Source organism: Saccharothrix ecbatanensis (assembly GCF_014205015.1).
Taxonomy (GTDB): Bacteria; Actinomycetota; Actinomycetes; order Mycobacteriales; family Pseudonocardiaceae; genus Actinosynnema; species Actinosynnema ecbatanense.
Map to the genome: position 1 here is coordinate 286,955 of NZ_JACHMO010000001.1, position 115,343 is coordinate 402,297.

105 protein-coding genes and 1 pseudogene (2 of these 106 running past the window's edge) are annotated in these 115,343 nt (G+C 70.6%); 69 read left to right on the top strand and 37 right to left on the bottom strand.

Annotated features, from left to right (window positions below; translation table 11 throughout):
- Positions 1-417, bottom strand: the 5' portion of a protein-coding gene (locus F4560_RS01285) for a hypothetical protein (protein WP_184915026.1). It extends 159 nt beyond the left edge of the window; 417 of the gene's 576 nt are visible here — the first part of the coding sequence; it begins with the start codon at positions 415-417; its stop codon lies beyond the left edge, outside the window.
- A 137-nt stretch (positions 418-554) separates the two neighbouring features.
- Between F4560_RS01285 and F4560_RS01290 the strand changes: the two genes are divergently transcribed.
- Genes F4560_RS01290 through F4560_RS01305 form a run of 4 tightly spaced genes read left to right on the top strand, consistent with a single transcriptional unit; the run spans position 555 to position 4,766 of the window.
- Positions 555-1,232 carry a TetR/AcrR family transcriptional regulator gene (locus F4560_RS01290; protein ID WP_184915029.1) on the top strand — a complete coding sequence of 226 codons (678 nt, stop codon included), beginning with the start codon at positions 555-557 and terminating at the stop codon, positions 1,230-1,232.
- A 56-nt stretch (positions 1,233-1,288) separates the two neighbouring features.
- Positions 1,289-2,587, top strand: a complete 1,299-nt coding sequence (locus tag F4560_RS01295; protein WP_184915033.1) for an FAD-dependent oxidoreductase — start codon at positions 1,289-1,291, stop codon at positions 2,585-2,587.
- A 29-nt stretch (positions 2,588-2,616) separates the two neighbouring features.
- The gene (locus F4560_RS01300) at positions 2,617-4,134 is read left to right on the top strand and encodes a sensor histidine kinase (RefSeq protein ID WP_184915036.1); all 1,518 of its coding nucleotides are present in this window, start codon (positions 2,617-2,619) and stop codon (positions 4,132-4,134) included.
- Complete coding sequence (locus F4560_RS01305) at positions 4,125-4,766, top strand: response regulator (RefSeq protein WP_184915040.1); 642 nt, start codon at positions 4,125-4,127, stop codon at positions 4,764-4,766. The genes F4560_RS01300 and F4560_RS01305 overlap by 10 nt, the downstream gene beginning before the upstream one ends.
- A 12-nt stretch (positions 4,767-4,778) precedes the next feature.
- Here F4560_RS01305 and F4560_RS01310 read toward each other — a convergent pair whose 3' ends face one another.
- Entirely contained in the window at positions 4,779-5,507 is a 729-nt protein-coding gene (locus F4560_RS01310; protein ID WP_221483292.1) for a class I SAM-dependent methyltransferase, read from the bottom strand.
- Positions 5,508-5,561: 54 nt separating this feature from the next.
- Entirely contained in the window at positions 5,562-6,140 is a 579-nt protein-coding gene (locus F4560_RS01315) for a class I SAM-dependent methyltransferase (RefSeq protein WP_184915043.1), read from the bottom strand.
- Between the two features lie 53 nt (positions 6,141-6,193).
- Between F4560_RS01315 and F4560_RS01320 the strand changes: the two genes are divergently transcribed.
- From F4560_RS01320 to F4560_RS01350, 7 genes are all read left to right on the top strand, one after another.
- Positions 6,194-6,607: a MerR family transcriptional regulator gene (locus F4560_RS01320; protein WP_184915046.1), complete on the top strand. Its 414-nt coding sequence runs from the start codon at positions 6,194-6,196 to the stop codon at positions 6,605-6,607.
- A 95-nt stretch (positions 6,608-6,702) separates the two neighbouring features.
- Positions 6,703-7,752, top strand: coding sequence for a hypothetical protein (locus F4560_RS01325; protein ID WP_184915049.1), 1,050 nt, complete (start codon positions 6,703-6,705; stop codon positions 7,750-7,752).
- Positions 7,749-8,528 carry a hypothetical protein gene (locus F4560_RS01330; protein ID WP_184915052.1) on the top strand — a complete coding sequence of 260 codons (780 nt, stop codon included), beginning with the start codon at positions 7,749-7,751 and terminating at the stop codon, positions 8,526-8,528. The genes F4560_RS01325 and F4560_RS01330 overlap by 4 nt, the downstream gene beginning before the upstream one ends.
- A gap of 11 nt (positions 8,529-8,539) precedes the next feature.
- Positions 8,540-8,863, top strand: coding sequence for a cupredoxin domain-containing protein (locus F4560_RS01335; protein WP_184915055.1), 324 nt, complete (start codon positions 8,540-8,542; stop codon positions 8,861-8,863).
- Complete coding sequence (locus F4560_RS01340) at positions 8,860-9,951, top strand: hypothetical protein (protein WP_184915058.1); 1,092 nt, start codon at positions 8,860-8,862, stop codon at positions 9,949-9,951. Before F4560_RS01335 ends, F4560_RS01340 begins: the two co-directional genes overlap by 4 nt.
- Positions 9,952-10,197: 246 nt before the next feature.
- Positions 10,198-10,956, top strand: coding sequence for a bestrophin-like domain (locus F4560_RS01345; protein WP_184915061.1), 759 nt, complete (start codon positions 10,198-10,200; stop codon positions 10,954-10,956).
- Positions 10,953-12,266, top strand: a complete 1,314-nt coding sequence (locus F4560_RS01350) for a DUF6923 family protein (protein ID WP_184915063.1) — start codon at positions 10,953-10,955, stop codon at positions 12,264-12,266. The genes F4560_RS01345 and F4560_RS01350 overlap by 4 nt, the downstream gene beginning before the upstream one ends.
- On the opposite strand, the gene urtE is transcribed toward F4560_RS01350, so the two are convergent.
- From urtE to urtA, 5 genes are read right to left on the bottom strand one after another with little or no spacing between them, the layout of a single operon-like run.
- Complete coding sequence (gene urtE, locus F4560_RS01355; RefSeq protein ID WP_184915066.1) at positions 12,267-12,962, bottom strand: urea ABC transporter ATP-binding subunit UrtE; 696 nt, start codon at positions 12,960-12,962, stop codon at positions 12,267-12,269.
- Positions 12,962-13,711 (bottom strand): urea ABC transporter ATP-binding protein UrtD, encoded by a 750-nt coding sequence (urtD, locus tag F4560_RS01360; RefSeq protein ID WP_184915071.1) that lies wholly within the window; start codon positions 13,709-13,711, stop codon positions 12,962-12,964. The genes urtE and urtD overlap by 1 nt, the downstream gene beginning before the upstream one ends.
- Positions 13,708-14,757 carry an urea ABC transporter permease subunit UrtC gene (gene urtC, locus F4560_RS01365; protein WP_184915074.1) on the bottom strand — a complete coding sequence of 350 codons (1,050 nt, stop codon included), beginning with the start codon at positions 14,755-14,757 and terminating at the stop codon, positions 13,708-13,710. Before urtC ends, urtD begins: the two co-directional genes overlap by 4 nt.
- The gene (gene urtB, locus F4560_RS01370) at positions 14,754-15,629 is read right to left on the bottom strand and encodes an urea ABC transporter permease subunit UrtB (RefSeq protein WP_184915078.1); all 876 of its coding nucleotides are present in this window, start codon (positions 15,627-15,629) and stop codon (positions 14,754-14,756) included. Before urtB ends, urtC begins: the two co-directional genes overlap by 4 nt.
- 14 nt (positions 15,630-15,643) lie before the next feature.
- Positions 15,644-16,891, bottom strand: a complete 1,248-nt coding sequence (gene urtA, locus F4560_RS01375) for an urea ABC transporter substrate-binding protein (RefSeq protein ID WP_312868072.1) — start codon at positions 16,889-16,891, stop codon at positions 15,644-15,646.
- Between the two features lie 258 nt (positions 16,892-17,149).
- Here urtA and F4560_RS01380 point away from each other — a divergent pair, with 258 nt between their 5' ends.
- Positions 17,150-18,268 carry a DUF418 domain-containing protein gene (locus F4560_RS01380; RefSeq protein ID WP_184915084.1) on the top strand — a complete coding sequence of 373 codons (1,119 nt, stop codon included), beginning with the start codon at positions 17,150-17,152 and terminating at the stop codon, positions 18,266-18,268.
- Between the two features lie 142 nt (positions 18,269-18,410).
- On the opposite strand, the gene F4560_RS01385 is transcribed toward F4560_RS01380, so the two are convergent.
- Positions 18,411-19,139 (bottom strand): helix-turn-helix domain-containing protein, encoded by a 729-nt coding sequence (locus F4560_RS01385; RefSeq protein WP_184915086.1) that lies wholly within the window; start codon positions 19,137-19,139, stop codon positions 18,411-18,413.
- A 167-nt stretch (positions 19,140-19,306) separates the two neighbouring features.
- Here F4560_RS01385 and F4560_RS01390 point away from each other — a divergent pair, with 167 nt between their 5' ends.
- Positions 19,307-19,663 (top strand): VOC family protein, encoded by a 357-nt coding sequence (locus F4560_RS01390; protein WP_184915089.1) that lies wholly within the window; start codon positions 19,307-19,309, stop codon positions 19,661-19,663.
- Positions 19,664-19,726: 63 nt separating this feature from the next.
- Here F4560_RS01390 and F4560_RS01395 read toward each other — a convergent pair whose 3' ends face one another.
- The 4 genes from F4560_RS01395 to F4560_RS01410 form a co-directional block, all read right to left on the bottom strand.
- Complete coding sequence (locus F4560_RS01395) at positions 19,727-21,922, bottom strand: discoidin domain-containing protein (protein WP_184915090.1); 2,196 nt, start codon at positions 21,920-21,922, stop codon at positions 19,727-19,729.
- A 161-nt stretch (positions 21,923-22,083) separates the two neighbouring features.
- Positions 22,084-23,127 (bottom strand): LacI family DNA-binding transcriptional regulator, encoded by a 1,044-nt coding sequence (locus F4560_RS01400; RefSeq protein ID WP_184915093.1) that lies wholly within the window; start codon positions 23,125-23,127, stop codon positions 22,084-22,086.
- Between the two features lie 5 nt (positions 23,128-23,132).
- A complete protein-coding gene (locus F4560_RS01405) occupies positions 23,133-25,514 on the bottom strand; it encodes a glycoside hydrolase family 3 C-terminal domain-containing protein (protein WP_184915096.1) in 2,382 nt (793 codons plus the stop codon).
- A 263-nt stretch (positions 25,515-25,777) separates the two neighbouring features.
- Positions 25,778-27,004 (bottom strand): ROK family transcriptional regulator, encoded by a 1,227-nt coding sequence (locus F4560_RS01410; protein WP_184915099.1) that lies wholly within the window; start codon positions 27,002-27,004, stop codon positions 25,778-25,780.
- A 222-nt stretch (positions 27,005-27,226) separates the two neighbouring features.
- Between F4560_RS01410 and F4560_RS01415 the strand changes: the two genes are divergently transcribed.
- The 6 genes from F4560_RS01415 to F4560_RS01440 are packed head-to-tail and all read left to right on the top strand — an operon-like array spanning position 27,227 to position 34,422.
- Positions 27,227-28,885: an ABC transporter substrate-binding protein gene (locus tag F4560_RS01415; protein WP_184915102.1), complete on the top strand. Its 1,659-nt coding sequence runs from the start codon at positions 27,227-27,229 to the stop codon at positions 28,883-28,885.
- Complete coding sequence (locus tag F4560_RS46455) at positions 28,882-29,985, top strand: ABC transporter ATP-binding protein (protein ID WP_184915105.1); 1,104 nt, start codon at positions 28,882-28,884, stop codon at positions 29,983-29,985. The genes F4560_RS01415 and F4560_RS46455 overlap by 4 nt, the downstream gene beginning before the upstream one ends.
- On the top strand, positions 29,982-30,962 hold the full coding sequence (locus F4560_RS01425; RefSeq protein WP_184915108.1) for an ABC transporter permease: 981 nt from the start codon (positions 29,982-29,984) through the stop codon (positions 30,960-30,962). The genes F4560_RS46455 and F4560_RS01425 overlap by 4 nt, the downstream gene beginning before the upstream one ends.
- A 3-nt stretch (positions 30,963-30,965) precedes the next feature.
- On the top strand, positions 30,966-31,949 hold the full coding sequence (locus tag F4560_RS01430) for an ABC transporter permease (RefSeq protein WP_184915110.1): 984 nt from the start codon (positions 30,966-30,968) through the stop codon (positions 31,947-31,949).
- Entirely contained in the window at positions 31,946-32,980 is a 1,035-nt protein-coding gene (locus tag F4560_RS01435) for an ABC transporter ATP-binding protein (protein WP_184915112.1), read from the top strand. Before F4560_RS01430 ends, F4560_RS01435 begins: the two co-directional genes overlap by 4 nt.
- A 41-nt stretch (positions 32,981-33,021) precedes the next feature.
- Positions 33,022-34,422, top strand: coding sequence for a GH1 family beta-glucosidase (locus tag F4560_RS01440; RefSeq protein WP_184915114.1), 1,401 nt, complete (start codon positions 33,022-33,024; stop codon positions 34,420-34,422).
- A 56-nt stretch (positions 34,423-34,478) separates the two neighbouring features.
- Here the strand turns inward: F4560_RS01440 and F4560_RS01445 are convergent, their stop codons facing one another.
- Positions 34,479-36,611, bottom strand: coding sequence for a discoidin domain-containing protein (locus tag F4560_RS01445; RefSeq protein WP_184915116.1), 2,133 nt, complete (start codon positions 36,609-36,611; stop codon positions 34,479-34,481).
- Between the two features lie 185 nt (positions 36,612-36,796).
- Between F4560_RS01445 and F4560_RS01450 the strand changes: the two genes are divergently transcribed.
- On the top strand, positions 36,797-37,711 hold the full coding sequence (locus F4560_RS01450; protein ID WP_184915118.1) for a DUF1996 domain-containing protein: 915 nt from the start codon (positions 36,797-36,799) through the stop codon (positions 37,709-37,711).
- Between the two features lie 10 nt (positions 37,712-37,721).
- Positions 37,722-38,252 carry a DUF305 domain-containing protein gene (locus F4560_RS01455; protein ID WP_184915121.1) on the top strand — a complete coding sequence of 177 codons (531 nt, stop codon included), beginning with the start codon at positions 37,722-37,724 and terminating at the stop codon, positions 38,250-38,252.
- On the opposite strand, the gene F4560_RS01460 is transcribed toward F4560_RS01455, so the two are convergent.
- Complete coding sequence (locus F4560_RS01460; RefSeq protein WP_184915124.1) at positions 38,244-38,834, bottom strand: DUF3558 domain-containing protein; 591 nt, start codon at positions 38,832-38,834, stop codon at positions 38,244-38,246. The genes F4560_RS01455 and F4560_RS01460 overlap by 9 nt on opposite strands.
- A 91-nt stretch (positions 38,835-38,925) precedes the next feature.
- Between F4560_RS01460 and F4560_RS01465 the strand changes: the two genes are divergently transcribed.
- The 3 genes from F4560_RS01465 (at position 38,926) to F4560_RS01475 (ending at position 40,680) form a co-directional block, all read left to right on the top strand.
- Positions 38,926-39,678, top strand: a complete 753-nt coding sequence (locus tag F4560_RS01465; protein ID WP_184915127.1) for a DUF427 domain-containing protein — start codon at positions 38,926-38,928, stop codon at positions 39,676-39,678.
- A gap of 148 nt (positions 39,679-39,826) precedes the next feature.
- Positions 39,827-40,345, top strand: coding sequence for a uracil-DNA glycosylase (locus F4560_RS01470; protein ID WP_184915130.1), 519 nt, complete (start codon positions 39,827-39,829; stop codon positions 40,343-40,345).
- Positions 40,346-40,455: 110 nt separating this feature from the next.
- Complete coding sequence (locus F4560_RS01475; RefSeq protein WP_184915133.1) at positions 40,456-40,680, top strand: hypothetical protein; 225 nt, start codon at positions 40,456-40,458, stop codon at positions 40,678-40,680.
- A 3-nt stretch (positions 40,681-40,683) separates the two neighbouring features.
- On the opposite strand, the gene F4560_RS01480 is transcribed toward F4560_RS01475, so the two are convergent.
- A complete protein-coding gene (locus F4560_RS01480) occupies positions 40,684-41,739 on the bottom strand; it encodes an ATP-dependent DNA ligase (protein WP_184915136.1) in 1,056 nt (351 codons plus the stop codon).
- 118 nt (positions 41,740-41,857) lie between these two features.
- On the opposite strand from F4560_RS01480, the gene F4560_RS01485 reads away from it, so the two are divergent.
- Positions 41,858-42,364, top strand: coding sequence for a DinB family protein (locus F4560_RS01485; RefSeq protein WP_184915139.1), 507 nt, complete (start codon positions 41,858-41,860; stop codon positions 42,362-42,364).
- Between the two features lie 32 nt (positions 42,365-42,396).
- On the opposite strand, the gene F4560_RS01490 is transcribed toward F4560_RS01485, so the two are convergent.
- Complete coding sequence (locus F4560_RS01490) at positions 42,397-42,846, bottom strand: cupin domain-containing protein (RefSeq protein WP_376775267.1); 450 nt, start codon at positions 42,844-42,846, stop codon at positions 42,397-42,399.
- 10 nt (positions 42,847-42,856) lie between these two features.
- Complete coding sequence (locus F4560_RS01495) at positions 42,857-44,380, bottom strand: GGDEF domain-containing protein (protein ID WP_184915144.1); 1,524 nt, start codon at positions 44,378-44,380, stop codon at positions 42,857-42,859.
- Between the two features lie 182 nt (positions 44,381-44,562).
- Here F4560_RS01495 and ruvC point away from each other — a divergent pair, with 182 nt between their 5' ends.
- From ruvC to F4560_RS01530, 7 genes are all read left to right on the top strand, one after another.
- On the top strand, positions 44,563-45,180 hold the full coding sequence (gene ruvC / locus F4560_RS01500) for a crossover junction endodeoxyribonuclease RuvC (RefSeq protein WP_184915149.1): 618 nt from the start codon (positions 44,563-44,565) through the stop codon (positions 45,178-45,180).
- Positions 45,177-45,773 carry a Holliday junction branch migration protein RuvA gene (gene ruvA / locus F4560_RS01505; RefSeq protein ID WP_184915152.1) on the top strand — a complete coding sequence of 199 codons (597 nt, stop codon included), beginning with the start codon at positions 45,177-45,179 and terminating at the stop codon, positions 45,771-45,773. Before ruvC ends, ruvA begins: the two co-directional genes overlap by 4 nt.
- A 34-nt stretch (positions 45,774-45,807) precedes the next feature.
- Positions 45,808-46,875 carry a Holliday junction branch migration DNA helicase RuvB gene (gene ruvB / locus F4560_RS01510; protein WP_184915155.1) on the top strand — a complete coding sequence of 356 codons (1,068 nt, stop codon included), beginning with the start codon at positions 45,808-45,810 and terminating at the stop codon, positions 46,873-46,875.
- Between the two features lie 97 nt (positions 46,876-46,972).
- Positions 46,973-47,329 (top strand): preprotein translocase subunit YajC, encoded by a 357-nt coding sequence (gene yajC, locus F4560_RS01515; protein WP_246478023.1) that lies wholly within the window; start codon positions 46,973-46,975, stop codon positions 47,327-47,329.
- A 139-nt stretch (positions 47,330-47,468) separates the two neighbouring features.
- Positions 47,469-49,319, top strand: coding sequence for a protein translocase subunit SecD (gene secD, locus F4560_RS01520; protein ID WP_184915158.1), 1,851 nt, complete (start codon positions 47,469-47,471; stop codon positions 49,317-49,319).
- 1 nt (position 49,320) lies between these two features.
- Positions 49,321-50,487, top strand: coding sequence for a protein translocase subunit SecF (gene secF / locus F4560_RS01525; protein WP_184915160.1), 1,167 nt, complete (start codon positions 49,321-49,323; stop codon positions 50,485-50,487).
- Positions 50,484-51,002 carry an adenine phosphoribosyltransferase gene (locus F4560_RS01530; RefSeq protein ID WP_184915163.1) on the top strand — a complete coding sequence of 173 codons (519 nt, stop codon included), beginning with the start codon at positions 50,484-50,486 and terminating at the stop codon, positions 51,000-51,002. The genes secF and F4560_RS01530 overlap by 4 nt, the downstream gene beginning before the upstream one ends.
- 28 nt (positions 51,003-51,030) lie before the next feature.
- Here F4560_RS01530 and F4560_RS01535 read toward each other — a convergent pair whose 3' ends face one another.
- Entirely contained in the window at positions 51,031-51,789 is a 759-nt protein-coding gene (locus F4560_RS01535) for a hypothetical protein (RefSeq protein WP_184915166.1), read from the bottom strand.
- Positions 51,790-51,887: 98 nt separating this feature from the next.
- Between F4560_RS01535 and F4560_RS01540 the strand changes: the two genes are divergently transcribed.
- The 3 genes from F4560_RS01540 to F4560_RS01550 all read left to right on the top strand — a co-directional run bounded on the left by F4560_RS01540 (position 51,888) and on the right by F4560_RS01550 (position 55,378).
- Complete coding sequence (locus F4560_RS01540; protein WP_246478024.1) at positions 51,888-52,748, top strand: helix-turn-helix domain-containing protein; 861 nt, start codon at positions 51,888-51,890, stop codon at positions 52,746-52,748.
- On the top strand, positions 52,741-52,923 hold the full coding sequence (locus F4560_RS01545) for a DUF397 domain-containing protein (protein WP_184915170.1): 183 nt from the start codon (positions 52,741-52,743) through the stop codon (positions 52,921-52,923). The genes F4560_RS01540 and F4560_RS01545 overlap by 8 nt, the downstream gene beginning before the upstream one ends.
- Positions 52,924-53,077: 154 nt before the next feature.
- Positions 53,078-55,378: a RelA/SpoT family protein gene (locus F4560_RS01550; protein ID WP_184915172.1), complete on the top strand. Its 2,301-nt coding sequence runs from the start codon at positions 53,078-53,080 to the stop codon at positions 55,376-55,378.
- 260 nt (positions 55,379-55,638) lie between these two features.
- Here F4560_RS01550 and F4560_RS01555 read toward each other — a convergent pair whose 3' ends face one another.
- Positions 55,639-56,493: a peptidylprolyl isomerase gene (locus F4560_RS01555; RefSeq protein ID WP_184915175.1), complete on the bottom strand. Its 855-nt coding sequence runs from the start codon at positions 56,491-56,493 to the stop codon at positions 55,639-55,641.
- A gap of 144 nt (positions 56,494-56,637) precedes the next feature.
- On the opposite strand from F4560_RS01555, the gene F4560_RS01560 reads away from it, so the two are divergent.
- The 4 genes from F4560_RS01560 to F4560_RS01575 all read left to right on the top strand — a co-directional run bounded on the left by F4560_RS01560 (position 56,638) and on the right by F4560_RS01575 (position 60,594).
- Positions 56,638-57,339, top strand: a complete 702-nt coding sequence (locus F4560_RS01560) for an MBL fold metallo-hydrolase (protein WP_184915177.1) — start codon at positions 56,638-56,640, stop codon at positions 57,337-57,339.
- Positions 57,340-57,433: 94 nt separating this feature from the next.
- Positions 57,434-58,669, top strand: a complete 1,236-nt coding sequence (gene hisS, locus F4560_RS01565; RefSeq protein WP_312868092.1) for a histidine--tRNA ligase — start codon at positions 57,434-57,436, stop codon at positions 58,667-58,669.
- On the top strand, positions 58,666-59,295 hold the full coding sequence (locus F4560_RS01570; protein WP_184915181.1) for a hypothetical protein: 630 nt from the start codon (positions 58,666-58,668) through the stop codon (positions 59,293-59,295). The genes hisS and F4560_RS01570 overlap by 4 nt, the downstream gene beginning before the upstream one ends.
- A gap of 492 nt (positions 59,296-59,787) precedes the next feature.
- A complete protein-coding gene (locus tag F4560_RS01575; RefSeq protein ID WP_184915184.1) occupies positions 59,788-60,594 on the top strand; it encodes a matrixin family metalloprotease in 807 nt (268 codons plus the stop codon).
- On the opposite strand, the gene F4560_RS01580 is transcribed toward F4560_RS01575, so the two are convergent.
- The 3 genes from F4560_RS01580 to F4560_RS01590 all read right to left on the bottom strand — a co-directional run bounded on the left by F4560_RS01580 (position 60,588) and on the right by F4560_RS01590 (position 64,800).
- Entirely contained in the window at positions 60,588-63,437 is a 2,850-nt protein-coding gene (locus tag F4560_RS01580; protein WP_184915187.1) for an AfsR/SARP family transcriptional regulator, read from the bottom strand. The genes F4560_RS01575 and F4560_RS01580 overlap by 7 nt on opposite strands.
- A gap of 84 nt (positions 63,438-63,521) precedes the next feature.
- Positions 63,522-64,385, bottom strand: coding sequence for a spermidine synthase (locus F4560_RS01585; RefSeq protein WP_184915190.1), 864 nt, complete (start codon positions 64,383-64,385; stop codon positions 63,522-63,524).
- Between the two features lie 7 nt (positions 64,386-64,392).
- Complete coding sequence (locus F4560_RS01590; protein ID WP_184915193.1) at positions 64,393-64,800, bottom strand: hypothetical protein; 408 nt, start codon at positions 64,798-64,800, stop codon at positions 64,393-64,395.
- On the opposite strand from F4560_RS01590, the gene F4560_RS01595 reads away from it, so the two are divergent.
- A complete protein-coding gene (locus F4560_RS01595; protein WP_221483295.1) occupies positions 64,799-65,182 on the top strand; it encodes a DUF1304 domain-containing protein in 384 nt (127 codons plus the stop codon). The genes F4560_RS01590 and F4560_RS01595 overlap by 2 nt on opposite strands.
- Here the strand turns inward: F4560_RS01595 and F4560_RS01600 are convergent.
- Together F4560_RS01600 and F4560_RS01605 are read right to left on the bottom strand one after the other, a co-directional pair.
- Positions 65,109-66,539, bottom strand: coding sequence for a YibE/F family protein (locus F4560_RS01600; RefSeq protein WP_184915196.1), 1,431 nt, complete (start codon positions 66,537-66,539; stop codon positions 65,109-65,111). The two genes, F4560_RS01595 and F4560_RS01600, sit on opposite strands and share 74 nt — an antisense overlap.
- 15 nt (positions 66,540-66,554) lie before the next feature.
- The gene (locus F4560_RS01605) at positions 66,555-67,409 is read right to left on the bottom strand and encodes an ATP/GTP-binding protein (RefSeq protein ID WP_221483296.1); all 855 of its coding nucleotides are present in this window, start codon (positions 67,407-67,409) and stop codon (positions 66,555-66,557) included.
- Between F4560_RS01605 and F4560_RS43350 the strand changes: the two genes are divergently transcribed.
- A complete protein-coding gene (locus F4560_RS43350; RefSeq protein ID WP_221483297.1) occupies positions 67,410-67,631 on the top strand; it encodes a hypothetical protein in 222 nt (73 codons plus the stop codon).
- A 34-nt stretch (positions 67,632-67,665) separates the two neighbouring features.
- Here F4560_RS43350 and pnuC read toward each other — a convergent pair whose 3' ends face one another.
- Positions 67,666-68,316 (bottom strand): nicotinamide riboside transporter PnuC, encoded by a 651-nt coding sequence (pnuC, locus tag F4560_RS01610; protein WP_312868097.1) that lies wholly within the window; start codon positions 68,314-68,316, stop codon positions 67,666-67,668.
- A 46-nt stretch (positions 68,317-68,362) separates the two neighbouring features.
- Between pnuC and F4560_RS01615 the strand changes: the two genes are divergently transcribed.
- The 10 genes and pseudogenes from F4560_RS01615 to F4560_RS01660 all read left to right on the top strand — a co-directional run bounded on the left by F4560_RS01615 (position 68,363) and on the right by F4560_RS01660 (position 80,233).
- Positions 68,363-70,267 carry an intein-containing Rv2578c family radical SAM protein gene (locus F4560_RS01615; protein ID WP_184915199.1) on the top strand — a complete coding sequence of 635 codons (1,905 nt, stop codon included), beginning with the start codon at positions 68,363-68,365 and terminating at the stop codon, positions 70,265-70,267.
- A 42-nt stretch (positions 70,268-70,309) separates the two neighbouring features.
- Positions 70,310-70,897, top strand: coding sequence for a GrpB family protein (locus tag F4560_RS01620; RefSeq protein ID WP_184915202.1), 588 nt, complete (start codon positions 70,310-70,312; stop codon positions 70,895-70,897).
- Between the two features lie 35 nt (positions 70,898-70,932).
- A complete protein-coding gene (locus F4560_RS01625) occupies positions 70,933-71,328 on the top strand; it encodes a nuclear transport factor 2 family protein (RefSeq protein ID WP_184915205.1) in 396 nt (131 codons plus the stop codon).
- Between the two features lie 70 nt (positions 71,329-71,398).
- The gene (locus F4560_RS01630) at positions 71,399-71,998 is read left to right on the top strand and encodes a TetR/AcrR family transcriptional regulator (RefSeq protein ID WP_184915208.1); all 600 of its coding nucleotides are present in this window, start codon (positions 71,399-71,401) and stop codon (positions 71,996-71,998) included.
- On the top strand, positions 71,995-72,744 hold the full coding sequence (locus F4560_RS01635) for a TIGR03084 family metal-binding protein (RefSeq protein WP_184915211.1): 750 nt from the start codon (positions 71,995-71,997) through the stop codon (positions 72,742-72,744). Before F4560_RS01630 ends, F4560_RS01635 begins: the two co-directional genes overlap by 4 nt.
- Positions 72,745-72,800: 56 nt before the next feature.
- Positions 72,801-74,299 (top strand): annotated as a pseudogene (locus tag F4560_RS01640) (acyclic terpene utilization AtuA family protein).
- Positions 74,300-74,331: 32 nt separating this feature from the next.
- The gene (locus F4560_RS01645; RefSeq protein ID WP_184915214.1) at positions 74,332-75,486 is read left to right on the top strand and encodes an acyl-CoA dehydrogenase family protein; all 1,155 of its coding nucleotides are present in this window, start codon (positions 74,332-74,334) and stop codon (positions 75,484-75,486) included.
- Positions 75,483-77,078, top strand: coding sequence for an acyl-CoA carboxylase subunit beta (locus F4560_RS01650; protein ID WP_184915217.1), 1,596 nt, complete (start codon positions 75,483-75,485; stop codon positions 77,076-77,078). Before F4560_RS01645 ends, F4560_RS01650 begins: the two co-directional genes overlap by 4 nt.
- Positions 77,079-77,168: 90 nt before the next feature.
- On the top strand, positions 77,169-79,073 hold the full coding sequence (locus F4560_RS01655) for an ATP-binding protein (protein WP_184915219.1): 1,905 nt from the start codon (positions 77,169-77,171) through the stop codon (positions 79,071-79,073).
- A gap of 2 nt (positions 79,074-79,075) precedes the next feature.
- Positions 79,076-80,233 (top strand): acyl-CoA dehydrogenase family protein, encoded by a 1,158-nt coding sequence (locus F4560_RS01660; RefSeq protein WP_312869832.1) that lies wholly within the window; start codon positions 79,076-79,078, stop codon positions 80,231-80,233.
- A 1-nt stretch (position 80,234) separates the two neighbouring features.
- Here the strand turns inward: F4560_RS01660 and F4560_RS01665 are convergent, their stop codons facing one another.
- Positions 80,235-81,197 carry a hypothetical protein gene (locus F4560_RS01665; protein ID WP_184915226.1) on the bottom strand — a complete coding sequence of 321 codons (963 nt, stop codon included), beginning with the start codon at positions 81,195-81,197 and terminating at the stop codon, positions 80,235-80,237.
- A gap of 821 nt (positions 81,198-82,018) precedes the next feature.
- Here F4560_RS01665 and F4560_RS01670 point away from each other — a divergent pair.
- Complete coding sequence (locus tag F4560_RS01670; RefSeq protein WP_184915229.1) at positions 82,019-83,164, top strand: S8 family peptidase; 1,146 nt, start codon at positions 82,019-82,021, stop codon at positions 83,162-83,164.
- A 64-nt stretch (positions 83,165-83,228) separates the two neighbouring features.
- Positions 83,229-84,344, top strand: a complete 1,116-nt coding sequence (locus tag F4560_RS01675) for a S8 family peptidase (protein WP_184915232.1) — start codon at positions 83,229-83,231, stop codon at positions 84,342-84,344.
- A 49-nt stretch (positions 84,345-84,393) separates the two neighbouring features.
- Here the strand turns inward: F4560_RS01675 and F4560_RS01680 are convergent, their stop codons facing one another.
- Positions 84,394-84,849, bottom strand: a complete 456-nt coding sequence (locus F4560_RS01680) for a GNAT family N-acetyltransferase (RefSeq protein ID WP_184915235.1) — start codon at positions 84,847-84,849, stop codon at positions 84,394-84,396.
- A 231-nt stretch (positions 84,850-85,080) separates the two neighbouring features.
- Here F4560_RS01680 and F4560_RS01685 point away from each other — a divergent pair, with 231 nt between their 5' ends.
- The gene (locus tag F4560_RS01685; protein WP_184915238.1) at positions 85,081-86,268 is read left to right on the top strand and encodes a S8 family peptidase; all 1,188 of its coding nucleotides are present in this window, start codon (positions 85,081-85,083) and stop codon (positions 86,266-86,268) included.
- A 52-nt stretch (positions 86,269-86,320) separates the two neighbouring features.
- Here the strand turns inward: F4560_RS01685 and F4560_RS01690 are convergent, their stop codons facing one another.
- On the bottom strand, positions 86,321-87,001 hold the full coding sequence (locus tag F4560_RS01690) for a peptidylprolyl isomerase (protein ID WP_184915241.1): 681 nt from the start codon (positions 86,999-87,001) through the stop codon (positions 86,321-86,323).
- A 151-nt stretch (positions 87,002-87,152) separates the two neighbouring features.
- On the opposite strand from F4560_RS01690, the gene aspS reads away from it, so the two are divergent.
- The 4 genes from aspS to F4560_RS01710 all read left to right on the top strand — a co-directional run bounded on the left by aspS (position 87,153) and on the right by F4560_RS01710 (position 92,084).
- A complete protein-coding gene (gene aspS / locus F4560_RS01695; protein ID WP_184915245.1) occupies positions 87,153-88,964 on the top strand; it encodes an aspartate--tRNA ligase in 1,812 nt (603 codons plus the stop codon).
- A 3-nt stretch (positions 88,965-88,967) separates the two neighbouring features.
- On the top strand, positions 88,968-89,909 hold the full coding sequence (locus F4560_RS01700; RefSeq protein ID WP_184915248.1) for a DUF389 domain-containing protein: 942 nt from the start codon (positions 88,968-88,970) through the stop codon (positions 89,907-89,909).
- A 110-nt stretch (positions 89,910-90,019) separates the two neighbouring features.
- Positions 90,020-91,219, top strand: a complete 1,200-nt coding sequence (locus F4560_RS01705; RefSeq protein ID WP_184915251.1) for a hypothetical protein — start codon at positions 90,020-90,022, stop codon at positions 91,217-91,219.
- A 52-nt stretch (positions 91,220-91,271) separates the two neighbouring features.
- Entirely contained in the window at positions 91,272-92,084 is an 813-nt protein-coding gene (locus tag F4560_RS01710) for an SGNH/GDSL hydrolase family protein (RefSeq protein ID WP_312868105.1), read from the top strand.
- 183 nt (positions 92,085-92,267) lie between these two features.
- Here the strand turns inward: F4560_RS01710 and F4560_RS01720 are convergent, their stop codons facing one another.
- The 6 genes from F4560_RS01720 to F4560_RS01745 form a co-directional block, all read right to left on the bottom strand.
- Entirely contained in the window at positions 92,268-94,076 is a 1,809-nt protein-coding gene (locus tag F4560_RS01720) for an ArnT family glycosyltransferase (protein WP_184915257.1), read from the bottom strand.
- 68 nt (positions 94,077-94,144) lie between these two features.
- Positions 94,145-95,359, bottom strand: a complete 1,215-nt coding sequence (locus F4560_RS01725) for a bifunctional glycosyltransferase family 2/GtrA family protein (protein WP_246477701.1) — start codon at positions 95,357-95,359, stop codon at positions 94,145-94,147.
- Positions 95,360-95,397: 38 nt separating this feature from the next.
- Positions 95,398-97,188: an ArnT family glycosyltransferase gene (locus F4560_RS01730; RefSeq protein WP_184915264.1), complete on the bottom strand. Its 1,791-nt coding sequence runs from the start codon at positions 97,186-97,188 to the stop codon at positions 95,398-95,400.
- Positions 97,189-97,278: 90 nt separating this feature from the next.
- Complete coding sequence (locus F4560_RS01735) at positions 97,279-97,674, bottom strand: hypothetical protein (RefSeq protein ID WP_184915267.1); 396 nt, start codon at positions 97,672-97,674, stop codon at positions 97,279-97,281.
- A gap of 18 nt (positions 97,675-97,692) precedes the next feature.
- Positions 97,693-99,162, bottom strand: a complete 1,470-nt coding sequence (locus tag F4560_RS01740; protein ID WP_221483299.1) for a sensor histidine kinase — start codon at positions 99,160-99,162, stop codon at positions 97,693-97,695.
- On the bottom strand, positions 99,140-99,880 hold the full coding sequence (locus tag F4560_RS01745) for a response regulator transcription factor (protein ID WP_184915270.1): 741 nt from the start codon (positions 99,878-99,880) through the stop codon (positions 99,140-99,142). The genes F4560_RS01740 and F4560_RS01745 overlap by 23 nt, the downstream gene beginning before the upstream one ends.
- A 157-nt stretch (positions 99,881-100,037) precedes the next feature.
- Between F4560_RS01745 and F4560_RS01750 the strand changes: the two genes are divergently transcribed.
- From F4560_RS01750 to mug, 3 genes are all read left to right on the top strand, one after another.
- Complete coding sequence (locus tag F4560_RS01750) at positions 100,038-100,610, top strand: hypothetical protein (protein ID WP_184915273.1); 573 nt, start codon at positions 100,038-100,040, stop codon at positions 100,608-100,610.
- 10 nt (positions 100,611-100,620) lie between these two features.
- Positions 100,621-101,280, top strand: coding sequence for a copper resistance CopC family protein (locus F4560_RS01755; RefSeq protein ID WP_184915275.1), 660 nt, complete (start codon positions 100,621-100,623; stop codon positions 101,278-101,280).
- Between the two features lie 87 nt (positions 101,281-101,367).
- Positions 101,368-101,877, top strand: coding sequence for a G/U mismatch-specific DNA glycosylase (mug, locus tag F4560_RS01760; RefSeq protein ID WP_312868110.1), 510 nt, complete (start codon positions 101,368-101,370; stop codon positions 101,875-101,877).
- Here mug and F4560_RS01765 read toward each other — a convergent pair.
- On the bottom strand, positions 101,854-102,624 hold the full coding sequence (locus F4560_RS01765; protein ID WP_184915276.1) for a DUF742 domain-containing protein: 771 nt from the start codon (positions 102,622-102,624) through the stop codon (positions 101,854-101,856). The genes mug and F4560_RS01765 overlap by 24 nt on opposite strands.
- A gap of 120 nt (positions 102,625-102,744) precedes the next feature.
- On the opposite strand from F4560_RS01765, the gene F4560_RS01770 reads away from it, so the two are divergent.
- Positions 102,745-102,966, top strand: coding sequence for an RNA-binding S4 domain-containing protein (locus tag F4560_RS01770; protein WP_184915278.1), 222 nt, complete (start codon positions 102,745-102,747; stop codon positions 102,964-102,966).
- Here F4560_RS01770 and F4560_RS01775 read toward each other — a convergent pair.
- Positions 102,963-103,475 carry a glycine zipper family protein gene (locus F4560_RS01775; protein ID WP_184915280.1) on the bottom strand — a complete coding sequence of 171 codons (513 nt, stop codon included), beginning with the start codon at positions 103,473-103,475 and terminating at the stop codon, positions 102,963-102,965. The two genes, F4560_RS01770 and F4560_RS01775, sit on opposite strands and share 4 nt — an antisense overlap.
- Positions 103,476-104,037: 562 nt before the next feature.
- On the opposite strand from F4560_RS01775, the gene F4560_RS01780 reads away from it, so the two are divergent.
- The 7 genes from F4560_RS01780 to F4560_RS01810 all read left to right on the top strand — a co-directional run.
- On the top strand, positions 104,038-105,519 hold the full coding sequence (locus F4560_RS01780) for a sugar transferase (protein ID WP_184915282.1): 1,482 nt from the start codon (positions 104,038-104,040) through the stop codon (positions 105,517-105,519).
- A gap of 11 nt (positions 105,520-105,530) precedes the next feature.
- Positions 105,531-106,583 carry a Gfo/Idh/MocA family protein gene (locus F4560_RS01785; RefSeq protein WP_246477702.1) on the top strand — a complete coding sequence of 351 codons (1,053 nt, stop codon included), beginning with the start codon at positions 105,531-105,533 and terminating at the stop codon, positions 106,581-106,583.
- Between the two features lie 63 nt (positions 106,584-106,646).
- Positions 106,647-107,636 (top strand): SDR family NAD(P)-dependent oxidoreductase, encoded by a 990-nt coding sequence (locus F4560_RS01790; RefSeq protein WP_184915287.1) that lies wholly within the window; start codon positions 106,647-106,649, stop codon positions 107,634-107,636.
- Positions 107,636-108,793 carry a DegT/DnrJ/EryC1/StrS family aminotransferase gene (locus F4560_RS01795; protein ID WP_221483300.1) on the top strand — a complete coding sequence of 386 codons (1,158 nt, stop codon included), beginning with the start codon at positions 107,636-107,638 and terminating at the stop codon, positions 108,791-108,793. The genes F4560_RS01790 and F4560_RS01795 overlap by 1 nt, the downstream gene beginning before the upstream one ends.
- A gap of 154 nt (positions 108,794-108,947) precedes the next feature.
- Complete coding sequence (locus F4560_RS01800) at positions 108,948-113,789, top strand: DUF4082 domain-containing protein (protein WP_184915293.1); 4,842 nt, start codon at positions 108,948-108,950, stop codon at positions 113,787-113,789.
- Positions 113,786-114,436, top strand: coding sequence for a NeuD/PglB/VioB family sugar acetyltransferase (locus tag F4560_RS01805; RefSeq protein ID WP_184915296.1), 651 nt, complete (start codon positions 113,786-113,788; stop codon positions 114,434-114,436). Before F4560_RS01800 ends, F4560_RS01805 begins: the two co-directional genes overlap by 4 nt.
- Positions 114,433-115,343 carry the 5' portion of a DegT/DnrJ/EryC1/StrS family aminotransferase gene (locus tag F4560_RS01810; protein WP_184915299.1) on the top strand. Its footprint extends 199 nt past the window's final position, so 911 of the gene's 1,110 nt are visible here — the first part of the coding sequence; it begins with the start codon at positions 114,433-114,435; its stop codon lies beyond the right edge, outside the window. The genes F4560_RS01805 and F4560_RS01810 overlap by 4 nt, the downstream gene beginning before the upstream one ends.

Sequence of the window (115,343 nt, forward strand, 5' to 3'; positions counted from 1 at the left end):
GGCCGCCATCACCGCGCCCACGGCGAGCACGGCCAGGCCGACGCCGAAGATCGTGATCCCGGCCGGGTGGTAGCGGACCGCGTCGACCAGCTCCAGCAGGGCCGGGTCCGGCTGTTCGGTCGCACGCAACCCGATGGCGTACAGCCCGAACGTCTCCAGGCCGTAGTAGACGGACGTCAGCACCGCGCCGGCCATGGTGACGGCGGCGGCACGGGAGCGTGAGAGGGCCAGCAGGCCGAGGCTGGCCAACAGGAACCCGCCCACGGCGAGCAAGTGCGCGGCGACCCACGCGGACGTGCCCATGATGCGCAGCCCGTCCACCGTCGTCTCGTCCGAGTAGGGCCGCAGCACCGGGTAGAGCAGGAAAAACGCACCTGCGGCGCCGAACGCGGCGGCACCGGCCCTGAGCTTGTCCATGACGTCTCCGTGAGCGCTAGTCGTTTTAGAGAGCACCGCTCTCTGTCGAGGGGAATGCTGCGCCCTGGCGCGGCTCCTGTCAAGAGCAGTGCTCTCTTTTGTTGCACCCGCTCTCGGAGTGCGCGATCATCGTCGTCATGACCGGCACACCGAGGCAGCGGGCGCGGGCCCAGGCGATCGAGGACATCAAGCGCATCGCCAAGGAGCAGTTGGCGCGGGAGGGCAGCGCGGCCTTGTCGCTGCGGGCCATCGCACGGGAGTTGGGCATCGTGTCGTCCGCCGTCTACCGGTACGTGCCCAGCCGCGACGACCTGCTGACCATGCTCATCGTGGACGCGTACGACTCGCTCGGTGACGCGGTCGAGGCCGCCGAGGGCGCGTGCGCGCGGGACGACCTGCGCGGCCGGTGGACGGCACTCGGGTCGGCGGCGCGGACGTGGGCGGTGGAGCGGCCTTCGGAGTACGCGTTGATCTACGGCAGCCCGGTGCCCGGCTACCAGGCGCCCGTGGACCAGACCGGTGATCCGGGCACCAGGGTGTCGTTCCTGTTGCTGGCGCTGCTCGCGGAGGTCGAGCGCGAACGGCCGCCGGCGCGACCGCTGCCCGGACCGCTGGGCCAGGACTTCGCCGCGCTGCGGGACGGCCTCGGGCTGAAGATCGGCGACGACCTGCTGGCCCGCGGGTTCCTGGCGTTCTCGGCGCTGTTCGGGCTGATCAGCTTCGAGTTGTTCGGCCAGTACCGGGGCAGCCTGACCGACTGCGCGGCCCACTTCGACCACCAACTCGGCCGGTTGGCTGACGTCCTCGGCATCTGACGGCGTGTGCGCGACAGGTGGTGCCGTCGGCTGACGATCACTGCCACAGTGGTCGGATGACGCATGCGGTGGTGCTGGGCGCGAGCATGGGCGGGTTGCTGGCGGCACGGGCGTTGGCGGGGGTTTACGACCGGGTCACCGTGGTCGAAAGAGACGCGTTGCCGGCGGACGTGGGCAACCGCCGCGGTGTGCCGCAGGACAAGCACTTCCACACCATCCTGCTGCGCGGCGCGCAGGTGCTCGAGGAGATGTTCCCCGGCCTGACGAGCGATCTGGTGGCGGCGGGCGCGCGGCGGGTGAGCTTCAACGACGAGGCCCGGTTCGTGTTGTCCGGGCACGAGTTGGCGCGAACGGTGACCGGCGCGTCGGACATCCAGGCGACCCGGCCGATGCTGGAGCGGGCGGTCCGGGCGCGGGTCGGGGACCACGCCGGTGTGCGGATCGTGCCGGGGTGCGACGTGGCCGGGCCGATGGTCGACCGCGGCCGGGTGACCGGCGTGCGGGTCGTCGTGGACGGCGCGGACGGCGTGCTGGAGGCCGACCTCGTGGTGGACGCGATGGGGCGGTACGGGCGGTCACGGGCGTGGTTGACGGCCATGGGCTTCCCGACGCCCGAAGAGGACCGGATCGACGTGGACATGATGTACGTGAGCCGGTTGGTGCGGCCGGTGGAACCGTTCCGGGACAAGCTGGTGCTGATCGGACCGGTGCCCGGCCGGACGACCGGGTTGGTGTTCGCCGCGCAGGAGGACGGCCGGTGGATGGTTACCGTGGCCGGCATGGCGGGCGACCACCCGCCGACCGACGAGGCCGCCTACGCCGCCTTCGTCGAACGGGCCGCGCCGCCGGACGTGCACCAGGCCATCGTCACCGCGGAACCGCTCGGCCCGTTCCGCTCGCACCGGTTCCCGGCCAGCCTGCGCCGTCGTTACGAGCGTTTGCGGCGGTTCCCTCCCGGCCTCCTCGTCTTCGGTGACGCGCTGTGCGGCTTCAACCCGATCTACGGCCAGGGCATGACCGTCGCGGCGCTGGAGGCGGTCGCGCTGCGGCGGTGCCTGCGGGACGGCGAGAACGGCCTGGCCCTGCGGTTCTTCCGCGCCGCGGCCGGGATCATCGACCCGGTGTGGCAGCTGAACGCGGTCGCCGACCTGGCGTTGCCGGAGATCGACGGACGCCGCACCCCGGCCACCAGGCTCCTCAACCGGTACATCGCCCGGCTGCACCGCGTCGGCGCGCACGACCCCGTGGTCGCCGGCGCGTTCATGCGCACCATCGGACTCCTCGAACCGCAGTCCTCGATCACGCGCCCAGGGGTGCTGGCCCGCGTGGTCATCGGGGGCATGCGCCGGCGCTGAGCCGTCAGCTGAACGGCTACCTTGGGCACATGCTGCTGACGGCGGTGAGCGTGGTCTACGTGATCACGGGAGTGATCAGCCGCCGGGCGCAGCCGCGCAACCGGACCGGGCTGCTGTTCGTGCTCGTCGGGATCGGCTGGGAGGTCGACTACCTGTTCGACGACGACTCGGCGTTCCTGCTGGTGCTGGCGGCGCACCTCTGGCCCGCGGCGCTCGGCCACGCGCTGGTGGCGTACCCGACGGGCAGGCTGCGCACCCTGCCGCGGCGGCTGGTCGTGGCCGCCGGGTACGCCGAGAGCGTCCTGCTGAACGTGGCGTTCGAGTACGAGCATGAGCCTTGGGGCACTGCGGTCATCGCCGCCGAGACGCCCATGACGGCCGTGATCGGCGGCCTGATGCTGGCGCTCCAGTCGTATAGCTGGCGGTGCAGCAGCATGGCGCAACGCCGGACCCTCACCTCGATGCTGGGCGCGGCGGCGGTGGCCATCATCGTGTTCGTCGTGTGGGAACCGGTCGAGCGCGCGGGCCTCAACCCGCCCGCCGTGGTGCTGATCCTGGCGTTGAGCGGCATCCCGTTCGCCTATCTCGGTGGGCTGATGCGTCGCCGGATGGACCGCGGCGCGTTGGCCGAACTGGTGGTGCGGCTCAGCGGTGACAGCCGGCCGGCGGGGGTGCGGGAGGCGTTGGCCGCGACGCTGCACGACCCGAGCCTGCGCGTCGCGTACTGGGTGGCCGAGCAGGAGAAGTACGTGGACGCGGACGGCGCGCCGGTGACGCTGGACTCCGCGCACACCAGGGTGGACCGGGGCGGTGTGCCGGTCGCGGTGCTGCTGCACGACCCGGTGCTGGACCTGGAACTCGTGGACGCCGCTTGCGCCGCTGTGGGTTTGGCGTTGGAGAACGAACGGCTCACCGCCGAGCTGCGCGCGAAGGTCCGGCAACTGGGCGAGTCGCGGGCGAAGGTGTTGCGCGCGGCCGAGGACGAGCGTCGTCGGCTGGAGCGGAACCTGCACGACGGCGTCCAGCAGCGGCTGCTGTCGGTGGTGATGACGTTGGGGCTGGCGGAGACCGTGCCGCCGGAACGCGGGCGGGCGCTCGCGGCGGAGGCGAAGCAGGCGGTGCTGGCGACCATCGACGACGTGCGCGCGGTGTGCCACGGCATCCACCCGCCCGTGCTCACCGAACGGGGACTGCACGGCGCGGTGCGCGAGCTGACGGCGTTGGCCGAACCGCGGGTGGACCTGACCCTGGACCTGCCCCACCCCGTGCCGCCGTTGGTGGAGACGACGGCGTACTACGTGGTGGCCGAGGCTTTGGCGAACGTCACGAAGCACGCCGACGCGTCCCGCACGAAGGTCGTGATCACCGGTGGCGACGGCCGGTTGGTGGTGCGGGTGGACGACGACGGGCGCGGGGGAGCGGACCCGGAGCAGGGCTCGGGGCTGCGCGGCCTGAGTGAACGGGTGGAAGCGAACGGGGGAACGATGCGGGTGGTCAGTGCGGAGTCCGAGGGCACGAGCGTGCGGGTGGTGCTCCCGTGCGGGTAGTGATCGCGGAGGACTCGACGTTGCTGCGCGAGGGGTTGACCAGGTTACTCGCCGAGGCCGGGTTCGACGTCGTGGCTGCCGTAGAGGACGCGCCGACGTTGATGGCGGCGGTCGACGAGCACCGGCCCGACGCGGCCATCGTGGACATCCGGATGCCGCCGACGCACACCGACGAAGGGCTGCGTGCGGCGGTGTCGTTGCGCAAGCTGTACCCGGAGACCGGGGTGTTGGTGCTGTCGCAGTACGTCCGGGTGAGCTACGCGGCAGAGTTGTTGGACGCGGGCGCGGACGGGGTCGGCTACCTCTTGAAGGACCGGGTGTCCGACCTGGTCGAGTTCGCCGCGGCGATCCGCCGGGTCGGTTCGGGCGGATCGGCGTTCGACCCGGAGGTGGTGAGCCGGTTGCTGGTGCGGCGGCGGGACGACAGCGACGGTCGGTTGACCGAGCGGGAACGCGCGGTGCTCTCGCTGATGGCCGAGGGGCGCACGAATCAGGCGATCGCGCAGCGGCTGTTCATCGCGGAGCGGACCGTGGAGAAGCACTGCACCAGCATCTTCACCAAGCTGAACCTGTCCGCCAGCCCGCACGACCACCGCCGTGTGCTGGCGGTGCTGCGGTACTTGAACGCCTGAGGCGCGTCGGGCTCACCCCCGACGGCCCCACGCCGACATCGTGAACTGCGGCACGTCGAGGAACGCCGGGTCCGCGAGGAGCGCGTCGAACCCGGCGAGGTCGGCCTCGGTGACCGAGCCGTTCGCGAGCAGCGCCGGCGCGGCCCGCCGGAGCAGCGGCGCCCACCGGTCCTCCGCCCCGCCCATCCGGCCGAGCAGGCCCGAGTAGTCGACGTCGACCAGCCCCGCCCGCAGCATCGACGTGGGAAGGCCGCGTGCCCACGTCATGTCCGAGCCGCGCGCGGCGCAGTCCTCCAGGTAGGCGTGCATGATCCGCCGGACCACCGGAAACGACGACGTCTCGGCGGGCAGCAGGTAGGGGTCCTCGACCACCAGCCACCCACCGGGGCGCAGCCAGTCGACCGCCCGCGCGAGGACGTCGTCCCGGCCCGACAGGTGGCAGAGCAGGAACCGCGCGTGCACCAGGTCGAACCGGCCGGGCGTGAAGTCGGGCGCGGTGACGTCGGCCCGCACCACCTCCAGGTTCGCGGCCCGTCCCGGGTCGAGGAAACCGGTGTCCAGGTCGACCGCGACCGTGCGGCCGTCCGGGCAGCGGCCGGCGAGCCAGTAGGCGATCGACCCGGCGCCCGCGCCCAGTTCCAGGCAGTCCCACGACCGTCGCGGCGACAGTCCCTCGACCACTTCGACCGTGCGACCGTCGACCGCGCGTTGGATCGCCTCCAGCCGCTCCCGCTCCTCCAAGCCGTCCCCCTCGCCCCCTCGCCCACCGAGGACGCCATCGTGCCGGAACGCGGGTCAGCGTGCCGAAGCGACCACCCGGGAGAACAGCGCGACCGGCCACCACCCAGGCCGCACGGGCACGCGCCGGACGTCCGCGAAGCCCGTGAACGCCTCGGGCTCGAAGCGGGCGAAGCGGAAGTCGTACACCAGCAGGACGCCGCCCGGCCGCAGCACCCGCCCCAGTTCGGCGACCGCCCGCCGCCGGTCCGGCCACTCGTGCATGGACAGCGTCGAGACGACCAGGTCGACGCTGTCGTCGGGCTGCGGCAGGGCGGCCACGTCGGCGACCTGGAACGTGATCCGGGACGCCAGGTCGCCGACCGCGGCGGTCGCGATGTCGACCATGTCGGCGGACAGGTCGACGCCGCCGAGCACCACGTCCGCGCGACGGGCCGCGATCTCTCGCGGCAGTTGCCCCGGGCCGGTGCCGACGTCGAGCACCACGGCGTCCGGTGGGGCGAGCGCGGCGACGTCCGCGGCGACCCGCCGGTACAGGCCGCCGAGCGAGCGCCGGGCCCGCCGGTCGTAGGCCGTGCTGCGCCTCCGGTCGAAGTAGTGGGTCCGCGGGTGATCAGTTCGGGAGCGGTCGGACACGGGTTCTCCTCGCGTGGTTGACAACACCACCGACTGTGCAAGTTCATGTCGACATGAAGTCAAGCGAGGAGATGTCGATCGGCGAGCTGGCTGACCGGTTCGGGTTGGCCGCGCACGTGCTGCGGCACTGGGAGGACGTGGGGCTCCTGGCCCCGCGACGGCACGCGAACGGCCGGCGGCGGTACGGGCCGGCGGACGAGGCGCGGATCGCGATGATCCTGCTCGCCAAGGACGCCGGGCTGGGCCTCGACCTGATCCGGCTGCTGTTCGCCGCCACCGCCGACCGGCCGGCGCGACGCGCGCTCTACCGCGAGCACCACGACCGGCTCGCCGAGCGGATCGCCTCGCTCCAGGCGTCCCTGTCGGTGCTGGAGCACGCGATGGGCTGCGAGGCCGAGGACATCACCGCGTGCCCCGACTTCCGGGCTGCGGTGGCCTCCCGCATCGCCGGCCAAAGGTGCGGTTAACCGCACCATGCGGTGGGGTTGGCACGATTCCGGCGGGTGTGGCCGGGCGACAGGCTTGCGCCATGACAACGGGGCGGAATCTTGAAGTTGACGAAGTGGCGGGGGAGCCGGCGCCGGCGCGCGAGCGACCCCGCGCCGACTACCGCACGGACCTGATCACGGTCCTGCTGGGAACGTGGTTCTCGGCCGGGCTGTTCCTGGACGCGTGGGCGCACTCGAACGTGCCCGAACTGGAGTCCTTCTTCACGCCGTGGCACGCGGTGTTCTACTCCGGGTTCGCCGCGACCGGAGCCTGGATCCTGTGGATCCTGTGGCGCAACTACCGGCCGGGCATGCGCCTGATGGACCTGAGGGACGTGATCCCGGTCGGCTACGGCCCGGCGGTGTTCGCGCTGCCCGTGTTCGCCACGGCCGGCGCGGGCGACTACCTCTGGCACACGCTGATCGGCATCGAGCAGGGCATCGACATCCTGTTCAGCCCGACCCACCTCGCCCTGATCACGTCGATGATCCTGATCCTCACCACGCCGCTGCGCACCGCGTGGAGCAACCGGTCGATGGTGGCCCCGACGTTCCGGCAGTTCCTGCCCGCCGCGCTGTCGCTGGCGTTCACCGCCTCGCTCGTGCTGCTGTTCGCCGGTTACGCCGACGCGACGGTGTTCGACAGCGCCCAGATCACCAAGGCGTTCAGCTTCAAGAAGAGCGACGGCGGCTCGGGGCTCGCCGAGAACCTCGCCGCGTCCATCATGGTCACGAACCTGATCATGGTGGTGCCGCTGCTCCTGATCAGCCGCCGGTTCCGGGTGCCGTTCGGCGTCGCGACCCTGCTGTCCGTCGTGGTGATGGCGCTCGGCACCGCGGTCGCCAACTACACCAACATCAGCACCGCCATCGGCTTCATCGTCGCCGGCGTCGTCATCGACGTGCTGATGCTGAAGCTCCGCCCCTCCGAGGAGCGGCTCAAGGAGTACCGGATCTTCGGCGCGGCGGCGGCGTTCGTCATCTGGGTGGCGTTCTTCGCGTCGGCGGGCATCGATCAGGGTGTGATGCCGACCATCACCGAGATGTGGACCGGCGCGCCGATCGTGGCCGCGCTGCACGGCCTGCTCATGGCGGTGGTGCTCGTCCCGACCGCCCGCCGGTGAAGACGGTCCTCCTCGTCCTCGCCCTGCTGATCACCACGGCCACCCCGGCTCAAGCGCACGCCGGCGGCCTCACGCCGCAGGACCACCTGAGCCGGGTCACCGCGATCGACCCACCGCTGCCCGGCGTCACGGCGAGGATGGTGAACCACGGCACGCAGGTGGAGATCCGCAACGGCGGCAGCACCGCGATCACGGTCGCCGACCACGTGGTCGCACCTGGTGAGACCTACCGCTTCCGCGACGAACGCACCACCGCGCCGCAGTGGGAACTGCCGCTGGGCACGTCGGTGATCAAGGGCCGGGTCGACACCACACCGGACCCGAATCCCTTGTCGTGGCTGCTGTTCACGGCCGCGCTCGCCGTCGGCGGGTACTTCCTCGGTCGTGGACGGGCGTTGCTCGCGGTGGGGGTGATCGTGGTGACGGCGGCACACGCCTGGCACGCGGTGGGCTCCGCGCTCGCCGTGACCGGCCAGTCCTTCGTGCCGCTGCTGATCGGCGCGAGCGGGGTGGGTCTGGTGGCGTGGCCGCTGGCGGTCGTGACCGTGGTGGCGGCGGTGCGGCGCAAGCCTGCGACCGCGTTCGTGGCGGCCGTGGTCGGCGCGATGCTCGTGGTGGCGGGGATACCGGACTTCGACAGCTTCCGGTTCTCCCAGCTGCCGTTCGCCGGTCCGGGCGACCTGGACCGGCTGCTCGTGGCACTGACCCTCGGCGGTGGCCTCGGCCTCGCCGCGGGCGGATTCGACAACATGAGAAGGGCTGGTTCGACCACATGACAAGGGGTCCGGTGATCCGCGTTCTGCTTCTCGCCCTGCTGGTCGTGGCGGGGTGCTCGTCCGGAACGTCCGCCGCGCCGGCCGATCCGCTGGTGCTCCGACTGTCTGCGGACGAGGGGTCGTCGCCGCAGCGGGTGGAAGCCGTGCAGGGGCAGGCGATCGAGATGACCATCACCAGCGACAAACCGGTGGAGATCCACGTGCACGGGTTCGACGTGCTCGCCGAGGCCGACGCCGACAAGCCCGCGGTGCTCAAGTTCACCGCGGACCGGACCGGGACGTTCGACGTGGAGGCGCACCCGGACACGCTGCTGGCACGCCTGATCGTGCGGTGACCGTCCTCGCGCACGGCGTCGGCGCGCGGCACGACCTGCCGCTACCGCTGGACTTGGTGATGCAGGGCGCGGCGGTCGCGTTGCTGGCGTCGTTCCTGGCGTTGGGTCTGCTGTGGACGAAGCCCCGGTTCGATGCCGCCGCGCCGACGTCCGAACGCGACTGGTGGCCGGTGCGGGTGTTGGTGGCCGTCGGTCTGGTGTTCGTGCCCGCGCAGGCGTGGCCGCACCTGGTGTTCGTGTTGTTGTGGGTCGGCGTGGCGGTGCTGTCGATGCTGTTCGGTCCGGTGTGGAGGGTGCTCAACCCGCTGCGCCTGGCCGCCCGCGTCACGCTCGGCCGCACGTATCCCGAGCGGCTGGGGCACTGGCCGGCGGCGCTGGGTCTGCTGGCGTTCACGTGGGTGGAGCTGGTCGAGCCGGACGCCCTGCCGTGGTTCCTGGTGGCGTACGCGGTGGTGAACGTCGCCGGCGGCGTGGTGTTCGGCCGCACGTGGTTCGAGCGGGCCGACGGGTTCGAGGTGTTCTCGACGCTCCTGGGCCGGCTTTCGCCCCTGCACGGCAACCCGTTCCGCGCGCTCGTCGCCACGCCCGTCCGGCCCGGTCTGGTCGCGGTGGTGGCGGTGCTGCTGGGGTCGACGGCGTTCGACAGCATCGGCTCCAGCCTCGCCTGGGACAGCCTGTCGGTACCGGACTCCTTGGGGCTGGTGGTGACGGTGGGGCTGGTGGCGGGCAGCTACGTGCTGGCGTGCCGGTCGTTCGGCGGGGAGCTGGCGCACTCGCTGGTCCCCATCATCGCCGGTTACGTGGTGGCGCACTACTTCTCGCTGCTCGCGGTGGAGGGCCAACGGGCCTTCGCACTGTTGTTCGGAGTCTCCGGCTTCACCCCGAGTGACGCCCTCGCGGCTCCCGTGCTGGTCGCGTCCGTGCAGATCGGCGCGGTACTCGCCGGTCACCTGGTGGCCGTGGTGTCCGCGCACGACCGCACGTTGCGCCTGCTGCCGCCGCAGAAGCAGCTGACCGGCCAGGTGCCGCTGCTCGTGCTCATGGTGGGCTACACGTCGGGCGGCCTGGCCTTGCTGTTCGCGGCCTGACTGCGCCGTCGTGACCGGGGGTGACTCGACCGGCCCAATCCCTTAGGCCGTTGTGCGGCGTTGGACCGCAGTCGGGCGGTCCCGTCCCGTTTGTCACGTCGGTGTGTGCCCTCCCGTCACTCGACCGATTGGACTTCGAGTGCGGTCGGATGAACCTCCTTCTCTTGTGGATACCCAGTCACTAACTTCCGGGGACGTGGAACTCGCGGATCTGTGGATTCCGAACCGGGAATTGAAAGGGCGTTCATGAGTGTGTACCTCACAGGTCTGCTCTGGGTCGGCGGAGCGGCGATCATCGCCGCGATCCTCGCCTACCTGATCCGCAAGTACGGACCGGACGAGGGCAGATCAGCCAACAACGAGGCCGCGGGGCAGGTGTTCACGATCGTGGGCGGCCTGCACGCGGTGCTGGTGGCGTTCGTGCTGATCGCGTTGTTCGACGCCGTCACCCAGGCGAGTGATGCGTCCTACCGGGAGGCCGACGGCCTGGTCGCCGCGACGTGGGCGAGCGACGCGCTGTCCGAGGAGTCGGGCCGGGAGGTGCGCGAACTCTCCCGTGACTACGCGACGACCGTCATCCGGGACGAGTGGCCGGCGATGCGGCTGGGGAAGGACTTCGAGTCCACCGGCTGGTCCCAGCTCGACCGGCTGCGCCAGGTGGTGGCCCAGGCGCCGGCGACCGACGAGTGGCAGGTCGACCGCAAGGCCGAGGCCGCGAACCAGCTCTGGCAGGTGTACGAGGCGCGCCAGGCCAGGTTGGACGCGGCCGGCGGCGAGGTCAGCGCGGTGGTGTGGTTCGTGCTGGTGGCGGGCAGCGTGCTGGCCATCTGCCTGCCGTTGCTGTTCGGTGGGCCGCTGATGCGCACGCACGTCCTCATCGTGGCCACGCTCGCCGCGACCATCACGCTGTTGATGTACGCGACGTACCAGTTGCAGAACCCGTTCGGCGGCGGCGCAGACCTGACTCCCGATGCCTTCAAAGCGGCTATCGAGCGGTTCGGATGATCGAAGCGCTCGCTCAGGTCGTGTGCACCACCCTCCAAGTGGAGGCAGCCGCCCACGGCCCGTCGACCGCGTTCCAGGTGCGGTTCCCGTCGGGCGCGATGACGCCTCTCAACGTGCTGGACGTGCGGCTGAACGCCATCGGCTACTCCGCTCGGCAGGGCCTCGTCTACGGCATCGACCACCACGGCAGGCTCGTCGCACTCGACCGTTCCGGCCGGCTGGTCGGCACCCCGACCCGCCTGTTCCCCGCGTTGCGGCACGCGGTGGCGGGAGCGGTGGTGGGGGAGCGGCTGGTGGTGCGGGCGGGACCGGTGCTGTACACGGTGGACATCGACCCGACGAGCGGCAGCTTCGGGCATGTCGTGCACAAGGTGTGGATGCGGCCGCCGCGGGCGCTGACCGTGGACGACTTCGACGTGAACCCGGCCGACGGCCTGCTCTACGGCGTGGCGACGCGTTCGCACGAGCGTGGGGTGGTCGTCACCATCGACCCGCGTAGCGGTGAGGTGGAGGAGCTTCCCGAGACCAGGCGGCTGCCTGGTGGGAGCGGGTACGGCGCGGTGACGGTCAGCCCGGAGGGGGCGCTCTACGCGACGCAGAACCGGCACGGCGGTCGCAGCACGCTGTGGCGGGTGGCGTTGGACGGGTCGGGCGTGGTCACCGAGATCTCGTCCCGGCACGCGCTGCACACCATCGACTCGTCCGGCTGCCTGTCCACGCTCCCCACCCCCACGCCAACTCCCACGCCAACTCCCACGCCCACGCCGACTCCTACGCCAACTCCTACCCCGACCCCCACTCCAACTCCCACACCGACGCCAACCCCCACACCGACGCCAACCCCTAGCCCGACGCCGACGCCAACCCCCACGCCAACCCCAACGCCAACTCCGACCCCCACGCCCAGCCCCACTCAGACAACGAGCCCTACCCAGACGACGACCCCGCCTCCCAGCCCGCCCCTGACCACGACACCGCCGCCCCCTCCACCTCCTCCGCCACCGCCCCCGCCACCCCCACCGCCACCTCAGGCCATCCCCGCCCCGCCACCACCGAGGCCCACCACAACCACCACACGCACCACCACGACAAGGCCCACCACGACTACGCCCGCACCCACGCAGCCGGCCACGTCACCGCCGACCGCGCCACCCCCGAACGCCCTGGACATGCCGCCGGAACCGCGGGTGAACTCCGTGGAGCGGGTCGACAACCTCGTGCGCGACCAGCGCCGTTGGGGCATGACCGCGCTGCTCCTGATCATCGCCGGGGGCGCCCTCGCCCGACAGGCCGCGAACCGCCGACGGTAGCTACACGGCGAGCATCCGCCGCACCTCCTCGTCGTGCAGCTCCTCGACCGCCCCCGCGTGCACGACCTCACCCGCGTCCATCACCACGAAGCTGTCCGCCAACCGCAACGCGAAGTCCAGGTACTGCTCGACCAGCAGCACGGTCAACCCCGCCTCCCGGTGCAGCCGCTCGATCGCACCCTCGATCTCATCGATCACCGACGGTTGGATGCCCTCGGTCGGCTCGTCCAGCAACAGCAGCCGTGGCCGGGTGATCAGCGCCCGCGCGATGGCCAACTGCTGCCGTTGACCACCGGACAGGAACCCGGCCGGCCGCTTGAAGAACTGCCGCAAGGCCGGGAACACGTCCAACGCCTCGTCCACCGCCGCCGGGTCACGGTGCCCGGTGGCCTCCAACGTCACCTGGAGGTTCTCCCACACCGTCAGCTGCGGGAACGACACGTGACCCTGCGGCACGTACGCCATGCCCGCCCGAACCCGTTGGTGCGTGGGCATCCGGGTGATGTCCCGCCCGTCCAACGTGATCCGCCCGGCCGTTGGCGTGAGCGTGCCCATCACGGTCTTCAGCAACGTCGTCTTGCCGACTCCGTTGCGGCCCATCACGCACACCAGCGACCCGGCGGGCACCTCCAGACCCACACCGAACAGCACCCGCGCCCGCCCGTAGGCGGCGTCCACTCCGGACACCGACAGCATCAGCCCACCGCCTTCCCCTTGGCCCGACCCAGGTACACCGCGCGCACCTCGGGGTCCTCCTGAACGTCGGCGACCGAGCCCTCGCGCAGCACGTGACCCTGGTGCAGCACGGTGACCTTGCGCGCGTACTTGCGCAGGAACTCCATGTCGTGCTCCACCACGACCACGGTGTGCGTCGACGCGATCCGGTGCAGCAACTCGCCGGTGCGTTCCCGTTCCGATCGGCTCATGCCCGCCACCGGCTCGTCCAGCAGCAGCAGTTTCGGCTGCTGCACCAGCAACATCCCGATCTCCAGCCACTGCCGCTGCCCGTGCGACAGCACACCGGCGGGCTTGTCCGCCAACGCCGTCAAGTCCGCCGCCTCCAACGCCGACGCCACCGCGTCCGACACCCCGCGCCGCCGCCGGAACAACGACCGCAGCGGCAGCCGGAAGCTGTCCGCGAGGTCCAGGTTCTCCACCACGGTCAAGTCCTCGAACACGGTGGCGGTCTGGAACGTGCGGCCGACGCCCAGCCGCACGATGTGGTGCTCGCGCTTGCCGACCAGCTCCTCACCGCCGAACCGGACGCTGCCCGAAGCGGGCTTGGTCAACCCGGTCACCACGTCGATCAACGTCGTCTTGCCCGCGCCGTTCGGCCCGATCAGGAACCGCAACTCGCCTTCCTCGACGGTGAAGTCCAGCCCGTCGATCGCGGCGAACCCGTCGAACACCACCCGCAGCCCGCGCACCTCCAGCAGAGCCGTCACGCCGCCACCTCCACCGGAGCCGGTTTGCGGGACGACAACCGGTAGCGCAGCGACTCCACGACACCGGCGAGACCCTTGGGCGCGAACACCAGCACCAGCACGAACAACCCGCCCTGGAGGTACAGCCAACCTTCGGCGAAGTCCTCGCTGAACAACGTCTTGGCGTAGTTGACCGCGATGGCACCCGCGATCGCCCCGGCCAGCACGAACCGACCACCGACCGCGACACCGACCAGGAGTTCCAGCGACGGCACGATGCCGAGCAGCGCGGGCGAGATGATACCGACGATCGGCACGAACAACGCGCCCGCCAACCCGGCCATCACCGCCGAGATGGTGAACGTGATCGTCTTGACCACCGCCGGGTCGTAGCCGAGGAACCGCACCCGGTCCTCGCCGTCCCGCACCGCCACCAGCAACCGGCCGAACCGGCTGCGCACCAGCAGCTTCGCCACCAGGAACGTCACGCCGAGCACCACGGCCGCGACCGCGTACACCGCGCGTTGTCCGTTCGGGTCGGTCAGGTCCAGCCCGAAGAACTGGGTGAAGTTCGTCATCCCGTTCGTGCCGCCGGTCAACCCCTGCTGGCCCACCAGCAGGATCACGAAGGCCGCCGCCAACGCCTGGGACAGGATCGCGAAGTACGCGCCGCGCACCCGCTGCCGGAAGACCAGCAGTCCCAACAGGAACGCCACCAGACCGGGCACCAACATCACCGCCGCCAGCGCGAACACCGGGTTGCCGAACGGTTTCCACAGCGCGGGCAGCTCCTCGACGCCGCTCCACACCATGAAGTCCGGCAACCCGGCCGATCCGGCCTCCTTCAGCTTTAGGTACATGGCCATCGCGTAGCCGCCAAGGCCGAAGAACACACCCTGGCCGAGGGTCAGCATCCCGCCCTGACCCCAGGCCAACGCGATCCCGACCGCGACGATGGCGAAGCACAGGTACTTCGCCAGCAACCCCAACCGGAACGGCGAGAGCACGACCGGAGCCAGGGCGAGCAACACGATGCACACCACCAGGGAGATGCGACCCCACCTCATACCAGCGACCTCCCCTTCAGCACGAACATGCCCTGCGGTCGGACCTGGAGGAACGCGATGATCGCCACGAACACCAGCACCTTGGCCAGGCTCGCGTCGGTCCAGAACTCCAGGTAGCTGTTGAGGAACCCGAGCGCGACCGCCGCCAGCACCGCGCCGCGCAGCTGGCCCAGCCCGCCCGCGACCACGACCAGGAACGCGTCCACGATGTAGAAGGTGCCCAGGCTCGGACCGACCGGGCCGACGAGCGTCAACGCGACGCCCGCCACCCCGGCCAGCCCCGAGCCGAGCAGGAACGTGAACCGGTCCACCCGTCCGGTGGCGATGCCGCTGTACCCGGCCAGCTCCCGGTTCTGCACCACCGCCCGCATCCGACGGCCGGCGGGCATCCTGGTCAGGTACAGCCACACCCCGACCACGCACACCACGGCCAGCACGACGATGAACATCCGGTTGTAGGGCAGGCGGATGCCGAGCAGATCGACTCCGCCCACCAGCCAACCTGGTGCGGTCACCTGGACGTTCGGCGCGCCGAAGATGTCACGCGCCAGCTGTTGCAGCACCAGGCTCACGCCCCAGGTCAACAACAGCGTGTCCAACGGCCGTCCGTAGAACCGCCTGATCAGCGACCACTCCAGCAGCAGCCCCATCACCCCGGCCACGACGAACGCCACCGGCAACGCGATCAGGAACGACTGGCTGGTCAAACCCTGCAACAGGTATGCGGTGTAGGCGCCCGCCATGATGAACTCACCGTGCGCCATGTTGATCACGCCCATTTGGCCGAACGTGAACGTCAGCCCGAGCGCGATGAGCAGGAGCACCGCGGCGATGCTCAGTCCGATGGGCAGCTGGTTGGCCAATGCCCCCATGTCCCAGCCCCCTTCTAGCTCAGGCCGTCGGCCCAGTCGTAGCTCTTGAGGTACGGGTCGGGCTTGATCGGACCGGGGGAGGACCACACTTCCTTGATCTGCCCATCGGCCTGCACGAGCCCGATGCGCGCGGTCTTGGCGACGTGCTGGTTCTCGCCGTCGATGGTGGTCTTGCCCTCGGGCGCGTCGATCGTGATGCCGCCCGCGGCCTTCTTCACCGCCTCGACCTCGACCGTGCCCGCCTTCTTCACGGCCTCCGCCCACAGGTACACCGCGTTGTAGCCGGCCTCCATCGGGTCGGACGTCACCTTGTCCGCGCCGTACTTCGCCTTGAACGCCTTGACGAACGCGTCGTTCGCGGGCGTAGTCGTGGTCTGGTAGTAGTTCCACGCCACCAGGTGCCCGGCCACGTTCTCCGGCCCGATGCCCTTGACCTCTTCCTCCGCGACGCTCACCGACACGACCGGCGTGGTCTGCGGCGTGATGCCGGAACCGCGCAGCTGCTTGAAGAACGCCACGTTGCTGTCGCCGTTGAGGGTGTTGAACACCGCGTCCGGCTTCGCGTCGGCGATCTTGTTGACCAGAGTGCTGTACTCCGTGTGGCCGAGGGGCGTGTACTCCTCGCCCAGGACCTCGATGCCCTTGGCCGCCGCGTACGCCTTGATGATCTTGTTGGCGGTGCGCGGGAACACGTAGTCGCTGCCGACCAGGAACATCCGCTTTTTCCCTTGCGCGGCAAGGTAGTCCAGCGCGGGCACGATCTGCTGGTTGGTCGTCGCGCCGGTGTAGAAGATGTACGGCGAGCTCTCCAGGCCCTCGTACTGCACCGGGTACCACAGCAGCGCCTTGTTGCGCTCGAACACCGGGAGCATCGCCTTGCGGCTGGCCGACGTCCAGCCGCCGAACACCGTCGCCACCTTGTCCTGCGAGATCAGCTTCTGCGCCTTCTCGGCGAACGTCGGCCAGTCCGACGCGCCGTCCTCGGTGACCGGGACGAGCTTCTTCCCCAGCACACCGCCCTTCGCGTTGATCTCCTCGATGGCCAGCAGTTCCGCGTCGCGCACGGTCACCTCGCTGATGGCCATGGTGCCGCTCAACGAGTGCAGGATGCCGACCTTGATGTCGTCACCGGACGCCCCCGCACCGGCGCCGGGTTCGTCGACGCAGGCCGTCGCGAGCAGGGCGGGCAGCAGGAGGGCGATCAGACCGAGCCTGAGGTTTCGGGGCGACGCGCTTCGGGGCGACAGAGTTCTGGAACGCACCGGCGGCTCCTTTCGGCAGGTGGAACCGAGAAGGTATGAACCGCAGATTGCAGGCCTGGCGCGTGGGGTTACGTTCATGTGGCCAGATGCGCACCGTATCCAGTCGTGACCTTCCACGCTCACCGTGCGCGTTCGTCGTGTCATCCGAACGGCCGCCGGTGTCCTCCAAAGGTGCGACGCGGGCGCAGACCATCGGCCGACGATGAAACGCCCTTCCGCGCCCTAACTTCGCTCGCAGAAGGAAATCCGGAGGGGGACATGGGCGGACGCATCGTGGCGTTGGACGTGCTGCGCGGGGCGGCGATCCTGGGCACGTTCGGGATGAACGCCTGGCTCTTCACGCACCCGCAAGGGCCGGCGGGCTTCATCGCCGACGGCGGTGACCAGACCGACGCACTGCTCCAGATGATCGGCAACGGCAAGTTCCTGGCGCTGCTGTCGATCCTGTTCGGCATCGGCCTGGCGATCCAGCACGGTTCGGCGGTGCGGCGGGGGTCGCGCTGGCCCGGCTGGTACCTGTGGCGGTCGGCGCTGCTGCTGTTCGAGGGCCTGATCCACTACGTGCTGATCTTCGAGTTCGACGTGCTGATGTTCTACGCGGTGGTGTCCGTGCTGGTCGCCTACCTCGTCGGCCGCAGCTCGCGGGTGGTCAAGGCGTGGCTGGTGGCGGCGGGCGCGGTGCATCTGTCGTTCGTCGGGCTGCTCACGTTCTTGCTGGTCGCCGGCGGGGCGCAGGTCGACGACGCGGCCATCCCGGTCCGGCCGGCCACCTGGTGGGGTCAGGTGCAGGAGCGGATCGAGTTGTTCGCGGTGTACCGGCTCGAAGGGTTCTTCGTGCTGCCGTTGAGCACCGTGCTGTTCCTGGCCGGCGCGATGCTGTTCAAGGCCGGTGCGTTGGAGAACTCCGATCGGGGCGGCCTGATCCGGCGTCGGCTGATGGTGTGGGGCCTCGGTGTCGGCGTGCCGCTCAACCTCGTGACCACGCTCGCCGGGCGCGACTGGTTCGCCGTGGACCGGTACGTGTGCGCGCCGCTGGTCGCGTTCGGCCTGCTCGGAGGCATTACCGCGCTGGTGTGCCGGCTGCGTGGCGAGCCCGGGTGGCTTCGGCGGGGTGTCGGCGCGGTCGGGCGGTCGGCGTTGAGCTGCTACATCGGGCAGAACTTGATCGCGTCCGTGCTCTGCTACGAGTGGGGGCTCGACCTGGCCGGGCGTTTCGGCCACCTCGGCCCCTGGTTCACCGCGGGCACGTGGCTGATGGTCTCGGCACTGCTGATGCTGGGCGCGTCGTGGTGGATGCGCCGATTCACCCGCGGCCCGGTAGAGATCCTCTGGGACCGCGCGTACCGCGCACCACAACGCCAACCCGCCTCGGTCTGACGTCACCGGGCCGGGCTGGGGTGAGACCGGGCCGGGGAGAGGCGCCCGCCGACCGCATGGCCGGCGGGCGCAGCGCTTGGTCAACCCGGCCGGTGGGCAGCCGGTGCAGCGTTGTCGTGGTGTGGCGGGTGGCTCGGCTTGATCAGCCCGGTCTGGTGAGCAGTCGACGCAGTGCGGTCGGGGTCTGGCCGAGGTGGTCGCGGACCGTGCGGGTCATGTGGGCTTGGTCGGCGAAACCCAGGTCCGCCGCCATTCCTGCCAGGTCTTCCTCGCCCGCCTCCAGCCGTTCGACGGCCCGTCCGACCCGCACCCCGTTGCGGAAGCGGGTCAGTGGGACGCCGACCTCCCGGCTGAACGCCCGGCTCAACCGGTACGGCGACACGCCCAGCGACTCCGCCAACGGCACCAGACCGGCCGATTCGGGCGCCTCCTCCAGCACCGCCGCCCGCGCCGCGGCCACCACCCGGCGGTCCGCCGCACCCGGCAGCGGTCTGTTCACGACCCGGCCCACCACAGCGCCCACCAGCCGCACTAAACCCTCGGCCACGCCGAACGCCACGTCACCACCGGCCACCACCCGCCGATGCGCCAACTCCACCGCCGCGTCCACGTAGAACGCCGACCGCACGGGCCGCTCCTCACCGACCACGGACCGCCACAACCCCGGCCGCAGCCACACCGCCGTGCACACGTCCCCACCGGCCGGGTGTGCGAACTCCGAGGGCTCACCCGGCACGTTCAGGTACCCCGTGCCCGGCTCGGCCTCGAGCACCCCGTCCCGCGCCCGCCGCCGGAACCGCCCACGCCGCACGAGCACCACCACGTGCCCGCCGGCCACCTCCGCCTCCGACCACTGGGGGTGTGAATCCATGCAGGTCACGGCCTCGACCCTGAAATCGGGCGACGCCGCGAGCGATACTGGGGTGAGCACCCCACGCAAGCTACGCCGGGGGTCCGACAAAAAAGTTCAAGACCTGCCCTGCCTCGACCGGAGAGGCTGCACACCGTCACCCCGCAGGGACCGAGAAGGGATCCACCATGCGCCTCGCCACGATCATCCTCGACAGCGCCGACCCGGCGAAGCTCGCCGAGTTCTACACCGCCGCCACCGGCATGGAGCCGAGCTACACCGACGACACGTTCGTGTTCCTCGGCGACGGCGACAGCGGCTCGGTGCGGCTCGGGTTCCAGCGCGTCGCGGACTACCAGGGCCCCGCCTGGCCGGACGACCGCAAGCACGCCCACCTGGACTTCACCGTGCCCGACGTCGACCAGGCCGTCACGACCCTCCTCGGACTCGGCGCGCGGAAGCCGGACTTCCAGCCAGGCAAGGAGGACTGGACCGTCCTCACCGACCCCGAGGGCCACCTGTTCTGCATCTCCAAGGGCGAGTGAACGAGGAACCGCCCCGCCGGGAGGCTCGGCGGGGCGGTTCGTCAGTGCACGGCTGTCAGCACATCACGGGTAGTTGACCACGTAACGTTGCTGGGTGGCCATGTTCGCCGCTCCACCGATGCCGTTCACGACGTTGTCGATCGTGCCGACGCCGCCGAGCGACACCGTCACCAGGTCGTGCAGCCTCACACCCGACCGGTTGGGCACCTCGAAGCCGTTGGCCGTGTGGATGCTCGGATCGGCCTGGTTGAACGAGTACACGCCCATGCCCCAGCCCTCGTGCGACGTGACGTGGTCCGCCACCTTGTAACCGGCCCAACCCGGCTGGGAGCCGTTCATCCACGACGCCTGGTTCGGCGGGTCGTACGGCAGCTCGTTCTGGTAGAAGTACGTGCGACCGCCGTTGCCGTTCCACACCGTGTTGTACTGCTGGTAGTGCTCGACGAACAACCCGTACGCGGTCACGTTGTCGCCGTTGACGACGACGCCGTTGCGACCGGTGTTGACGGTCCAGCCCGTCGGGCTACCGCCGTGGTCCGCCCGCCACACCCACGTGTGGTCCACGATCACGTTGTCGCTGTTGATCTCCAGCGACACCGTCGCCTTACCGGCCTGCGACCCGCCCACGCGCAGGTACACGTCGTGCAGCGAGGTCGGGTTCGAGGTGTGCGAGGCGCTCGACCCGGTCGGGCCGACCTGGAGCAGCACGGGGGAGTTCTGCACACCGGCGTCCACCAGGAAACCGGCCAGCTTCACACCGTCCACATCGGACACGGCCATCGCCGCCTTGCCGGTGTCCGGTGACAACGTCGCCAGACCCAGGCCCAGCACCACGGTGTCGGGTCGCGTCACGTTGATCGTGTCGTTCAGGCGGTGCACACCCGGCGTCAACAGCAGGTGCTTGCCCTGCGCCAACGCCGCGTTGGTCGTGGCCACCGGCGTGCCCGGCTTGACGATGAAGAAGTCGGCCAGCGAGATGGACTGACCGGCGGGCGTGCCCGTCTCCCAGCTCGTGCCGCGCGCGTTCTGCCGCAGCGCCGGGACGAACACCTTGTACTCGCCGTTCTCGAAGTACAGGAACGGCTTCTCACGCACGACCGGCGTGGTGTCGACGGTGGTGTGCGACGGGTTCGGGAAGTGCTGCGGCGGCGCGCCGGGTGAGCCGACGAACATCATGTTCCACACCGAGCCGCTCCAGCCGCCCGCGAGGTTGCTGTTGCGCGTCAGGAACTGCTGCTGCGAACCGGACACCGCGACGCCGTCGATCTTGCTGTCCACGATCAGGCCGCCGGACGCCCAGCCGTCGCCGCCGTTCCACAGGTGGATCTGGCCGCGCAGGTGCATGCGCCGGTACGCCGCCGCCTGCGACACCGCCCACCGCTCGATCTGGTTCGTCGGCAGCGTGACGGACATGTTCTCCGCGCCACGCCAGAAGTTCTGCGTCGCGTTGCCCAGGTTGTTCGGGTTGTCGCCCTGCTGCAACCAGTCTGCCTCGACCCGCACGTGGCCGTTGATGTTCACGTCGTCCGGGCGCAGGCCCAGCCCCGCGACCTGGGTGTAGAACCGCAGGTTCACGTCGGCGTTGTACGAGCCCGGCTTGAACAGCACCGCGTACCGCTCGGGGCCGAACTGGTTGGTCTTCATCTGGTCGGCGATGGCGTTCAGCCGGTTCTGCATGTCGGCCTGGGACGAACCCGGCCCGTAGACCAGCACGTTCGGCCCGAAGTCGGGGTTGCGCGGGTCGGTCGGGGGAATGGTCACCCCACCAGTCTCGGTGTTGACCGCCAACTCCCACAACGAGTAGCCGTAGCCGGTGGAGCGCGTCGTGCCGTACACCCGGAGGTAACGGCCGGCGCCCGCGACGGTCAGGTTCTGGACGCCGCCGGCGCTCGTGGTGGTGGAGTAGACGGTGTTCCAGGTGGACGCGTTGTCCGACAACTGCACCTGGAACGCCCTGCCGTACGCGGTTTCCCAGTTCAGCGTGACGCGGCAGACCGTTTGCGTGGAGCCGAGGTCGACCTGGATCCACTGCGGGTCGGAGAACGCGCTGGACCAGCGGGTGCCGGTGTTGCCGTCGACCGCGGCGGCGGCAGGGGTGCCGCCGTTCTCGACGGACGACGCCGTGGTCGGCCGGTTCAGCGCGGCGTTGGTGGTGCCGCACTCGGCGGCCTGGGCGGAGATCACGGGGGTGAGCGCCGCGGCGAGTCCGAGGGCCAGCGCGGCGGTCAGCAATCGTGAACGGGAGCGTGGAGAGCTCATGGTCCTACCTGACGAGGTAAGGGGCACAGGGATGGCCCGGGAGCAAAGCCTCCGTGGCACCGGAGGCGCTGAGAGAGCGCTCTCTCGGAGCGTAACGCCCGTGTCACGACAACGTCAACGACAACATCAACGACGGCATCACGACAACGTCGTCAACCGCTTCAAGCGGACTCGCGCAACGTCAAAGTGGGCTCGAAAATCACGGATTTCGGGCGTAGTCCCGGTTCTTCGACGTGCGCCATCAGCAACCGGGCCATCTCGGCCGCCATGTCTTCGACCGGTTGCCGCACCGTGGTGAGCTGCGGGCGGCACACCAGCGCGGGGCTGCTGTCGTCGAAACCCACCAGCGCCACGTCGTCCGGCACGCGCCGACCGTGCTTCTGGAGCACCAGCAACGCCCCTTGCGCCATGAGGTCGTTCGCGGCGAACACGCCGTCGATGTCGGGGTGTTCGGCCAGCAGCCGTTCCATCGCCGCCTCGCCGCTCTCGGACGTGAAGCCGCCCTCGGCGATCGGGACGTACGGGAAACCGTGCCGTGCCATGGCATCCCGGAACCCGGTCAACCGGTCCTGCGACGCCGGCACGTCCAGCGGTCCGGCGATCGTCGCCACCTGCGTGCGGCCGGACTCGACCAACCGGTCGGCGGCGAGCCTCGCCCCGGCCTGGTGGTCCAGGTCGACGTAGCTGATCGGGACCGGACGGGCGGGCCGGGCGAACAGCACCGCCGGGATCTTGGCCTCCACGAGCCTTGCCGGCAACGGGTCCTCGGCGTGGGTGGACACGAGCAACGCGCCGTCCGCGCTGCCCTGCCGCAGGAACGCGAGCACGTCCTCCCTGGCCCGCTCGGTGTCGGCGATCATCAGCACCGGGTGGACGCCGCGCGGGCGGAGGAAGCCGAGCACGCCGCCGGCGACCCGTCCGAAGAACGGATCGGCCAGCACGCGTGCCGCGAACGCGTCCTCCTCGCCCGGATCGCCCGCGCCCGACATCACCAGCGCGATCGTCCCGGCCCGCTTGGTCACCAACGACCTGGCGGCGCGGTTGGGCGCGTACCCGGTCTCGTCGATGGCGGCGCGGACCAGCTCCTGGATCTTGACGTCCACGTTCCGGGTGCCGTTGACGACCCGGGAGACGGTCGCCCTGGACACGCCGGCGACCCGCGCCACGTCTTCCAACGTGGGCGGGGTCGTCGGCGGTCTGCTCATGCGGCCTATTCTGCCACGCGAGGAGAGCGCTCTCCCATCGTGAGGGGCGTGTCGCCCGCGGACGGCCCGATCAGCAGCGTGAACCCGCCGGGCTCGGTCGCCCACCCTTCGGGCGTCCAGTGCTGGTACGCCCGCTCCGGCACCTCGACGTCGACCTCGACCGTCTCACCGGGTGCGGCTGTCGCCGTGGCCCATCCCGCCAGGTGGCGTTCGGGCCGTTCGATCTCGCTTTCGGGCCGCGTTACGTACACCTGGACGACCTCGCGTCCCGCCCGTTCCCCGGTGTTGCGCAGCCGGACCTTCACGCCGTCAGCGGTGGCCGTGACCTGCTCGTACGCCCAGGTCGTGTAGCCGAGGCCGTGGCCGAACCAGTACGCGGGCTCCTGGTTCGCCCTGCGCCAGGCCCGGTAGCCGATGTGCAGGCCTTCGTCGTAGCGCAGCACCCCGTCCTTGGGCACGACGTTCGACACGGGCAGGTCTTGTTGGGCAGCGGCCCACGTCGTGGGCAGTCGACCGCCGGGCTCGCGGACGCCGAACAGCACGTCGGCCAGCCCGTGGCCCGCCTCCTGGCCTGGGAACCACGTCAGCAGCACAGCGGCGACCTCGTCCCGCCACGGCAGCTCGACCGGGCCGCCGGAGTTGACCACGACGATCGTCTTGTCGTTGACCGCCCGGACCGCGCGCACCAACTCGTCCTGCCGTCCGGGCAGGGCCAGGGACGTGCGGTCGAAGCCCTCGCTCTCGATCTCGTCGGTGGTGCCGACGACGACCACGGCGACGTCGCTGGTGCGGGCCAGTTCGACGGCCAGTGCCAGCTCGTCGGCCTCGCTCAGCCGGGGTGGGTCGGCCGCGAGCACGGTCGCCGTTCCGGTGTCCTTCCGCAGCTCACGGCGTGCGACCAGGTCGACCGTCGTGCCCGCTTCGAGCCGCACGTCCGCGTGCCGGTACGGCGGGGTCAGGTGGATGACGGCCGGGTCGTCGGTGTCGAGCGGGACGTCCTCGTCCACCACCCGGACGCCGTCCACGTCGAGCGTGAGGCGGCCGAACCCGGCGACGGAGAGCCGCCACCGGCCGTCCACGTCCACCGCGAGCTTGCCGTGGACCTCGACCGTGTGCGCGCCGTCGACCAGCGGGACTTCGAGGATCCGGCCGAGGAACCGGTGTTCGGCGGTCAACTCCGCGCCGTCGGCGTCGAGCAGTCGGACCAGCACGCCGGGCTCGTCGTGGTGCGGGTGGCGGGCGTTGCCGGTGGTCAGCGGCGCGGGTCGGTCCGCCAACCTCACTCCGGCCGTGTGCACGACTTCGGTGACCTCTTCGAGCCCGTCTACAAAGGACACGACCGACTCGGGGTAGACGCCGGCGCTGCCACCGCCCTGGATTCGGGCGGTGGCAGCGTTCGGGCCGAGGACGGCGACCTTCACGCCGGGGGACAGCGGAAGGGCGCCGTCGTTGCGCAGCAGGACGGTGCTCGCGGCGACCGCTTCGCGCAACAGCTCCAGTGGCGCCTCGACCTCGGGACTTTCGGCTGTGGCGCCGTTGAGCGCGCCGACCCTGGCGGCCAGTCGCAACAGCCGTCGGACCTTCAGGTCGAGCGCGCTCTCCGGGACGTCGCCGTTCACGACGGCCTTTTCGAGGTCGTTCCACGGGCTCTCGGGGCCTGGCATGGCGAGGTCTTGCGCGGCTCGTGCGGAGGCTTCGGTGGAGCGGACCGCGCCCCAGTCGGAGACGACCAGGCCGTCGAAGCCCCAAGAGCCCTTCAGCGGCTCTTCGAGCAGCGGGCTTTCGGACATGGTGGTGCCGTTGACGCCGTTGTAGGCGGACATCACGACCCACACTCCGGCCTCGACGGCGGCCTCGAACGGCACCAGGTAGACCTCGTGCAGGGTGCGTTCGTCCACGTCGGCGTTCAGGGTCATGCGTTCGGTCTCGGAGTCGTTGGCGACGTAGTGCTTGGCGGTGGCCGCGACGCCGCCGTTCTGGACGCCGGTGATGTAGGCGGCGCCGATGCGTGCGGTCAACAGCGGGTCCTCCGAGTAGCACTCGAAGTGCCGTCCGGCGAACGGTGACCGGTGGAGGTTGAGCGTCGGCGCGAGCAGCACGTCGACACCCTTGCGCCGTGCTTCGGCCGCCAGCAGCCGCCCGAGCCTGCCCACCAACTCGACGTCCCAGGTGGCGGCCAGGGCGGTGGGGGAGGGCAGCGCCAACGACGTGCTGCGCTCGTCCCACCCCTGACCGCGCACGCCGATCGGTCCGTCGGACACCACGATCGACCGCAGCCCGACGTCCGGCTCGGCGTGCGTCCGCCAGCTCGTCGCCCCGGTCAGCAGCCGAACTTTGCGCGTCACGTCCAACTTGCCGACCAACACGTCCAGGTCCAACCCGTCCACCACGACCCCTAACCGTTGGAGAGCGCTCTCCCGTCCAGCCTCAGCCCAACCACCCGCCCTGTCAACCGTCCTGAGCGTTGAACTCGGGGGTCCTGAACGTAGGACTCACGGGACGCGAACGTAGGACTCACGGGTCCTGGAGGTTCGACACGCGGGCGCTGGACGTTCGACTCGCGCGTGAGTCCTACGTTCGGAACGCGCGAGTCGTACGTTCAGGACCACCGTGTCCTACGTTCGGGACCCCTGAGTTCAACGTTCCGGGTTCAGGCGATGTCGGCGCGGAGGGTGGGTTTGCGGGGGTCGGCGGCGCGGTCGAGGAGGGCGGCTACGGGGAGGGTGGCGGCGCCTACTGCGACGGCGTCCGGGCCCAAGTGGCCCAGTTCGATCGAGATCTGCTCGTACGGGTGGCGCAACGCGTGCGCACGGGTGGCGGCGACGATCCGGTCCAGCTGGTGGGCGCCCAACGCCTGACCCGCCCAGCCACCGAGCACGATCCGCTCCGGGTTGAACAGGTTCACCAGGTTCGCGATCCCCGCGCCGAGGTAGCCGGCGGTCTCTTCGAGCACACGGGCAGCGGTCTTCGAACGGCCGGCGGCGCCGATCAGCGCGGCCACGGTCGACTGCTCGTCGATGCCCGCCAACGCACGCCCACGAGCCTTCCGGTAACGGTCGAGGATCCCCTCGGCCCCCACGTAGGCCTCCAGACACCCGAGAGCGCCACACCGGCACGGCCGCCCGCCGTACACGATGGTGGTGTGGCCCCACTCGCCGGCCGAACTGGTCGCGCCCCGGTACACCCCGCCATCCGTGACGACGGCGGCGCCGACGCCGGACCCGATGAGGGCTATGACGACGTGCTTCGCCCCCCGCCCCGCGCCGAACCACATCTCGGCCTGCCCCTGCGTCTTCGCCCCGTTCTCCACGTACAGCGGCCACGCGGACTCGGACGCGTCGGCCACCAACTCCTCCAGCCGAACCCCGTCCCACCCGATCGTCGGCGCGTGCACGACCGCGGTCGCACCCTGTTCGACCGTGCCCGGAACGCCGATGCCGACCCCGAGCACCGTCGACGCCGGAACGCCCGCCGCGGCGACCACGTCCCGCACCGACGACGCGATCAGCGAAGCCACGGCGGCGGGGGAGGAGGGCGAGAGAGCGTGATCAAGGGCGGCGAGCTGGGTCAGCGCCAGGTCGAACAGCTCGACCTTGATCCCCGTCTCGCCGACGTCCACCCCGATGACGTGCCCGAAGCCGGGGTTGACGCGCAACAACACCCGCGGCCGGCCGCCGTCCGAGTCGACCGAACCGGCCTCGACCACGAGCCCGTCGTCCACCAGCTCCCCGGTCACGGTGGACACCGTCGCTGCCGACAACCCGGACCGGCTCGCCAGCTCGTACCTGCTCAAGGGTCCGTCGAAGAACAGCGTCGACAGCAGGGTCGACCGGTTCTGCCGGCGCAGGTCGCGGACGGTGGTGCGCTTCGGTGCCACGCCACGGACCTTAGTTTGCGACTTAAAATTAGTCTAAGTTTGTAACCTGTTCGTGATTGACGTGACTTGGCTCACCGGGGTTGAGTCTGCAACGACACGAGGACGCGAACAGCGTCCCAAGCCGCGTGGCACCCGCGGCCCGGACTTACGACAAGCACGACGACAAGCACGACACGGCACCATGAGAGCGCTCGCCCTCACCCCGCCCGACAAGGAGAACCCATGCGACTCAGGCGAACGTCCGCCCTCGCCGTCGCGGCAGCACTGCTGTTCTCGGCCGCCTGTTCGTCCACGAACCCCGGCGCGAACAGCGACACCGGAGGCGTGCTGAACGTCGGCATGCCCAACGGTCCGCAGACCGAGAACAACAACCCGTTCCTCAACACGTCCGCGGCCAGCTCGCTCGGCTACCGCCGGCTCCTCTTCGAGCCGCTGGCGATGGTGAACGAGACCAAGCCCGCGGAGAAGCCCAAGCCCTGGCTGGCCACCGAGTGGGAGTGGGCGGACAACTTCCACAAGTTGAGCCTGACCATCCGTGACGGCGCGACGTGGTCGGACGGCAAGCCGCTGACCGCCGAGGACGTGGCGTTCACCTTCGAGCTGCTGCAGAAGAACCCGGGTCTGAACGTCGACTCCGTGCCCTACGAGACGATCTCCGCGTCGGGCAACAAGGTCGACGTCGGCTTCCCGAGGTCGCAGTTCGTCAACCAGAAGAAGATCCTCGAACAGCTGATCGTGCCCAAGCACATCTGGTCGACGATCGCGAACCCGAGCACGGACACGATCAAGACCCCCGTCGGCAGCGGCCCGTACACGTTGAAGTCGTTCACGTCGCAGACCGTCACCCTGGCCGTGCGCGACTCGTACTGGCAGGAGCTGCCGAAGGTCAAGGAGGTCCGCTACACCTCCTACAGCGACAACAACGCGCAGACCACGGCCCTGGCGACCGGCGCGTCCGAGTGGAGCTTCGTGTTCATCCCGAACTACGAGGCCGTCTACACCTCCAAGGACCCCGAGCACTACAAGCTCTACTTCCCGCCGGTGCTCGGCATCCACGGCCTGTGGTTCAACACGAAGGTCGCGCCGTGGGACAACGCGGCCCTGCGCCGCGCGGTCAACATGGTGATCAACCGCGACGACATCTTCATGCAGGGCGAGGCGGGGTACTTCTACCCGAAGGTCGACAACATCACCGGCATCCCGACCCCCGCCGGCGACTCGTACATCGCGCCCGAGTTCAAGAGCAAGATCGTCACGGTCGACGTCGAGGCCGCGAAGAAGGAGCTGACCGCCGCCGGCTTCACGTTCGAGGGCGACAAGCTGAAGGACCCGTCCGGCAAGCCCGTCACGCTGAAGATGACCGTGCCGTCCGGCTGGTCGGACTACGTGACGAACCTGGAGATCATCAAGGACAACGTGTCCAAGATCGGCATCGAGGCCACGGTCGACCTGCCGAACGCCGACGCCTGGAGCAAGGCGCTCGACACCGGTGACTTCGAGGCCGCGCTGCACTGGACCAACAACGGTCCGACGCCGTACGACATCTACGAGAACATCATGAACGGCGCGCTGTTCAAGCCGATCGGCGAGGGCGGCATCAACGGCAACTACGGCCGTTACGAGAACGCTGAGGCGACCACGCTGCTCAACGAGTACGCCAACGCCGCCGACGACGCCGCCCGCACCGCTGCGATGCACAAGCTCCAGCAGATCTTCGTGAAGGACATGCCGGTCGCCATCACGTCCGCGGCCAACGCGGGCGGCCAGTACAGCACGAAGAACTGGGTCGGCTGGCCGGACGAGTCCAACCAGTACGCCCCGCTCCAGCCCACGCTGGAGAACGCGCTCGACGTCGTCCTGCACCTGAAGCCCGCCGCATGACGACGAGCACCGCACCGTCGGCCTCCGGGACCACTGATGTGGTCCTGGAGGCCGATGGCCTGACCAAGCACTTCCCGGTCCGCAAACGCGGGCGTGAGCTGCTGTCCCGCAAGGTGCGCGCCGTGCGCGCCGTCGAGGACGTCACGCTCAGGCTGCACCGCGGCCGGGTCACCGCGCTGGTCGGCGAGTCCGGTTCGGGCAAGTCGACCGTGGCCCGGCTGCTGGCGCAGCTCTACCCGCAGACGGGCGGCACGATCAAGTTGCACGGCGAGGCGGTGTCCGACGCCGCCAGCGGCAAGAGGTTCCGCGCGTACAGCAAGCGGGTCCAGATGATCTTCCAGGACCCGTTCGCCTCGCTGAACCCCGTGCACACCGTGCGCTACCACCTGACCCGGGCGTTGAAGATCCACGGCAACGCGGGCAAGTCCGCGACCGAGCAGGAAGCGGCGCTGACCCACCTGCTCACCCGCGTGCAGCTCACCCCGCCCGAGCGGTACATCGACAAGTTCCCGCACGAGCTGTCCGGCGGGCAACGCCAGCGTGTCGCCATCGCACGGGCCCTCGGCGCCGACCCCGAGGTGCTGCTGGCCGACGAGCCGGTGTCCATGTTGGACGTCTCCATCCGGCTCGGTGTGCTGAACCTGTTGAAGGACCTCAAGGAACGCCTCCACCTCGCGATCCTCTACATCACCCACGACATCGCGTCGGCGCGCTACTTCGCCGACGAGACGTACGTGATGTACGCCGGGCGCGTGGTCGAGGGCGGCGAGAGCGAGGCCGTGACGCAGCGGCCCGCCCACCCGTACACGCAGTTGCTCATCGAGTCCGCGCCGGACCCCGACCGGCCCGCCGCGCAGGAGAAGGACGGCGGCACGGGCGAGCCGCCGAGCCTGATCAACCCGCCGGAGGGCTGCCGGTTCAACCCGCGCTGCCCGTACGCGATGAAGGTGTGCGCCGAGAAGGTGCCGCCCCGGTTCGCGATCCCCGCCGACAGCGGTGACGGCGACTCCACCGCGCACTTCGCCGCGTGCTGGCTGTACGGCGACGGCCTGTCCGAAGCGGACAAGGCCAAGCTGCGCGAGCCCGAGGAGGCGTTGTGAGCTACCTCCTCAAGCGGATCGCGTTCTACCTGTTCACGGCGTGGGCCGCGGTCACCATCAACTTCCTCATCCCGCGCGCCATCCCCGGCGACCCGGTGCAGGCGCTGATCACCCGGTCCCGCGGCCAGATGACCAGCGAGGCCGTGCAGTCCCTGTACGTGCTGTTCGGGCTGGACAAGGACGCGAGCCTGGTCGAGCAGTACTTCAGCTACCTCGGCCAGCTGTTCAGGGGCGACCTCGGCCTGTCGTTCACCCACTTCCCCACCCCGGTGTCGGAGGTGCTCGGCGACGGCCTGCCGTGGACGCTGGGCCTGGTCGGCATCACCACCGTCCTCGGCTTCCTCATCGGCACGGCGCTGGGCACGGGCATCGGCTGGAAGCGCGGCTCCTGGGCCGACGCGCTGATCCCGGTCACCACGTTCGTGTCGTCCATCCCGTACTTCTGGCTGGGCCTGATCGCGATCGCGTTGCTGACCGGGCCGGACAGCTTCTTCCCGGCCTCGGGCGCGTACGACAACGGTCTGGTGCCCAACCCGGACCCGCAGTTCATCGGCAGCGTGCTGCGGCACGGCATCCTGCCCGCGTTCACGATCCTCATCTCGTCCATGGCGGGCTGGATCCTGTCCATGCGCAACATGATGGTCACGGTGGCCTCCGAGGACTACGTGACCGTCGCGCACGCCAAGGGCCTGTCCGACCGCCGGGTGATGCTGGGCTACGCGGCGCGCAACGCGCTGCTGCCCAACGTCTCCGGTTTCGCGCTGTCGCTCGGCTTCATCGTCGGCGGCACGCTGCTGGTGGAGATCGTGTTCTCCTACCCGGGGCTCGGCCTCCAGCTGTTCCAGGCCGTCGGCGCCAAGGACTACCCGCTCATGCAGGGCGTGTTCCTGATCATCACGTTGTCCGTGCTGCTGGCGAACTTCCTCGCCGACGTGGCCTACCTCGCGCTCGACCCGCGCACCCGACGGGAGGGCTGAGCAGTGACCGTAGTTCCCTCCACCGCGGCGACCACCCCGGTCGCGGCGCCCGTGAAGCGCCGCAGGCTGCGATTCGTGGCCAACCCCAAGGCCACCATCGGCCTCGCGGTCCTCGGCTTCTTCGCCCTGCTCGCGATCATCGGACCGTGGATCGTGCCGTACGACCCGTCGGAGCGCGGCAACGACCTGCTCCATGGGCCTTCGGGCGAACACTGGTTCGGCACCACCCACCTCGGCCAGGACATCTTCAGCCAGGTCGTGGTCGGCACCCGCAGCGTGATGGTGGTCGGGTTCATCGCGGGCGTCGTGGCGACGATCCTGTCGATCCTCGTCGGCGTCACGTCCGGCTACCTGGCCGGAGCGGGCAGCGAGCTGCTGTCCGCGCTGTCCAACGTGTTCCTGGTCCTCCCGGCGCTGCCGCTGATGATCATCATCACATCGACGCTGCCGGAGACGAGCACGCTCACCATCGCCCTGGTCATCGGCCTCACGTCGTGGGCCTGGGGCGCGCGCGTGCTCAGAGCGCAGACGCTGTCGCTGCGCGGCCGTGACTACATCGAGGCCGCGCGCGCCACCGGCGAGAAGACGTGGCGGATCATCCTGTTCGAGATCATGCCCAACCTCACCGCCGTCATCGCCTCCGGCTTCGTCGGCACGGTCATCTTCGCGGTGACGCTGGAGATCACGCTGGCGTTCATCGGCGTCGGCGCGGGCGGCGACTGGAACTGGGGCACCGTCCTTTACTGGGCGCAGAGCCAACAGGCCCTCGCGCAGGGCGCCTGGTGGTGGTTCGTGCCCGCCGGGCTGGCCATCGCGCTGCTGGGCACCGCCTTGTCGCTGGTGAACTTCGGCATCGACGAGTTCGTCAGCCCACGGCTGCGCGGCGGCGGCAAGACGAACGTCAAGACCGCCGACGGCCGCACGGTCCGGATGCGCGTCGGCTTCACGCCGGTGCTGGGCAACTCGAACGGGAGGGAGGGATCATGACCGACGCGGTGCTGGAGATCCGCGGTCTGAACGTGGACTACGGCCTCGGCGACGAGGCCGTGCACGCGGTCCGCGACGTCGACCTCACCCTCCACCGGGGTGAAGTGCTCGGCCTGGCGGGGGAGAGCGGCAGCGGCAAGTCGACGCTGGCGTACGGCCTGACCAGGCTCCTCCCGCCGCCGGGGGTGATCGCGAGCGGCGAGGTGCTCTACCACCCCGACGGCGGCGACCCGGTGGACGTGCTCCGGATGACGTTGCCGGAGCTGCGGAGGTTCCGCTGGGCCGAGACCGCGATCGTGTTCCAGGGCGCGATGAACTCGCTCAACCCGGTGCACCGGATCTCGAGCCAGCTCACCGACGTGATCAAGGCGCACGACCCGCGCAGCACGCCCGCGTCCCGGCTGGCCCGCGCCCGCGAGCTGCTGCGGCTGGTCGGCATCTCCGCCGACCGGCTCGACAGCTACCCGCACCAGCTGTCCGGCGGCATGCGGCAACGCGTGATGATCGGCATGGCGCTGGCGCTGGAGCCGAAGGTCGTCATCATGGACGAGCCGACCACCGCGCTGGACGTGGTGGTGCAGCGGCAGATCCTGCGCCAACTGGTCGAACTCCGCGAACGGCTGGGCTTCTCGGTCGTGTTCATCACGCACGACCTGTCCCTGCTGGTCGAGTTCTCCGACCGGATCGCGATCATGTACGGCGGCCGGATCGTGGAGGAGGCTGCCTCGGCCGACCTCTACCGCGACCCCCTGCACCCCTACAGCCACGGCCTGCTGAACTCGTTCCCCGCGCTGCGCGGACCGAAACGCGAGCTGACCGGCATCCCCGGCTCACCGCCCGACCTGCGCGCGATGCCTTCGGGCTGCGCGTTCCACCCACGCTGTCCGCACGCAATGGAGCGTTGCGGTGTGGAGGTACCGGTGCTCGGCACCCCCGGCGACGTCCACCCCGGCCACGACGCCGGGGAGAACGCGCCCGCCGACCGCACCGTGGCCTGCTGGCTGCACCCCGTTCACGACGACGGGCTCTGAACCCTTCCACCACGACGGGTTCCGACCTCCTGAGGAGATCAATGGACACCACGGCGCCGATCGTCGGGCACGACCCCGCGATCGACACCCTGCCCGCCTCGTTCCGCTGGGGCGTGGCGACCTCCGCGTACCAGATCGAGGGGGCTCACGAGGAAGACGGTCGCGGACCGTCCATCTGGGACACTTACTGCCGCACGCCCGGCATGGTGCACAACGACGACAACGGTGACGTCGCGTGCGACCACTACCACCGGATGCCCGAGGACGTCGCGCTGATCGGCTCGCTCGGCGTGGACACCTACCGGTTCTCCGTGGCCTGGCCGCGCGTGCAGCCGGGCGGCAAGGGCCCGGTCAACGCGCCCGGCATGGCGTTCTACGACCGGCTCGTGGACGAGCTGCTGGCCAAGGGCGTCGACCCCTGGGTCACGCTCTACCACTGGGACCTGCCGCAGGAGCTGGAGGACGCGGGCGGCTGGCCGGTGCGCGACACCGCCTACCGGTTCGCCGACTACTCGATGCTCGTGTTCGACGCCCTGTCGGACCGGGTGCGCAACTGGACCACGCTCAACGAGCCGTGGTGCTCGGCGATGCTCGGCTACTACGAAGGCCGCCAAGCCCCCGGCCGGCAGGACTTCGGGGCGGCCATCCACGCCGTGCACCACCTGCTCCTCGGCCACGGCCTGGCCACGCAGCGGATGCGCGAGGCGGCCACCGAGCCCATGGAGTTCGGCATCACGCTGAACATGGGCCACGCCGCGCCGGCCAGCGACAGCGACGCCGACCGTGACGCCGCACGTCGGGCGGACGGCCTGTCCCGGCGGATCTACCTGGATCCGTTGGTGCACGGTCGCTACCCGGCCGACATCGTCGAGGACATGACCGCGCGCGGGGTTGCCATCCCCGTCGAGGCGGGCGACCTGGAGGTCATCAAGCAGCCCATCGAGGTGCTCGGGGTGAACTACTACTCCAGCTCGATGTTCTCCGGCGTGGACGAGGACGGCAACACCGAGGACGCCGATGGCGTGCCGGTCTGCCGGGAGGTGCGTTACGGCCGCCCGGTGACCGCGATGGACTGGGAGATCGTGCCCGAGGGGTTCACGAAGCTCCTGGTGCAGATCGGCCTGGACTACCCCGGCGTGCCGATGGTCATCACCGAGAACGGCGCGGCGTTCGACGACAAGGCCGACGAGAACGGGTTCGTGCGGGACGACGACCGCACCGCGTACCTGGACTCGCACATCGCGGCGGTGGCCAAGGCTCGCACCGAGGGCGCGGACATCCGCGGCTACTTCGCGTGGTCCCTGATGGACAACTTCGAGTGGTCCTACGGCTACGACAAGCGGTTCGGCCTGGTGCACGTGGACTACGAGACCCAGGTCCGCACGCTCAAGGGCAGCGCGCTGTGGTACCGGGACACGATCCGTCGCGTCCGCGGCAGCTGAGTGAACGGCCGAGGGGCCGGAGGGTTGTTCTCCCTCCGGCCCCTCGGCTTTTCCCCTCAGCGCCGGTAGACGCCGAACTCGTAGAGCGAGTAGCCCCAGCCCGTGCCGCGTTGGGTGGCGTGCAGCCGCACGTACCGCGCGGTGGCCGTCACGTCGATCGAGTCCACGCCTCCGTTGCCGGCCGCCGTCCCGTACACCGACCGCCACGTGGTCCCGTCGTCCGACACCTGGATCTCGTACGCCCGGCCGTAAGCGCCCTCCCACACCAGCTGGACGTGGTGGAACGTGGTCGGCGCGCCCAAGTCGACCCGGACCCACTGCGGGTCCGCCCAGTCACTGGCCCAGCGCGTCGCCGCGTTGCCGTCCGTGGTGTTGCCCGGCGGGAACGGCGCGCCGTCGCCCACCTGCTGGTAGGACGACGCAGTGGTCGCCTTGCCCTGTGCCACGTTCACGCCCGCCGGCTGCGGCGCCACGACCCGGACCGACTTGGTCTCGATGCCGATGTTGCCGCGGCCGTCCTCGGCCATCACGTACACCTTCCACACGCCCAGCCGGTCGGGCGCGGTGACGGTGAGCCTGTTCCCGTTGACCTGCACGGGCGTGAAGCCCAGACCGCCGCTTTCGTCGATGTACTTGCTGTTGAACGCCGCCGACCACGTGATCGCGTCGCCGTTCGGGTCGCTCGCGGCCACGTCGATGTTCAGCTGCGCGCCCGCCGGGATGCTGGTGGGCAGGTTCATCCCGGTGATCACCGGCGGCGTGTTGGCCGGCGTCGCGCCGCCGAACGCCCGCTGCACCGCGTAGAACGACAGCCGCTTCTTGCCCGCCGGGGTCAGGTTGAACCACACCGCGCCGAAGTCGTACTCCGTGCCGTAGTGGAACAACGTGCCGCCGAACGACACCCCGGTGTGCCCGGTGATGCAGTTCCACGCCTGGGTGTAGCCGTCCCGCTTCTGCACGTCGGTCGGCTCGCTCGGCACGCCGTTGACGTCGTTCGGCACCTCCCACTCACCGGCCGGACCGGCCTCGGTGAGGATGTACGGCTTGGTGTGGCCGCCGTCGATCCAGTCCTGGCGGACCTTGCACACGTTGCCGTAGGAGTTCACCGAGTACAGGTCGAGGTCGGGCGCGTGCGCCTTCAGGTACGTCCAGGCGCCGGTCCACGCGTCGGTGTTCGTCACCGGGTGGTTGGTGTCGATGGCGTGGATCGCGCGGGCGGCTTCGTTGACGTACTTGGCGTACGCGACGCGCTGGTTCTCCAACTCCGTGCCGGAGTAGCAGTTCTGGAGGCCCAGGATCGACTCGTTGCCGACGTTCCACATGAGCACGCCGGGGTGGTCCTTGTAGGTGGTCACCCACTGCCGGATCGTGTTCAGCATGTCGGTCTTGTAGGTCGCGTCGGTGACGTAGTTGACGCACCCGCCGGAACCCGGGCCACCGCCGGGCTGCAACCAGAAGCCGTTCATCACCCTCAGGCCGTTGGCCGCCGCCGCGTCGAGCAGCGGTTTGGTCGAGCCGTCGGTGCCCCACGTGCGCAAGGTGTTGACGCCCATGGACTTCAGTTCCGGCATGTACCGGGCCGCGTCCGCGGCGGGCGGACCCCAGGTGAGGCCCTTCACCGTCCACGGCTTCCCGTCCACGGTGAGCTGCCAGTTGCCGTGCGAGCCGGTGACGCGCACGCCGTCGCCGGGCGGGGGGTTGCCCTGCGTGCCGTAGACGCGGAACTCCCACAGGGAGTAGCCGTAACCGTTGGCGCGCTGGGTGCCGTACATGCGGACGTACCGGCCGGAGCCGGTGACGTCGAAGCCCTGCCGGCCGCCGGTGCCGGAAGTGGTGCTGTGGACCGGAGTCCACGTGGTGCCGTCGGCCGAGACCTGGATCTGGAACGAGGTCCCGTACGCGGCTTCCCAGTCCAGTTCGACGCGGCTCAGCGTGGACGTGGCGCCCAGGTCCACCCGCAACCACTGCGGGTCGCTCCACGCGCTGGCCCACCGGGTGCCGCCGTTGCCGTCGACGGCCGCCGACGCGGGTGTGCCCGCGCCTTCGATCGAGGACGCGGTGGCGGGCTTGCCCTGGGAGAGCAGCTCGGGAGCCGCGGTCGCCGTGCCCGGGACTACCGCGAGTCCTATGACCAGGGCGAACCCCAAGAGCGGTGCGAACACCGAGCGGGCGGTTCGGAGGCGGTGCATGGCATCTCCTGCCGGATTGTCGGATCGAGGTGCGGGAGAGCGCTCTCTCAACCCGAGTCGAAGTGTTACGAACCGACTACGGATCTGTCAATGACGTGCCTATTGACACTCGGGTGGCCCAACGGGCAACCTCAGATGGGAGAGCGCTCTCCCAGCTGCCTTCCCACGTCGGCAGGAGGACAAAGGTGTCCCGAAAACTCCGCGCGCTGGCCGCTACTGCGGCGGTCGGCCTACTTTCCACCGCCTTAACGGTCTCCACCCACTCGGCGCAGGCCGATGAGCTGGTCACGCACCACGAGTTCCAGGCCAACTGCTCGGTCACCACGCACCGACCCGACGACCCGATCGTCTTCCCCGGGCTGCCGGGCGCGTCCCACATGCACACGTTCCTGGGCAACCACTCCACGGACGCGCGCAGCACCACCGACTCGCTCAAGGCCGGGCAGACGAACTGCCGGACGCCGGACGACAAGTCCGCGTACTGGTTCCCGTCGCTCTACAACGGCGACCAGCTCGTGCCGCCGAACTTCCCCCAGGTCATCTACTACAAGTCCGGCATCCTGAAGTACCAGGAGGTCCGGTCGTTCCCGGCCGGCATCCGGTTCGTGGTCGGCAGCCCGTCCGCGACGCAGGACCAGTTCCGCACCGCGCCCGGCGCCGTCGAGGGCTGGGAGTGCGGCAACAGCTCGCACAACTGGGACTTCCCGTCGTACTGCCCGCCCGGCACCCAGCTCAACGTCCGCTACCAGGCCCCGAGCTGCTGGAACGGGCGTGACCTCGACTCGGCGGACCACAAGTCGCACATGGCCTACCCGGACCGGGCGACGCTGGTGTGCCCGTCCACGCACCCGGTGCCCGTGCCGATGATCGAGTTCAAGATGGCCTTCCCCGTGTCCGGCGACATGTCGCGGGTCCGGCTGGCCAGCGGCCGTGGGTACACCTGGCACTACGACTTCATGAACGCGTGGGACGGGCCCACGCTCCAGGCGCTGGTCAGCCACTGTGTCAACGGCGGCCTCCAGTGCGATCCGCGCGGGTACGACCAGTACAAGCCGCATCGGGGCGCCGCTCTCGGCACGGACTACCGGTTGCCGCGGTGAGGATTCCGAGTTGAGGACATTTCCGGCCACCCCAGGGCGCTTCCGGGCGCTCTGGGGTGCCACCCTGCTGCTCCTGGTGGCGTGCTCGTCCCCTTCGTCCCCGGAGCCCGTGACGTCGTCGCCGTTCAACACCACCGACACCGCGTGGATCCAGCTGATGATCCCGATGAACGAACAGCTCCTGCCCGCCCTCGACCTCGCACCGCCCGCGCTCGCCACCTTCACGGCCGACCTGCGGACGTCACACGAGCAGGAACTGGTTGCGCTGAAAGGGTTACGGACCCGTGCGGACCTGCCGGACGCGAACGTGCACGCCGGTCACCAGATGCCCGGTCTGGTCTCGGACGCGGACCTCGCCGGTCTGCGCCTGGACCCGTCCGGACTGCCCGCGAAGCTGCGCGAACACTTGGAGCAGTCGGCGTTGTTGGCGCGAGGCGAGCAGGACAGCGGAGCGGATCAGGAGACCCGCGAACTGGCCGAGTCGATCACCTCGAAGCGGGCCGCGCAGCTGGCGCGACTCGGCGCGACCGGATCAGGCTGAGGGCAGCCGGTCCAAGGCGAGCCGGGTCAAGGACTCCGCCGCCGCGCAGAGGTCTTCGGCGTCGTTCCGGGTGACCACCATCATCTCCAGCATGGGCCGGTCGTCCACGTCCTCGACCGGTTCCCGGAGGAGAACCCTGAACATGCAGATGTCGCCTTGGCCCCTGCGGCGCGCGGGGCGCCCGTCCACGACGGTGGGCTCTCCCAGCCACGTGGCCGGCTTCGGCGTCTGGAGCACCACACCGGCATTCGGGAGGCCCTTGGCGTCGGTGCTGCTGCCGATCTGCCACCAGCACTTGGTCGGCGTGGTCACGATGCCTTCAAACGCCTCGATCCCCACGGCCTCGGTGATCTCGATGGCGGTCAGCAACGCGCACAGGTCCTCGGCCGGGACGGTCTGCTTCGGCTTGTCGACCTTTTCGGCCCACATCGCCGCCATCTCGGGCGGCAGGGACGGCGGGATGGTGCGCGTGGACGACGGTGGGGCGGTGGCGGTTCCGGCGGGCGCGGTCGAACAGCCCGTCACAAGGACGAGTGCCACCAGCGCCGCTGCCGATGCCGAACGGGCGGCGTGGCGGGTCACGGCCGGCACTGTAGCCGAGGCGGACGCCGGCGGTGTCGATCACTTGGAAGCGGGCCGTGCAGTCCGCTGAACTCGGCGTAGTTTCGGTTCCATGAGTGCTGCGGAACGCGGACGGGTGCGGGTGGAGGCCGGGGCCAAGCGGGTTCGGGCCTATCTGGCGGGCGAGTTGGTGGTGGACACGACGCGGCCCGCGTTGGTGTGGGAGAAGCCGTATTACCCCACGTACTACTTGCCGGCCGAGGACTTCCGGGCCGCCTTGGTGCCGACTGGTGAGGTGAAGCGGTCACCGAGCCGGGGCGACGGTCAGGTGCACGACGTGAAGACGACGACCGGCGGCGCGGCCGGTGCGGCGCTGCGCTACCCCGAGTCGCCCCTCGAACCGCTGCGCGACCTGGTCCGGCTGGAGTGGGACGCGATGGACGAGTGGTTCGAGGAGGACGAGCCGGTCTACGTCCACCCGCGCGACCCGTACACGCGGGTCGACGCGCTGCCGAGCAGCAGGCACGTCCGGGTCGAGGTCGGCGGCGTCGAGGTGGCGAACTCGCACCGCCCGGTGATCCTGTTCGAGACCGGTCTGCCGGCCCGCTACTACCTGCCGATGACGGACGTCCGGCTGGACCTGCTCCGCCCGACCGACCTCCGCACCAGTTGCCCGTACAAGGGCACCGCCGAGTACTGGTCCGTGGTGATCGGCGACGACGTGCACGAGAACGTCGTCTGGGGCTACCGCACGCCCCTGCCGGAGAGCCGGCGGGTCGCGGGACTGGTCGCGTTCTACAACGAGAAGGTCGACACGTACGTCGACGGCGTCCGGGAAGACCGGCCGCGCACACCGTTCAGCTGAATCACGCGTTGCCGCCCGGACGGCGGATGGCCGGACGTCTGCCGTCCGTGGACGCTTGCGGACCATGGACGTCTTCCCCTCCACCCCGAGGGCCCACCGCAACCCCGTGGTCATCGCTCGGAAGATGGCCCTCCTCAAAGCGCCTCACATGGCGAAGTTGACGGAGTTCGCCCAACGCATCGCCACCGAGCGCAAAGCCGACGTGCCGCTGTTCGACCCGGCGAGCGGCGGCGTCGGCTCGAAGGTCCTCCTGCTGCTGGAGTCACCGGGGCCGGCGTCGGCCAAATCCGGGCTCAACTCCTTGGACAACGACGACCCGACCGCGGCCAACGGCTTCAGCGCGATGGCCGAGGCGGGTCTGTCCCGGCGGGTGTGCCTGAGCTGGAACGTGGTGCCCTGGCACCTGGCCAACCGCGAGCCGACGCCGGCCGAGCTGCGTTCGGCGGTGCCGTACCTGGTGGAGCTGCTGCGGATGCTGACCGACCTGAAGGCGGTCGTCGTGCTCGGCAGGCCCGCGGGCACCGGCTGGACGCTGTCCGGCCGAGGCCACAAGTTGAAGGTGTTCAACGCCCCCCACCCCGCCCCGCTGTCCATCAACCGCGACCGCGCCGGCCGGTGGCCGCAACTCGTGGACGCCTTCCGCCAGGCCGCCAAGGCGATCGACTGACGTCACGGGCTCGGAATCGGTACACCGCGCTTTCCGCCGCGGACGTGTCGATTCCGAGCGCTCGTCTTCGTCGTACGGGTAGAGACACCCGCACACGGAGGGAGAGCGCCATGAACACCACGACCATCACGACCATCACCCCGAGGGACCGGGCCGTGCTCCGCGCCGTCGCGGCGGGCCGTTGCGTGTACGCCGCGGGCACGCTCCTGGTCGACGGCATCTGCTGCTGCGACCAGTTCCTCGGACCCCGACTGGTCCGGGAGGGCTTGATCGCCTCCCAGCCGGGCCCGGCCCACCTGACCGACGACGGCCAAGCTCTGCTGGCCGCCGCGTGAGCACTACTTCACGTCGAAGACTTCCATCAGCTCGGCCGGCGCGACCTCTTCCAGCTGCGCGTAGGTGCACGACTCCGGCGTCCGGTCGGGTCGGAAGCGGACCAGTCTGCTGGTGTGGCGGAACCGCCGGCCCTGGACGTGCTCGTACCGCACCTCGGCGACCAACTCCGGCCGCACCGGCTCCCACGACAACGTCTTGGTCGGGTTCCACCGGCTCTGCGCGCCCGGCGTCGTGGCGTCGATCCCGGCCCACTCCGCCCACGGGTGGTGGACCAGCGCGTCCACCCGGTACGGCGCCAGCTCCTCCACCAGCTCACGGCGGCGCGCGGCGGTGAAGCTGCTGGCCACGCCGACGCTGTGCAGCACGCCTTCGTCGTCGTACAGGCCGAGCATCAGCGAACCGACGCCCTCGCCGTCCTTGTGCGGGCGGAACCCGGCCACCACGCAGTCGGCCGTGCGCTCGTGCTTCACCTTCCACATGACCCGCTTGTCCTGCTCGTACGGCAGGTCGGTGCGCTTGGCCACCACCCCGTCGAACCCGGCGCCCTCGAACCGGGTGAACCAGTCCTGGGCCTGGTCCGGGTCGTCCGTCGCGGGCGTCAGGTAGAGGCCGGGCACGTCCCGCAGCACGCCCTCCAGCAGCCGGCGGCGTTCACCGAACGGCGTCGTCGTCAGGTCCCGGTCGTCCAGGGCGAGCAGGTCGAACGCGACGAACCCGGCGGGCGTGTCGACGGCGAGCTTGCGCACCCGTGAGGCGGCCGGGTGCAGCCGCAACTGCAACAGGTCGAAGCTCAGCCCGTCCGGCGTGACGATGACGATCTCCCCGTCCACCACGCACCGGGGCGGCAGCCCGGCCAGCAGCACCTCGACCACTTCGGGGAAGTACCTCGTCAACGGCCGGTCGTTGCGCGAGCCGAGCTCCAGTTCGGCGCCGTCCCGGAACACGACGCAGCGGAAGCCGTCCCACTTGGGCTCGTACACCAGCCCGGGCTCGCGCGGCACGGAGTGGACGGCCTTGGCGAGCATCGGCCGCACGGGTGGCATCACGGGGAGGTCCACGCCGCCGAGCGTAGGTCGAAGAAGGAATTTTCACCGTGGATGGGAATCGAGGACCGAAGCTGTCCGCATTAAGGCTTAGCGTGGTGTCAACACCAAAACGGAAGGCGGACACACCGATATGACCACCACGGCGATCGCTTCGACCGAGTTGACCGACCTGCTGGAGGTCCTGGCCAAGACGCGAGGCTTCCTGCGCTTCACCGTGCAGGGCCTGACCGACGAGCAGGCGCGGCTCACGCCCACGGCGAGCAAACTGTCGCTCGGCGGGCTGATCAAGCACGTCCGCACCGTGGAAGAGGCCTGGATGCGGTTCGCGGTCGGCGGCGCCGAGCTGATGATGGGCAGCGTCGAGCAGGACTGGGAGAACGGCTTCCGGATGCTCGCCGACGAGACGCTGGAAGGCCTGCTCAAGGACTACGAGGAGACCGCCGCGAAGACGGAGCGGCTGCTGGGGGAGCTGGACCTGAACACCGCCTACCCGCTGCCGCAGGCGCCCTGGTTCGAGGCCGGCGCGTCGTGGAGCGTCCGCAAGGCCGCCATGCACATCATCGCCGAGACCGCCCAGCACTCCGGCCACGCGGACATCATCCGCGAGACCATCGACGGTCAGAAGACGATGGGCTGAGCCGGTTCAGCGCCCGGCTTCTGCGCAGGGGTTCAGAGGCGGCAGAGCCGGCGGATCGCGTCGGCGTGCGAGGGGTAGAGGGGGGCGAGGGTGCCGGCCGCGCCGAACGTGACCACGTCATCGGTGTACGGCGGCACCACCACCGTGCCGACCAACGACCACTCGCCGTCCGGCTCGCTCGCCTGCCACACCCCGGCGGGCACGACCACCTGCGGTCGCTGCCCGGCCGCGAGGTCCGGCCCCAGCACCGGCGTGGTCACCGTGCCGTCCGGGTGCAGCAGCAGCATCCGCAACGGCGTGCCGCAGTGGTAGGCGTAGATCTCCACGTGGTCCAGCTTGTGCACGCCGGAGAACTCGCCCTTCCGCAGCAGGTAGTAGATCGAGGACACCTCGGGTGAACGCCACGACTGGCCCCACCAGCCGCCCTCCACCGGCAGCTCGGCCAGTCCCAGCGCCTCGATGGCCTCTTCGGCGTTCACCACGTGCCCCCGTTCACGTCATCTCGGCTTCCACCGAGCCGTGCACCACGACCATCCCCTTGCCCAGCCGCTTGGCCGTGTACATCGCCGCGTCCGCCGTGCCCAGTAAGTCGTCCGCCGTCAACGCCGGGTCGAACGCCTCGCGGTGCGAGATCCCGATCGACGCCCGGATCCGGTGCGACCCGTTGTCCGTCCGGTGCGGCTCGCTCATCGCCTCCAGCACCCGCTGCCCGATCTCCTCCGGTGGCTGCGGGTAGCCGTCCACCAGCACGCCGAACTCGTCGCCGCCCAACCGCGCCACCACGTCCTGCGACCGCACGCAGCCCTGCAACCGGGACGCCACGATCCGCAGCACCGCGTCGCCCTCGGCGTGGCCGAAGTTGTCGTTGACGTCCTTGAACCCGTCCACGTCGATGAACAGCACCACCACCGGCGACGTGCCGGCCAGCGCCGCGTCCAGCCGTTCCCGGAACAGCGCGCGGTTCGCCACCCCGGTCAACGGGTCGTGGTACGCCTGGTGCCGCAGCCGTTCGCGGCTGTCCCGCAGCTGCTCCAGCAGCCGGACGTTGTCGATCAGCGTCAGCAGCTGGCGGGCGATCACCAGCAGCACCACGCCCAGCCCGACGTAGATCTCCAGCGGGTTCAGCCGCACCCCGGTCGCCGTGCCCACCACGATGAACAGGCCGGTGACGAGCATCGGCAGGTACGGCACCAGCAGGTGCAGCAGGTCGCCCGCGCGCAGCCGGGCCGCGCCCACCCGTTCCCGCGTGGCGCCGCCGGGGGCGATCGAACTCAGGAAGAACAGCGCCGGAGCCACCATGAACCCGATGTCGACGCCCGTCGGCATGACGGTCGTGCCCTTGCTCACCAGGTACGCGAACCCCCACCCCGACGTGGACTGCGCCATGCCCGCCAGCGCGATGAACAGCACCGGCAGCTGCCGCACAGAGCGGTGCGTCCACGACGACACCAGCAGCACGACCAGCATCACCAGGTACGCCGCCGGGTGGGCCACGACGGTGGCGAAACCCGGCCCGGACGTGGCCCAGGCGCGGACCATCGACTCCAGCAGCGACACCCACGTGAGCACGAACAGCGAGCCGACCACGATCAGCCCGTCCAGCGCGACCACGAGCTTGCTGCGGTGGCCGGGCAGCTTGCCCGAACCTCCGTGCGCCAGCACCAGGATCGCGCACAGCGTCAACGCGGGCACGAGCATGAACCCCAGCGGCGCCAACGTGGACGAGGGCAGCGCCACCCCGAGGAACACCTGGCCCCAGATCCACGCGCACAGGCCGACGACCAGGCCGGCCATCGCCGCCGCCATCCACAGCCGCCAGCGCCGGGCCACGCCCTGACGCCGCCGTGCCGCCCGCCAGTACGACACCATCGCGGCGGCGGAGGCGATGAGCTGGGCGAACTTGTCGATCGCCACCGACGTGGGCCGGTCGAGTACCCCGGACACGGCGAGGCAGACGATGCAGACCACCAGAGCGCAGACGACACCGGTGATGATGCCGAACCGCCTCAGGGCCATTGGCACCCCGCATTTGGCCGCGACTGGAGTCGATCAGTTGACCGAGCCACTGTAGTCAGCCCGTGACACTGTGTCGATCGGGGGTCCGCGTTCGCCACCCCGCGCGTGTCACGGGCGGCCGCTCCCGGTCCACCCCTTAAGGTTCGAACTGGTGTTCGTCGGCGGTGTTTGAGGGGACCAGCGTGCGCGTGTTCGGAGTCGACCCCGGCTTGACCCGGTGCGGGTTCGGGGTGGTCGACGGCGGTCCTGGTCGGACCGTTCGGCCGGTGGCCGTGGACGTCGTGCGCACGCCCGCGGACATGGACTTGGCGGTGCGGCTGCTCCGGCTGTCCGAGGCGGTCGAGGAGTGGCTGGACCGCTACCGGCCGGAGGTCGTCGCCATCGAACGCGTGTTCAGCCAGCACAACGTCCGCACCGCCATGGGCACCGCGCAGGCGGGCGGCGTGGTGGCGCTGTCGGCCGCACGCCGTGACCTGCCGGTCGTCTTCCACACCCCCAGCGAGGTCAAGGCCGCCGTCACCGGCTCCGGCCGTGCGGACAAGGCGCAGGTGACCACAATGGTCACCAAACTCCTCGGCCTCAAGACCGCCCCCAAGCCCGCCGACGCCGCCGACGCCCTGGCCCTGGCCATCTGCCACCTGTGGCGCGCGCCCATGCGGTCACGCCTGGAGGAGGCGCAGGCGAGGGCGGCTGAGATCGCCCGCACCCACCGCGCGAGACTGGCGCAGGCCAGTGCGCAGGCCAGTGTCCGACTGTCGACCCCGTCGACCGCCGCGAAAACCGGAGGTGAGCCCGAGTGATCTCGTCACTGCGCGGGCAGGTGTTGTCCATCGGGCTCGACCACGTCGTCGTCGAGGTGAGCGGCGTCGGCTACGCCGTGCAGGCCACCCCCGCCACGCTGGCCACGCTGCGCCGCGGCGAGGAGACCCAGCTGGCCACGGCGCTCGTCGTCCGCGAGGACTCGCTGACCCTGTTCGGCTTCGCCGACACCGATGCCCGGGAGCTGTTCGGGCTGCTGCAGACGGTGTCCGGCATCGGGCCGCGATTGGCGTTGGCGACGCTGGCCGTGCTGGAGCCGGACAAGCTCCGCGCCGCGCTCGCCGAAGGCAACATCACCGTGCTGACACAGGTCCCCGGCATCGGCCGCAAGGGCGCCGAACGGCTGATCATCGAGTTGCGGGACAAGGTCGGTCAGCTCCCGACCACGCCTGGCAGCGCCGGCGGCGACAACGGCCAGGTGGTGCGCAACCACGTCACGGAGGCGCTGCTCGGCCTCGGCTTCCCGGCCAAGCAGGCCGAACAGGCCGTGGACGCGGTGCTGGCGGACGACGGCACGCTCGGCACGTCGGAAGTCCTCCGTCGTTCCCTGGCAGCTCTGGGTCGGAAGCGATGAACCGCGCCGACGTGCTCATCCCCGCGGAGGCGCAGTGAACTTCGAGGGCTATGAAGAAGAGGTCGACACCCTCAACCCGCTGCCGGATCCGGCCGAGCGGGATGTCGAGACCACCCTCCGCCCGAAGGACCTGCACGAGTTCGTCGGCCAGCCGAAGGTCCGCGAACAGCTCGAACTCGTCCTGCAAGGCGCCATGCAACGCGGCTCGCCACCGGACCACGTGCTGCTCTCCGGCCCGCCCGGACTGGGCAAGACCAGCCTCGCCATGATCATCGCGGCCGAGCTGGGCGCGTCCCTGCGGATCACCTCCGGTCCCGCTCTCGAACGCGCCGGCGACCTGGCCGCGATGCTGTCCAACCTGGTCGAGGGCGACGTCCTGTTCATCGACGAGATCCACCGGATGGCCCGGCCCGCCGAGGAGATGCTGTACCTGGCGATGGAGGACTTCCGGGTCGACGTGGTCGTCGGCAAGGGTCCCGGCGCGACCAGCATCCCGCTCGACATCGCCCCGTTCACCCTGGTCGGCGCGACCACCCGCTCCGGCGCGCTCACCGGCCCGCTGCGCGACCGGTTCGGCTTCACCGGGCACATGGAGTTCTACAGCGCCGAGGAGCTGGAGCTGATCGTCCGCCGTTCGGCGAAGATCCTCGGCGTCGACCTGCGCGAGGACGGCGGCCGGGAGATCGCCGGCCGCTCCCGTGGCACGCCCCGCATCGCGAACAGGCTGCTCAGGCGCGTTCGGGACTACGCGGAGGTGCGCGCGGACGGCGCCGTCACCCTCGAAGTCGCGCGGGACGCCCTGAAGGTCTACGACGTGGACGAACTCGGCCTCGACCGACTGGACCGGGCGGTCCTGGACGCGTTGGTCCGCTCGTTCGGCGGCGGTCCGGTCGGCGTCTCCACGCTCGCCGTCGCGGTGGGCGAGGAACCCACCACGGTGGAGGAGGTCTGCGAGCCCTACCTCGTGCGGGCCGGGATGCTGGCGCGCACCCCGCGTGGTCGGGTGGCCACCGCCACCGCCTGGCTCCACCTGGGACTCCAGCCGCCCGCGGGGGCGCCGGGTGAGGCCACTCGATCGCTGTTCGACGACGCCACCGAGTGATCGGGATTACTGACCTGGCACAATCGGCACCGGCACCCCAGAAATTCGGGCGTACCGGACGCTGATCGCGTTCGCTCGTCCGGTTGATCGGAGAATGATGGAACTGTCCTCCTTGATGTTCCCGCTGCTGCTCGTGCTGCTCGCGGTGCCGCTGTTCCTCAGCGCCCGCAAGCAGAAGCGGGCGGCTGCCGAGCAGCAGGCGTTGCTCAACTCCTTGGAGCCGGGCGACCGCGTCATGACGACCTCGGGGCTTTACGCGACCGTCGCGGACGTGAACGAAGACGACTCCACGATCGACCTGGAGATCGCCGACGGTGTGGTCACCACGTGGCTGCGCCAGGCGATCCGGGAGAAGGTCGTGGTGGACGCCGAGACCGACGAGGTCGACGAAGCCGACGACGTGGTGGACGAGACCGCAGACGTCGAGCCCGTGCAGCAGGAGAGCAAGAAGTAACTGCTAGTAGCCAGAAGACCTCGGCCTGGAGCCGGCAACTGTGAACGGCGCCGACTCCAGGCAGTGACGCGCAGCTCACACCATCAGGGGTACGCTGCGCCCTCGCTGACCTTGTCAACTATCAGGAGACGGACGGACCGTGGCACCTCCGGCCGGGCAAATCCGCCCCGCGAAGTACCTGGGCGCATTTGTCCTCATCGTGGTCGCGCTGTACTCCCTGGTGTTTCTCACCGGGAACGGCAAGGCGACACCCAAGCTCGGTATCGACCTCCAGGGTGGCACGCGTGTCACGTTGACCGCCCGTGCTCCTGATGGACAGACGCCGTCGGAGGAAGCGCTCGACCAGGCCCGCTCCCTCATCGAGACGCGGGTCAACGGCCTGGGCGTGTCCGGCGCGGAGGTCGTCCGCGACGGCAGCAACCTGGTGATCACGGTCCCCGGTACGGACAGCGAGGGCGCCAAACGGCTCGGCCAGACCGCCAAGCTGAACTTCCGCAAGGTCATCGGCTCGCCGATGCCGAACGCGGCGCCCGAGCCGCAGCCGACGGAGAGCGCGCCGCCGCCGACCGACCCGTCCGCGCCGCCCGCGAGCGGCGCCCCCGCGCCGTCCGAGACCGCGGCCGAGACCGCGCCGACCACGACCGCCCAGGGTCGACCGGCGCCGGCGTTCGAGGCCCAGCCGGAGGCGACGACCACGCCCGCGACGCCGCCCGCGGACGCGACCACCACGCCGCCCGCGGACCCGTCCGCGCCGCCGGCCGAGGATCAGATCGACTGCCGCGCGGTGTTCTCCGGGCAGGTCTCCGAGGACCCGACCAAGGCCGTCAAGGAGGCGAGGCACTGCCGCCAGGAACAGCTGATGATGGTCGAGGACGAGCAGACCCTCGGCCAGGCGCTCCAGGTGTTCACGTGCCCGAAGGTCGACCCGCTGCTCGGCAACGACGACCCGGGCATGCGGCTGCTGACCTGCAACCAGGACGGCACCGAGAAGTACGTCCTCGCGCCGGTCACCCCGCCGGCCGACGGCAGCGTGAAGGACGACGACTTCACCACGTACTCGCGGCTGACCGGTGAGGACATCGACAACGCGACGGCCGGCACCGACCCCCAGGGCGCGGGCTTCATCGTCAACCTGACGTTCAAGGGCGCCGGCGCCGACAAGTGGGCCAAGTTCACCTCGGCGAACGTGCAGCAGCAGGTCGCGGTCGTGTTGGACAGCCAGGTGGTCTCCGCCCCGAGCATCAACGAGGCGATCCTCGGCGGCAGCACCCAGATCAGCGGCAAGTTCACGCAGGCCGAGTCGTCCGGCCTGGCCAACGTGCTGAAGTACGGCTCGCTGCCCCTGTCGTTCGAGTCCTCCGAGGCCGAGACGGTGTCCGCGACGCTCGGCCTGGCCTCGATGAAGGCCGGCCTGATCGCCGGTGGCATCGGCCTGGCGCTGGTGTTCGTGTACTGCCTGTTCTACTACCGCCTGCTCGGCGTGCTGACCATCCTGTCGCTGGTCCTGTCCGGCGTGGTGGTCTACGCGGTGCTGGTGCTGCTGGGCCGCTGGATCGGGTTCACCCTCGACCTGGCGGGCATCGCCGGTTTCATCGTGTCGATCGGTATCACCGCCGACTCGTTCGTGGTGTTCTTCGAACGGTTGAAGGACGAAGTGCGCGAGGGCCGGTCGTTCCGGTCCGCGGTACCGCGCGCCTGGGTCCGTTCGCGCCGCACGATCCTGTCGGCGGACGCGGTCAGCTTCCTCGCCTCGGCGATCCTGTACGTGATCGCCGTCGGCCAGGTGAAGGGCTTCGCGTTCACCCTCGGCATGTCCACCGTGCTCGACCTGATCGTGGTCTTCCTCGTGACGCACCCGCTGGTCAGCATGGTCTCGAAGTCGAAGTCCCTGTCCAACCCGAAGCTGTCGGGTCTCGGCGGCGCCGTCCAGGCCGCCGTCGACGACCGCGCGCTGTCGGGTGCGAAGAGCACCGCTGTGAAGGAGGTCTGACGTGGCCGAGACGAAGAAGGCCAACGTTTTCCAGCGGCTCTACGTCGGAAACGGCGCGTTCGACATCATCGGCAAGCGCAAGCGCTGGTACGTGATGTTCGGCATTATCCTGCTGATCTGCGTCGCGTCGATCTTGTTCAAGCCGTTCAACCTGGGCATCGACTTCACCGGTGGCACGCGCGTCCAGCTGCCCGCGAACAGCTCGACCGGCACGATCAGCGTCGAGGCGGCCAAGGACACGTTCGAGAAGGCCATCGGCAAGGAGCCGACCGCGGTCCAGACCGTGGGCACGGGCGATGCCGCGACCATCCAGATCCGGTCGGAGGCGCTGACCGCCGAAGAGGTGTTCACGCTCAAGGCCGCTATCGACGAGGACCTCAAGCCCAACGGTGGCGCGAGCGCGGTCAGCGACAGCGCCGTGTCCGCCTCCTGGGGCGGTGAGATCACCGGCAAGGCGCTGATCGCGCTCGGCGTGTTCTTCCTCGCCGTGATGATCTTCCTGGCGCTGTACTTCGAGATCTCCATGGCGATCGCCGCGCTGGTCGCGGTGCTGCACGACGTGGTGATCACGGCGGGCATCTACTCGCTGGTCGGCTTCGAGGTCTCGCCCGCGACGGTGATCGGTCTGTTGACCATTCTCGGCTTCTCGCTGTACGACACGGTGGTGGTGTTCGACAAGGTCCGGGAGAACACCCGCGGCCTGCTCGGCCTCACCCGCCGCACGTACGCCGAGGCGGCGAACCTCGCGGTGAACCAGACCCTGATGCGCTCGATCAACACCTCGTTGATCGCGTTGCTGCCGGTGCTGGGCCTGCTGGTGATCGGCGTGGGCCTGCTCGGCGTCGGCACGCTGAAGGACCTGGCGCTGGTGCAGCTGACCGGTATCGCCATCGGCGCGCTGTCGTCCATCTACATCGCGACCCCGGTCGCGGTGGACCTCAAGATGCGGGACCCCCGGTACAAGGCGCAGGCCGCGCGGGTCAAGACCCGTCGGGACAACCTGGCCCGCAAGGCCGGTGGCGAGGCCGTCACCGGTGGCGACATCGTGGAGTCGGTGGCGGCCGAGGTGCGCAAGGAGAAGGCCATGGCGGCCGCGGCGGGTGTGCCCGCGCGGACCGGCAAGACCGCCGACGTGCGGCGCCGTCCGACGGGCAAGAAGCACCGTTGAAGCTCGACCGAGCCCTAGGGCTGCTGCGTGAGGTCCCGGACTTCCCCCTCCCGGGGGTCCTGTTCCGGGACCTCACGCCGGTCTTGGCCGACCCGGACGCGCTGCGTGCCGTGGTCGACGCCTTGCAGGACAAGATCCACCCGGACACGCAGGTGGTGGCAGCCATCGAGGCCCGCGGCTTCCTGCTGGGCGCGGCGCTCGGGTACGGCTGGCGCTACGGCGTCGTGCCGCTGCGCAAGCCCGGCAAGCTGCCGGCCGTGACGCATCGGGTGTCGTACGCCTTGGAGTACGGCACCGCCACGCTGGAACTGCCCGCCGATTCCATTTCCGCCGGTCAGAAGGTTGTCGTCGTGGACGACGTGCTGGCGACCGGCGGTACCGCCGCGGCGGCGTGCGAGCTGGTCGAACGTGCCGGCGGCGTGGTGACCGGTGTGTCGGTCGTGCTGGAGATCCAGGGCTTGGGCGGCCGTGACCTGCTCGCGGGCCGCGACGTCAACGCCCTGCTGACCCTCTGACCGTCTGACCGTCTTTCGTCTTTCGCGCTCAACTCCAGTCGATGCTGCCGAAGTCGCCGATGCTGAGCAGATCCGGTGCCGGCGGCTCGACGGATGAGCACACGGCGACCTGGAGTGCTTCCACTTCCCGTGCGTGTGCGGCGGCGCCCGCGTCTGTGAAGTCTCCGGCGGCTCGCTTGAACCAGAGCAGCGCGGATTCCCGGTCGCCTTGAGCCAGCCGTGCCCGCCCGAGCAACACGCGGCATTCCCCGCGCTCCTCGGCGAGTTCGGGATCGTCGCCGTACTCGTTGTAGAGCTCGTCGGCCCTGGTGAGCTTCGCGACCGCGTTGTCGAGGTCGCCGGCGAGGAGCGCCTGCGCGCCGAGTTCACGCACCGCCCACGCCACACCGGCGGTGTTGGCGTGGGCGAAGTGCATTTCGACCAGTTGGACCAGGCACGCTGTCACGGCGTCCGTCATCCCCTGTGCCCGGAAGATGCTCGCGAGCAGGTCCAACGCGAAAGCGTGCCTGCCCAGCTGTTCGTCTGTCGCCGACTCGACGCAGGCCTCCCGCCGAACCTCCACCGCCCGTGCCGCCATCGTCGTTGCGGGCCGGAGGAGGCCCATGACGGCATAGGTCTGCGCCGCCGCCTCCAGCGGCACGGCGGCGAAGTCGGATCGGGGATGCCGCTCGGCGAACCCGAGGGTCGCCCGGTGCAGTGCGACCGTCGCCTCCGGTTCGTAGCCGTGCGGGACTTCCAGCCACTGGCAGCGGAGTCGCGCCGCCTCCTCGTCCACGTTCTCGGTCATGGTTGCCACTCTATTATTTGCGTGCGGCAAACCTACCGCAAGCAACCGGGTGAACCCTGGGTTAAAGGTGACTACGCAGAGTGGTTAGGGTGATCGTCATGGCGGTAGGAACCACACGTGCCAAGCGCAGACTCGGTCGATACGTGAAGCCGATCCTGGAGCGAGCGGCACTCAAGCCTGCCGAAGTAGCGGAACGCGTGAAGACGTCGAAGGACACGGTCAACCGGCTGCTGTCCGGCGACCACCTGCCGCGCTACCCGACGTTCCTGGCGATCATGACCATCCTCAAGGCCACTGAGGAGGAACTGACCGAGGGCACGGCGCTCTGGGAACGGGCGAACGTGGACGCCGTCGTGGTCGAGCACGCCTCGACCCTGTTGTCGGGCTACCTGCGGTTCAGGATGGACGAAGGTGAGGCGATCGGGGAACGCTCGCTCGACCCGATGCTCATCCCGGGGATACTCCAACTCGGCGAGTATGCCGAGGAGTTGGGGCGACGGGGTCTGATCCTGACCGAAGGCAGGGGATGGACCGCACGGGGTGCTGCCGAACGGCAGGAGCGGCAACTACTGCTGTCCCGCGATGCCGCCCCGCTTCAGTTGCACGCGCTGATCGATGAATCGGTGCTGCATCGTGTAGTGGCAAGCCGCGAGCTGATGGCTGATCAGTTGACGCATCTGCTCGGTGTTGGCCGACAGGACAACGTGACACTTCAGATGATCCCATTCGACATCGGCGCGTACGGTGCCCACTTCGGGGCGCTGGTCCTGCTCGACTACCCGGAGCCGGACGAACCGCTGTCGGTCTACGTCGAGAGCTACAACGGCACCAAGGTGGTAGAGGACAAGCGGGCGGTGGGCATGCTGACCGCTGTCTGGGACCACGCGGCACAATTCGCGCTCAGCCCGGAGCTGACGGCACAGCGCATTCGAGAAGTGAGGGACACGAGGTATGCCTGACCAGCAGGGGACGTGGCGCAAGTCCGCACGCAGCTCGACCAACGCCGCCTGCGTCGAACTGGTGGTGAGCGCCGAATCGACCGGCGTTCGGGACAGCAAGCAGCCGGCGGCCGGTGAGCTGAACTTCCCGCGCGGGAGTTTCGGCGCGTTCCTCACCGCGCTCAAGAACCACTAGTCGGACGTTCACGCTGGTGAAACGCGGTCCTGGGCGACTGGTCGGGCTGAACAACGGGTGCTGCTCGTCGTGTGAACCGCACCGCTCATCGGCTCGCCGCCCGGGTCCGCCACCCAACGGAGTTATCCTCGGTTCCTAGACCCGAGGAGCGTGGTTGAGCCAGGACACCGAACCCGCCCAGACGTCGCAGCCCGTGCCCGCACGGCCGCCGTCGGCGACGAGGCGCGTGCGCGCCCGGCTGGCACGTCGGATCACCGCCCAGCGCGCGGCGCCGGTCAAGCAGGTGCTCGAACCGCTGGCCACCGTCCACCGCGACCTGCACCCCAAGGCGGACCTGGCGCTGCTCCAGCACGCCTACGACGTGGCGGAGGAGAAGCACCGGCCGCAGCGGCGGAAGTCCGGCGACCCGTACATCACGCACCCGCTCGCGGTGGCGACGATCCTGGCCGAGCTGGGCATGGACACGACCACGCTGGTCGCGGCCCTGCTGCACGACACGGTCGAGGACACGGACTACTCGCTGGACCAGCTGCGGGTCGACTTCGGCAACGAGGTCGCGCTCCTGGTCGACGGCGTGACCAAGCTCGACAAGGTCAAACTGGGCGCGGCGGCCGAGGCCGAGACGATCCGCAAGATGGTCATCGCGATGGCCAAGGACCCCCGGGTGCTGGTCATCAAGCTGGCCGACCGGCTGCACAACATGCGCACCATGCGGTTCCTCCCGCCGGAGAAGCAGGCCCGCAAGGCCCGCGAAACCCTCGAGGTCCTCGCGCCGCTCGCGCACCGCCTCGGCATGGCGACGGTGAAGTGGGAGCTGGAGGACCTGGCGTTCGCCATCCTCCAGCCGAAGAAGTACGACGAGATCGTGCGCCTGGTGGCCAACCGCGCGCCGTCCCGCGACACGTACCTGGGCGGCGTCATCACGGAGCTGACCCAGCAGCTGGAGGGCGCCCGGATCACCGCCAAGGTGGAGGGCCGGCCCAAGCACTACTACTCGATCCACCAGAAGATGATCGTGCGCGGTCGGGATTTCGACGACATCCACGACCTGGTGGGCGTGCGGATCCAGGTGGACGAGGTCCGCGACTGCTACGCGGCCATGGGCGTGGTGCACGCGCTCTGGCAGCCCATGCCCGGCCGGTTCAAGGACTACATCGCGCAGCCCCGGTTCGGCGTGTACCAGTCGTTGCACACGACGGTCATCGGGCCGGACGGCAAGCCGCTGGAAGTGCAGATCCGGACGTACGACATGCACCGGACCGCCGAGTACGGCATCGCGGCGCACTGGCGGTACAAGGAGACGCGCGGCACGCACACCGGCAAGGGCGTCGAGGTCGACGAGATGGCCTGGATGCGGCAGCTGCTGGACTGGCAGCGCGAGGCGGCCGACCCGGGCGAGTTCCTGGAGTCGCTGCGGTTCGACCTGGCGGCGCGGGAGATCTTCGTCTTCACGCCGAAGGGCGACGTCGTCACCCTGCCCACGGGCTCCACGCCGGTCGACTTCGCGTACGCCGTGCACACCGAGGTCGGCCACCGGTGCATCGGCGCCCGCGTGAACGGGCGGCTCGTCGCGCTCGAGCGGAAGCTGGAGAACGGCGAGGTCATCGAGATCTTCACCTCGAAGGCCGAGGGCGCGGGCCCGTCCCGCGACTGGCTGTCGTTCGCGGCGTCCCCGCGGGCCAAGGCGAAGATCAAGCAGTGGTTCGCGAAGGAGCGCAAGGAAGAGGCCATCGAGGTCGGCAAGGACGCCATCGCCAAGGAGGTCCGCCGCGTCGGGCTGCCCCTCCAGCGACTCGTCTCGGCCGACTCCATGGGCGCCTTGTCGAAGGAACTGCACTACCCCGACGTGTCCGCGCTGTACGCGGCCGTGGGGGAGGGGCACACCTCCGGGCGGCACGTGGTCCAGCGGTTGGTGGCGCAGCTCGGCGGTGTCGAGCACGCCGAGGAGGAGCTGGCCGAGCGGTCCACGCCGTCCACCGTCACCAGGCGGCGGGTCACCGGTGACGCCGGTGTCATCGTCAAGGACGCGTCCGACGTGTGGGTCAAACTGGCCCGCTGCTGCACGCCCGTGCCCGGTGACGACATCCTCGGTTTCGTCACGCGCGGCGGTGGGGTGTCCGTGCACCGGACCGACTGCACCAACGCGGACGAGCTGCTGAGGACGCCCGAGCGGTTGCTGGACGTCGAGTGGGCGCCGTCGTCGTCATCGGTGTTCCTGGTGGCGATCCAGGTGGAGGCGCTCGACCGGCACCGGCTGCTGTCGGACGTGACGAAGGTGCTGGCGGACGAGAAGGTCAACATCCTGTCCGCGTCGGTGACCACGTCGCGGGACCGGGTGGCGGTGTCGCGGTTCTCCTTCGAGATGGGCGACCCGAAGCACCTCGGCCACGTGCTGAAGGCCGTGCGGAGCGTCGAGGGCGTCTACGACGTGTACCGGGTGACGTCGGCGTCGTAGCACTGCGCCGGGGTCCTCGCGTCAGCGAAACGTCAGAGTCCGGTGTCACCATCCGGCATGTCGGTCCCACAACCGACAGGGAAAGCGCAGGGGTCCGGCACTCCTCTCCCGAGTGCCGGACCCGCGTGTCCGTCAGTCGGGCGTCCCAGGTGACGGTGACCGGGGTCCCGTGAAAAGTGGGATCGAGGGAAAACGAAAAAGCCGCCCGATCGTGCCGGGCGGCCCTTTCGTGTGCTTCGTGGTGCTTTGCGATCAGCGGGTCACTTGACGACGGCCGCCGTCTTGATGTCGACCGCCTTGTTCGGTTTGCCGTCGCCCTGGCCGCTGTCCGTGCCGGCCTTGGCGACCTCGTCGACGAGTTTCAGGCCCTCCTCGTCCACCGTGCCGAACACGGTGTACTTCGGTTCGAGATTCTTGCCGTCGCCGTAGACGATGAAGAACTGGCTGCCGTTCGTGTCCGGACCCGAGTTCGCCATGGCGAGCAGGCCGCGGCCGTAGGTCAGCTCCGGCCACACCTCGTCCTTGAAGCTGTAACCGGGGCCGCCGCTGCCGGTGGCGCTCGGGTCACCGCACTGGAGGACCTGGATGCCCGACGTGGTCAGGCGGTGGCAGGTGGTCTCGTTGTAGAAACCCTGCTCGATCAGGCTGACGAAGCTGTTCACCGTGCACGGCGCCAGCGTGCGGTCCAGGGTCAGCTTGAGGTCGCCGATCGAGGTGGAGAGCGTGGCGCCCACAGTGCCCTCAGCGGACACCTGCCCCGCCTCGGGGGCCTTGACTTCCTTGCTGGCGGGCTCGGCTCCGGCCGGGTACTCGCAGGCCACCTGGGCCGGGAGCGGCGCGGTGCGCTTGACCGCCGGGTGCAGCTCGGTCGGGATGGACGCCGGGGCGTCGTTCTGCGCCGGAGTGGTCGAGGCCGCGGCGGCGTCGTCCCCGGTGTCGTTGTTGGTGAAGTCGGTCGTGGCGAGGAAGTACACACCACCCGCTACGACGACGACGGTGACGGCGGTCGCGACTACAGCGAGCACCCGGCGCCGCTTCGCGCGCTCAGCCCTGCGGACGAGCTGGCGTTCCAGCTTCCGCTTGGCCTGCTCGCGGCGCTGCACGTTGGTCGGCACCTGCAACCTCCCTGATCTCCCGTCGACGGCGACGATCGGTCAGCAGTCTAGGGGGCACGTATATGGCTGGTGTATGCCGGATAGGCTGGTTGACGGGGTCCGCAGGGATCCGTTGTCGATCCGTTGCCGACGAGAGGTGATCCCGTGCTGGTGATCGGGTTCCCGACCGGCGCCCTCCAGGCCAACTGCTTCGTGTTGGCGACGGGCGCGGGCGAGGCCTGCGTGGTGGTCGATCCGGGCCAGGACGCGGCCGAGCCGATCGCCGAGGCGCTGCGCGAGCACCGGCTGTCCCCGGTCGCCGTGCTGCTCACGCACGGGCACTTCGACCACTCGTTCTCCGTCGCGCCCGTCTGCGACGGCAACGACATACCGGCGTGGATCCACCCCGACGACCGCGAACTGCTGTCCGATCCGCTCAAGGGCATCAGCGCCGAGTCGCGGTCCTTCTTCGGCGGCAACCTGGAGATGCGGGAGCCGCGCGAGGTGCGCGAACTGGCCGACGGCGCCGAGCTGGACCTGGCGGGTCTCCGGCTGACCGTCGACCACACACCGGGCCATACCGGCGGGTCGGTGATGTTCCGCGCCGGCACGGAAGAGGGCGGACGGCTCGTGCTGTCCGGCGACACCCTCTTCGCCGGCTCCATCGGACGCACCGACCTGCCGGGCGGGAACCACCGCGAGATGCTGACGTCGCTGCGCACCAAGGTGCTGACGTTGGCCGACGACACGGTGGTGCTGCCCGGCCACGGGCCCACGACGACCATCGGCCGCGAGCGCGCGGGCAACCCGTTCCTGCTGGGACTGGGCTCACCCGACGCGCCGGCCGCACCGCACCGAGGACTGTAGAACCGTGACGACGCCTTCCCCCGTACCCCCTTCCTCCGCACCTCCTTCCTCCGCACCTCCTTCCTCCGCACCTCCTTTCGCCGCGCCCAAGGGCGTGCCCGACTACTTCCCGCCGACCTCCGCGTCGTTCCTGGCGGTCCGCGACACGCTGATCGAGTCCGCGCGCCGGGCCGGCTACGGCTACGTCGAGCTGCCCGTCTTCGAGGACACCGCGCTGTTCGCGCGTGGCGTCGGCGAGTCGACCGACGTGGTCAGCAAGGAGATGTACACGTTCACCGACCGCGGCAACCGGTCGATCACGCTGCGGCCCGAGGGCACGGCGGGCGTGATGCGCGCGGTGATCGAGCACGGGCTCGACCGGGGGCAGCTGCCGGTGAAGCTCGCGTACGCGGGGCAGTTCTTCCGCGCCGAGCAGCCCCAGGCCGGGCGGTACCGGCAGTTCCACCAGGTCGGCATCGAGGCCGTCGGCGTGGACGACCCGGCGTTGGACGCGGAGGTCATCGCGGTCGCCGACGCGGGGTTCCGGGCGTTGGGGCTGACCGGGTTCCGGCTGGAGCTGACGTCGCTGGGCGACGCCACGTGCCGTCCGCAGTACCGGGAGAAGTTGCAGGACTTCCTGGCCGCGCTGCCGTTGGACGAGGAGACGCGCCGGCGGGCCGAGCTGAACCCGTTGCGGGTGCTGGACGACAAGCGGCCCGAGGTGCGGGAGCTGGTCGCGGACGCGCCGCTGATGGTGGACAACCTGTCGGCCGAGTCGCTGGCGCACTACGAGCAGGTCAAGGCCTACCTGAACGACCTGGGCGTGAAGTTCGTGGAGAACCCGCGGATGGTGCGCGGCCTGGACTACTACACGAAGACGACGTTCGAGTTCGTGCACGACGGGTTGGGCGCGCAGTCCGGCATCGGCGGCGGCGGGCGGTACGACGGGTTGATGGAGCAGCTGGGCGGGCAGCCGCTGTCCGGCGTCGGGTTCGGGCTCGGCGTGGACCGGGCGCTGCTGGCGTGCCAGGTCGAGGGCGTGTCGCCGGGTGACGAGACGCGCTGCGACGTGTACGGCGTGCCGTTGGGCGAGGCGGCGAAGTCGCGGCTGGTGGCGTTGTCCGCGCCGCTGCGTGCGTCCGGCGTGCGGTTCGACCTTTCGTATGGCGGCAAGGGGCTCAAGGGCGCGATGAAGGCCGCAGACCGGTCCGGCGCGCGGTTCGCGCTGGTGCTGGGCGAGCGTGACATCGAGGCCGGTGTCGTGCAGCTGAAGGAGTTGGCGTCGGGCGATCAGCGTGCCGTGCCGTTGGCGGACGTGGTGATCTCGGTGCTGGAGGCGTTGGGCCGGTGAGCGAGCGGATTGCCCTTGACCTGCTCGACCCGACGGCGGTGCGCAAGCGCGCGCGGACGGTCGGCATCGGCGCGCTGATCGTCGCCGCCGCGTTCGGCGGGTTGCTGGGGCTGCTCGCCGGGCGGACCGCCGGTCTGGTCACGGCGGCCGTGTTCGCCGTGCCGCTGTTGCTGTTGGCGTGGTCGGAGGCGCGGCGGCGGGTGTGGCTGGAAGGCCACGTGCTGTCGGTGCGCGCCTTCGGCACGCGTTCGGTGGACCTGCACACCGCCGACGAGTTGGACCTGCTCGTCACGGACATGCGCGGCGCCCGGACGGTGGGGCTGTTCGTGCGCGGCGGCGGCAAGGCGATCAACCTGGCGCTGGCCATCTACGCGGGCACGGGTGGGCGTGAGCAGGGCATCCTGCCGCTGCGCAAGCTGGCCGACGTGCTGGCGGGCCGTGGTGACGCGCCGGGTCTGGTGTTCTCGGAACTGCTGGTCGCCCAACTGCGCGCCGAGGCCCGCGGCCTGGCCGCCGCCGACCGCCCGCTCTATCAGTTGGGCTCCATGGCCCCCGCCGGCCGGCTGGCCCAGAAGCTCACCCCCGAAGCCATCTCCCGCTTCGTCTCCACCCTCGACCAGACCTGACCCCCGCGAGAGTCCTACGTTCAGAACGCGCGTGTCCTACCTGTCGCCATCGGCGTTGACGGACTCTTTGAACTCCGTCTCCGCGCGAACGGGCCCCGGACATTCCCTGGGCCCTGTGGTGGGTTCTGCGGCGTTCTCAGCGCCCCCCGAACCGCCACTTCAGCCGGTACGCGGTTGTGCCGTCCTTACGGGTGCGCTTCTCGATCGTCGCCACGTCCGGGACTCCCTGCGAGTGTTGTGCTCCCCTGGGAGTGCCAAGACGACGCGCATACCCACATATTGCTTGGTCAGAGCCACTGCATCCCGTGAGTCCTACGTTCGCGACCCCCGAATTCAACGCTCAGAACGCGGGGCGTCGCGCTGACGGGCGCATGTACCGCCGGTGTACCGGAGCGGCGGATGCTCCTGCGCGTCGGGCATCCGGCGGCGGCTCCGGGCGAGGGGTGGGGCCGACGCCACCTCCTGTGCCCGCGTACCGGCGAGGAGAGAACGATGCGCAGACGGCTCGCGGCCCTGGTGGCCGTGGTGTTCGCGGTGGTCCCGATCGGACCCGCTGTCGGGTCGGCGGCGGCGATGCCCGACCGGACGGCACCCGACCGGACAACGCCCGACCGGACGACGGCCACCGTGATGTCGACCCAGCGGAACGCGGACGGGACGGTCACCCAGACGACGTACACGCCGGCCGCGGGCGTGGCGCCGGCCGACCTGGCCCGGAAGCTGACCGCGAACGGCGTGCCGGGGGTCGCGCTGGTTGACGGCACGGCTGACGTGTCCGCCCAGGTCGCGGCCTGTGCCTACGGGACGTCCAGGACGTGGCCGACGGGCACGACGTGCTTCTCGCGGTGGTCCTACAACGGCTGGGCGAGGCCGCAGATGTACTTCCGCGACCGCTCCAACAGCCTGTGGCCGGTGGGTCGCGCGGTGACGAAGTGGAACGAGACCTCGGGCATCGACTCGCACTACCGCACGTTCGCCTCGGGCTGTCCCAGCACGACTGTCCACTGCGTGATCGTCTACAACGCGGCCTACGGCAAGACCGGCGAGTGGGAGGACGTCGTCGGCTTGACCAGGCGCAGCCTGAACTCCGCGCAGACCTACACCACCGGCGCGTACATCGCGCTGAACGAGTCGTACGGCGGCACGGAGGCACAGCGCTGGAACACCGCGTGCCACGAGATCGGACACGTGCTCGGCCTCGACCACAACACCTCGACGGCCAGTTGCCTGTACACGTACAGGACGTCGCAGCGGTATCCGCACGCCGACGACTTCACCCTGCTGGAGCGCTACTACTGAGCCGGCGGACCGACGCCTTCGACGCCCGGCGCGTCGAGGGCGTCCAGCCGTCGGCGCACGTCCTCGGCGTCCTCTTCGCGGTCCTGTGCCCGGTACAGCTCCAACGCCTCGGACCACGCGGCACGGGCTCGGTCCGGCCTGCCGAGCGCGACGTGCGGGTGGCCGATGTTGGCCAGGGTGTTGGCCTCCTCGTAGGTGTTCCCGAGGCCCCGCAGCACGGAGAGCGCACGCTCGTAGTGCCGCACGGCGTCGGCGTGCCGTCCGCTGTGGTGGTCGATGTACCCGAGGCTGTCCAGGGCGTCCGCCTCACCGTTGAGGCTGCCGTGGCGGCGGAACCGGTCGAGCGCGGCCAGGCAGTGCTCGCGCGCCCGTTCGAAGTCGCCGAGCCGGGCCGCGCACCAGCCGACGGCGTTGAGCGCCAACGCCTCGCCGACAGGGTGGTCGGCCTTCTGGTATGCGGCGAGGGCTTCCGCCGCGTGGTCGAACGCCCGCCGGTCGTCGCCCCACTGCTCCCACGACCACGCGAGCGCCCGGTGGGTGTGCGCCGCCTCGGCGTGGTCGCCGTGCCGCAGCGCCAGGCCCAGGGCGCGGTGCAGGTGCTCTTCCGCCTCGTCCCGCCGGCCCAGGTCGGCGTACGCGTCGCCGAGGAGCCGGTTGGCGAGCAGCTGCGCGGCGTGGTCGTCGAGGTGTTCGGCGGCGGCCAGCCCGGCGCGGCACGCGGTGAGCCGGTCGTGCCGGTGCCCGCGTCGGGTGTGGAAGGTGCTGAGCGACCAGGCGAACAGCCACGCGGCCCGGTGGCGGCCCTCGTCGGCGGCAACCCGCTGGGCGGCGAGCAGGCACGCGTGCTCCGCGTCCAGCCACGCCAGTGCCGCCGCGGCGTCCGGGAGCGGTTCGGCGGCACTGCCCGGTGCGGCCGGGTCGAGCTGGACGGTCGGACGGTGCGGGTCGAGAGGGACGGTCGGGAGGTGCAGGTCGAGCTGGACGGTCGGGCGGTGCGGGTCGAGCAGCGCGACCGTGGCGTGCGCGGTGCGCAGGTAGTGGTCGACCACCCGGCGGGACGCCTCCGCCGAGTCGCGCGCGCCGCGGACCGTGTCGGCCGCGTAACGGCGGATCAGGTCGTGCATGCGGTAGCGACCCGCGTCGCGGCTGATCAACGAGGCGTCTTCGAGCGCGTCCAGCACCTGCTCGGTCATCGCCCGGGACAGGGCGGTGAGCGCGACCGCGGCGGACAGCCCGACGTCCGGGCCGGGCGCCAGGGCCAGCAGGCCGAACACCGCCGCCTGCTCCGCCGTGAGCGCCCGGTAGGACCACGACAGCACGGCGGGCAGGCTGGCGGCCGGGTCGTCCTCGTCGAGCGCGTCGAGCCCGCTGTCGCGCACTTCGGTGGCGATGGTGGCGAGCGGTGTCCCCGGCTCCATGCGGGCGCGGGCGGCGACGATGCTCAACGCGAGCGGGAATCCGCCGCACAGCCGCACGAGGTCGGCCACGGCCGGTTCCTCCGCCGCGACCCGTTCGACGCCGAGTCGGCCGGTGAGCAGGGCGCGGGCTTCGGCGTCGGTCAGCGCGTCCAACGACAGGTGGTGGGCGCCGTGCCCGGTGATCAGGCCGGGCAGCCGGTCCCGGCTGGTGACCAGCACCGTGCACGCGTCGCCGCCGGGCAGCAGCGGCACGACCTGCGCGGTGTCGGCGGCGTTGTCGAGCACCACCAGCAGCCGCTTGTGCGCCACGAGGCTGCGGAACAGCGCGGCCTGCGCGTGCGGCTCGACCGGCACGCGGCCGGGCTCGACCCCCAGGGTTTCGAGGAAGCCCCGCACGGCCGCGGTGGGGTCCATCGGCGGCCCGTCCGGGCTGAACCCGCGCAGGTCGACGAACAGCTGGCCGTCGGGGAAGCGGTCCAGGTTGCGGTGCGCCCAGCGCAGGGCGAGCCACGTCTTGCCGATGCCGCCCGCGCCGCGGATCGCGGAGATCACCACGGCGCCGCCGACCCGCGTGCCGGAGTCGACGGCGTCGGTCAGCGCGTCGAGCTCCCGCTCCCGTCCGGCGAACACGGACGGCGCGGCCGGGAGCTGCGCGACGCGCGGCGCGGACGGCGGTCGGGTCACGTCCAGGTCGGGGTCGTGGTTGAGGATCGCGGCTTGCAGGCGGCGCAACTCGGCGCCGGGCCGCAGCCCCAGTTCCCGGTCGAGCACGCGCCGGGCGTCGTCGTAGACCTCCAGCGCCTCCGCCGACCGCCCGGTCTGGTGCAGGGCCGTCATCAGCAGCCCGCGCGGGTGCTCCAGGAACGGGTGCTCCGCGACGACCGGCCGCAGCACGGCGACGGCCTCGTCGTGGCGTCCCGACGTCATCAGCGCCCGCGCGAGGTGTTCGTGCGCCGCGAGCCGCTGGTCACCCAGCCGCGCCCGGACCGCCTCGACCTCCGCGCCGGTCAGCTCCGCGAACGGCTCGCCGCGCCACAGCTCCAGCGCCGCGCGCGACAGGTCGACCGCGTCCCGGACCCGCCCCTCGTGCCAGGCGGCGCGGCCCTTCGCGACCCGGTCCTCGAACAGGAGCACGTCGAACTCGTCGCGGGCCACACCGAGCCGGTAACCGTTGGCGCCGTTGGCGATCCGCACCGCGTCGTCCGCCAGCCGGCGCAGGTTCGACACGTACGTCTTGACGTTGGCGGCGGCGGAACGCGGCGGCACGCCGTCCCACAGCACGTCGACGATCCGGTCGGCGCGCACCCATTCGTTGGCGTGCAACAGGAGCAGGGCCAGCACCTGTCGCCGCTTCAGCGACGGCACTTCCACCCGCTCGCCGCCGTCCCGCACCAGACCGACGGCACCCAACGCCTCGAACCGCACCGACCCCGCCTAGCAGTGTGTGGCTTCCCCCGGCGGGTAAAGGTAGCGCAGTCGCCCGCGCGGCACGGGCGGTGCGCGAACCGCTCACTCGTCGGGCAGGCCCCAGGTGCCCTTGGGCGGCGACGGCGACTGCGTGGCCGTTTCGTCCGTGGTCGGTGGCGCCCCGCCGATGAACCGGATCAGGGAGTCGTCGTGTTCGACGCGTCCGGGGAACGGGTCACCCGCCGTGAGCCTGGTGAGGGCCGCGACCGGCAGCTCCGCGTGTGACGCGACGATGACGAAGTTGCCGAACCGCCTGCCCCGGAACACGCCCGGCTCCGCCAGCACGCACACGTGCGGGAACACGGCGCGGACGGTGGCGGCCTGGGCCTTGGCGAACGCCAGCTTGCCGCCGTCGCCGATGTTCGCCGCGTAGACGCCGTCCGGGCGCAGGGTGCGCGACGCCAGCGCCACGAACTCGACCGACGTCAGGTGCGCGGGCGTCCGGGCGCCGGCGAACACATCCGTCACGACCAGGTCGAACGCGGCCTCGGGGGCCTTGGCCATGACCGCCCGCGCGTCACCGTTGCGGATGCGCAGCCGCCAGTTCCGGTCCAGCGGGAGGACGCCCCGGACCAGGTCGATCAACGCCGCGTCGATCTCCACGACCTGCTGGGTGGACCGCGGCCGGGTGGTGGCGATGTACCGGGGGAGGGTGAGCGCGCCGCCGCCCAGGTGCAGCACCCGGATCGGGTCGCTGCCCGGCGCGACCAGGTCGGCGACGTGGCCGAGCCGGCGCAGGTACTCGAACTCCAGGTGCGTCGGGTCGTCCAGGTCGACGTGGGACTGCGGCGTGCCGTTCAGGCGCAGCATCCACGCCCTCGGCACGTCCGGGTCGGGGACCAGTTCCGCGATGCCCGAGTCGACCTCCCGGCTGATGGTCTCGTCGGCTTTCCGGATCCGTCCCACCCGGTGATTATCCAGGTAGCTGCTGCCCGCGACGCTTGCGGTCCGGCAGCCGGTCGACCAACCGGCCCAACCGCTCGGTGGTGCCCTGCAACGGCCCGAGCGCGGCGGCCAGCACCCGGATCGACTCGTCGAGCTGCCCGGTGTTGTCCGTCAACGTGGTGATCCTCGGCGCCAGCTCCGCCAGCTGCCGCTGCACCGCCTCAAGCTGGTGCAACGCCTCCGGCAGCTCGTTGGCCAGGAACGTGGCGAGCTGCTCCAGCCGTTCGAGCGTGCCGCGCAGCTCCACGATTTCCGGCAGCGACCGCGCCAGCGGCGCCAGCTGCTCCAGGGCGTCGGCGATCCGCGGCAGCGTCAACACGCCCGTGACCAGCCCGGTGGCGACCCGGGTGGTGAGGCTGAACACGGTCCTCAGCATGCGAGTACGTTACCCATCCGTGCAGATCGCCGCTGATGTCCTCACCGCGCTCGTCGCGGCCATCCACCTCTACATCGTCGTGCTGGAGATGTTCCTCTGGACCACTCCGCGAGGCCGCGCGACGTTCGGCACGACGGAGGAGTTCGCCGCCGAGTCCAAGGTCATGGCCGCCAACCAGGGCCTTTACAACGGCTTCCTGGCGGCCGGTCTGATCTTCGCGTTGATCGCGCCCGGCACGACGGGGTTCGCGTTCGCGGTGTTCTTCCTGATCTGCGTGATCGTGGCGGGCCTGTACGGCGCGGCGACGGTCAGTCGTCGGATTCTGGTCGTGCAGGCCGTGCCCGCCGCGATCGCGTTGGTGCTGGTCCTGCTGGCCCACTAGACGCGGGACGGCGCCACGGTCCCTTGGCCGGGTCGTAGCCGGTCCGCAGGTCACCGGACACCCGCTTCCGCCACGACGGAGTCAACGCCGACGTCGCCTCGTCCTCGTCCGAGCGGGGGGCGTCGGCTGTGGGGGACGCGGGGAACGGTTCGCGGCCGGCCACGAACGTGGCCAGGGCGGTGGTGATCGGCACGGCCGCCACCAGGCCGATGCTGCCCACCAGCGTCCGCACGACCTCCTGCGCCACCTCCTGCGCGGTGAGGATCTCGCCCAGCGTCCGCCCGGACAGCGAGAACGCCAGCAGCAACGGCAGCGCCGCACCCGCGTAGGCCATGACCAGCGTGTTCACCACGGACGACAGGTGGTCGCGGCCGATCCGCGACCCCGCCGCGTACAGCTCGCGGAACCCGAGCGACGGGTTCGCCCGGCGCAGCTCCCACACGGCGCTGGTCTGCGTCACGGTCACGTCGTCCAGCACGCCCAGCGCGCCGATGATCGTGCCCGCCAACAGCAGCCCGCGCGTGTCGATGTCGTGCCCGAGCAGCGACACCAGGTTCGCGCTCTCCTGGTCCAGCCCGGTCAGCTTCCCGAACGCGGAGAACGCCGCACCGAGGACGCCGATCAACGCCAGGCTCCCCAACGTCCCCAACACCGCCGTGGACGTCCGCACGGAGAACCCGTGCGTCAGGTACAGCACCACGAACATGATCAGCCCCGCGCCGACCACCGCCACGGCCAGCGGGCTCTCCCCGGCCAGGATGGCGGGCAGCACGAACAGGGCCAGCACCACGAAGCTCAACGCCAGCGCGCCCAGCGCGGCCAACCCCTGCCACCGCCCCAACAGCAGCACGGCCGCCGCGAACAGCACGGCCAGCAGCAGCAACGGCACCCCGCGCTGGAAGTCGGCCAGCTGGTACGACGTGCTGTCGTTCGGGTCGCCGCCGCCGTACGACAGCACCACCGCGTCACCGACCTCGAACTTCGGCGTGCCCGGCTGGTCGGGGATCGGGATGCGGACGTCCTTCCCGGCCGCGGCGCCGTCGCTCATCTTCACGGTCACCAGGAAGCACCCGGTGGCGCCGGGCGCGTTCGCGTCCGGTCCGCACCCGCCCTGCGCCACGGCCGTCACGTCACCGCGCACCGGCACCTGCGCCAGCCCGGCCTCCGCGCCCGTGCGCTGTTCGTGCCCGAACGGGTACAGCAGCAGCGTGCCCACCGCGGTGGCCAGCACGAACGGCAGCAGCAGGACCAGCAACAGCTTCCGAACCGGCTGCGAAGCGGGTTCAGTGGAGCGGCCGTGTCCGTGTCCGTGTCCGCCGTGCGCGGCGATGAGATCCTTGGCGTGCACGGCGCACATACTGCCCGACCCTCCTCAGGCGTGCGGTGTCACGCTCGGCAAGCTGACGGTGTCCTGACCGAGCGGGTCGTTGAACCTGAAGTGCCGGGCCACCGCCTCCTCGCACGCCTCCAAGGCCTGCCGCAACCGCTGCTCCGGTGGCCCCGTGACCAGCCGCCACGGCACGCCCCGCGCGGCCAGGCCCGCCTGGAACTCGGCCGTCATCCACGCCCGCAGGTGCTCGCCGTCCCGCCACCCGTCCTGTTCGAACGGCACGCCGACGTGATCGGTCAGCAGGTACAGGGCGGGGCGGTGGGCGTCCGGCGCGATGTCCGGGTGCGGTGCGCCGAGGTACCGGTGGCCCCAGACGGTCGCCGCCCACGGGTCGTTGTCGCACACCAGGACAGGGCCGTCCACCGCCGCGTCGGCCAGTTCCCGTTGCCTGCGCGCCACGTCCTGGAAGTCGCCGACCGTCCACACCAGACTGTCGACGGTCGCGTCCGGGTCGAACGCGCGGGCGGCGGCCAGCTTCAGCTCGGTGTGCTCACGTCCGTACTCGGGCACCCACGGCGCGTCCAGCGCCGCCGCGAGGTCACGTGACAACGTGGTGGTGCCCGTGCTCTCCGCCCCGAGCACCACGATCCGCGCGCACAGCCCGACCTGCGTCGCCCGCGCGAGGTGCGTCCACTGACCACGCGGATCGGCCCGGACCGCCGTGCCCGACACGGGGAAGGCGCCGCGGTCCACGTCGACCAGCACGTGCGCCGCGCCCAGCCGTTTGGCCATCTCGTCGCCGTAGTGCTCACTGGAGAACACCGCGTCGATCGCCGCCGACGCCGGATCGCCGTCCATGATCGCCCGCCGCGCGAGCACCGCCCGTGCCACGCCCATGTGCAGCTCCACACGGTGTCGCTGTGGAAGTCCATCTCGTGGTCGTCCACGTCGCCGAGCACGACGAGACCGGGCGTGTCCGCGTGCTCGGCCCGCAGCCACGCCACCCGGTCGGCCACCGGGACGGACTCCACGCCCGACGCCAGCACGGTCACGGTGGTCCGCCGGCTGCGCGCGGCGGCGGTGCGGATGAGGTGGTGGTGGCCGGCGTGCGGCGGGTAGAACTTGCCGAGCACCAGCGCGTGGTCGAAGTCGGTCACGCGGCGACCAGCTCGTCGCGCTCGTCCTCGCGCAGGGCCTTGGTCCAGTTGCGCAGACCCATCACGCAGAGGGCCATGAAGCCGACGTAGAGGATCGCCGTCAGCCACAGGTCCTTGTAGGCGTACAACGGAACGTAGATCACGTCCGCGGCGATCCACAGCCACCAGCACTCGACCTTCTTGCGGGTCTGGCCCCACGTGGCCAGCAGGGAGAGCACGGTGGTGACGGAATCCGCCCACGGCACCGTCGAGGTGGTGAACGAGGTGAGCACCCAGACCAGCAGCAGCGTTCCGGCCACGCCGGCCGCCAGCAGCCACTGCCACTGCGCGCGGGTTGTCCGGCTGACCGGCAGCGGGGTGTGTTCGACACCGCCCCGGAGCCACGCCCACCAGCCGTACAGCGCGAGCGCGACGTAGACGACCTGGAGTCCGGAGTCGGCGTACAGGCCGCTGGTCGCGAACAGCACCAGGAAGGCGAGGTTGTTGAGGATGCCGATCGGCCAGTTCAAGGGGTTCTGCCTGGCCACGAGCCACACGCAGAGCGCGCCGGTGATGAAACCGGCCACTTCGCCCCAGCTCGTGGGCATACCCGCGAAGGTGAACGCGGGTGTGGTGAACGGCCAGAGGATGACGTCCAGCACTGACACGGGCACTCCGTTTGACCGTAGTTCGAACGCGTGTTCGAATGGGCTTATGCGATGGGACGGGCAGAAGGACGGGGCTGACCGGCAGCAGGCTCTGCCGGGGTTGCCGGGGCTGCTGCGCAGCGTACGAACTCCCGACTTCGCCGACATCGTGTTCCACGAGGTGAACGCCAAGAGCGTGCTGAACAAGGTCCAGGGCGGCGGGCTGCCGTTCGGCTGGACGCTCAACCCGTACCGGGGCTGCACGCACGGCTGCACGTACTGCCTGACCGGCGACACGCCCGTGCTGCTCGCCGACGGCCGCACCAAGCCCATCGCCGAACTGACCGTGGGCGAGGACGTGTTCGGCACGTCCGAGGGCCGGTTCGTGGTCACCCGCGTGCGGGCGCACTGGACGACTGCCAAGCCCGCGTTCCGGGTGACGTTGAGCGACGGCACGCAGGTCATCGCGGGCGGCGACCACCGGTTCCTCACCGACGAGGGTTGGAAGCACGTCACGCCCGGCCGTTGCGACGACTTCGAGGAACGCCCGTTCCTGGTCAAGGGCGCGCAACTGGTCGGGACGGGCCGGTTCGCCGCGCCGCCGACGCAGGGCGAGCAGTACCGCACCGGCTACCTGTGGGGCGTGGTGCGCGGCGGCCTGCCGACCCACCCGGACGTGATGGCACGGCTGCGCGAGTACACCGGCGGCCGGGTGCCGCGCGAGCAGGACCTGGTCGAGTGGCCGACGACGCCGGGGGAGGAGTGGTCGAAGGGGTTCCTGGCGGGTCTGTTCGACGCGCGCGGCAGCTCCACCGGCGGGCAGTTGGCGATGTCGAGCGCGGACAGCGCGGTGTTCGAGGCGGCCGTGCTGGCGTTGACGCGGCTGCGCGTGTCGCACGTGGTCGAGGTGCGCGGGGTGCGGATCGTCGGCGGGCTGGCCGAGCGGCTGCGATTCCTGCACCTGGTCGGTCCCGCGATCCCGCGCGGCAACGCGGTCGAGGGCATGGCCGTGCCCGTGACGTCCCGGCTGGCGGTCGTGTCGGTCGAGTCGCTGGGCGTGACGCGGACGCTGTACGACATCACCACCGGCACCGGCGACTTCGTGGCCAACGGCCTGGTCAGCCACAACTGCTTCGCCCGCAACACGCACACGTACCTGGACATGGACGCGGGGCGCGACTTCGACACCCAGGTGGTGGTGAAGGTCAACGCGGTGGAGGTGCTCAAGGCTCAGCTGCGTTCCCGTCGCTGGCAGCGCGAGCACGTGGCCATGGGCACGAACACCGACCCGTACCAGCGGGCGGAGGGCCGGTACGCGTTGATGCCGGGCATCATCCGGGCGCTGGCGGACTCCGGCACGCCGTTCTCGATCCTCACCAAGGGCACCGTGCTGGCCCGCGACCTCCCGCTGCTGGCGGAGGCGGCGTCGTCCGTGTCGGTGGGCATCGGGGTGTCGCTCGCGTTGCTGGACCGGGACCTGCAAGCGGGTCTGGAACCGGGCACGCCGACTCCTCAGGCGCGGCTTGACCTGGTGCGCCGGGTCCGTGACGCGGGGCTGCCGTGCGGGGTGTTCGTCGCGCCGGTGCTGCCCCGGCTGACCGACTCGGACGAGCAGTTGGACGAGCTGCTGGCGTCCATCGCGGCGGCGGGTGCGACGGGCGTGACCGTGTTGCCGCTGCACTTGAGGCCGGGTGCGCGGGAGTGGTTCGCCCGGTGGCTGGTGCGGGAGCGGCCGGACCTGGCCGACGACTACCGGGAGCTGTACGCGCGCGGGTCCTATGTGGACGCCCGCTACCGCCGCATGCTCACCGCCCGGATCCGGCCACTGCTGGCCAAGCACGGCTTGGACGTGCGCGCCAAACGTGAGGAGGTGGGCGTGCCGGGTGACGAGGAGGGCCTGTGGCCGGAAGGCAGCCTCCCCGCTTCGACCCCGCCCGCGCCGGTGGTGCGGGAGCAGTTGACCCTGCTCTGATCGCGGTGGACGGTCCCGCCCGGCGGCGCTACGTTGCGGCGGGTGCCGACTTTCGAGGACATCACCCGACACCACGACCCCGATCCGTCCGAGAACCCGTGGGTCCTCGGGCCGCCCGCCCCCGAGACGATCCAGATCGTGCCGTACGACCCTCGGTGGCCCGGTCGCTACGAGACTCTGGCGGCGGCGATTCGCACGGCGCTCGGTGACGCGGTCGTCGACGTCGAGCACGTCGGATCGACCTCCGTGGAGGGGTTGGCCGCCAAGGACGTCATCGACATCAACCTCACGGTCGCCGACCCCCGGGACGAAGACCGGTACGTCCCCGCGCTCGAACGCGTCGGCTACGTGCTCACGGTCCGGGAGCCGTCGTTCCACGAGCACCGGTGCCTGCGGCTCGCCGAGCCCCGGGTGAACCTGCACGTGTACGGCCCGGACAGCCCCGAGACCATCCGGACCCGCATGTTCCGCGACTGGCTGCGTGCCCATCCCGAGGACCGCGAGCTGTACGAGCGGGCGAAGCGGGCGGCGGTGCCCGGTGGCGGGCACGTCATGGACTACAACGCGCGCAAGGAGGCCGTGATCCGCGAGATCTACGACCGGCTGTTCCGTGCCGCCGGAATGCTGTAGACGCTCAGCGTACCTCGTACCGTATGCTGTACGGCATGAGTGTTGAAAGTGTTGCGGGGTTCGTGCCGACCGACGAAGACGTGGCGAGCGTGCTCGCGTGGTTCGAGAAGTGGGACGCCCTGGCTATGGCCAAGGACGTCGAGGCGATGGCCGGGATGGCGTTGTTCCCGGTCAACGCGGTGACCGACGGGGCGGCGCAGTCGTGGGAACGGGCGCGGTTCGTCAACGACATGGCGGCGACCCTCGGTGAGGGCGACGTGCGGATGGAGTCGGTCCGCACGCCGCACTTCGTCAACGCGAACCTGGTGTTCGTGATCACCGACGCGACCATCACGGTCGGCGAGTTCTCGCAGGTCATGCGGTACGGCGACCTGTTGGTGAAGACCGACGGCCAGTGGTTGTTCCAGACGATGGTCCAGGGCGGCTGGTAGCCGGGCGCGTCAGCCGGGCAACTAACAATCAGTCTTGACTGTTTGTTAGTTGCCCGGAACACTCGGTCTCATGGCCACCGACACCACGCCGAGGGAGACCAGGCGCCAGGCCGACCGCAGTCGGGAGACCCGGCGCAAGCTCATGGAGGCGACCGTCGAGTGCCTGGTCGAGCACGGCTGGGCGGGCACGACGACCACCGTCGTCGCCGAGCGCGCGGGCGTGTCCCGGGGCGCCCAGCTGCACCACTTCCGCACCCGCGGCGAGTTGGTCGCGGCGGCGGTGGAGCACCTGGGCGTCGAGAGCGTCCTGCACCTCAAGGAACGTGCGCGGCAGGTCAACGGGAGCACGGTCGCGGTGGTCGAGCTGATCGCCGACTACTACGCCAGCGACCTGTTCACCGCCGCCCTCGAACTGTGGGTGGCCGCGCGCACCGATCCCGAACTCAAGACCGTGGTGGTGCCGCTGGAGGTCCGGCTGGGCCGTGAGACGCACCGCCTGGCCGTCGAACTGCTGAACGCCGACGAGTCCAAGCCGGGCGTCCGCGAAGCCGTGCAGATCACGCTCGACCTGGTGCGCGGCCTGGCCCTGGCCAACCAGCTCACCGACGACGGCAAGCGGCGCAAGCGGATCATCGGGCACTGGGCGCGGATGCTGGAGGATTCGCTGTGATCAACGAGGTCCTGATCGACCTGCGCGTCGAGGGCGAGGTGTTGGACGCCCTCGTCGCACCGCTGGACGACTGGTCGGTCCCCACCCCCGCGCCGGGCTGGACGATCGCCAACCAGATCAGTCACCTGCACTGGACCGACCGGATCGCCGGGCTGGCCGCACGCGATCCGGAGGCGTTCGCCCAAGCGCTGAAGCAGGCCACGCCGGACATGGTGGACGAGGGCGCCCACGAGCCGGTCACCCTCGACCAGTGGCGGAAGGGCCGGATCGGGTTGGCCGACGCGCTGCTCGCCGTGCCGCCGGGCGTGAAGGTGCCGTGGTTCGGCCCGCCGATGAGCGCCGCGTCGATGGCCACCGCCCGGCTGATGGAGACCTGGGCGCACGGCCAGGACGTGGCCGACGCGCTCGGCGTCACCCGTGAGCCGACCAACCGGCTCAAGCACGTCGCGCACATCGCGGTCCGCGCGTTCGGCTACGCGTTCGTGGTCAACGGCCTGCCGGCGCCGCAGGTCCCGCTCCGGGTGGAACTGCTCGGGCCGGAGGGCGACCTGTGGACGTGGGGCCCGGCGGACGCCGATGACCGGATCACCGGGCCGGCGCTGGACTTCTGCCTGCTGGCGACCCGGCGCAGGCACCGCGACGACCTCGCCGTCACGGCCGTCGGCGACAACGCCGAGGCGTGGCTGCCCATCGCGCAGGCGTTCGCCGGCCCGCCCGGTCCCGGTCGGGAGAAGGGGCAGCCGTGATCCGGATCGGCAACGCCTCGGGCTTCTACGGCGACCGGTTCTCCGCCGTCCGCGAGATGCTGGACGGCGGCGACCTGGACGTGCTCACCGGCGACTACCTGGCCGAGCTGACCATGCTCATCCTGGGCCGCGACCGGATGAAGGACCCGAACCTCGGCTACGCCCGCACGTTCCTGCGCCAGCTCGAAGAGAGCCTGGCCACCGCGCTCGAACGCGGCGTCAAGATCGTCTCCAACGCCGGCGGGCTGAACCCGGAGGGCCTGGCCGAGGCGGTCGACAAGCTCGGCCTCGGCGCGAAGGTCGCCTACGTGACCGGCGACGACCTGCGCGAACAGTTCCCGGAGGCGTTGACCGCCAACGCCTACCTTGGCGCGTGGGGCATCGCCGAATGCCTGAACGCCGGGGCGGACGTCGTGGTCACCGGCCGCGTCACCGACGCGTCGCTGGTCGTCGGACCGGCCGCGGCGCACTTCGGCTGGGGTCGCGAGGAGTGGGACGCGCTGGCGGGCGCGACCGTCGCCGGGCACGTGCTGGAGTGCGGCACGCAGGCCACCGGCGGCAACTACTCGTTCTTCACCGCGATCGACGCGACCCGGCCCGGTTTCCCCATCGCGGAGATCGAGGCGGACGGGTCCTCGGTCATCACCAAGCACGACGGCACGGGCGGCGCGGTCACCGTGGACACCGTCACCGCGCAGCTGCTCTACGAGATCGGGACGCCCGCCTACCCCGGCCCGGACGTGGTCAGCCACTTCGACACCATCCGGCTGGACCCGCACGACCGGGGCGTCCGCATCTCCGGGGTGAAGGGCTCGCCGCCGCCGGACACGCTCAAGGTCTGCCTCAACACCCTGGGCGGGTTCCGCAACTCCACCACGTTCGTGCTCACCGGGCTGGACGTCGAGGCCAAGGCGAACCTGGTCCGGCACCAGCTGGAAGCCGCCATCGGTCCCGAGGGTCTGACGTGGACTTTGGCGCGCACCGAACACGCCGATGCGGACACGGAGGAGACGGCGAGCGCGCTGCTGCACGTGACCGTGAAGACAGCGGATCCCAAGCGGGCCAAGGCGTTCTCGCGGGCGGGCATCGAGTTGGCGTTGGGCTCGTACCCCGGTTTCCACGTCACCGCGCCGCCCGGTGACGGCACGCCGTTCGGCGTCTACAAGGCCGCGTACGTGCCTCGGGCGTCTGTGCGGCACCAGGCCGTTCTGCCGGACGGGAAGGTGGTCGAGGTATGAAGGTGCCACTGGGAACCATCGCGGGCGCGCGTTCCGGCGACAAGGGCGGTGACGCCAACCTCGGCGTGTGGGTGCGCACTGACGAGCAGTACGAGTGGCTGCGGGCCGAACTGACCGTCGAGCGGCTGAAGGAACTGCTGCCCGAGGCGGGCGACGTCGACCGGCACGAGCTGCCGAACCTCAAGGCGCTGAACTTCGTGCTGCACGGCCTGCTCGGTGACGGCGTCGCCTCGTCCACCCGCTTCGACCCGCAGGCCAAGGCACTGGGGGAGTGGCTGCGGTCCCGCCACGTCGACATCCCGGAGGCGCTGCTGTGAACACGACTGTGAACACGGCTGTAAGCACGGCTGTGAGCACGACGTCCGAGCTGTTCGAGACACCGGAGCGCCGGGACCTCCGCGCGACCGTGCGGAAGTTCACCGAGCAGGAGGTCGTGCCCCACCTGTCGGACTGGGAACGGGCCGGTGAGCTGCCCCGCGAGCTGCACCGGACGGCCGCGAAGGTCGGGCTGCTGGGCATCGGCTTCCCGGAGCACGTCGGCGGCGCGGGCGACCTGCTCGACACCGTCGTGGTCACCGAGGAGCTGATCCAGGCCGGTGGCTCGTCCGGGCTGGTCGCCGGGCTGCTCACGCACGGCATCGCGTTGCCGCACATCATCGACTCGGGCAACGAGGACCTGATCGACCGGTTCGTCCGGCCCACGCTGGACGGTGAGCTGATCGGGTCGCTCGGCATCACCGAACCGGGTGGCGGTTCGGACGTCGCGGCCCTGCGCACCACCGCTCGCCGTGAAGGCGACTACTACCTGGTGAACGGTTCGAAGGCGTTCATCACGTCCGGTGACCGGGCGGACTTCGTCACCACGGCGGTCCGCACCGGTGGTCCAGGGTACGGCGGGGTGAGCCTGCTCGTCATCGAGAAGGGCACGCCGGGCTTCACCGTGGACCGCAGGCTGGAGAAGATGGGCTGGCACTGCTCGGACACCGCCGATCTGTCCTTTGTGGACGTGCCGGTGCCGGTGGCCAACCTGGTCGGCGAGGAGAACGCCGGGTTCGCGTTGGTCATGCGCCAGTTCCAGGTGGAGCGGATCTCGTTGGCCGTGCAGGCTTACGCGACGGCCCAGCGCTGCCTCGACCTGACCGTGGCGTACACGAGGGAGCGCGAGACGTTCGGAAAGCCGCTCATCGCCCGCCAGGTCGTCAGCCACCGGCTGGTGGAGATGGCGCAACGCATCGACCTCGCCCGCACGTACACGCGGGAGGTGGCGGTGAAGGCGGCGCAAGGGCAGGAAGTCGTGGCCCAGGTGTGTTTTGCGAAGAACGCGGCCGTGGAGGCGTGCTCGTTCGTCGTGGACGCCGCGGTCCAGCTGCACGGCGGCGCCGGCTACCTGCGTGACGCGGAGGTCGAGCGGCACTACCGGGACGCGCGCATCCTCGGCATCGGGGGCGGCGCGACCGAGGTCATGACCGAACTGGCGGCACGGCGATTGGGGTTCACTGTATGACCACGTTGCGGACGGCGGTGGACAGCCGGTCGCCCGAGTACGCCGAGAACCGCGAGGCGTTGCTGGCCCGGCTCACCGAGTTGGACGCCGAGCACGCCAAGGCGCTTGCCGGCGGCGGGGCGAAGTACACCGAACGGCACCACAAGCGCGGCAAGCTGCTCGCTCGGGAGCGGATCGAGCTGCTGGTGGACCAGGACAGCCCGTTCCTGGAGCTGTCGCCGCTGGCCGCGTGGGGCACCGACTACCCGGTGGGCGCGAGCGTCGTGACCGGCATCGGGGTGGTGGAGGGCGTCGAGTGCGTGATCGTCGCCAACGACCCGACCGTGCGCGGCGGCGCGAGCAACCCGTGGACGTTGCGGAAGACGTTCCGGGCCAACGACATCGCGTTGCAGAACCGGCTGCCGCTGATCGGGCTGGTCGAGTCCGGCGGCGCGGACCTGCCGAGCCAGAGCGAGATCTTCATCCCCGGCGGCCGGGCGTTCCGCGATCTGACCAGGCTGTCCGCGGTCGGCATCCCGACCGTCAGCACGGTGTTCGGCAACGCCACGGCGGGCGGCGCGTACGTGCCGGGCATGTCGGACTACGTGGTGATGATCAAGGAACGGTCGAAGGTGTTCCTCGGCGGACCGCCGCTGGTCAAGATGGCCACCGGCGAGGAGTCCGACGACGAGTCGCTGGGCGGCGCGCGGATGCACGGCACCACGTCCGGCCTGGCCGATTTCGTGGCCGATGACGAGGTGGACGCGATCCGGCTCACCCGGCGCGTCGTCGCCCGGCTGAACTGGCGCAAGCTCGGCCCGTCGCCCAAGCCGGTGGAAGCGCCGCGGTATGACGAAGAGGACCTCCTCGGGCTGGTGCCGACGGACCTGCGGGTGCCGTTCGACCCGCGCGAGGTGATCGCCCGGATCGTGGACGGCTCCCGGTTCGACGAGTTCAAGCCCGACTACGGCAGCAGCCTCGTCACGGGGTGGGCCGACCTGCACGGCTACCCGATCGGGGTGCTGGCCAACGCGCGCGGCGTGCTGTTCAGCGAGGAAGCGCAGAAGGCCACCCAGTTCATCCAGCTCGCCAACGCGAGCGACACCCCGTTGCTGTTCCTGCAGAACACCACCGGGTACATGGTCGGCGCGCAGTACGAGCAGGGCGGCATCATCAAGCACGGCGCGATGATGATCAACGCGGTGTCGAACAGCAAGGTGCCGCACCTGACCGTGGTCATGGGCGCGTCCTACGGCGCGGGCAACTACGGCATGTGCGGGCGGGCCTACGACCCCCGGTTCCTGTTCACCTGGCCGAACGCGAAGTCCGCCGTGATGGGGCCGAAGCAGCTGGCCGGTGTGCTGTCGATCGTGGCGCGGCAGGCCGCCGCCGCGAAGGGCCAGGACTACAACGACGAGCACGACGCGGCAATGCGGCAGATGGTGGAGGGGCAGATCGAGCAGCAGTCACTGGCCGCGTTCCTGTCCGGCCGGCTCTACGACGACGGCGTGATCGACCCGCGCGACACCCGCACGGTGCTAGGCCTCTGCCTGTCCGCGATCCACAGCGGACCGATCAAGGGCGCCGACCGCTACGGCGTCTTCCGGATGTGAGGACGCGATGATCCGCGAGCTGTGGGCCGGAAGTCGGAACGAGGCCGGGCGCCGGGTGGTCCCCGGGCGCTCGGCTGGGGTGAGGACGCGATGATCCGCAAGCTGTTGATCGCCAACCGGGGCGAGATCGCCCGCCGGGTGATCCGGACGTGCCGCGAGGTCGGGGTCTCGCCGGTGGCCGTGTTCTCCGACCCCGACGCCGACGCGCCGCACGTCCGGGAAGCCGACGCCGCCGTGCGTCTGCCCGGAGCCACCCCGAGTGACACCTACCTGCGTGGTGACGCCCTGGTCGCCGCCGCACTGGCCGCCGGCGCGGACGCCGTGCACCCTGGTTACGGGTTCCTGTCCGAGAACGCGTCCTTCGCGCGCGCCGTGCTGGCAGCCGGGCTGACGTGGGTCGGCCCCGACCCGGAGGTCATCGACGCGATGGGCTCCAAGGTCGCGGCGAAGAAGCGGATGGCCGCGGCCGGCGTGCCGGTGCTGCCGGAGCTCGACCCGGAGTCCGCCGACGAGTTCCCGTTGCTGGTCAAGGCATCCGCCGGTGGCGGCGGCCGGGGGATGCGGGTGGTGCGGTCCCGGGCCGAGTTGGCCGAGCAGGTCGCAGCCGCCCGCCGTGAGGCCGAGTCGGCGTTCGGCGACGGCACCGTGTTCTGCGAACCGCTCCTGGAGCACGCCCGGCACGTCGAGGTGCAGGTCCTGGCCGACGCGCACGGCACGGTGTGGGCGTTGGGTGAGCGGGAGTGCTCCATCCAGCGCCGCCACCAGAAGATCATCGAGGAGACGCCGAGCCCGGCCGTGACGCCGCAGGCCCGTGAGCGGCTGTTCGACGCCGCGACCAAGGCCGCGGAAGCCATCGGGTACGTCGGCGCGGGCACGGTGGAGTTCCTGCTCACCGACGAGGGCTCGTTCCACTTCCTGGAGGTCAACACCCGGCTCCAGGTCGAGCACCCCGTCACCGAAGAGGTGTTCGGCGTCGACCTGGTGGCCTGGCAGCTCGCCATCGCCGAGGGCGCGCGCCTGCCCGTCGACCCGCCGACCCCGAACGGCCACGCGATCGAGGCCCGGCTGTACGCGGAGGACCCGGCGCACGACTGGCGTCCGGCGAGCGGCACCGTGCACCGGTTCGCCGTGCCGGACGGCGTGCGCGTGGACAGCGGTGTGGAGGACGGCAGCGAGGTCGGCGTGCACTACGACCCCATGCTGGCCAAGGTGATCGCGTGGGCGCCGACCAGGCACGCGGCGATCCGCAAGCTGGCCGCCGCGTTGGAGCGGACCGAGATCCACGGCCTGATCACCAACCGCGACCTGCTGGTGCGCACGTTGCGGCACCCGGAGTTCGGCGCGGGCAACACCCACACCGACTTCTTGGACCAGCACGCGCTCACCACACCGGAACCGGTCGACGTGCGGCCCGCCGCGCTGGCCGCCGCGCTCGCGTTGGCCGAACGTCGGCGCACCGCCGCCCTGCCGCTGGGGTGGCGGAACCTCCCGTCCCAGCGGCAGAAGACCGTGTTCGAGCACGAAGGTGACGCGGTCGAGGTCGACTACCGGCACACCCGCACGGGCGTCGAGACGAGCCTCGGCCTCACGGTCGTGGCGACCTCGCCGGACGCGGTGACGTTCGAGCGGGACGGCGTGCGCACGACGTTCCCGGTCGCGGTGTACGGGGACCGGGTGGAGGTGGGTTCCGTGTCGCTCACGCCGCGCCCCCGCTTCCCCGAGCCGGAGGCCAAGATCGCCGAGGGCGCGAGCGTCGCGCCGATGCCCGGCACGGTCGTGCGGGTCTCGGTCGAACCGGGGCAGCGGGTCGAGGCCGGCGCGGAACTGCTGGTGCTGGAAGCGATGAAGATGGAACACCGGGTGCCGGCCGCCACCGGCGGCACCGTCACCGAAGTGCTGGTGCAGGCGGGTCAACAGGTCGACGCGGGCGACGTGCTCGCGATAGTGGAAGCCGAAGACTCGCTTGCGGGGTCGAGTGGAGGAGCAGTTTCATGACGATCAACTTCACCGAGAGCGAGGAGCGGCGTGCCCTGCGCAAGGCCGTCTCCGACATGGCCCGCAAGTACGGCCACCAGTACTTCACCGCCAAGGCGCGGGCGGGGGAGAAGACCGACGAGCTGTGGGCCGAGGCGGGCAAGCTCGGCTACCTCGGCGTGGCCGTGCCCGAGGAGTACGGCGGCGGTGGCGGCGGCATCGGCGACCTGGCCGCCGTGTGCGAGGAGTTGTCCGCGGCCGGCTGCCCGCTGCTGCTGACGGTCGTCTCGCCCGCCATCTGCGCCACCGTCATCGCCCGGTTCGGCACGGCCGAGCAGAAGCAGCGGTGGCTGCCCGGGTTCGCCGACGGCACCACCAAGATGGCGTTCGCCATCACCGAGCCGGACGCGGGCTCCAACTCGCACAAGCTCACCACCGCCATCCACCGCGACGGCGACGAGTGGGTCCTCAACGGCGGCAAGTACTACATCTCCGGCGTCGACGAGGCGGAGGCCGTGCTCGTGGTCGCACGCCATGTCGACGCCACGGGCCAACGGCTGCTGCCGTCGCTGATGATCGTGCCCACGAACGCGCCCGGCTTCACCTATCAGCACATCCCGATGGAGGTGCTGTCGCCCGAGAAGCAGTTCACCTGCTTCTTCGACGACGTGCGGCTGCCGCTGGACGCGTTGGTGGGCACCGAGGACGCCGGTCTGGCCCAGCTGTTCGCCGGCCTGAACCCGGAACGGATCATGGCTGCGTCGCTCGCCACCGGTATGGCCCGCCGCGCACTCGACCAGGCGAGCGAGTACGCCCGCACCAGGGCCGTCTGGGACACGCCGATCGGCGCGCACCAGGGCATCGCGCACCCGTTGGCGCAGTGTGCGATCCAGGTCGAGTTGGCGAGGCTGATGACCCAGAAGGCCGCGGCTCTCTACGACGCTGGGGAGGACCGGGCTGCTGGGGAGGCGGCCAACATGGCCAAGTACGCGGCGGGGGAAGCGGTGGCGGGAGCGGTGGACCAGGCCATCCAGGTCCACGGTGGCAACGGGCTGTCGTCCGAGTACGGACTGGGCGCCCTGCTGGCCGCGTCCCGGTTGTCCCGAATCGCCCCGGTCAGCCGGGAAATGATCCTGAACTTTGTGGCGCAGCACACGCTGAAGTTGCCGCGCTCGTATTAGGTCAGGTCCATTCCCAGCGCAGGCCGACCATGCCGGGACCGAAGTCGAGTGCGACCGCGTACGCGTAGCCCCACGTGTCCACCGGGGTCTCGCGCACGTCGGTGGGTTCTCCACCGGTCAAATCGGTCGTGAATTGTTCACAACGTGCGGGTCGGCACCGTGAATCGTACCGGACCTCCAGGACGTACTCGCGAACAGGGTGTCGGAAGCGCCGTGAGTGGGTGTTGTCAAACGTGGGATGGTGGGGTGCCACGTGGATCAGTTCGTACTCGATGGCGGTCCGCTCGCCCCGTCGCAGTGGACGGTCGAGGAGCAGTTCGGCGACCATCAGTCCGTTGCGCGGGTCGGCGGAAACCCGCCCCAGTCTGCACGACCTCAGCGTGCCGATGACCGGCAGCGGGTCGCCGGGCAGCCGGGTGTCGTAGCCCAGCAGGACCCGGTCGACGCCCGCCCGTTCGGCGCGCAGCACCTGCCGCGACCGCACCCGCCGGGTGCTGCCGTCCATCGCCAGCTCCACCTGATCGCGCAGGCTGAGGCGGGTGAGGTCCTGGTCGGTGCTGGTGTCGACCTCGGCCAGCAGCTCCGCGATGGTCGCGTAGTCGTGCTCGCCGACCCAGCCCTCGGGCCCGGAGATGCGCGTCCGGGGACGGGCCTTGCCGCGTGGCCGTGGCGGTCCGAGCAGCGTGCTCAGCCCACCCGGTCCGACGTCCAGGATCTCCTCCAGGTGGCCGACGGCGGTGAGCGAGTCCGGTCGTTCGGGACGCCGCCTGCCGGACTGCCAGTAGCTCAGCGCGGCGATGCTGACCGCCACGCCCCTAGCCCTCAGCTTGTGCTGGATGCGTTCCAGGCTGAGTCCTTTCGCTCGGATCGCCGCACGCAATGCGTCCGCGAAGGGGTCGGCCTCCGCGTCGATCCGTCGGGGATCGCGTACCCGCGATTCCGGTCCGACGACTGGCGTTGTCATCTTCGCTCCCGTTCTCCGTGGACAAGCCGAGCGACGTTATCGTGCGAAATCACCGGGGCGGTACAGCCGATCGGGTTTCCCGCCGTGAATTTGACCGAATCGGACGGTTAATCCCGCCGGCTGTGGAACGCTTGAATTCTCATTAACAGGGTCGGTGTGAAGAACCGGTGCGGCGCGATCGTCGCACCGCACTGTGGCATCTGGTCCCTTCCCGGTACGCGAAGCGGCCCATGGCCTCGGGATGTGGGTGACCTGGGACACATCCCGGCCCCGCCACGGGCTCTACTGGTGAGACGAACGGATGCCGGTGGTAGTTCCCGGGGAAGAACGAGAGCAGCTATGTGCAAGCTCACATTGACTGCCTGTGCGGATGTGGTGCCGTGAAGCATTTCCGCAGGTGGAAGCCCTGATTGGGCGGTATCGGCGGATGATCGGACCGGCCGGTGGGCACCGTGGCGGGCAACGGTTGTCCGGTAACGCGGAAGGACTTCTCCGCACTATGCGGGTGCGCGTTCGATGTTCGTTTCGACCGCACTGTCGAAAGGAATTTCTCCACAGCGTTGAATAGCTTCTCAATCACGTTGTGGGAGGCGGTCCCCAAGCGTATGGCGGCCGGACCGGCGGTGGCGTCCGCCGAGTGGCCCCACGTCGACCGTCCCGTCTCAGGCTGGGCCGGGTGGACGAGCGCGTCCGGCCGGCCGCCCGCCGATGCCCGAACCGACCACTCCGTCGGACGAACTCCGGCGGGCCGGAGTTCGGCACACTGGCAGGCCCGACGCGTGATCCGCGCCGAGGTTCCTTCCCCTGCAAAGGAAAACCGCATGCGCAAGCTCTTACCCGGCCTGACCCTGGCCGTCCTGACCGCCACCCTGCTCGCCGCTCCCGCCCACGCCGTCCCCGCACACGCCGAGGGCGTCGTCCTGCACGAGGGCTCGGCCACCGCCGTGCCCGGCAGTTACATCGTCAAGCTCAAGGACCCGGCCGTCGACGCGGCAGGGTTCGACGGGCAGGTCGCCCGGAGGTTCGCCGCGTTCGGCGGTTTCTCCGCGACACTCACCCCGAAACAGGCCCGCCGCCTCGCCGCCGACCCCGCCGTCGACTACGTCGAACAGGACCAGGTCGTGCACGCCAACGGCGTCGGGGCACTGGCGACACAGGCCAACGCGCCGTGGGGCCTGGACCGGATCGACCAGCGCGCCCTGCCGCTGAGCACCACCTACAGCTACACGTCGGTCGGCGCCGGCGTCACCGCGTACGTGATCGACACCGGCATCCGGGTCACCCACACCGAGTTCAGCGGTCGTGCGATCCACGGCTACGACGCCGTGGACAACGACTTCATCGCCCAGGACGACAACGGCCACGGCACGCACATGGCGGGCATCATCGCCGGCCGCACGTACGGCGTGGCCAAGGGCGTCCAGGTGTGCGGCGTGCGGGTGCTCAACGCCGCCGGCAGCGGCACCGTCTCCGGTGTCATCGCGGGCGTGGACTGGGTGACGCGGAACGCGGTCCGTCCCGCCGTGGCGAACTTCAGCCTGGGCGGCGCGGCTTCCGTCGCGCTGGACGACGCGGTGCGCCGCATGATCGCCGCGGGCATCACCGCGTCCGTCACGGCGGGCAGCAGCGGCAGCATCTCCAACACGTCGCCTGCCCGGGTCACCCAGGCCATCACGTCCGGCGGCACCAACCAGTCCGACGCCAGGGCGCCGTTCTCCAACTACGGCCCCGGGGTGGACCTGTACGCGCCGGGCGCCAACATCATCTCCGCCTGGCACACCAGTGACACCGCCGCCGTCACGCTCAGCGGCACGTCCATGGCGACCGCGTTCGTCAGCGGTGTCGCCACCCGGTACCTCCAGTTCGTGCCGACGGCCACCCCGGCCCAGGTGCACGCCGAGATCGTGAACCAGGCGACGCCGCTGCCCTGGGGCGGCCGGCTCTTGTACTGGTCTCCCGCGAGGTAACCGCGCCGGCGCCCCGGCGCACGACCCGCGCCGGGGTCCCTTCCCCTGCAAAGGAACCCTGCCCATGCGCAAGTTGTTGTCCGGCCTGGGTGTCGCGGCCCTCGCCGCCGTCACCCTCACCACTCCGGCCCACGCCGAAGGCGCGGTGCTGCACGCCGGTTCGGCCACGGCCGTCCCCGGCAGTTACATCGTCAAGCTGAAGCACCCGGCCGTCGACGCGGTCGGGCTCGACGGTCAGGTGACGCGGAGGTTCGCCGCGTTCGGCGGCTTCTCGGCGACCCTGACCGAGAAGCAGGCCCGCCGCCTCGCCGCCGACCCCGCCGTCGAGTACGTCGAACAGGACCAGGTCGTCCGCGCCCACACCACCCAGCTCAACGCGCCGTTCGGCCTGGACCGGATCGACCAGCGCGCGCTGCCGGTGGACGGCAGGTACAGCTACACCACGACCGGAGCGCGCACCAGGGCGTACGTGATCGACACGGGCGTCCGGTCCACGCACACCGAAATCGCGGGCCGGTCGTGCGCCGGCTACGACGTGGTCGACAACGACACCGTCCCCCAGGACGACAACGGCCACGGCACGGCCATCGCGTCCCTCATCGCGGGCCGCACCAACGGCGTCGCCAAGGAAGCACTGGTGTGCGGCGTCCGGGTGCTCAACGCCTCTGGCAGCGGCACGACCGCCGGCGTCATCGCGGGCATCGACTGGGTGGCGCGCAACCACGTCAAGCCCGCGTCGGCGAACCTCAGCCTGGGCGGCGGCGTGTCGACCGCGATGGACGACGCGGTGCGGCGGCTCATCTCGGCGGGCGTGACCGCGTCCGTGACGGCGGGCGGCAGCAACACCAATGCGGTGAACTTCTCACCGGCCCGGGTGACCGAGGCGATCACCTCGGGCTCGTCCACCCGGACCGACACCCGCGCCACGTTCTCCAACTACGGCGCGGTGGTCGACGTCTACGCGGTCGGCGTCGGCATCACGGTCGCGTGGCACACCGGCGACACGGCCACCGCCACGCTCAGCGGCACGTCGCTGTCCACCGCCTACGTCACCGGTGTGACGCTCAGGTACCTCCAGGCCAACCCCGCGGCGACGCCCGCTCAGGTGCACTCGGCGGTCGTCACCGCGGCCACCGTGCTGTCGTGGGGCCGACTCCTCTACTGGTCGCCGAACCGGTAAGCGCGCTGGTCTCCGACCAGGTGAGCGCGCTGATCCCCGACCAAGTGAGCTACTGGTCGGCGAGGTGAGCAGACGGGGCGAGCTCGTGGCGCATCACGAGCTCGCCCTCGTCCACCTCGCCCGTGTCGGTGAAGCCGAACGCCGCGTACAGGCCGCGCGCCACCGCGTTACCCGGCACGACGGTCAGCACCAGCTCGGTGCGGCCCTCCGCGCGCGCCACGTCGGCGATCGCGGCCAGGCCCTTGCGGCCGAGCCCGCGGCCCTGCGCCCGCCGGTCGATCATGAACCGGGCGATGTGCAGCGCATCCGGCCGATCCCGTTCGAGGAGGGTGAAGCCCACCAGGTCGGTTCCGCTGAACAGCGCAAGCGGCTGCAACTTCGGGCGGTAGATCCAGGCGTCCGCGATCGACTTCAGGTTCGTCGCGACGAACGCCCGCTGCTCCTCGTGGACCTCCAGACCGATGACGGCCCGGTAGTTGTCCTCGGTGACGGGTTCCAAACGCATCTCCGGACCGTAGCGCCGTCGTCACGCACCCGCGCCCGCATTTTGGGAACCCGCAGGTCGGGCGGATTGTTGACGCTGCTGGATAACTGGCAAATGTTCACACTTCCGAGTTAACGCCCTGGTTGCCTACGTTGTGACGGTCAGCGAGGGCAAGGTGGCCCAACGTCACCCCCGAGCCCTGCGAAGCTCCTCGGGGTGCGTTGGGGCCACCGTTCGAAGAACGGAATCCGCATGCGACAGTCACGACAGGTCCGGTTCCTGGCCGGGGTCGGGGCGACGGCGCTCGCCGTCACCGCGTCCTCCCTGTTGGCCGCCCCCGCGCAGGCCGCCGAGGGCGAGATCCGCGCCGCCGACGCCACGCACAAGGTGCAGAACCACTTCATCGTCAAGCTCAAGGACGGCTCGTCGGCGTCCGCGGAGAGCCTGGCGGGCCAGTACGGCGGCCACGTCGACACCGTGTTCCGCAGCGCGCTCAACGGCTTCTCCGTGTCGCTGCCCGAGGCGGCGGCCAAGCGGCTCGCGGCCGACCCGTCCGTCGAGTACGTCGAGCAGGACCAGGTGTTCCACACCCAGGCGACGCAGACCAACCCGCCGTCGTGGGGCCTGAACCGCATCGACCAGCGCAACCTGCCGCTGAACACGACCTACAGCTACACCTCCACCGGCTCGGGCGTGAACGTCTACGTCATCGACACCGGCGTGCGGATCAGCCACAGCACGTTCGGCGGCCGGGCGCGCAACGGCTACGACGCGGTCGACAACGACAGCGTCGCCCAGGACGGCAACGGCCACGGCACGCACGTCGCGGGCACCATCGCGGGCAGCCAGTACGGCGTCGCCAAGAGCGCGACGGTGTACGGCGTGCGCGTGCTGAACAACTCCGGCAGCGGCACCACCGCCGACGTGGTCGAGGGCATCGACTGGGTCGCCCGCAACCACGTCAAGCCGGCCGTGGCGAACATGAGCCTCGGCGGCGGAGCGTCCACCACCATCGACGCGGCCGTGCGCCGTGCGGTCTCGGCGGGCGTCACGTTCGCCGTCGCGGCGGGCAACAGCAACGCCAACGCGGGCAACTACTCGCCGGCCCGCGTGACCGAGGCCCTCACCGTGGGCGCGACCACCAGCACCGACGCCCGCGCGAGCTACTCGAACTACGGCTCGGTGCTCGACATCTTCGCGCCCGGCTCGTCGATCACCTCGGCGTGGCACACCAGTGACACCGCCACCAACACCATCAGCGGCACCTCGATGGCGGCCCCGCACGTCGCCGGCGCCGCCGCCCGCTACCTCCAGGGCGCCCGCACGGCGACCCCGTCCCAGGTGGCGAGCTACCTGATCGGCCAGTCGACCCCGAGCAAGGTCACCAGTCCGGGCACCGGTTCGCCGAACCGCCTGCTCTACCTGGCGCCCACCGCCTGATCGTCGGCACGTTGAGCCGGGGCCGTCCCTTCGGGGGCGGCCCCGGTCGCGTTCAGGCCGGTTCCACCACGAGGAACACCAGGGACGTGGCCGGTTTGCCGCCGCCCTGGGGGATGTCGGTGCCGTCGGCGAGGCCCGCTTCGGCCACCTGGTCGATGACCTCCATGCCGCGCGTGACGCGGCCGATCACCGGGAAGTCCGGACCGATCAGCGGGCTGTCCTGGTAGATGATGAAGAACTGGCTGCCGTTGGTGCCGGGACCCGCGTTGGCCATCGCCACCACACCGCGCGTGTAGTCGCCGGTCTTGGCCGTCGGGTCGTCGTAGACGTAACCCGGTCCGCCGGCGCCGGTGTCCGTCGGGTCGCCGCACTGGATCATCCAGATCCCCTCCACCGTGAGCCGGTGGCACCTCGAGGACTTGTAGAGCTGCTGCTTGATCAGGTGGCGGAAGCTGTGCACCGAACACGGCGCGCTCTCGGCGTCGAGCTCCACGTCGATGCGGCCATGGTTGCTGTCGACGCGGACCGTCAGGGTGCCGCCGGCCGGTACCTGACCTTCGTCGGGCGGGCTCACCCGGCGCAGCGGCCCCTCGGTGACCAGCGGGTACTCGCAGGCGACCGTCGGGATCGGCTCGGCCGGCGGCGCCGACCCCGCCACCGGACGGCCGGGGACCGCCGTGGAGCACGCGGTCGTCAACAGGATCAAGGCGCTCACGAGCAGGCGTCTGGCCATCACGGGATCCTAGGGCGCGGTGATCACCGAGCCGCCCCGACCGGACCGGGAAACCTGGTGGCGTCGACCCGGGGGTCGTTCGTTAGCCTTGACGACCAGCCGTCGTTCCAGGTGGCCCCACGTTTGAGTCAACCCGAGGAGAGCAGTACCCGTGATCCGCACGCACGAGGCCGGGACGCTCCGCGCCGAGCACGCCGGGCAGTCCGTCACCCTGACCGGGTGGGTGGCCCGCAGGCGCGATCACGGCGGGGTGATCTTCATCGACTTCCGGGACGCCTCCGGTATCGCCCAGGTCGTCTTCCGCGAGGGCGAGATGGCCGAACGCGCCCACAAGCTGCGCTCCGAGTACGTGATCAAGGTCGTCGGCGACGTCACCCGCCGCCCCGAGGGCAGCGACAACCCCGACCTGCCCACCGGTGCCATCGAGGTCTACGCCACCGAGCTGGAAGTCCTCAACGAGTCCGCCCCGCTGCCGTTCCAGTTGGACGAGCACCTGGAGGTCGGCGAGGAGGCGCGCCTGCGCCACCGCTACCTCGACCTGCGCCGCAGCGGCCCGGCCAAGGCCATGCGGCTGCGCAGCGAGGCCAACCGGATCGCCCGCGAGGTGCTGCACGCGGAGAAGTTCGTCGAGGTCGAGACCCCGACCCTGACCCGCTCCACCCCCGAGGGCGCGCGCGACTTCCTGGTGCCCGCCCGGCTGCGCCCCGGCTCCTGGTACGCCCTGCCGCAGTCCCCGCAGCTGTTCAAGCAGCTGCTGATGGTCGGCGGCCTGGAGCGGTACTACCAGATCGCCCGCTGCTACCGGGACGAGGACTTCCGCGCCGACCGGCAGCCCGAGTTCACCCAGCTCGACATCGAGATGAGCTTCGTCGAGCAGGACGACGTGATCGCGCTCGGCGAGCAGGTCATCGGCGCCCTGTGGAAGGAGCTGGCCGACCACGAGGTCCCCCGGCCGTTCCGCCGCATCTCCTACGCCGAGGCGATGGCCAAGTACGGCACCGACAAGCCGGACCTGCGCTTCGACCTCGAACTGACCGAGCTGACCGAGTACTTCAAGGACACCCCGTTCCGGGTGTTCCAGGCGGCGTACGTCGGCGCGGTCGTCATGCCCGGCGGCGCGTCGCAGCCTCGCCGCACGCTCGACGCGTGGCAGGACTGGGCCAAGCAGCGCGGGTCTCGTGGACTGGCGTACGTGCTGGTCAACGAGGACGGCACGCTCGGCGGCCCGGTCGCCAAGAACCTCTCCGACGCCGAGCGCGACGGCCTGGCCAAGGCCGTCGGCGCCAACCCCGGCGACTGCGTGTTCTTCGGCGCGGGCGAACCGGACGGCGCCCGCGCGCTGCTCGGCGCGGCCCGCGTGGAGATCGCGCACCGGGTCGGCCTGATCGACGAGAGCGCCTGGTCGTTCGTGTGGGTCGTGGACTTCCCGATGTTCGAGGCGGTCGACAAGATCGGCGACGACGTCGCGGTGGGCAGCGGCAAGTGGACCGCCCTGCACCACGCGTTCACCTCGCCCACCCCGGAGTGGATCGACCGCTTCGAGGAGGACCCGGGCAAGGCGCTGGCCTACGCCTACGACATCGTCTGCAACGGCAACGAGATCGGCGGCGGGTCGATCCGTATCCACCGCGCCGACGTGCAGCAGCGGGCGTTCCAGGTCATGGGCATCGGGCCGGAGGAAGCGCAGGAGAAGTTCGGCTTCCTGCTCGACGCGTTCAAGTACGGCGCGCCGCCGCACGGCGGCATCGCGTTCGGCTGGGACCGGATCGCCATGCTGCTCGGCGGGTTCGACTCGATCCGCGAGGTCATCGCGTTCCCGAAGAGCGGCGGCGGCTACGACCCGCTGACCGCGGCTCCCGCGCCGATCACGCCGCAGCAGCGCAAGGAAGCGGGCGTGGACGCCAAGCCCGCTCCCGAGAAGACCGGCGCCGGCGGGGAGAAGACCGAGAAGCCGGCTCAGTAGGCCGTGCTGCACCTGCGGGCCATCTGCCCGGCCGAGCGCACCGACGAGGTGCTGGCGGCGCTGACACAGCACCCCGGCGTCACGCACGTGGTGGTGCTGCGCGGCGCGGCCGTCGAGCCCGCGGGTGACGTGGTCGAAGCCGACGTCGCCAGGGAGGCCACCGACACGGTGGTGGCCTCCCTGTGCGCGCTGGACGTCGACCGCGACGGCGGCGTCACGCTGGAGCAGATCGACACCGCCCTCTCCGACGCGGCCGACCGCGCCGAGGAGAAAGCGCCAGGTGAGGCGGCGGACGCCGTGGTGTGGGAGGAGCTGCTGGCCCGCACCGGCGAAGAATCCCGGCTCAACGCCACGTTCCTGTCGTTCCTGGCCATCGCGTGCCTGCTCGCGGCGGTCGGCGTGGTCACGAACTCGCCGATCACCATCGTCGGCGCCATGGTCGTCGGACCGGAGTTCGGTCCGCTGGCCGCCATCGCCGTCGGCCTGGTGCTGCGGCGCTGGGACCTGGTCCGGAGAGCCGCGACGGCGCTCGCGGTCGGGTTCCCGGTGGCCATGGCGATCACCGCCGTGGCCGCGTTCGCGGGCTCGTTCACCGACCTGTTCGACCGGGGTATGGTGCTGGCCGCGCACGAGGTCGACTTCGTGTTCCAGGTCGGCCCGTTCTCGTTGATCGTGGCGCTGCTCGCGGGCGCCGCGGGGATGCTGTCGATGACGTCCGCCAAGTCGGCGGCACTCGTCGGGGTGTTCATTTCGGTCACCACCGTGCCCGCCGCGGGCTTCGCGGCGGTGGCCGCGGTTCTCGCGGAGTGGGACATATGCCTCCAGTCCGTGGCACAGCTCGCGGTGAACCTCGTGGGCATCGTGGCGGCGGCGGCGCTGGTCCTGGCGTTGCGAAACCGCCGTGGCCAACCCCGGGACCTGGGACGACCGCTCGCGAACGGCTGACCGGGCGGCAATTTCCACAGAGGGTGGTATCCGACGGGGGTGAGCATTACCGTCACGGTGCCCGGACGGGTTCTGTCAGGTCTAGGCCACCGGGAGTAGGGTCGGAGGAGATGAGTGTGGAGATCACCGCCGGCCCGCAGGACATCGACGACGCTGCCCCTTCCGAGCTCGACGCCGCCGTGGCAGCGGCCGAATCGGTGTTGAGCGGAAGATTCGGCGCACCGGTTCGACTGGCCGACCCCGAAGACCTAGGGGGAGCGGGCCGGTCTGTCGTCGTCCGCGTCCGCGTGGCGCACACCCCGTTCTCGCTGCCCCGCACGCTGGTGGTGAAGCGCTACCCGTCACGGGTGGCCGACCGGGACCCGTTCGCGCACGAGGTGGTGAGCCACAAGCTGCTCACCGCGCTGCCGTCCGAGGAACGCCTCACCCCCGAGCTGGTCGCGCAGGACAACACCAAGCGGCTCGTGGTGCTCGAAGACCTGGGCAAGGCGCCGCGGCTGGCGGAAAAACTGCTGGGATCCGACGCGCGTGCCGCCGAACGAGGGCTGCTGTCGTGGGCGCACGCCATGGGGCGGCTGCACGCGACGACCGCCGGGCGTGACGCGGACTTCGACGCGTTGATGCGCCGGCAGGGGAGCCAGTGCTGCGCCGACCCGATCGTGGTCGACGTGCACACGGCGTTGGCCGGGTTGCCCGCGCTGCTGTTCGACTCTCTGGAAGTGGCCACGCCGGACTCGGTGCGGTCGTTCGCCGAGCAGGCGGTGCGCGGGTTCGTCACGTCCCGTCGGCGTGCGTTCAGCCCGTCCACGTCGTGCCCGGACAACCACCTGGTGACCAGCAAGGGCGTCCGGTTCCTCGACTTCGAGGGCGGGTGCGTGCGGGACATCGTGTTCGACGCGGCGTGCCTGCGGGTGCCGTTCCCGTCGTGCTGGTGCGCCTACGGGCTGCCCGCCGGCATGTCGGAGGCGATGGTCGCGGCGTGGCGGGCCGAGGTGTCGTCGGTGTGGCCGGACCTGGACGACGACGCGGTGTTCCTGCCGCGGTTGCTGGAATCGCAGCTGATGTGGGTGTGGCTGGCGACGTGGCGCGGGTTGCCGCGGTTGGACCTGTCGCTGCCGTCCGGGCACCGCCCGCTGGACTCGGCGCCGCGCAGCATGGTGCTGACGGCGCGGTGGCTGCGGTTGCGGGACGACGCGTTGGCGTTGCGCGCCACGCACGTCGCGGCGCACGCTGACGCCGTCGTCTCGGCGCTGGTGTCGCGGTACGGGTCGGCCGCCGCAAAACTGCCGCTGTACCCGGCATTCCGGTAGCGTTCCGCTGTTCGTTCTCGGCACGTCACGTCGTTGCGCGAGGGTCTTCACCGTGGCCAAGACGGTGCGCAGCCTGGTGGTCCTGGGCGACTCGACGACGGTGGGCGTGGGCGACCCCGTGCCCGGTGGGTGGCGTGGCGTCGGCCCGCTGCTCGCGGAGGCGTTCGCGGACGCGCGGTATGCGAACGTCTCGTTCGCCGGGGCGCGGGTCGCGTCGGTGCGGTACGAGCAGTTGCCCAAGGTGCTGCCCCTCCAACCGGACGCGGCCGTGTTGTTGGTGGGGATGAACGACACGTTGCGGTCGGACTTCGACGGTCGGCAGTTGCACGTCGACCTGAACGCGATCGTGGGCGCTCTGGTGTCGGCCGGGGCCGCCGTCGTCACGGTGCGCTTTCACGACCACAGCCGGGTGTTCCGGCTGCCGGGGGCGTTGCGGCGGGCGTTGCGGGCGCGGATCGCCGAGCTGAACGACATCATCGACGCGGTCGTGCGGCGGCACGGGATCGGGTGCGTCGACCTCGACCTGATGGACGGCGCCTACTCGATGGACACGTGGGCGGTGGACCGGCTGCACCCGTCGGAGGTGGGACATCGCCGGTTGGCGGCGGCGTTCGCGGCGCGGTTGGCCGAGTCGGGGTGCGAGGTGCCGGGCCGGGTGTCGTTGGCGTGCACGGGCGGATTGAAGGTGACGCCGTTGCACCACGTGGGTTGGTTGGTGCTCAAGGGGATTCCGTGGCTGTGGAGCCGTGGCCGCGACCTCCTGCCCTACGCCGCCGCGATCATGTACCGCTCGTGGGCCGGTCACCCGGAACCACCCCGCTATGTCATCCGGCCGAGTGATGACCTCGACCACGCGTTTGAATAACGTGGAGGAATGATCCGGTCACTGCTCCACCCGGCCCACTCCTCCTCGACCATCCGGTCCATCGTGGACGGAGGCGGTGGCCGCGCCGTCCACCGGCTCGGCCACCGCTTCATCCGCCCCCTCGCCCACCGCTTCGTCCGCCCTCTTGCCCGACCCCTTGCCCACCGCCTCGTCCAGGCCGCGCTAGGAAAGCCGGTAGACGGTCGACCCCCCGATCGTCAGGGCCTCGTAGTTCGCGGCGACCCACTCGCCGATCTCGTTTGCGCCGCCGCGCGGTCCGGCCCCGCCCATGCCCCCGGTGACGAAGTAGCCGATCCGCCCGTCCGCCACGTACCGCTGGAATTCGGCGAGCGTGGGCGCCGGGTCGCCGCCGCTCCAGCCGCCGATCCCGATCACGGCCTTGCCCGACGCCAGGGCCAGGGTCGCCGCACCCTGCGCGCTCATCGTCGCCGCCGCCCACGTGCCGGTGGTGTCCTTCAACAGGTCCACCACCTCGTCGTCGGTCTGGTCCATCGGGCCGTTGCCGGCGTTCGACTCGCCCGAGTCCACGGCGGGGCCGGACATCGGGATCGAACCTCCGTGCGGGGTCGCGGCAGTGGCCACGCCGAAGGCCGCGGCGGAGAGCAGGGAGGTGATCAGGGCCATCGCGGCCATCCGGCGTGCGCCCATCACGATCGCCGTGGCCACCAGCACGGTCAGCGCCGCGACCGTCCAACGGAGCGCGGGCAGCCAGTCCTCGAACCGGTGGAGCAGCGCGAATCCCCAGAAGCCGGCCGCCGCGACCATGAGCGCGAGCGCCACGCGTACCGGGAGGTGGTTGCGGCCACGCCACATCTCCCGACCGGCGATGGCGGCCAGCGCGGCGACGCCGGGCGCGACGGCGACCGTGTAGTAGGGGTGCGTGATGCCGCTCATGAAGCTGAACACGATCCCGTTGCCCAGCACCCAGAGCCCCCACAGCACCAGGGCCGCGCGGGTCCGGTCGGTGCGCGGCAGGCGGCGGGTGAACCACAGTCCGGTCACCATCCCGATGAGCGCGGCGGGCAGCAGCCACGAGATCTCGCCGCCCATGCTCGCCCCGAACAACCGGTCGATCCCGGTCCCACCGCCGAAGCCGAGGGGCGCGTTCCCACCGTCCGCGACCACGCCACCGCCTCCTCGTCCGCCGAAGATCCGGCCAAGGCCGTTGTAGCCGATCGCCAGCTCCCACAGGGAGTCCGTCGAAGACCCGCCGATGTACGGGCGTGATTCCGACGGCCACAGCTCGACCAGGGCGATGAACCACCCCGCGGACACGGTGACGGCGAGCCCCGCGCCGAGCAGGTGCAGGAACCGCTTGGGCAGTGAGGTGGGCGCGGCCAGCAGGTAGGCGGCGGTGAAGGCGGGCAGCACCAGGAAGGCCTGCCCCATCTTGGCCAGGAACGCGAACCCGATCGCCACGCCCGCGAGCGCGAGCCACCAGCCGGAGGCCTTCTCCAGCGCCCGCACGGTGCAGTAGGCGCCGGCGACCATCAGCAGCACCAGCAACGCGTCGGGAAGGTTGAACCGGAACATCAGCACGGCGACCGGCGTCAGGGCGAGGGCCGCACCGGCCATCAACCCGGCCACCGCGCCGGAGGTGCGCTTCACCGTGGCGTACAACAACCACACGGCCAGCACACCCTCGATGGCCTGCGGCGCCAGCACGGTCCAGCTGGAGAACCCGAAGATCCGGGCGAACAGTCCGCTCACCCACAGCGCGGCGGGCGGTTTGTCCACGGTGATGACGCCACCGGCGTCGAGTCCGCCGAACAGCCAGGCGGTCCAGCTCTCCGCACCGGCCTGGGTGGCGGCGGCGTAGTAGCTGTTGCCCCAACCGGAGTCGGTGATGTTCCACAGGTATAGGACCGCGGTGCCCACCAGCAACACGACCAACGCGGGCGTGGTCCAGTTCCGGACGGGCCGCGGTGGGGCCGGGTGGGGTGCGGGTGCCGTCGCGGTGACGGTGGTCATGGCAGTGGTCCCTAGAGTCGAATGCGGGGTGACGGTCGAGTTCGGTGTGAGGGCCGTGCGCGGGGTGGTCATCCGGCGGCCTCCGCGGCGCGGCGGGGTCGGAAGACCCAGTTGCGCAGCAACAGGAAGCGCAGCACGGTGGCGAGAAGGTTGGCGCCGACGACGGCGACCAGTTCCGCCGGGCCGCCGGGCGCGGAGAAGAGGTGGAGCAGGGCGAGTGAACCGCTGGTGAGTGCCAAGCCCAACCCGAAGACGATCAGGCCTTCGAACTGGTGTCGGCCCGCGCCCCGTCTGCCGCGCACGCCGAACGTGAACCGGCGGTTCGCGGCGGTGTTCGCGATGGCCGTGATCAGGAGGGCGACGAGGTTGGCGCCCTGCGCGCCCAAAGCGCCGCGCAGCACCACGAACAGGAGGAGGTACGCGACCGTGCTGATCACGCCGACGGCGGCGAACCGGACCAGCTGCTTGAACAACCCGGCGGGCACACCCGGTGTCTGCGGTTCCAAGGGTTCTCTCCCCAGCTGAACGCGGAGTTCACCGATCGGGATGCGCCCGGTCACCAGACCGCGCGCCACCCGGGCGACGCCTTTCAGGTCGGCCACGGCGGTGGACACGATGTCGACCCGGCTGTCCGGGTCGTCCACCCAGTCCACCGGCACCTCGTGGATCCGTGCGCCCGCGCGTTCGGCGAGCACCAGCAGTTCCGTGTCGAAGAACCAGCCGGTGTCCTCGACGTGGGGCAGCAGCCGGCGGGCGACGTCGGCCCGGATCGCCTTGAACCCGCACTGCGCGTCGGTGAACCTGGTCGCCAACGCGCCGCGCAGGATCAGGTTGTAGCAACGGGAGATGAACTCGCGCTTCGGCCCGCGCACCACCCGCGCCCCACGGGCCAGCCGGCTGCCGATCGCCAGGTCGGAATGCCCGGAGATCAGCGAGGCCACGAGCGGCGCGAGGGCGGCGAGGTCGGTGGACAGGTCGACGTCCATGTACGCCAGCACAGCGGCGTCCGACGCGGTCCACACCGCCTTCAACGCCCGGCCGCGCCCTTTCTCGGCCAGGTGCACCGCGGCCACCCCGGACAGTTCGCGGGCCAGCTCGTCGGCGACGGCACGCGTCCCGTCGGTGCTCGCGTTGTTCGCGATGGTGATCCGGAACGTGTAGGGGAACGTCTGCGTCAGGTCGGCGTGCAGCTTGCGCACGCAAGACCCGAGGCCACGTTCCTCGTTGTACACAGGCACTACCACGTCGAGCACGGTGGTCGTCGTGAGCGTCGTGAAGGTCATGACCTCACCCTCGGGCGCGTCACTGGGCGGCTCGTGTGTCATGGCTGTGCGCCCGCTGTGAGGTCGTAGACGGTCACGTCGTCCACGGTGGTCGCGGTGAACGTCGCTTCCACCCACTCGACGATCCGCTCGGACGCGTCGCTGCCGGTCTCCGCCGGCATGCCCGCGCCGCCGAGGAAGTAGTGGATCCGTCCACTCCGGACCATTTCCTGGAACTCGGCCAGTGTGGGCGCGGGGTCGGTGCCGTTGAACCCGCCGACGGCCATCACGGGCTCACCGCTGCCGAGCTGGTACCCGGCCGCGTTGTTCGACCCCACGGCCGCCGCCGCCCAGGTGAACCCGTCGTTGTCCCGCAACAGTCGCACCAGCTCTTCGCCGGGCGTGGGCGCGTGGAGCAGTCCGCCCATGCCGCCGCCCATCCGGCCGACGTTGGTCACGGTGCCGCCTGGTCCGGCGAGGACCAGGCCACCCGGCTGGTTGCCCCGCGCGGGTCCGGCGGCGGGGATCGCGCCGGAGTGCGGTGTCACCGCGGTGGCCACCGAGTACGCGCCCGGCCCGAGGACAGCGGCGACGAGGGCGACCGGCACGACGACCACCGCCGGCGCGACCGTGACCAAGAACAACCCGACCGCCGCCAGCAGACCGAGGATCAGCACCACGGCGGCCAACACGGTCGACCAGTCCAACAGCAGCAGGTAGGCCTGGAGCGCCGTCACGGCCAGCGCGCCCGACAATGCCGCCGCCGCAACGGGTTCCTGCCGCTTACGCCACAACGCGACCGCGCCGATCCCGATCAGCGCGCCGATCGCCGGGGCCAGCGCCACCGTGTAGTACGCGTGGATGATGCCGTTCATGAAGCTGAACACCGCGGCGGTGACCACGAGCCAGCCGCCCCACAGCGCGAGCCCGACCCGTTCGCCCTTCCGCCCGGCCCACCACCCGGCGACGAGCAGCACCAGCGCGGTCGGCAGCAGCCACGCGATCTGACCGGCCATCTCGGCCCCGAGCAGCCGACCCCACCCGCCGCCCCGACCGCCACCGCCGACGCTGCCGATCTCCTCACCGGTCAGCCGGCCCAGCCCGTTGTGGCCGAGCGCCAACTCCAGCACGCTGTTCGACTGCGATCCGCCGATGTACGGCCGCGAGCCGGCGGGCACCAACTCCACCGCCAGCACCCACCATCCACCGGCGACGACCAACGCCCCCAGCGCCGCGCCCAAGTGCCACACCTTGCGCAGCAAGGCGGCCGGTGCGAACACCAGGTACACCAGCGCGAACGCGGGCACCACCAGGAACGCCTGGAGCATCTTGGCCAGGAACGCGAACCCCACCGCCACCCCGGCGAGCACCAACCACCGCACCGACGCCTTCTCGGTGGCACGGACCGTGCAGTAGGCGCCCGCGACGAGCAGCAGGAGCATCAGCGCGTCGGGGTTGTTGAACCGGAACATCAGCACCGCGACCGGCGTCAACGCCAGCACGACGCCCGCGATCAGACCAGCCGCCTCACCGGCCGTGCGGCGCACGGTGGCGTAGAGCAGCCACACACTGGCCACGCCCATGAGCGCCTGGGGGACCAGGATGCTCCAGGCGTTGACCCCGAACAGTCGGGCGGACAACCCCATGACCCAGGTCGCCGCGGGTGTCTTGTCGACGGTGATGGCGCCCGCCGGGTCGGTCGCGCCGAAGAACCACGCCGACCAGCTCTCGGCGCCGGCCTGGGCGGCGGCGGAGTAGTAGGCGTTGGCCCAGCCGGAATCGCCCAACCGCCACAGGTACAGCACCGCTGTTCCGGCCAACAACAGCAACAGGGGTAGTCGCGCTCGCATGGGGTCGAGCCTGTCGGCGGACCCTGGGCGGTCCTTGTGCCCTGCCTGTGAGCCGGCTGTGCACGATCAACACCTGGTCGGCTCGCGGCCTCACGTGTCGAACGCGTCCTCGACCCACGCCGCATCGGACGGCGAAGCCACGAACGTGGTCCCTCGGACGGTCATCACCCACGGTTCGAGGTGATGCGCCGCGAACAGCTCCAACGCGGTTCCGTCGGCCAGCAGGAACCGCGGGTCGACCGGGAGGAAGGTCGACTGGACCTCACACCCCACGACATCCAGACCGGCCAAGCGAGCCACCAGTGCGCGGGCGTCCTCAGACTCCCAGCCGAACAGCAGATGTCCGCCGACGACCCGCCACGCACAGGTCACCGCGAGGCTCCACTCGGCGCCGGACAGGATGAGCACCTCGTCATCACCCCAGGACGCTTGGTCCACGGTGAGCGGAAGCGCTGCGTGCAGCGTGTGGGCGAAGGGTCCGGGCACACTCCGAAGCTTTCCACTTCAGCGAGGCAGCCGCACCGTGAACGTGGTCCGCCCCGGCTTGCTGTCGAGCCGCACCGAACCCTCGTGCGACGCCACGACGGCGGCCACGATCGACAGGCCGAGCCCGGTGCTCCCGGCGGCCCGCGACCGGGACGTGTCGCCCCGGCTGAACCGCTCGAACACCTCGCCCTGCAACTCGGGCGGGATGCCGGGACCGTCGTCGGTCACCGACACCTCCACCTCCTCGTCCACAGTGGACAATGAAGTCGTGACGGTCGTCCCGGGCGGAGTGTGCGTGCGAGCGTTGGACAACAGGTTCGCCACCACCTGGTGCAGTTTGTGCGCGTCACCGGTCACCTGGACCGCGTCGGGCGGCAACGCGAGCCGCCATTCGTGGTCCGGTCCGGCGATCCGGGCGTCGCTCACCGTGTCGAGGATCAACCGCGACACGTCCACCGGTTCACGCCCCAGCGGACGTCCCGCGTCCAGCCGCGCCAGCAGCAGCAGGTCCTCGACCAGCGACGTCATCCGCACCGCCTCCGACTCGACCCGCCGCATGGCGTGCCCGATCTGCGGCGGAACCTCGTCGGACGTGCGCCGGGTCAGTTCGGCGTACCCGCGGATGGCGGCGAGGGGAGTGCGGAGCTCGTGGCTGGCGTCGGCGACGAACTGCCGGACCCGGGTCTCGCTGGCGTGCCGGGCCTCCAACGCGCTGCCGACGTGCCCGAGCATCCGGTTCAACGCCAGCCCGACCTGACCCACCTCGGTGTCGGGGTCGGCGTCCTCGTCGGACACCCGTTCGGCCAACGCCACCTCGCCCTCGTGTAACGGCAGTTCGGCCACCCGGCTCGCGGTCGCGGCGACCCGTTCCAGCGGACGCAGCGTGCGCCGGACGATCACCGCGCCGGCCAGGCTCACCACGATCAACCCGGCCAGCGCCACCCCGCCGAGGATCAGCCCCATCCCCCACACGGTGCTGTCGACGTCGGCCATCGGCAGTCCGGTGATGAACCGCAGACCGGACGTGGTCGTGGTCGAGAGCAGCCGGTGTTCACCCAGTTCCTCGCTCAGCCACACGGTGCGCGGCTTCCCGTCCGCGGGGATGGACTCGATCCGCTCCCGAACCTCGACCGACAGCGCCTCCTTCCGGCCGAGCCCGGGTGTGAGCCGGGTGCCGTCGGTCGCGCCGCCGTTGAACTCGATCACCAGCAGCGTGCCGGGCGGGAAACCGGGGGTGTCCAGCGGGTTGGGCGGCCGGCTACCGGGCATCGGCATCCGCCGCAGGTCGTGGTCCGCCTTCACCGCGGAGTCGAACAGCTGGTCGTCCAGTTGCCCGACCAGGAAGTCCCGCAACGCGAATCCGGTCGCCACGCCGATGATCGCGCACACGACCGCGAGCATGACGACCTGCGCGGCGACCAGCCGGGTCCGCAGGGGCAGCCGGCCGGCCCACGGGGACCGCGGCTCAGATCGACGGCTTGAGGACATATCCGGCGCCCCGCATCGTGTGGATCATCGGCGCTCTGCCGGCGTCGATCTTCTTGCGCAGGTAGGAGATGTACAGCTCGACGATGTTCGCCTGCCCGCCGAAGTCGTAGCTCCACACCCGGTCCAGGATCTGCGCCTTGGACAGCACCCGCTTGGGGTTGCGCATCAGGAACCGCAGCAGCTCGAACTCGGTCGCGGTGAGGTCGATCGCGGCCCCGCCCCGCCACACCTCGCGCGTGTCCTCGTCCAGCACCAGGTCTCCGACGACCAGTTCGGTGCCCGCGGTCGCCTCGGTGACCCCGGTGCGGCGCAGCAGTCCGCGCAGCCGCAGCACGACTTCTTCCAAGCTGAACGGCTTGGTCACGTAGTCGTCGCCGCCCGCGGTGAGCCCGGCGATCCGGTCCTCCACGGCGTCCTTGGCGGTGAGGAACAGCACCGGTAGGCCGGGCAGGTCCGTCCGCAGCCGGCGCAGCACCTCCAGCCCGTTGAAATCGGGCAGCATCACGTCCAGCACCACCACGTCCGGCCGGAACTCGCGCGCGGTCCGCACGGCGGACGTGCCGTCCAGCGCGGTGCGGACCTCCCAGCGTTCCATCCGCAACGCCATGGACATCAGCTCGGCCAACGTGGACTCGTCGTCCACCACGAGGACCCGCACGGGACTGCCATCCGGGCGGCGGAGTTCAGGGGAGGACCCCGAAGCGGGCACTGGGCGCATGCTCCCATCGTGAGGGCTGCTCTTGAGCCCTTCCTGTGGCGATCCTGTGGACCACCTGTGAACCGGCGGTCGGGCCGGTCGCCAGGTCGCGGCACGCACAGCCACCGCCCAACGGTCGCACAGCGCGCTCACAGACTTCCCCGACACCGTTGTCGCCATGACTACCGAAACCGAGCAGCAACCAACCTGGGGTCAAGAGCCGGCGCCGCAGGACGCCGCTCCCGGATCCGGCTGGAACGCCCGCAAGACCGTCACCGCGATCGCGATCGCCGTGGGCATCGCCGCCGTCGGCGGTGGTGTCATCTACGCCGCGAGCAACTCCGAGGCCGCCAAGGGGGGTATGGGCGGCCCCGGCGGTTACGGGAGGGGCAACGGCGGCATGGTGATCATGGGCGGCGGCCCGTTCGGCGACTCGTTGCACGGCGAGTTCCAGAACGGCGAGGTCACCGAGGTCGACGACACCTCGATCACGGTGAAGAGCCGCGACGGGTTCACCGACACCTACAAGCTCGACGGCGACACGGAAGTCAACGGCGGGCAGGGCGAGCTGGACGACCTCGCCAAGGGCGACATCGTGACGGTCATCGCGACGGCCGACGACAGCGGCGGCGACCCCACCGCGGACAGCATCATGGAGGGCGACATGATGCGCGGGCCGCAGCAGGGCGGCGGGAAGCCGCCGGCGAAGCAGGACGCGACCGACGGGCAGAACCCATCCGCGACCCGGTAGAACTAGGGGTATGACCCGACTGGCGCTCTCGGCTCTGCTGGCGATCCTGGCCCTGTTCGGGGCCGCGCCCCAGGCGTTCGCCCACACGGAACTGGTGTCGAGCGATCCGGCGGACGGCGCTTCGCCGCCGCAGCGGCCGACCCGGCTCACGCTGACGTTCACCCAACCGGTGCCCGCCGAGAGCGCCACGGTCACCGTGACCGGCCCGGACGGCGTGGCCTGGCCGTTGGGTGAGGTCGTCGCCGATGGAGCGACGCTGACCATCCCGATGGGGGAGAGCGGGTCGCCGGCGGGCCGGTACACGGTGAGCTGGATGGTCGAGGCGTTGGACGGCGACTTCACCGACGGCACGTTCGCATTCACGCTGACCTCGCCGCCGCAGGCCCCTGCCGTCACACCTCCGCCCACGGCGCCGGCCGTGACGCCGCCCGCCGTGACGACCCCGGCGGGGACGCCGACCTCGGCTGCGTCGACCGGCTCGGCGGCCACGGTCACCGCCGTCGCCACGGGAACCACCACCCCGGCCGCCACGGTCGCCGACGACGAAGGCAGCGGCCCGCCGTTGTGGGTGTGGATCGTGCTCGTGGCGGTGCTGTCCGTGGTCGGCATCGCGGTCGCCGTCGCGCTGAGCAGGCGTGCGGGCGGCGAGACCGAGAAACCGGCCGAATAGCCAAAACGCCGAGTAGTTCGACGACCGGGTGGTCAACGGTCAATCCGACTGGAGGCTGGTCGTGATCGGCACCCAGGTGGTGGTCGGGTGAGTTTGCCGGACATCGTCGGGCCGGGGTTGGACGTGCTGTTCTGCGGCATCAACCCCGGCCTGCTGTCGGCCGCGAAGGGGCAGCACTTCGCCCGGCCGGGCAACAGGTTCTGGCCCGCGCTGCACCTGTCGGGCTTCACGCCGCGCCGGTTGAGTCCCGCCGAGCAGGACGAGCTGCCGACCTACGGGCTGGGCATCACGAACCTCGTCGCCCGCCCGACCGCGAAGGCCCACGAGCTGACACCCGAGGAACTGGCGACCGGCGGGCTGAAGCTGACCGCCCTGGCCCGACGGCACCGGCCGAAGGTGGTGGCGGTCGTGGGCGTGACGGCGTACCGGACCGCGTTCGGGCGCAAGACGGCGACGATCGGCCCGCAGGACGAGCCGATCGCGTCGTCGCGGCTGTGGGTGCTGCCCAACCCCAGCGGCCTCAACGCCCACTACCAGTTGCCCGCCCTGGTCGAGCTGTTCGGCCGGTTGCGGTCAGAGGTTGCGCAGGCCGGCTAGCACTCGGTTGAGGAGGGACAGGTCGGGGCCACCGGGAGCGGCGGCGTTGTGGTGGACGGCCACCACGCCCATCGTGATCAGGTCGCTGAGGAGCACCCTCGCCACGCCGAGCGGCACCGCCAGCAACGCCGACACCTCGGCCACCGACCGAGGGCTGGCGCACATCTCCACGATCGACCGCTGTTCGGTGGTGGTGTCGCGCATGGCGATCGCGATGCCGTGCTCCTCCAACGACACCAGCGTCTCCAGCCTTAGGTCGTAGCTGGCCGACGTGCGGCCACCGGTCCACGCGTACGGGCGGACCAGCGGGCCGGAGTACTCCTCCGCCGCCGGTTCGGGTTCCGGCTCACGGCTCGCGGGGACGATCGGCGGCTCGACGTAGTCATAGCGGGCGTCGAACGGCGCGGTCTCTTCCAGCGGATCGTCGTGCCGGCCGTACGAGCCATCGGGCGGCCTGTCGAACTGCCCGCTGTGCGGCTCGTCGGGCGGCTCGTCGTCCGGCTGCTCGTCCAGGGTGCGCCGGAGCGCGGCCGAGCCGAACCGGGCTCCGGTGGCGCCCACCTCACCGCGCAACGACCGCCGCCGCTTGGGCTGCTTGGGCCCCTCGGGCGGCTGGTCCTCGATGCCGCGACGCAGCGAGGGTGATCCGAATCGAGCGCCGGTCGTGCCGACTTCGCCTCGCAGGGACCGGCGGCGTCTGGGTCCCGCGCCGCCGGTAGAGTCCGGGTCTGAGCTCGCTGTGCTCACATTCCGGGAACCGTAGACCGAACCGCGTTCGGATGATTTCGGCCGTGTTTCGAGTCGATGCAATCCTCGTTAACCGCACGCACGTGCGTCCGCACGTGCACGCTGGAGGATGATGGCGCGATGCACATCCGCGAGGTCGGGATCTCCGACGACATGATCAGGTTGGGCCAGTTCCTCAAGCTGGCGGGTCTGGCGGACAACGGCGCGCACGCCCGTGAGCTGGTCGAAACCGACGAGGTGACGGTGAACGGCCGGTTGGAGACGCGCCGCGGCGCGCAGCTGCACGACGGCGACGTGGTCGCGGTCGGCGAGGAGAAAGCACGCGTCGTGGCCAACCACTAGCCGCAGCGGTACGCCCACTCCTCGTGCCAGCAGTGCGGGTAGACGCCGTGGCGGAAGTAGGCGGCCACGCCGTCGATCGGCGCCGCCGACCGGTCGTGGTAGAGCAGCCAGTACGGCAGCACGGTCGCCACGACCCAGTTCGCCACCACCAGCGGCACGTACAGCGGGCCGAACAGCCGGGCCTGGAACACGTGCACGGCCTCGTGGTCGTCCACCCCCATCGCGGTACCGGCCTGCACCGGTCCCACCGTGGTCGCGAAGCCCTTGATCACCCCGTGACGCAGACCGAGCGTCCCCCGGTGCCGGCTGAACGCCGCGTCCACCCGGTTGCCGCGCGCCAAGGCGTACGCCAGGAACACCGCGCCCGCCGCCGTGTTCGGCAGGCTCCACGTGGCGTCCACCACACCGAGCGCCACCCCGCGCCACCCGCGCGGGTACAGCCGGGTGCGCCACGCCCAGCCGGCGTGGAACGCGCCCAGCAGCCCGCCGACCGCCAGCACGACCGCCACGGACCCATTGTGCCGGAAAAGTGGTGACGATCACTCCGGCCGGTCGGTGTGCGGAAAATGCATCCGACCGGTCACGTCAGGTGGTCGAGTGGTTGCGCCGAATAGCTGCCACCGCTGTGTGAATGGGTGACCGCAGCCCGCCACTATGCGGTCCGGAGGGTGGGACTTCCGACCTTATTCGGACCTATTCCGGTCCAGATTCGATCGGCGTCGAAAACCCGCTGTAACGGAAGCCGTCCCAAAGTCGATGGACGTGTCCGCGTGCCTGCGCGACCACGGCAGGCCACTGTGGACAGCCGTGTCCCGGTGGTCGGGCAAGCCTTTTCCGCGACCGGCGGCGGTAACCCGAAGTCACCTCTCGAACCACCTGGGTGTGCGCCGACGTGCCCTACCGGGAATGGCCTTCGGTCGCCGTTCACTCTGCGTGTAACGCGCGCCGGGGACGTGACGAATGATGGTTTGGCGAGAGAAAAATTCGTCGCGGCACATTTTCCACGCGGGTCCTTCGGGGGTGTCCTGCGACCGAGCACGCCCGAAAGCGGCCGAACCGGGGAGTCCCACGATGAGCGAGCAGGTCCAGCCCACGAGACAAAGACCCGTCACGGGGGCCGGCGCCACCAACCGCACGACCAGTCCCACGGTCGGCTCCTGGGAACCCGCCTACCGCTACGGCGTGATCGCCGCGGACATCCTGTGCACCGTCGTGGTCGTCGTGCTCGTGGGCGCGATCATGTCCGCCCGGCACGCCTCGTTCGCCCCGCTGTCCCTGTTCGCCCTCGAAGCCGTCACCGTCGCGATCATCGTCGGCTCGCTGCTCCTGAACCGGGTGTGGAACCCGGCGGTCCTCGGCCAGGGCGCGGAGGAGTTCCGCCGGTTAGGGCGGGGCATGTTCGGCTCGGTGGTCGCGCTGGGTCTGGGCGCGCTCGCCGCCGACCTGCCCGGCGCCCGCCTGTGGGTGTTCGTCGTCGGACCGGCCGTCGCGCTGGTCGCCTTCCCGGTCCGCTACCTGCTCCGCCGCCCGCTGCACCGCGCCCGCGGCGAGGGCCGCTGCCTGCTCCCGGTGCTCGCCGCCGGTCACGTCGACACGGTGACCGACCTGATCAGCCGCACCCGCCGCGCGCCCCACCTGGGCTGGCGCGTGGACGCCGTGTGCACCGTGGACGGCCGCGCCGACGTCGGCGTCGAGCTGGACGGCGTGCCGGTCGTCGGCCGGTTCGGCGACCTGGGTGAGCAGGTCCGCCGCGGCGGCTACCGGATCGTCGCGGTCACCGCCGACTCCTACTGGACGCCCCGCCGGCTCCAGCGGCTCGCCTGGGACCTGGAGGGCACCGGCACCGAGATGGTCGTCGCGCCCGCCCTGATGGACTTCGCCGGACCCCGGCTGCACGTCACCGGCGTGCTGGGGATGCCGCTGCTGCGCGTCAGCGAACCGTCGTTCACCGGCTTCCGCCGCGTGGTCAAGGCGACCGTGGACAAGATCGGCGCGGCCCTGCTGGTCGCGCTGCTGAGCCCGGTGCTGCTGGCCGTCGCGGTGGCGATCATGGTCGACACCAGGGGACCTGTGCTCTACAAGCAGCGCCGGGTCGGCAAGGACGGCGTGCCGTTCACCATCCTGAAGTTCCGCACCATGATCACCAACGCGGACGCGCTGCGCGCCAGGCTCCAAGCGGTGAACGAGGGCGCGGGCGTGCTGTTCAAGATGCGCCGCGACCCGCGCGTCACGCCCGTCGGCCGGTTCCTGCGGCGCTACTCCATGGACGAGCTGCCGCAGCTGTTCAACGTGCTCCGCGGCTCGATGTCGCTGGTCGGCCCCCGGCCGCCGCTGCCGGAGGAGAGCGCGAAGTACGGCCCGGACATGCGCCGCCGGCTGTTGGTGAAGCCCGGCCTGACCGGGTTGTGGCAGGTCTCCGGGCGCAGCGACCTGTCGTGGGAGGAGTCCGTGCGGCTCGACCTCCGGTACGTGGAGGACTGGTCGCTCGCGCTCGACGCGTTGATCTTGTGGAAGACCTTCCGCGCCGTCTTCGGCGGCCAGGGGGCCTACTGATGAGGAGCGAGATGGACCAGCCGATCGGCATCGCCGTGATCGGCGCCGGCTACTGGGGGCCGAACCTGGTGCGCAACGCCCAGGCCACCCCCGGGCTGAAGCTGCGCTACCTGTGCGACCTGGACGTGGAACGGGCCCGCCGCGTGCTCGGCGAGTACTCCACGGTCCGGGTGTCCGGCTCGCTGGACGACGTGCTCGCCGACCCGGCCGTCGACGCGGTCGCCATCGCCACCCCGGCCGCCACGCACCTGCCGGTCGCGTTGGCCGCGTTGCGCGCGGGCAAGCACGTGCTGGTGGAGAAGCCGTTGGCGGCGACCTACGCGGACGGGCTGGAACTGGTCCGTGAAGCGGACAGCCGCGGCCTCACGCTGATGCTCGACCACACCTTCGTCTACACGCCGACCGTGCAGCACCTGCGGCACCTGGTGCGCACCGGCGAGATCGGCACCGTGCAGTACCTCGACTCGGTTCGGGTCAACCTCGGCCTGGTGCAGCCGGACGTGGACGTGTTCTGGGACCTCGCCCCGCACGACCTGTCGATCTTCGACGCGATCATGCCCGACGGCGTGCGCGTGACGCGGGTCGCCGCGCACGGCTCGGACCCGATCGGCGCGGGACGCGCGTGCGTCGGCCACCTGACGTTGGAGCTGTCCGACGGCGTGATGGCCCACGTGCACGTGAACTGGCTGTCCCCGACCAAGATCCGCACCATGATCGTCGGCGGTTCACGCCGCACGGTGGTCTGGGACGACCTGAACGCCGTGCAGCGCCTGTCCGTGCACGACCGGGGCGCGGACCGCATCGAGGACGACGAGTCCCGCCGCCAGGCGATCATCTCCTACCGACGCGGCGACACCGTCGCGCCGGCGCTGCCGGAGAAGGAGGCGCTGCGCGGGATGATGGCGGAGTTCGCCGCCTCCATCACCGAGAAGCGCGCGCCGTTGACCGACGGCTGGTCCGGCCTGCGGGTGCTGGCGACCCTGGAGGCCGCCTCCGCCAGCCTCGCTGCGGGCGGCGAGTTCGTCACCGTGACACAACTGGACGACCAGCTCGCCACCGCGTAAACACCGCGCCACCGCGTAACACCTCGCTACCGCGTAACACGAAGACACGGAAGGACAAGCACCATGTCGGAAGCGGCTCAGCCGATCACCGGGCAACGGGCCCTCGTCACCGGAGGGGCGGGCACCATCGGCTCGGCGGTGGTGGACCAGTTGCTCGCCGCCGGCGCCGCCGAGGTGGTCGTGCTGGACAACTTCGTCCGGGGCCGCCGGGAGAACCTGACCGAGGCCGCCGCGACGGCGGGCGACCGGCTCACCGTCGTCGAGGGCGACATCAACGACCGTGCGCTGCTCGCGAACCTCAGCCGGGGCACGGACCTGGTGTTCCACCTCGCGGCCATCAGGATCACGCAGTGCGCCGAGGAACCGCGGCTCGCGCTGGAATGCCTGGTGGACGGCACGTTCACGGTCATCGAGGCCGCCGCCGAAGCGGGCGTGAAGAAGGTCGTCGCGTCGTCTTCGGCGTCCGTGTACGGCCTGGCCGAGACGTTCCCGACGACCGAGCGGCACCACCCGTACAACAACGACACGTTCTACGGCGCGGCCAAGGCGTTCAACGAGGGCATGCTGCGCAGCTTCCACGCCATGAAGGGCCTGGACTACGTGGCGCTGCGCTACTTCAACGTCTACGGACCGCGGATGGACGCGCACGGCAAGTACACCGAGGTGCTGATCCGCTGGATGGAGCGCATCGCCGACGGCAAGCCGCCGCTGATCTTCGGCGACGGCGCGCAGACGATGGACTTCGTGCACGTGCACGACATCGCGCGCGCCAACATCCTGGCCGCGAAGGCGCCCGTCACCGACGACGTCTACAACATCGCCAGCGCCCAGGAGACCAGCCTCAAGCAGCTGGCGCTCGCGCTGCTGTCCGCGATGGACTCGGACCTGCCGCTGGAGCACGGCCCGGAGCGCGCGGTCAACGGCGTCACCCGCCGCCTCGCCGACATCTCCGCCGCGTCCCGCGACCTCGGCTGGAAGCCCGAGATCGGTCTGGTGGACGGTCTGCGCGAGCTGGTGTCCTGGTGGCGTTCCACGACAGTAGAGGCGACCTGATGATCCCCGTCATGAAGCCGTGGCTCGGCCAGGAAGAAGCGGACGCCGCCGCTGCCGCCGTGCTGTCCGGCTGGGTCGCCCAAGGGCCGAAGGTCGCCGCGTTCGAGGACGCCTTCGCCCGCCGCGTCGCCGCCGTGCACGCCGTCGCGGTGACGTCGTGCACGACCGCGTTGCACGTCGCGCTGCACCTGCTGGACGTGCGGCCCGGTGACGAGGTCGTGGTGCCGTCGCTGTCGTTCATCGCCACCGCCAACGCGGTCCGCTACTGCGGCGCGACGCCCGTGTTCGCCGACGTGGAGGCGGAGACCGGCAACCTGTCCGCCGCCACCGTCGAACCCATGCTCACCGAGCGCACCCGCGCGGTCATCCTGGTGCACCAGGCCGGTGTGCCCGCCGACGTCGACTCGCTGCGCGCGCTGTGCCGTCCCCGTGGCATCACGGTGGTGGAGGACGCGGCGTGCGCGGCCGGGTCGACCTACCGGGGTGTGCCGGTCGGCGCGGACGCCGAGCTGTCCGCCTGGTCGTTCCACCCGCGCAAGCTGATCACCACCGGCGAAGGCGGGATGCTCACCACGAACCGCGAGGAGTGGGCGGTCCGGGCCAAACGACTGCGCGAGCACGGCATGAGCGTCAGCGCGGCCGACCGGCACAGTGCCCGCGGGGCGGTGGTGGAGAGCTACCTGGAGACCGCGTTCAACTACCGGATGACGGACATCCAGGCCGCCGTCGGCCTCGTGCAGCTGTCCAAGTTGGACGCCATCGTGCGGCGTCGGCGTGAGCTGGCGGCGCGTTACCACGAGATGTTGGCCGACGTGGTCGAGTCGACCGGCCTGGGCCTGCGCGCGGTGCGCGATCCGGAGCACGGCACGACGAACTACCAGTCCTACTGGGTCATGCTGCCGGACGACCTCGCGCCGATGCGCAACGACGTCCTGGCCAGACTCGCCGAACGGGGTGTCTCGGCGCGCAGGGGAATCATGGCCGCGCACCTGGAACCCGCGTACGCCGGTCACCCGCACGTCGACTTGCCGGTGACGGAGGCGTTCACCGGAAACTCGCTGATCCTCCCGCTCTACCACGACCTCACGGCCGCCGAGCAGAACACCGTGGTCGAGGAGCTGAAGGCGGCGCTGCGCGTGCCGCTCATCTCGCGCTGACCGCTCGGCGATCGGCGGTACACCTCATTCCATTGTGGTGTAACGCGACATGCGATTCCGGCGACGATCGGAGCAAGAGCACTTCGCTGGGCAACGCAGTGTGCGCCCGATCACCCGTTGTCACGGCCGCGTTTTTTCGAAAGGTGAAACACCCATGACCGCCGACCGGAAGCGGGCCAGACCCGTCCTCGCGGTACCACTGCTGCGACTGCTGGTCGTGCTCGCCCTCGTGGCGTCGACCATGGCGGTCGTCGGTGTCCTGCGGGCGCCCGAGGCGGCTGCCGCCCCGTGCGACGCACCGGTGGTCAACAAGGTGGCGTGCGAGAACACCAAGCCGGGCACGCCCGACTGGCAAGTGTCCTACCGGGACGACAGCATCCTCGGCTACACCACGGACATCAGCGTCACCCCCGGCGGCCGGGTCGACTTCAAGATGCTCACCAGCGCGTCGTCCTACTACATCGACATCTACCGGCTCGGCTACTACGGCGGCGTCGGCGCGCGGTTCCAGGAGCGGATCACCCGCAACACGCCGCAGAACCAGGACCCGTGCATGCGCGGCGTGGACGGCAGCGCGCTGATCGACTGCGGCAACTGGGCGGTGTCGCTGGGCTGGAACGTGCCCGCCACCGCCGTGTCCGGCATCTACTACGCGCGCACGCACCGCAACGACAACGGCGCGGAGAACGAGATCGTCTTCGTCGTCCGCGACGACACCAGCACGTCGAAGATCCTGTTCCAGACGTCCGACTCGACCTGGGTGGCCTACAACCGGTACGGCGGCAACAGCCTGTACTTCGGCGACGGCCCCGGTCAAGGCGGCCAGGCGTACAAGGTCAGCTACAACCGCCCGTACACCGGCGGTGACGGCGACGACAACTTCATCTTCAACGCCGAGTACCCGATGCTGCGCTTCCTGGAGGCCAACGGGTACGACCTGAGCTACACCACCGACGCCGACTCGGCCCGGCGCGGCCACCTGATCAAGAACCACAAGGTGTTCATGGCCGTCGGCCACGACGAGTACTGGTCCAACGAGCAGCGCGCCAACGTGGAGGCCGCCCGTGCCGCGGGCGTGCACCTGGCGTTCCTCACCGGCAACGAGGTCTTCTGGAAGCACCGGTGGGAGAAGAGCATCGACTCCTCCAAGACCGACTGGCGCACCATCGCCTGCTACAAAGAGACCAAGGGCACCCAGAACGACCACCTGAGCGACTGGACCGGCACGTGGCGTGACCCCCGCTACCCCGAGCAGGACGGCGGGCGGCCCGAGAACGCGTTGCTGGGAAACATCTTCACCGTCAACGGCCGTCGCGACGACTCCCTCCAGGTGCCCGCCGCGTACGGCAAGATGCGGCTCTGGCGGCACACGTCGCTGCAAAGCCTCGCCGCCGGCTCCACCTACACGTTCCAGCCGGGCACGCTCGGCTACGAGTGGAACACGGTGGAGGACAACGGCTTCCAGCCGCCGGGCGTCGCGCAGCTGTCCCGGACCACCGTGACCATGCCCGACGGCCCGTACGTGCTCCAGAACCACGGCGACCTGTACACGCCGGACACGAAGACGCACGCCATCACGTACTACCGGCACCCGAGCGGGTCGCTGGTGTTCGGCGCGGGCACGGTCCAGTGGGCGTGGGGCCTGGACGACGACCACGCGTTCCTCACCAACACGCCGACCTCCGACATCCGGATGAAGCAGGCCACCGTCAACTTCCTGGCCGACATGGGCGTGCAGGCGACGACGTTGCAGCCCGGCCTGGTGCAGGCGACCGCGAGCACCGACACCCAAGCGCCGACCGTCGCGTTCACCAACGTGCCGCCGCTGTCGAACGTGGGCGCCGCGTACACGTTCTCCGGCACGGCCGTGGACGTGGGCGGTCAGGTCGGCGGCGTCGAGGTGTCCACCGACGGCGGCACCCGCTGGCACCTGGCGTCCTGGCAGGCCGGGCAGACGGCGTGGAGCTACACGTACACCCCCAGCCAGTCCGGCCCCGCGAGCCTGCGCGTGCGCGCGGTGGACGACTCGGCGAACCTGTCCACCCCCGTCGTCGCCACGCCGGGCGTGAACCCGCGCACCTGCCCGTGCGGCCTGTGGACCAACGCGAACACCCCGAAGGTGGCCGACAGCGGCGACGCGTCACCACTGGAACTGGGCGTGAAGTGGCGTGCGAACAGCGACGGCTACGTGCGCGGCGTGAAGTTCTACAAGGGACCCGGCAACACCGGCACCCACACCGGCACGCTGTGGGACGCGAACGGCAACCCGATGGCCACCGGCACGTTCACGGGTGAGACCGCGACCGGTTGGCAGACGCTGACGTTCGCGCAACCCGTGCAGGTGCTCGCCGGCATCACGTACGTCGTGTCGTACTTCGCGCCCAACGGGCACTACTCGTACGACCTGGAGTACTTCTTCCAGCAACCCCGCTACCTCGAACCGCTCACCGGCCTGAAGAACGGCGCCGACGGCGTCAACGGCCTGTTCCGGTTCGGCTCCAGCGGCTTCCCGACCCAGTCCCACTGGGGCAGCAACTACTGGGTCGACGTGGTGTGGGCGACGGACCCCGGCCCCGACCAGCGCGCGCCGCTGCTCGTGTCCACCACGCCCGTCAACGGCGAGGGCACGGTCGCGCTCAACCCCGTCATCTCGGCGACCTACGACGAGGCCGCCGCACCCGGCTCCGCCCAGTTCACCGTGACCGGCCCGAACGGCGCCGTGTCCGGCTCGACGGCCCTGTCCAACGGGAACAAGACCGTCACCTTCACGCCCAGCCAGGCCCTCAACCCCAACACCGGCTACACGGTGGCGCTGCGCGTGTCCGACGCGGCGGGCAACCAGACACCGCAGTCGACGTGGTCGTTCACCACCGGCGCGGTCCGGCCCGCGACCTGCCCGTGCACGGTCTGGGACGACTTCGCCAGGCCCGCCGAGTACGCCGCCAACGACCCCACGCCGATCGAGGTCGGCACCAAGGTCCGCTTCAACGGCAAGGGCGAGGTGCTGGGCGTCCGGTTCTTCAAGGGCACCGGCAACACCGGCACCCACACCGGCTCGCTGTGGTCGTCCACCGGCCTGCTCCTGGCCACCGGCACGTTCACCAACGAGACCGCGAGCGGCTGGCAGAAGCTGACGTTCGCGTCGCCGGTGGTCGTGCAGGCGAACACCACCTACATCGTGTCGTACCACGCGCCGAACGGGCGTTACGCGGTCAGCGGCGGCTACTTCGCCGGTCAGGGCGCCAGCTACGCGGGCATCCGGGCGCTGGCCGACGGCGTCGACGGACCCAACGGCGTGTACCGGTACGGCAGCGGCGGCGTCGCGCCCAGTTCCACGTACAACGCGACGAACTACTGGGTCGACGTCGTCTACCGCAACGGCCTCAACGGCGACAGCACCCCGCCGACCCTGACGAACCGGTCGCCGGCCGTGGACGCGACGAACGTCGTCGCCACCACCCCGCTGACGGCGACGTTCAGCGAACCCGTCGACCCGGCGAGCGCGCAGATCTGGCTGTCCGACCCGCGCGGCGCCCAGCTCACCGGCACGCTGTCGCTGTCCGGCGACCAGCGGACCGTCACGTGGACGCCGACCGGCAAGCTCATGCCGAACACCCGCTACACCGCGAGCGCGCTGATCGCCGACGTCAACGGCAACCCGATGCCGGACCCGGTGACGTGGTCGTTCACCACCAGCGCGGCCGTGATCTGCCCGTGCACGCTGTTCAGCGCGGCCACCGTGCCCACGGTCACCTCGGCCGACGACAACGGCGCGTACGAGCTGGGCGTCCGGTTCACCCCGACGACCGGCGGCCGGATCACCGGCGTGAAGTTCTACAAGGGCGCGGGCAACACCGGCACGCACACCGGGTCGCTGTGGTCGCCGAGCGGGCAGCAGCTGGCGACCGGGACGTTCACCGCCGAGACCGCGAGCGGATGGCAGACGTTGACGTTCGCCAGCCCCGTGTTCGTGTCGGCCGGCGTCACGTACACCGCGTCGTACACGACAACCACGGGCCGTTACGCCGTGGACAGCGGGTACTTCAGCGGCTACACCCTCGCCAGTGGACCGCTCAGCGCGCCGGCGGCCGGTGACGGCGGCAACGGCGTCTACCGCGCCGGCTCCGGCCACCCGACGAACTCCTACGCGGGCGGCAACTACTGGGTCGACGTGGTGTACCTGCCCAACGACGACAACACACCGCCGGTCGTCAACGGGCGCACCCCGCTCGACGGGGCGAGCGCCGTGTCCAGGACGTCACCGCTGACGGCGTCGTTCGACGAGCCGGTCGACCTCACCACGGCCCAGTTCACGCTCGCCGACTCCGGTGGCGCGAAGATCGCGGGCACGTTGTCGCTGTCGGCCAACCAGCAGCAGGTGACATGGACACCGGCCGCGCCGTTGGGCGGTGGCATGACGTACACGGCGAGCCTGCGCATCGCGGACGTCTACGGCAACGTGATGACCTCGCCCACCACCTGGTCGTTCACCACGACCACGGCCGGGGACTGCCCGTGCTCGCTGTTCAGCTCGGCGACCGTGCCCACCGTGACGTCGGCCGACGACAGCGGCTCGTACGAGCTGGGCGTCCGGTTCGTGCCGTCGGTGAACGGCTCCGTCACCGGGGTCAAGTTCTACAAGGGAGTCGGGAACACCGGCACGCACACCGGCACGTTGTGGGACGCGGCCGGCAACCCGTTGGCCACCGGGACGTTCACCGGCGAGACCGCGAGCGGGTGGCAGACGTTGACGTTCCCCTCGCCGGTGCCCGTCAACGCCGCCACGACCTACGTCGCGTCCTACACCGCGCCGAACGGCCGGTACGCCGTGGACACCGGGTACTTCATGGGCAACGCCGTGACCAGCCCGCCGCTGAGCGCGCCGGCCACCGCCGACGGCAGCCGGAACGGGCTGTACCGGTCCGGTCCGGGGTTCCCGGAATCGTCCTACGCGGGCAGCAACTACTGGGTCGACGTCGTGTTCACCACCGGATGAGCCCCCGGCCGCTGCTGTTGGTGGGTGGCGGCGGACTGGCCCGCGAAGTCCTCGCGGCCGTCCGCCTCCTCCCGGCCCTCTGGCACCCGGTGGGCGCGCTGGACGACGACCCGGCGCGTCATGGCACGGACCTCGACGGCCTGCCCGTCCTCGGCGGCACGGACCTCGTGCACTCGACGGACGCGGCGGTCATGGTGTGCGTGGCCAACGCGCACCGACCACTCGGCAGGCTGAACTTGGTCGCCCGACTCGGTCTGCCGGAAGACCGGTGGGCGACGGTCGTGCACCCGGCAGCCTCCGTGGCCGTCGGGGCGGTGGCGGGGCCCGGGACGGTTCTGCTCGCCGGAGCGGTGGTGACGACGCCGCTGCGCTTGGGGGCGCACGTCGTCGCCATGCCGCACGTGCTGATCACCCACGACTGCTCGATCGGTGACGGTGTCACGTTCGCCGGTCGGGCGTCGCTGGGCGGGTCGGTGCGGGTCGGGGCGGGCGCGTACCTCGGACAGGGCTGTGCGGTCCGCGAGGGCGTGTCGATCGGCGCGGGGGCGGTGGTGGGCATGGGTTCCGTGGTGCTCGCCGACGTGCCCGCGGGTGAGGTCTGGGTGGGGAACCCCGCCCGGCGGCTGCGAGAGGGGAACGGTTCGTGATCGACATCCCGCTGGTGGACCTGCGTGCCCAGCACGAGCAGGTGGCCGACGAGGTCGCCGACGGTTGGGCGGAAGTGCTCAAGAACACCGCGTTCGTCGGTGGGCGGCAGGTGGCCGAGTTCGAGGCGGAATTCGCGTCGTACCAGGAGGTTCCGCACTGCGTGGCGGTCGGCAACGGCACCGACGCGATCGAGCTGGCGTTGCGGGCGTTGGGAATCGGACCGGGCGACGAGTGCGTGCTGCCCGCGAACACCTTCATCGCCACCGCGGGCGCCGTGGCCCGTACCGGCGCCACCCCTGTGCTGGTGGACTGCGTGGCCGACACCGGACTGATCGACGTGTCCCAGGTAGCCGACGCGCTCTCGCCGCGCACCAAGGCATTGCTGCCCGTGCACCTGTACGGACAGGCCGCGCCGGTCGAGGAGCTGCGGGCGTTCGGCGTGCCGATCGTGGAGGACGCGGCCCAGGCCCAGGGTGCGAGACGACACGGCGTTCCCGTCGGTGGGCTGGGGGACATCGCCGCCACCAGCTTCTACCCGGGCAAGAACCTGGGCGCGTACGGAGACGGCGGCGCTGTCCTGACGACTTCCTCTTTGTTGGCTTCCGCAGTGCGCCTACTCCGCGAACACGGCTCACCACGCAAGTACGAGCACTCGGTAGTCGGCTTCAACAGCCGCCTGGACACCCTCCAAGCCGTGGTCCTGTCAGCGAAGCTGCGTCGCCTGGAGCCCTGGAACACCCTCCGCCGCGCCGCCGCCGACCGTTACTCGTCACTGCTGGCCGACGTTCCCGGCGTCACGTTGCCGGTAGTGCTGGAGGGCAACGTGCCCGTGTGGCACTTGTACGTCGTGCGCGTGGCGTCGCGTGACCGAGTGCTCGCCGCGCTGCACGAGGCGGGCATCGGCGC

What these genes read in the sequence shown, in the direction of transcription:
- F4560_RS01290 (WP_184915029.1), top strand. Translation starts at nt 555, where the DNA reads ATGACCGGCACACCGAGGCAGCGGGCGCGGGCCCAGGCGATCGAGGAC.
- F4560_RS01295 (WP_184915033.1), top strand. Translation starts at nt 1,289, where the DNA reads ATGACGCATGCGGTGGTGCTGGGCGCGAGCATGGGCGGGTTGCTGGCG.
- F4560_RS01300 (WP_184915036.1), top strand. Translation starts at nt 2,617, where the DNA reads ATGCTGCTGACGGCGGTGAGCGTGGTCTACGTGATCACGGGAGTGATC.
- F4560_RS01320 (WP_184915046.1), top strand. Translation starts at nt 6,194, where the DNA reads ATGAAGTCAAGCGAGGAGATGTCGATCGGCGAGCTGGCTGACCGGTTC.
- F4560_RS01345 (WP_184915061.1), top strand. Translation starts at nt 10,198, where the DNA reads ATGAGTGTGTACCTCACAGGTCTGCTCTGGGTCGGCGGAGCGGCGATC.
- F4560_RS01350 (WP_184915063.1), top strand. Translation starts at nt 10,953, where the DNA reads ATGATCGAAGCGCTCGCTCAGGTCGTGTGCACCACCCTCCAAGTGGAG.
- urtE (WP_184915066.1), bottom strand. Translation starts at nt 12,962, where the DNA reads ATGCTGTCGGTGTCCGGAGTGGACGCCGCCTACGGGCGGGCGCGGGTG.
- urtC (WP_184915074.1), bottom strand. Translation starts at nt 14,757, where the DNA reads ATGAGGTGGGGTCGCATCTCCCTGGTGGTGTGCATCGTGTTGCTCGCC.
- urtB (WP_184915078.1), bottom strand. Translation starts at nt 15,629, where the DNA reads ATGGGGGCATTGGCCAACCAGCTGCCCATCGGACTGAGCATCGCCGCG.
- F4560_RS01380 (WP_184915084.1), top strand. Translation starts at nt 17,150, where the DNA reads ATGGGCGGACGCATCGTGGCGTTGGACGTGCTGCGCGGGGCGGCGATC.
- F4560_RS01385 (WP_184915086.1), bottom strand. Translation starts at nt 19,139, where the DNA reads ATGGATTCACACCCCCAGTGGTCGGAGGCGGAGGTGGCCGGCGGGCAC.
- F4560_RS01390 (WP_184915089.1), top strand. Translation starts at nt 19,307, where the DNA reads ATGCGCCTCGCCACGATCATCCTCGACAGCGCCGACCCGGCGAAGCTC.
- F4560_RS01395 (WP_184915090.1), bottom strand. Translation starts at nt 21,922, where the DNA reads ATGAGCTCTCCACGCTCCCGTTCACGATTGCTGACCGCCGCGCTGGCC.
- F4560_RS01400 (WP_184915093.1), bottom strand. Translation starts at nt 23,127, where the DNA reads ATGAGCAGACCGCCGACGACCCCGCCCACGTTGGAAGACGTGGCGCGG.
- F4560_RS01415 (WP_184915102.1), top strand. Translation starts at nt 27,227, where the DNA reads ATGCGACTCAGGCGAACGTCCGCCCTCGCCGTCGCGGCAGCACTGCTG.
- F4560_RS46455 (WP_184915105.1), top strand. Translation starts at nt 28,882, where the DNA reads ATGACGACGAGCACCGCACCGTCGGCCTCCGGGACCACTGATGTGGTC.
- F4560_RS01435 (WP_184915112.1), top strand. Translation starts at nt 31,946, where the DNA reads ATGACCGACGCGGTGCTGGAGATCCGCGGTCTGAACGTGGACTACGGC.
- F4560_RS01440 (WP_184915114.1), top strand. Translation starts at nt 33,022, where the DNA reads ATGGACACCACGGCGCCGATCGTCGGGCACGACCCCGCGATCGACACC.
- F4560_RS01445 (WP_184915116.1), bottom strand. Translation starts at nt 36,611, where the DNA reads ATGCACCGCCTCCGAACCGCCCGCTCGGTGTTCGCACCGCTCTTGGGG.
- F4560_RS01465 (WP_184915127.1), top strand. Translation starts at nt 38,926, where the DNA reads ATGAGTGCTGCGGAACGCGGACGGGTGCGGGTGGAGGCCGGGGCCAAG.
- F4560_RS01470 (WP_184915130.1), top strand. Translation starts at nt 39,827, where the DNA reads ATGGCGAAGTTGACGGAGTTCGCCCAACGCATCGCCACCGAGCGCAAA.
- F4560_RS01475 (WP_184915133.1), top strand. Translation starts at nt 40,456, where the DNA reads ATGAACACCACGACCATCACGACCATCACCCCGAGGGACCGGGCCGTG.
- F4560_RS01485 (WP_184915139.1), top strand. Translation starts at nt 41,858, where the DNA reads ATGACCACCACGGCGATCGCTTCGACCGAGTTGACCGACCTGCTGGAG.
- F4560_RS01495 (WP_184915144.1), bottom strand. Translation starts at nt 44,380, where the DNA reads ATGGCCCTGAGGCGGTTCGGCATCATCACCGGTGTCGTCTGCGCTCTG.
- yajC (WP_246478023.1), top strand. Translation starts at nt 46,973, where the DNA reads ATGGAACTGTCCTCCTTGATGTTCCCGCTGCTGCTCGTGCTGCTCGCG.
- F4560_RS01535 (WP_184915166.1), bottom strand. Translation starts at nt 51,789, where the DNA reads ATGACCGAGAACGTGGACGAGGAGGCGGCGCGACTCCGCTGCCAGTGG.
- F4560_RS01540 (WP_246478024.1), top strand. Translation starts at nt 51,888, where the DNA reads ATGGCGGTAGGAACCACACGTGCCAAGCGCAGACTCGGTCGATACGTG.
- F4560_RS01545 (WP_184915170.1), top strand. Translation starts at nt 52,741, where the DNA reads ATGCCTGACCAGCAGGGGACGTGGCGCAAGTCCGCACGCAGCTCGACC.
- F4560_RS01575 (WP_184915184.1), top strand. Translation starts at nt 59,788, where the DNA reads ATGCGCAGACGGCTCGCGGCCCTGGTGGCCGTGGTGTTCGCGGTGGTC.
- F4560_RS01595 (WP_221483295.1), top strand. Translation starts at nt 64,799, where the DNA reads ATGCGAGTACGTTACCCATCCGTGCAGATCGCCGCTGATGTCCTCACC.
- F4560_RS01590 (WP_184915193.1), bottom strand. Translation starts at nt 64,800, where the DNA reads ATGCTGAGGACCGTGTTCAGCCTCACCACCCGGGTCGCCACCGGGCTG.
- F4560_RS01600 (WP_184915196.1), bottom strand. Translation starts at nt 66,539, where the DNA reads ATGTGCGCCGTGCACGCCAAGGATCTCATCGCCGCGCACGGCGGACAC.
- F4560_RS01605 (WP_221483296.1), bottom strand. Translation starts at nt 67,409, where the DNA reads ATGGGCGTGGCACGGGCGGTGCTCGCGCGGCGGGCGATCATGGACGGC.
- F4560_RS01615 (WP_184915199.1), top strand. Translation starts at nt 68,363, where the DNA reads ATGCGATGGGACGGGCAGAAGGACGGGGCTGACCGGCAGCAGGCTCTG.
- F4560_RS01625 (WP_184915205.1), top strand. Translation starts at nt 70,933, where the DNA reads ATGAGTGTTGAAAGTGTTGCGGGGTTCGTGCCGACCGACGAAGACGTG.
- F4560_RS01630 (WP_184915208.1), top strand. Translation starts at nt 71,399, where the DNA reads ATGGCCACCGACACCACGCCGAGGGAGACCAGGCGCCAGGCCGACCGC.
- F4560_RS01650 (WP_184915217.1), top strand. Translation starts at nt 75,483, where the DNA reads ATGACCACGTTGCGGACGGCGGTGGACAGCCGGTCGCCCGAGTACGCC.
- F4560_RS01655 (WP_184915219.1), top strand. Translation starts at nt 77,169, where the DNA reads ATGATCCGCAAGCTGTTGATCGCCAACCGGGGCGAGATCGCCCGCCGG.
- F4560_RS01665 (WP_184915226.1), bottom strand. Translation starts at nt 81,197, where the DNA reads ATGACAACGCCAGTCGTCGGACCGGAATCGCGGGTACGCGATCCCCGA.
- F4560_RS01670 (WP_184915229.1), top strand. Translation starts at nt 82,019, where the DNA reads ATGCGCAAGCTCTTACCCGGCCTGACCCTGGCCGTCCTGACCGCCACC.
- F4560_RS01675 (WP_184915232.1), top strand. Translation starts at nt 83,229, where the DNA reads ATGCGCAAGTTGTTGTCCGGCCTGGGTGTCGCGGCCCTCGCCGCCGTC.
- F4560_RS01680 (WP_184915235.1), bottom strand. Translation starts at nt 84,849, where the DNA reads ATGCGTTTGGAACCCGTCACCGAGGACAACTACCGGGCCGTCATCGGT.
- F4560_RS01685 (WP_184915238.1), top strand. Translation starts at nt 85,081, where the DNA reads ATGCGACAGTCACGACAGGTCCGGTTCCTGGCCGGGGTCGGGGCGACG.
- F4560_RS01690 (WP_184915241.1), bottom strand. Translation starts at nt 87,001, where the DNA reads ATGGCCAGACGCCTGCTCGTGAGCGCCTTGATCCTGTTGACGACCGCG.
- F4560_RS01705 (WP_184915251.1), top strand. Translation starts at nt 90,020, where the DNA reads ATGAGTGTGGAGATCACCGCCGGCCCGCAGGACATCGACGACGCTGCC.
- F4560_RS01720 (WP_184915257.1), bottom strand. Translation starts at nt 94,076, where the DNA reads ATGACCACCGTCACCGCGACGGCACCCGCACCCCACCCGGCCCCACCG.
- F4560_RS01725 (WP_246477701.1), bottom strand. Translation starts at nt 95,359, where the DNA reads ATGACCTTCACGACGCTCACGACGACCACCGTGCTCGACGTGGTAGTG.
- F4560_RS01730 (WP_184915264.1), bottom strand. Translation starts at nt 97,188, where the DNA reads ATGCGAGCGCGACTACCCCTGTTGCTGTTGTTGGCCGGAACAGCGGTG.
- F4560_RS01740 (WP_221483299.1), bottom strand. Translation starts at nt 99,162, where the DNA reads ATGTCCTCAAGCCGTCGATCTGAGCCGCGGTCCCCGTGGGCCGGCCGG.
- F4560_RS01745 (WP_184915270.1), bottom strand. Translation starts at nt 99,880, where the DNA reads ATGCGCCCAGTGCCCGCTTCGGGGTCCTCCCCTGAACTCCGCCGCCCG.
- F4560_RS01750 (WP_184915273.1), top strand. Translation starts at nt 100,038, where the DNA reads ATGACTACCGAAACCGAGCAGCAACCAACCTGGGGTCAAGAGCCGGCG.
- F4560_RS01755 (WP_184915275.1), top strand. Translation starts at nt 100,621, where the DNA reads ATGACCCGACTGGCGCTCTCGGCTCTGCTGGCGATCCTGGCCCTGTTC.
- F4560_RS01770 (WP_184915278.1), top strand. Translation starts at nt 102,745, where the DNA reads ATGCACATCCGCGAGGTCGGGATCTCCGACGACATGATCAGGTTGGGC.
- F4560_RS01780 (WP_184915282.1), top strand. Translation starts at nt 104,038, where the DNA reads ATGAGCGAGCAGGTCCAGCCCACGAGACAAAGACCCGTCACGGGGGCC.
- F4560_RS01785 (WP_246477702.1), top strand. Translation starts at nt 105,531, where the DNA reads ATGGACCAGCCGATCGGCATCGCCGTGATCGGCGCCGGCTACTGGGGG.
- F4560_RS01790 (WP_184915287.1), top strand. Translation starts at nt 106,647, where the DNA reads ATGTCGGAAGCGGCTCAGCCGATCACCGGGCAACGGGCCCTCGTCACC.
- F4560_RS01795 (WP_221483300.1), top strand. Translation starts at nt 107,636, where the DNA reads ATGATCCCCGTCATGAAGCCGTGGCTCGGCCAGGAAGAAGCGGACGCC.
- F4560_RS01800 (WP_184915293.1), top strand. Translation starts at nt 108,948, where the DNA reads ATGACCGCCGACCGGAAGCGGGCCAGACCCGTCCTCGCGGTACCACTG.
- F4560_RS01805 (WP_184915296.1), top strand. Translation starts at nt 113,786, where the DNA reads ATGAGCCCCCGGCCGCTGCTGTTGGTGGGTGGCGGCGGACTGGCCCGC.